The organism is Robinsoniella sp. KNHs210, from assembly GCF_000686105.1.
GTDB classification, from domain to species: domain Bacteria; phylum Bacillota; class Clostridia; order Lachnospirales; family Lachnospiraceae; genus Robinsoniella; species Robinsoniella peoriensis.
Genome location: NZ_JMLZ01000001.1, coordinates 230,687 through 346,029 on the forward strand (window position 1 = coordinate 230,687; position 115,343 = coordinate 346,029).

At 40.9% G+C, this 115,343-nt stretch carries 92 protein-coding genes and 1 pseudogene (2 of these 93 running past the window's edge); 35 read left to right on the plus strand and 58 right to left on the minus strand.

The window, feature by feature from the left end; genetic code table 11:
* Both CD03_RS0101040 and CD03_RS31910 read left to right on the plus strand, forming a co-directional pair.
* A protein-coding gene (locus tag CD03_RS0101040; RefSeq protein WP_044288824.1) for a hypothetical protein crosses the window boundary here: on the plus strand, positions 1 to 236 show its end. It extends 1,156 nt beyond the left edge of the window; only the last 236 of its 1,392 coding nucleotides appear in the window; its start codon lies off the left edge, out of view; the stop codon is at positions 234 to 236.
* 291 nt (positions 237 to 527) lie between these two features.
* Positions 528 to 1,280 carry an AraC family transcriptional regulator gene (locus CD03_RS31910; protein ID WP_242849010.1) on the plus strand — a complete coding sequence of 251 codons (753 nt, stop codon included), beginning with the start codon at positions 528 to 530 and terminating at the stop codon, positions 1,278 to 1,280.
* Positions 1,281 to 1,305: 25 nt separating this feature from the next.
* On the opposite strand, the gene CD03_RS0101050 is transcribed toward CD03_RS31910, so the two are convergent.
* A complete protein-coding gene (locus CD03_RS0101050; RefSeq protein ID WP_027292041.1) occupies positions 1,306 to 1,614 on the minus strand; it encodes a metal-sensing transcriptional repressor in 309 nt (102 codons plus the stop codon).
* Between the two features lie 162 nt (positions 1,615 to 1,776).
* Between CD03_RS0101050 and CD03_RS0101055 the strand changes: the two genes are divergently transcribed.
* A complete protein-coding gene (locus tag CD03_RS0101055) occupies positions 1,777 to 2,358 on the plus strand; it encodes a DJ-1/PfpI family protein (RefSeq protein ID WP_027292042.1) in 582 nt (193 codons plus the stop codon).
* Between the two features lie 120 nt (positions 2,359 to 2,478).
* Here CD03_RS0101055 and CD03_RS0101060 read toward each other — a convergent pair whose 3' ends face one another.
* From CD03_RS0101060 to CD03_RS0101095, 7 genes are all read right to left on the minus strand, one after another.
* Positions 2,479 to 5,622, minus strand: a complete 3,144-nt coding sequence (locus CD03_RS0101060) for an alpha-mannosidase (RefSeq protein ID WP_027292043.1) — start codon at positions 5,620 to 5,622, stop codon at positions 2,479 to 2,481.
* A 93-nt stretch (positions 5,623 to 5,715) separates the two neighbouring features.
* Complete coding sequence (locus tag CD03_RS0101065; protein WP_027292044.1) at positions 5,716 to 6,798, minus strand: sugar ABC transporter substrate-binding protein; 1,083 nt, start codon at positions 6,796 to 6,798, stop codon at positions 5,716 to 5,718.
* 21 nt (positions 6,799 to 6,819) lie between these two features.
* On the minus strand, positions 6,820 to 7,800 hold the full coding sequence (locus CD03_RS31915) for an ABC transporter permease (RefSeq protein WP_081820069.1): 981 nt from the start codon (positions 7,798 to 7,800) through the stop codon (positions 6,820 to 6,822).
* A gap of 21 nt (positions 7,801 to 7,821) precedes the next feature.
* Positions 7,822 to 9,279 (minus strand): sugar ABC transporter ATP-binding protein, encoded by a 1,458-nt coding sequence (locus CD03_RS0101075; RefSeq protein ID WP_044288993.1) that lies wholly within the window; start codon positions 9,277 to 9,279, stop codon positions 7,822 to 7,824.
* A 158-nt stretch (positions 9,280 to 9,437) separates the two neighbouring features.
* On the minus strand, positions 9,438 to 10,883 hold the full coding sequence (locus tag CD03_RS0101085) for an ATP-binding cassette domain-containing protein (protein ID WP_027292046.1): 1,446 nt from the start codon (positions 10,881 to 10,883) through the stop codon (positions 9,438 to 9,440).
* 3 nt (positions 10,884 to 10,886) lie between these two features.
* Entirely contained in the window at positions 10,887 to 11,921 is a 1,035-nt protein-coding gene (locus tag CD03_RS0101090) for a sensor histidine kinase (RefSeq protein ID WP_242849011.1), read from the minus strand.
* Positions 11,922 to 11,948: 27 nt separating this feature from the next.
* Positions 11,949 to 13,559, minus strand: a complete 1,611-nt coding sequence (locus tag CD03_RS0101095; RefSeq protein ID WP_027292048.1) for a response regulator transcription factor — start codon at positions 13,557 to 13,559, stop codon at positions 11,949 to 11,951.
* Positions 13,560 to 13,914: 355 nt separating this feature from the next.
* Here CD03_RS0101095 and CD03_RS0101100 point away from each other — a divergent pair, with 355 nt between their 5' ends.
* The 3 genes from CD03_RS0101100 (at position 13,915) to CD03_RS39735 (ending at position 15,695) form a co-directional block, all read left to right on the plus strand.
* On the plus strand, positions 13,915 to 14,502 hold the full coding sequence (locus CD03_RS0101100; protein WP_027292049.1) for a WHG domain-containing protein: 588 nt from the start codon (positions 13,915 to 13,917) through the stop codon (positions 14,500 to 14,502).
* Between the two features lie 220 nt (positions 14,503 to 14,722).
* On the plus strand, positions 14,723 to 15,514 hold the full coding sequence (locus CD03_RS0101105) for a class I SAM-dependent methyltransferase (protein WP_027292050.1): 792 nt from the start codon (positions 14,723 to 14,725) through the stop codon (positions 15,512 to 15,514).
* Between the two features lie 115 nt (positions 15,515 to 15,629).
* Positions 15,630 to 15,695: a DUF6783 domain-containing protein gene (locus CD03_RS39735; RefSeq protein WP_442969718.1), complete on the plus strand. Its 66-nt coding sequence runs from the start codon at positions 15,630 to 15,632 to the stop codon at positions 15,693 to 15,695.
* A 45-nt stretch (positions 15,696 to 15,740) separates the two neighbouring features.
* Here the strand turns inward: CD03_RS39735 and CD03_RS0101110 are convergent, their stop codons facing one another.
* The 7 genes from CD03_RS0101110 to CD03_RS0101140 all read right to left on the minus strand — a co-directional run bounded on the left by CD03_RS0101110 (position 15,741) and on the right by CD03_RS0101140 (position 26,763).
* A complete protein-coding gene (locus CD03_RS0101110) occupies positions 15,741 to 18,554 on the minus strand; it encodes an alpha-L-rhamnosidase (RefSeq protein WP_027292051.1) in 2,814 nt (937 codons plus the stop codon).
* 62 nt (positions 18,555 to 18,616) lie between these two features.
* Positions 18,617 to 19,489 carry a carbohydrate ABC transporter permease gene (locus CD03_RS0101115; protein ID WP_027292052.1) on the minus strand — a complete coding sequence of 291 codons (873 nt, stop codon included), beginning with the start codon at positions 19,487 to 19,489 and terminating at the stop codon, positions 18,617 to 18,619.
* Positions 19,479 to 20,408 (minus strand): carbohydrate ABC transporter permease, encoded by a 930-nt coding sequence (locus tag CD03_RS0101120; RefSeq protein ID WP_027292053.1) that lies wholly within the window; start codon positions 20,406 to 20,408, stop codon positions 19,479 to 19,481. Before CD03_RS0101120 ends, CD03_RS0101115 begins: the two co-directional genes overlap by 11 nt.
* Before the next feature lie 205 nt (positions 20,409 to 20,613).
* Entirely contained in the window at positions 20,614 to 21,987 is a 1,374-nt protein-coding gene (locus tag CD03_RS0101125; protein WP_027292054.1) for an ABC transporter substrate-binding protein, read from the minus strand.
* A gap of 159 nt (positions 21,988 to 22,146) precedes the next feature.
* Positions 22,147 to 23,736 (minus strand): response regulator transcription factor, encoded by a 1,590-nt coding sequence (locus CD03_RS0101130; RefSeq protein ID WP_152614161.1) that lies wholly within the window; start codon positions 23,734 to 23,736, stop codon positions 22,147 to 22,149.
* A 114-nt stretch (positions 23,737 to 23,850) separates the two neighbouring features.
* The gene (locus tag CD03_RS0101135) at positions 23,851 to 25,614 is read right to left on the minus strand and encodes a sensor histidine kinase (protein ID WP_027292056.1); all 1,764 of its coding nucleotides are present in this window, start codon (positions 25,612 to 25,614) and stop codon (positions 23,851 to 23,853) included.
* 261 nt (positions 25,615 to 25,875) lie between these two features.
* A complete protein-coding gene (locus CD03_RS0101140; RefSeq protein ID WP_027292057.1) occupies positions 25,876 to 26,763 on the minus strand; it encodes a LysR family transcriptional regulator in 888 nt (295 codons plus the stop codon).
* A gap of 195 nt (positions 26,764 to 26,958) precedes the next feature.
* Between CD03_RS0101140 and CD03_RS0101145 the strand changes: the two genes are divergently transcribed.
* The gene (locus CD03_RS0101145) at positions 26,959 to 27,450 is read left to right on the plus strand and encodes a GNAT family N-acetyltransferase (protein ID WP_027292058.1); all 492 of its coding nucleotides are present in this window, start codon (positions 26,959 to 26,961) and stop codon (positions 27,448 to 27,450) included.
* A 12-nt stretch (positions 27,451 to 27,462) separates the two neighbouring features.
* Here CD03_RS0101145 and CD03_RS0101150 read toward each other — a convergent pair whose 3' ends face one another.
* The 5 genes from CD03_RS0101150 to CD03_RS31920 form a co-directional block, all read right to left on the minus strand.
* Positions 27,463 to 28,956, minus strand: coding sequence for a sensor histidine kinase (locus tag CD03_RS0101150; RefSeq protein WP_027292059.1), 1,494 nt, complete (start codon positions 28,954 to 28,956; stop codon positions 27,463 to 27,465).
* 1 nt (position 28,957) lies between these two features.
* Positions 28,958 to 29,644, minus strand: coding sequence for a response regulator transcription factor (locus tag CD03_RS0101155; RefSeq protein WP_027292060.1), 687 nt, complete (start codon positions 29,642 to 29,644; stop codon positions 28,958 to 28,960).
* A 34-nt stretch (positions 29,645 to 29,678) separates the two neighbouring features.
* Positions 29,679 to 30,473, minus strand: a complete 795-nt coding sequence (locus tag CD03_RS0101160) for a hypothetical protein (RefSeq protein WP_027292061.1) — start codon at positions 30,471 to 30,473, stop codon at positions 29,679 to 29,681.
* 14 nt (positions 30,474 to 30,487) lie between these two features.
* Positions 30,488 to 31,201, minus strand: a complete 714-nt coding sequence (locus CD03_RS0101165; protein ID WP_027292062.1) for an ABC transporter ATP-binding protein — start codon at positions 31,199 to 31,201, stop codon at positions 30,488 to 30,490.
* A 133-nt stretch (positions 31,202 to 31,334) separates the two neighbouring features.
* Positions 31,335 to 31,649 carry a hypothetical protein gene (locus CD03_RS31920; RefSeq protein ID WP_044288828.1) on the minus strand — a complete coding sequence of 105 codons (315 nt, stop codon included), beginning with the start codon at positions 31,647 to 31,649 and terminating at the stop codon, positions 31,335 to 31,337.
* A gap of 485 nt (positions 31,650 to 32,134) precedes the next feature.
* Here CD03_RS31920 and CD03_RS38185 point away from each other — a divergent pair, with 485 nt between their 5' ends.
* The gene (locus tag CD03_RS38185) at positions 32,135 to 32,527 is read left to right on the plus strand and encodes a hypothetical protein (protein WP_027292063.1); all 393 of its coding nucleotides are present in this window, start codon (positions 32,135 to 32,137) and stop codon (positions 32,525 to 32,527) included.
* A 234-nt stretch (positions 32,528 to 32,761) separates the two neighbouring features.
* Here the strand turns inward: CD03_RS38185 and CD03_RS0101180 are convergent, their stop codons facing one another.
* From CD03_RS0101180 to CD03_RS0101190, 3 genes are all read right to left on the minus strand, one after another.
* Positions 32,762 to 33,136 (minus strand): hypothetical protein, encoded by a 375-nt coding sequence (locus CD03_RS0101180; protein WP_027292064.1) that lies wholly within the window; start codon positions 33,134 to 33,136, stop codon positions 32,762 to 32,764.
* Positions 33,133 to 33,492: a hypothetical protein gene (locus CD03_RS39135; RefSeq protein ID WP_330377096.1), complete on the minus strand. Its 360-nt coding sequence runs from the start codon at positions 33,490 to 33,492 to the stop codon at positions 33,133 to 33,135. The genes CD03_RS0101180 and CD03_RS39135 overlap by 4 nt, the downstream gene beginning before the upstream one ends.
* Positions 33,493 to 33,599: 107 nt before the next feature.
* Complete coding sequence (locus tag CD03_RS0101190; protein ID WP_027292066.1) at positions 33,600 to 34,763, minus strand: ROK family transcriptional regulator; 1,164 nt, start codon at positions 34,761 to 34,763, stop codon at positions 33,600 to 33,602.
* Positions 34,764 to 35,162: 399 nt separating this feature from the next.
* Here CD03_RS0101190 and CD03_RS31925 point away from each other — a divergent pair, with 399 nt between their 5' ends.
* Positions 35,163 to 36,578, plus strand: a complete 1,416-nt coding sequence (locus tag CD03_RS31925; RefSeq protein WP_044288830.1) for a sedoheptulokinase — start codon at positions 35,163 to 35,165, stop codon at positions 36,576 to 36,578.
* Between the two features lie 418 nt (positions 36,579 to 36,996).
* Here CD03_RS31925 and CD03_RS0101200 read toward each other — a convergent pair whose 3' ends face one another.
* A complete protein-coding gene (locus CD03_RS0101200; protein WP_027292067.1) occupies positions 36,997 to 38,328 on the minus strand; it encodes an MFS transporter in 1,332 nt (443 codons plus the stop codon).
* A gap of 234 nt (positions 38,329 to 38,562) precedes the next feature.
* Here CD03_RS0101200 and hdhA point away from each other — a divergent pair, with 234 nt between their 5' ends.
* The 3 genes from hdhA (at position 38,563) to CD03_RS0101215 (ending at position 42,624) form a co-directional block, all read left to right on the plus strand.
* Positions 38,563 to 39,360 carry a 7alpha-hydroxysteroid dehydrogenase gene (gene hdhA, locus CD03_RS0101205; protein WP_027292068.1) on the plus strand — a complete coding sequence of 266 codons (798 nt, stop codon included), beginning with the start codon at positions 38,563 to 38,565 and terminating at the stop codon, positions 39,358 to 39,360.
* Positions 39,361 to 39,651: 291 nt separating this feature from the next.
* Positions 39,652 to 40,539 carry a helix-turn-helix domain-containing protein gene (locus CD03_RS31930; RefSeq protein WP_044288832.1) on the plus strand — a complete coding sequence of 296 codons (888 nt, stop codon included), beginning with the start codon at positions 39,652 to 39,654 and terminating at the stop codon, positions 40,537 to 40,539.
* Positions 40,540 to 40,626: 87 nt separating this feature from the next.
* Positions 40,627 to 42,624 (plus strand): glycoside hydrolase family 31 protein, encoded by a 1,998-nt coding sequence (locus CD03_RS0101215; RefSeq protein WP_027292069.1) that lies wholly within the window; start codon positions 40,627 to 40,629, stop codon positions 42,622 to 42,624.
* 144 nt (positions 42,625 to 42,768) lie between these two features.
* Here CD03_RS0101215 and CD03_RS0101220 read toward each other — a convergent pair whose 3' ends face one another.
* The 5 genes from CD03_RS0101220 to CD03_RS0101240 all read right to left on the minus strand — a co-directional run bounded on the left by CD03_RS0101220 (position 42,769) and on the right by CD03_RS0101240 (position 49,824).
* Positions 42,769 to 44,490, minus strand: a complete 1,722-nt coding sequence (locus tag CD03_RS0101220; RefSeq protein ID WP_027292070.1) for a sensor histidine kinase — start codon at positions 44,488 to 44,490, stop codon at positions 42,769 to 42,771.
* Positions 44,491 to 44,569: 79 nt separating this feature from the next.
* Positions 44,570 to 46,174 (minus strand): extracellular solute-binding protein, encoded by a 1,605-nt coding sequence (locus tag CD03_RS0101225; protein ID WP_027292071.1) that lies wholly within the window; start codon positions 46,172 to 46,174, stop codon positions 44,570 to 44,572.
* Between the two features lie 36 nt (positions 46,175 to 46,210).
* On the minus strand, positions 46,211 to 47,125 hold the full coding sequence (locus CD03_RS0101230) for a carbohydrate ABC transporter permease (RefSeq protein WP_242849013.1): 915 nt from the start codon (positions 47,123 to 47,125) through the stop codon (positions 46,211 to 46,213).
* A 13-nt stretch (positions 47,126 to 47,138) separates the two neighbouring features.
* A complete protein-coding gene (locus CD03_RS0101235; RefSeq protein WP_044288833.1) occupies positions 47,139 to 48,083 on the minus strand; it encodes an ABC transporter permease in 945 nt (314 codons plus the stop codon).
* Positions 48,084 to 48,258: 175 nt separating this feature from the next.
* Complete coding sequence (locus CD03_RS0101240) at positions 48,259 to 49,824, minus strand: response regulator transcription factor (RefSeq protein ID WP_027292074.1); 1,566 nt, start codon at positions 49,822 to 49,824, stop codon at positions 48,259 to 48,261.
* A 280-nt stretch (positions 49,825 to 50,104) separates the two neighbouring features.
* Between CD03_RS0101240 and CD03_RS0101245 the strand changes: the two genes are divergently transcribed.
* Complete coding sequence (locus CD03_RS0101245) at positions 50,105 to 50,929, plus strand: MerR family transcriptional regulator (protein WP_027292075.1); 825 nt, start codon at positions 50,105 to 50,107, stop codon at positions 50,927 to 50,929.
* A 49-nt stretch (positions 50,930 to 50,978) separates the two neighbouring features.
* Positions 50,979 to 51,962, plus strand: a complete 984-nt coding sequence (locus CD03_RS0101250; protein WP_027292076.1) for a serine hydrolase domain-containing protein — start codon at positions 50,979 to 50,981, stop codon at positions 51,960 to 51,962.
* A gap of 133 nt (positions 51,963 to 52,095) precedes the next feature.
* Here CD03_RS0101250 and CD03_RS0101255 read toward each other — a convergent pair whose 3' ends face one another.
* From CD03_RS0101255 to CD03_RS0101275, 5 genes are all read right to left on the minus strand, one after another.
* A complete protein-coding gene (locus CD03_RS0101255) occupies positions 52,096 to 55,263 on the minus strand; it encodes a glycosyl hydrolase (RefSeq protein WP_027292077.1) in 3,168 nt (1,055 codons plus the stop codon).
* Complete coding sequence (locus tag CD03_RS0101260) at positions 55,260 to 56,660, minus strand: family 4 glycosyl hydrolase (protein WP_027292078.1); 1,401 nt, start codon at positions 56,658 to 56,660, stop codon at positions 55,260 to 55,262. Before CD03_RS0101260 ends, CD03_RS0101255 begins: the two co-directional genes overlap by 4 nt.
* Positions 56,661 to 56,724: 64 nt before the next feature.
* Entirely contained in the window at positions 56,725 to 58,098 is a 1,374-nt protein-coding gene (locus CD03_RS31935) for an ABC transporter substrate-binding protein (protein WP_197041609.1), read from the minus strand.
* Positions 58,099 to 58,138: 40 nt separating this feature from the next.
* Positions 58,139 to 58,972, minus strand: coding sequence for a carbohydrate ABC transporter permease (locus CD03_RS0101270; protein WP_027292079.1), 834 nt, complete (start codon positions 58,970 to 58,972; stop codon positions 58,139 to 58,141).
* Between the two features lie 3 nt (positions 58,973 to 58,975).
* Positions 58,976 to 59,869, minus strand: a complete 894-nt coding sequence (locus CD03_RS0101275; protein WP_044288835.1) for a carbohydrate ABC transporter permease — start codon at positions 59,867 to 59,869, stop codon at positions 58,976 to 58,978.
* A gap of 472 nt (positions 59,870 to 60,341) precedes the next feature.
* On the opposite strand from CD03_RS0101275, the gene CD03_RS0101280 reads away from it, so the two are divergent.
* Together CD03_RS0101280 and CD03_RS0101285 are read left to right on the plus strand one after the other, a co-directional pair.
* Positions 60,342 to 62,174: a sensor histidine kinase gene (locus CD03_RS0101280; protein WP_027292081.1), complete on the plus strand. Its 1,833-nt coding sequence runs from the start codon at positions 60,342 to 60,344 to the stop codon at positions 62,172 to 62,174.
* The gene (locus CD03_RS0101285; protein WP_027292082.1) at positions 62,149 to 63,339 is read left to right on the plus strand and encodes a response regulator transcription factor; all 1,191 of its coding nucleotides are present in this window, start codon (positions 62,149 to 62,151) and stop codon (positions 63,337 to 63,339) included. The genes CD03_RS0101280 and CD03_RS0101285 overlap by 26 nt, the downstream gene beginning before the upstream one ends.
* On the opposite strand, the gene CD03_RS0101290 is transcribed toward CD03_RS0101285, so the two are convergent.
* Complete coding sequence (locus CD03_RS0101290; protein ID WP_027292083.1) at positions 63,332 to 64,414, minus strand: helix-turn-helix domain-containing protein; 1,083 nt, start codon at positions 64,412 to 64,414, stop codon at positions 63,332 to 63,334. The genes CD03_RS0101285 and CD03_RS0101290 overlap by 8 nt on opposite strands.
* Positions 64,415 to 64,735: 321 nt before the next feature.
* Here CD03_RS0101290 and CD03_RS0101295 point away from each other — a divergent pair, with 321 nt between their 5' ends.
* Positions 64,736 to 67,225, plus strand: coding sequence for a glycoside hydrolase family 2 protein (locus tag CD03_RS0101295; protein WP_027292084.1), 2,490 nt, complete (start codon positions 64,736 to 64,738; stop codon positions 67,223 to 67,225).
* 86 nt (positions 67,226 to 67,311) lie between these two features.
* Here CD03_RS0101295 and CD03_RS0101300 read toward each other — a convergent pair whose 3' ends face one another.
* Positions 67,312 to 67,515: a cold-shock protein gene (locus CD03_RS0101300; RefSeq protein WP_027292085.1), complete on the minus strand. Its 204-nt coding sequence runs from the start codon at positions 67,513 to 67,515 to the stop codon at positions 67,312 to 67,314.
* Positions 67,516 to 67,800: 285 nt separating this feature from the next.
* Here CD03_RS0101300 and CD03_RS0101305 point away from each other — a divergent pair, with 285 nt between their 5' ends.
* Both CD03_RS0101305 and CD03_RS0101310 read left to right on the plus strand, forming a co-directional pair.
* On the plus strand, positions 67,801 to 68,550 hold the full coding sequence (locus CD03_RS0101305) for a GNAT family N-acetyltransferase (RefSeq protein WP_027292086.1): 750 nt from the start codon (positions 67,801 to 67,803) through the stop codon (positions 68,548 to 68,550).
* An 86-nt stretch (positions 68,551 to 68,636) separates the two neighbouring features.
* Positions 68,637 to 69,044: a PH domain-containing protein gene (locus tag CD03_RS0101310; RefSeq protein WP_027292087.1), complete on the plus strand. Its 408-nt coding sequence runs from the start codon at positions 68,637 to 68,639 to the stop codon at positions 69,042 to 69,044.
* A 178-nt stretch (positions 69,045 to 69,222) separates the two neighbouring features.
* Here CD03_RS0101310 and CD03_RS0101315 read toward each other — a convergent pair whose 3' ends face one another.
* Positions 69,223 to 71,343, minus strand: a complete 2,121-nt coding sequence (locus CD03_RS0101315) for a subtype A tannase (RefSeq protein ID WP_027292088.1) — start codon at positions 71,341 to 71,343, stop codon at positions 69,223 to 69,225.
* Positions 71,344 to 71,618: 275 nt separating this feature from the next.
* On the opposite strand from CD03_RS0101315, the gene CD03_RS0101320 reads away from it, so the two are divergent.
* The 3 genes from CD03_RS0101320 (at position 71,619) to CD03_RS0101330 (ending at position 75,356) form a co-directional block, all read left to right on the plus strand.
* A complete protein-coding gene (locus CD03_RS0101320; protein ID WP_377141285.1) occupies positions 71,619 to 72,833 on the plus strand; it encodes a DNA polymerase Y family protein in 1,215 nt (404 codons plus the stop codon).
* A gap of 1,078 nt (positions 72,834 to 73,911) precedes the next feature.
* The gene (locus tag CD03_RS0101325; RefSeq protein ID WP_027292090.1) at positions 73,912 to 74,331 is read left to right on the plus strand and encodes an HTH domain-containing protein; all 420 of its coding nucleotides are present in this window, start codon (positions 73,912 to 73,914) and stop codon (positions 74,329 to 74,331) included.
* 11 nt (positions 74,332 to 74,342) lie between these two features.
* The gene (locus tag CD03_RS0101330; protein ID WP_027292091.1) at positions 74,343 to 75,356 is read left to right on the plus strand and encodes an IS3 family transposase; all 1,014 of its coding nucleotides are present in this window, start codon (positions 74,343 to 74,345) and stop codon (positions 75,354 to 75,356) included.
* 209 nt (positions 75,357 to 75,565) lie between these two features.
* Here CD03_RS0101330 and CD03_RS38715 read toward each other — a convergent pair whose 3' ends face one another.
* Positions 75,566 to 75,688, minus strand: coding sequence for a hypothetical protein (locus CD03_RS38715; protein ID WP_255348045.1), 123 nt, complete (start codon positions 75,686 to 75,688; stop codon positions 75,566 to 75,568).
* Between the two features lie 114 nt (positions 75,689 to 75,802).
* Here CD03_RS38715 and CD03_RS0101340 point away from each other — a divergent pair, with 114 nt between their 5' ends.
* The gene (locus tag CD03_RS0101340; RefSeq protein ID WP_027292092.1) at positions 75,803 to 76,042 is read left to right on the plus strand and encodes a hypothetical protein; all 240 of its coding nucleotides are present in this window, start codon (positions 75,803 to 75,805) and stop codon (positions 76,040 to 76,042) included.
* Entirely contained in the window at positions 76,042 to 76,623 is a 582-nt protein-coding gene (locus tag CD03_RS0101345; RefSeq protein ID WP_027292093.1) for an SOS response-associated peptidase, read from the plus strand. Before CD03_RS0101340 ends, CD03_RS0101345 begins: the two co-directional genes overlap by 1 nt.
* Positions 76,624 to 76,662: 39 nt before the next feature.
* On the opposite strand, the gene CD03_RS0101350 is transcribed toward CD03_RS0101345, so the two are convergent.
* The 7 genes from CD03_RS0101350 to CD03_RS0101380 form a co-directional block, all read right to left on the minus strand.
* Positions 76,663 to 77,358, minus strand: a complete 696-nt coding sequence (locus CD03_RS0101350) for an ABC transporter ATP-binding protein (protein ID WP_027292094.1) — start codon at positions 77,356 to 77,358, stop codon at positions 76,663 to 76,665.
* Between the two features lie 22 nt (positions 77,359 to 77,380).
* Entirely contained in the window at positions 77,381 to 79,861 is a 2,481-nt protein-coding gene (locus tag CD03_RS0101355; RefSeq protein WP_027292095.1) for an ABC transporter permease, read from the minus strand.
* A 171-nt stretch (positions 79,862 to 80,032) separates the two neighbouring features.
* The gene (locus tag CD03_RS0101360; RefSeq protein WP_027292096.1) at positions 80,033 to 81,439 is read right to left on the minus strand and encodes a HAMP domain-containing sensor histidine kinase; all 1,407 of its coding nucleotides are present in this window, start codon (positions 81,437 to 81,439) and stop codon (positions 80,033 to 80,035) included.
* On the minus strand, positions 81,440 to 82,144 hold the full coding sequence (locus tag CD03_RS0101365; protein ID WP_027292097.1) for a response regulator transcription factor: 705 nt from the start codon (positions 82,142 to 82,144) through the stop codon (positions 81,440 to 81,442).
* 39 nt (positions 82,145 to 82,183) lie between these two features.
* The gene (locus CD03_RS0101370; protein WP_027292098.1) at positions 82,184 to 82,810 is read right to left on the minus strand and encodes a VanZ family protein; all 627 of its coding nucleotides are present in this window, start codon (positions 82,808 to 82,810) and stop codon (positions 82,184 to 82,186) included.
* A gap of 317 nt (positions 82,811 to 83,127) precedes the next feature.
* Positions 83,128 to 83,901, minus strand: coding sequence for a nitroreductase family protein (locus CD03_RS0101375; RefSeq protein WP_027292099.1), 774 nt, complete (start codon positions 83,899 to 83,901; stop codon positions 83,128 to 83,130).
* Positions 83,902 to 83,940: 39 nt separating this feature from the next.
* Positions 83,941 to 84,690, minus strand: a complete 750-nt coding sequence (locus CD03_RS0101380; RefSeq protein WP_027292100.1) for an EFR1 family ferrodoxin — start codon at positions 84,688 to 84,690, stop codon at positions 83,941 to 83,943.
* 109 nt (positions 84,691 to 84,799) lie between these two features.
* On the opposite strand from CD03_RS0101380, the gene CD03_RS0101385 reads away from it, so the two are divergent.
* A complete protein-coding gene (locus tag CD03_RS0101385; protein WP_027292101.1) occupies positions 84,800 to 85,324 on the plus strand; it encodes a TetR/AcrR family transcriptional regulator in 525 nt (174 codons plus the stop codon).
* A gap of 44 nt (positions 85,325 to 85,368) precedes the next feature.
* Entirely contained in the window at positions 85,369 to 85,506 is a 138-nt protein-coding gene (locus CD03_RS37640) for a hypothetical protein (protein WP_156042714.1), read from the plus strand.
* A gap of 1 nt (position 85,507) precedes the next feature.
* On the opposite strand, the gene CD03_RS38190 is transcribed toward CD03_RS37640, so the two are convergent.
* The 5 genes from CD03_RS38190 to CD03_RS0101420 form a co-directional block, all read right to left on the minus strand.
* Positions 85,508 to 86,305: an ATP-binding protein gene (locus CD03_RS38190; protein WP_161597447.1), complete on the minus strand. Its 798-nt coding sequence runs from the start codon at positions 86,303 to 86,305 to the stop codon at positions 85,508 to 85,510.
* Positions 86,306 to 86,799: 494 nt separating this feature from the next.
* Entirely contained in the window at positions 86,800 to 87,528 is a 729-nt protein-coding gene (locus CD03_RS0101400; RefSeq protein ID WP_334291627.1) for a LytR/AlgR family response regulator transcription factor, read from the minus strand.
* Positions 87,497 to 88,099: a uridine kinase family protein gene (locus CD03_RS31945; protein WP_052377607.1), complete on the minus strand. Its 603-nt coding sequence runs from the start codon at positions 88,097 to 88,099 to the stop codon at positions 87,497 to 87,499. The genes CD03_RS0101400 and CD03_RS31945 overlap by 32 nt, the downstream gene beginning before the upstream one ends.
* A gap of 583 nt (positions 88,100 to 88,682) precedes the next feature.
* Positions 88,683 to 91,004, minus strand: a complete 2,322-nt coding sequence (locus CD03_RS0101415; RefSeq protein ID WP_027292103.1) for an FtsX-like permease family protein — start codon at positions 91,002 to 91,004, stop codon at positions 88,683 to 88,685.
* Positions 91,001 to 91,684, minus strand: a complete 684-nt coding sequence (locus CD03_RS0101420) for an ABC transporter ATP-binding protein (RefSeq protein ID WP_027292104.1) — start codon at positions 91,682 to 91,684, stop codon at positions 91,001 to 91,003. The genes CD03_RS0101415 and CD03_RS0101420 overlap by 4 nt, the downstream gene beginning before the upstream one ends.
* A gap of 550 nt (positions 91,685 to 92,234) precedes the next feature.
* Here CD03_RS0101420 and CD03_RS0101425 point away from each other — a divergent pair.
* Positions 92,235 to 94,022: a leucine-rich repeat domain-containing protein gene (locus CD03_RS0101425; protein ID WP_242849057.1), complete on the plus strand. Its 1,788-nt coding sequence runs from the start codon at positions 92,235 to 92,237 to the stop codon at positions 94,020 to 94,022.
* Positions 94,023 to 94,493: 471 nt separating this feature from the next.
* The gene (locus CD03_RS0101430; protein WP_027292106.1) at positions 94,494 to 95,279 is read left to right on the plus strand and encodes a hypothetical protein; all 786 of its coding nucleotides are present in this window, start codon (positions 94,494 to 94,496) and stop codon (positions 95,277 to 95,279) included.
* Between the two features lie 55 nt (positions 95,280 to 95,334).
* Here the strand turns inward: CD03_RS0101430 and CD03_RS37645 are convergent, their stop codons facing one another.
* Positions 95,335 to 95,490 (minus strand): hypothetical protein, encoded by a 156-nt coding sequence (locus tag CD03_RS37645; RefSeq protein ID WP_156042718.1) that lies wholly within the window; start codon positions 95,488 to 95,490, stop codon positions 95,335 to 95,337.
* A 584-nt stretch (positions 95,491 to 96,074) separates the two neighbouring features.
* Here CD03_RS37645 and tnpA point away from each other — a divergent pair.
* From tnpA to CD03_RS38720, 4 genes are all read left to right on the plus strand, one after another.
* Positions 96,075 to 96,482 (plus strand): IS66 family insertion sequence element accessory protein TnpA, encoded by a 408-nt coding sequence (gene tnpA, locus CD03_RS0101445; protein WP_027292108.1) that lies wholly within the window; start codon positions 96,075 to 96,077, stop codon positions 96,480 to 96,482.
* Positions 96,476 to 96,820 (plus strand): IS66 family insertion sequence element accessory protein TnpB, encoded by a 345-nt coding sequence (gene tnpB, locus CD03_RS0101450; RefSeq protein ID WP_027292109.1) that lies wholly within the window; start codon positions 96,476 to 96,478, stop codon positions 96,818 to 96,820. The genes tnpA and tnpB overlap by 7 nt, the downstream gene beginning before the upstream one ends.
* 152 nt (positions 96,821 to 96,972) lie before the next feature.
* Positions 96,973 to 98,589: an IS66 family transposase gene (tnpC, locus tag CD03_RS0101455; RefSeq protein WP_027292110.1), complete on the plus strand. Its 1,617-nt coding sequence runs from the start codon at positions 96,973 to 96,975 to the stop codon at positions 98,587 to 98,589.
* Positions 98,590 to 98,754: 165 nt separating this feature from the next.
* On the plus strand, positions 98,755 to 98,880 hold the full coding sequence (locus CD03_RS38720) for a hypothetical protein (protein WP_255348046.1): 126 nt from the start codon (positions 98,755 to 98,757) through the stop codon (positions 98,878 to 98,880).
* Positions 98,881 to 99,400: 520 nt separating this feature from the next.
* On the opposite strand, the pseudogene CD03_RS39740 reads toward CD03_RS38720, so the two are convergent.
* Positions 99,401 to 99,478: pseudogene (locus CD03_RS39740) on the minus strand (IS200/IS605 family transposase); the annotation flags it as partial.
* A 227-nt stretch (positions 99,479 to 99,705) separates the two neighbouring features.
* On the opposite strand from CD03_RS39740, the gene CD03_RS0101465 reads away from it, so the two are divergent.
* The 3 genes from CD03_RS0101465 (at position 99,706) to CD03_RS31955 (ending at position 101,357) form a co-directional block, all read left to right on the plus strand.
* Positions 99,706 to 100,053 carry a hypothetical protein gene (locus tag CD03_RS0101465; protein WP_027292111.1) on the plus strand — a complete coding sequence of 116 codons (348 nt, stop codon included), beginning with the start codon at positions 99,706 to 99,708 and terminating at the stop codon, positions 100,051 to 100,053.
* Positions 100,054 to 100,382: 329 nt separating this feature from the next.
* Positions 100,383 to 100,514 carry a DUF6783 domain-containing protein gene (locus CD03_RS39745; RefSeq protein WP_395022808.1) on the plus strand — a complete coding sequence of 44 codons (132 nt, stop codon included), beginning with the start codon at positions 100,383 to 100,385 and terminating at the stop codon, positions 100,512 to 100,514.
* Positions 100,515 to 100,523: 9 nt separating this feature from the next.
* On the plus strand, positions 100,524 to 101,357 hold the full coding sequence (locus tag CD03_RS31955) for an alpha/beta hydrolase (RefSeq protein WP_044288836.1): 834 nt from the start codon (positions 100,524 to 100,526) through the stop codon (positions 101,355 to 101,357).
* Positions 101,358 to 101,478: 121 nt separating this feature from the next.
* Here CD03_RS31955 and galA read toward each other — a convergent pair whose 3' ends face one another.
* The 6 genes from galA to CD03_RS0101500 all read right to left on the minus strand — a co-directional run.
* Positions 101,479 to 103,848 (minus strand): beta-galactosidase GalA, encoded by a 2,370-nt coding sequence (gene galA / locus CD03_RS31960; RefSeq protein WP_052377608.1) that lies wholly within the window; start codon positions 103,846 to 103,848, stop codon positions 101,479 to 101,481.
* Between the two features lie 71 nt (positions 103,849 to 103,919).
* Positions 103,920 to 110,300, minus strand: coding sequence for a discoidin domain-containing protein (locus CD03_RS0101480; RefSeq protein WP_027292112.1), 6,381 nt, complete (start codon positions 110,298 to 110,300; stop codon positions 103,920 to 103,922).
* 70 nt (positions 110,301 to 110,370) lie between these two features.
* On the minus strand, positions 110,371 to 111,204 hold the full coding sequence (locus CD03_RS0101485) for a carbohydrate ABC transporter permease (RefSeq protein WP_027292113.1): 834 nt from the start codon (positions 111,202 to 111,204) through the stop codon (positions 110,371 to 110,373).
* Positions 111,204 to 112,094, minus strand: a complete 891-nt coding sequence (locus tag CD03_RS0101490) for a carbohydrate ABC transporter permease (protein ID WP_027292114.1) — start codon at positions 112,092 to 112,094, stop codon at positions 111,204 to 111,206. The genes CD03_RS0101485 and CD03_RS0101490 overlap by 1 nt, the downstream gene beginning before the upstream one ends.
* An 87-nt stretch (positions 112,095 to 112,181) precedes the next feature.
* Positions 112,182 to 113,567 carry an ABC transporter substrate-binding protein gene (locus CD03_RS31965; RefSeq protein WP_052377610.1) on the minus strand — a complete coding sequence of 462 codons (1,386 nt, stop codon included), beginning with the start codon at positions 113,565 to 113,567 and terminating at the stop codon, positions 112,182 to 112,184.
* Positions 113,568 to 113,809: 242 nt separating this feature from the next.
* Positions 113,810 to 115,343, minus strand: the 3' portion of a protein-coding gene (locus CD03_RS0101500; protein ID WP_027292115.1) for a response regulator. Its footprint extends 8 nt past the window's final position; 1,534 of the gene's 1,542 nt are visible here — the last part of the coding sequence; its start codon lies beyond the right edge, outside the window; it ends in the stop codon at positions 113,810 to 113,812.

Here is a 115,343-nt window from a genome sequence, read left to right on the forward strand (position 1 = left end):
ACAAGAAAAAATTAAAAATTATTACCAATGATTTTCCACCGGTTACTATACTTTTTTCCGGTAAGTTTACTATTATTTATACTTATAACAGCACAGACAAACTGGAAAAATTACATGTTTTCAAGACCCGGAAAATGTATGATATTATAAATAATCAAATTCAGGAGAAGATCAAGAACATGATAGATTTAAGTTACGAATTGTGGGATGCTTATATTAATGATCTTACGAAATAGTAATCACATTTATACGGACATAGTAAGGGAATTTAAACGGCATGACAAAAAGCATTGACCCTCAGCGCTTTTTGCCATGCCGTTTTTAGCGATCCATTCAGATAAATTATTACTTCTTATTAGGCTGTCGCAATAACATCCAATTATGCTATAATAATTTACAGAAAGGAAGGAGCAGAAAATGAACGATATATCCCCTTTAGAAAAAGCCGTCAGCTATATTGAACCCATTTAGAGGAAAACATCGGACTAAATGATGTCGCCAGGGAAACCGGTTATTCCTATTATCACATGACCCGCCTGTTTGCCTCCGCCTTAGGGGAACCCGTTGGCAGCTACATCCATAAACGTAAACTCTACAATGCATCCAGGAAACTTCTGTATACCGATATGCGGGTAATTGATATTGCGTTGGAAAGTGGATTTGAATCCTCCGAGGCATTTAGCCGCGCTTTTAAATCCATATATGGAAGCAGCCCCACAGTTTACCGTAAGAATGGGCTGGATTTGGTAATAAAAGCAAAAAAGGAATTAGATAAGAAAAGCCTGAGACACATTACCGGAAACATTACATTAGAACCGGTAATCGTGGAAATGGAGGAGGTAAAACTGGCTGGAATCCGTGGAACGACAACCCTCGCCGATAATCGCCTGCCTGATCTGTGGGAACAGTATCTGCAGCTTCGTGAAAAATATTCTGCCGGGAATGCAGATGGTTACAGTGTATGTGAAACAGACAGGGCTGTTTATGACGAAGCAGGTGATGTGTCTTTCTCCGTGATGATCGGCTCGCCGGCTGATAGCTTTTCTTATATACCGGACATTTTAATACAAAAAACAGTTGCAGCCGGAAAATATGCCGTATTCACGCACCGTGGGGAACTTGGCACTCTGGAGCAGACTTATGATTATATTTTCGGCACCTGGATACTTTCAGGAAAAGGATTGTTGGATGAACGGGAAGATTTTGAGGTATACCGTAGTAAAATAACTGCTTTTGATGACCCGGAAAATATGGTGGAAATCTATATTCCCATAAAATAAAAATAAGCAGGACAATAAAGGCTGCTTATTTTACAAATTGGTCAATGGCTTTATTTAGTTCTTCAATGGCTTCCATATTTCCGGTTTCAATAGAATCAATCAGACAATGGGAAAGGTGATCCTTCAAAACTACTTTTCCTGTGTTATTGATAGCCGCTTTCACTGCTGATAATTGTATTAAAACCTCACTGCAGTCACGCCCTTCCTCAACCATCACCTTGATAGACTTCAAGTGCCCGATAGCACGGGACAGACGATTCAAAACTGCTTTTGTATTCTCATGGGGATGTGTATGATGCGGGTGTGGATGCATATAATCTGTATTTTTTTCCATATCGGCTCCCTGTTTCATTTGTATAGTTAAAAGTATAAACGAAAAATGAGCAGCATACAAGCCGCCCATGGGGATATATTTTTTAAATAATATCCCCCCACAAGGCTTGTAAAGGAATATCCGTCTTGATACACTTAGTCTATACAAAATGGAGGTATTTGCATGAAGGTAAGTATTGTACTATATGATGATTTTGAAACATTGGATGCGTTTGGTCCTGCTGAATTATTTGGAAAGATACCAGAAGAATTTCATATCGAATACGTGTCTCTGACCGGTAAAATCGTAAACAGCGCACAGGGTGTTAAAGTGTGGACAGAACCTCTGGTTCCGGACGAAATAGGAAATGCCATATTAATCCCTGGCGGTTCGGGTGCCAGAAGGCTCTTAGAGGACTTCGATTCCCTGGAGATTTTGAAAGAAGCTATTGAAAAAAGTTCCTACTGCCTGACTATTTCTACCGGATCTGCCCTGCTTGCAAAAACAGGAAAAGCATTCCGCCGGAGGATGGCTCAGTACGAAAAAAACATATTCTGGGCACTGCATACTATGAATGGGGTACACTGGATTGAAGGTGCAAAATGGGCTGCTGACGGGAAATATTATTCTTCCTCGGGAAGTATGGCGGGAATGGATATGACACTGGGATTTATTGCGGATATTCTGGATATTGATGTGGCGGTTAAGATAGCGGATGATATTGGGTACAAGTGGGATCCGGATGATGAATGTGTTTATATTTAAACCGCGAAAAATCTAATCCTGAGGTAAGCTTTGTATTCCGCAAGTTATATACAGTTTTTTGCTGCATAAACTTGCGGAAACTAAAATGAATATCCGGAACTCTCTAGATTTTTAGCTATACTATTTTGTAATCAGCACGGTAATAATCTCATTCGCACCCAGGCTGAATACGGCTTCCCCGTCATTTACGGGTACCGGTGTCTGGATTTCCTCTTTTATATCTGTAATATAAGCCTTGTTGAAAAGCTGATGAAGCTTTAAGGCAGTCTCAGTTTTCTGTCCGCAGCATTCCATTATCCTGACTACAATAGCATCCCTGTTAAATGCAGGTTTCACACAGGATATCCAGATATTTTTGTTATCACATTGAAGCAATGGACTTTCGTTATTACTGTTATCGTAATTGCAGCAGGCTGCAATCGGCGGCTGATTGAAGGAAGCCGCGTCCCTGGTAAGTTCTGCCTTATCCGTTAATCCATAGTATGGCTTTAAGGCATAACAAGTACTGGTCATACCTTCATCTGGCCTTGCACTCGGAGAATAGGAACCCCGGACCAGAGTCATAGACAGTGTTGATCCCTGTGCCGTGAATCCGAATTTGCAGTTATTGAACATTGCAAGTGTTCTTTCTTCACCGGAAACGGCTGTATAGCGGTAAGAAGGAAGTTCCGTATTATGCCGGCCTCTGGTAATACTTCCAAAAGGCGTTTCATAGATAAAATCAGGCTTTTGAATGTCGCTGGTAATTCCAACTTTTAATGTTGGAACACCGATCACATCGCTGCCAAATTCCTGCCAGTCAACATCTGCTTTAAAATCAATTCTGTCGAACCGGGTATATAAAGTTATGTATTGCTCTATCGTGGTTTTGTTATAGGTATGCAATATTTTAATTGTCGTAAATACTGGTCCCTTTGCAGCAATTGAAATCTCAGGAATTCCTATGATATTTTCATATTTATATTCATTTCCCAGAATCCATGCGGACATAATACGGGGCTGCTCAAAAGAAATTTTCAAAAGATTGGAACTTTTATGTGCACAGAATGAACCGGCATCTTCAGCATAGGGCTGCATCTCTTCTAGTACATGCTTCTTTTCCTTTTTATCATACAGTTTCATAATTGTTCCGGTAAGCGTGCTGAGTTCCATCACATACCGCTCTGTCTCCGCCCGTAAAAAGCCGCCGGATTTGGGAGTTCCGGTTTTTTCAATTCGAACGCTGGTTCCCGGTATCTTTTCATTTGTTATCAGATATTTTGTAACTGACAGCGGAAGGAGATCCCGCGCTGTAAAATGCAGCTTCCCATCTTCGATCTGATAAGGAATCAAACAGCCGTCTGCATCTTTTAAGGTTCCAGCCGGAGGGATATTTGACGGTGCATCCACTCTTACCACCTCACTCCGCGTTTGAGCAAGCTGGTTATAAACACTGATTACCTGATCCGATTCATTGGTATGGAACATGCCATTTACCGTTTTTTCGGCTCTGTCCACTATACTTTTCCCCAAAGCATAGTCATACTCGTCCTGTGCATGATTCCCGCATCCGCATATAATATCATGAAATCCCAAGAACCCCAAATCTTTCCACGCTTCTGTAAGTTCCCCCATATAATGTATCTGATCCTGACAGGTACTCTGATATGCAAGTACCGATTCTGCATTCAGCAGTCCTGCCTCCCCGTCTCTGGCATACTTTTTAATCTTTGTCTTTGTTGTGTAGCATCCTGCGAATATCGGGTTCTGCTCATCCTTAACAACAGGAAAATCCTTTTTTAATGTCAAGACTTCATCAAAGAAATCGCATACTTTGGAAAATACAAACCTGGGCAGTCCCGGTTTTTGATCCAGATATCGTTTAACCTTAATGTCATATTTTGTCGGTCCTCCCCCATGGTCCCCCACACCAAACACAAACATGGAACTTTTTAGCCCATAATGATCAAATAAACTGTGAACAACCGGCATGACATTCTGGGGGCGGATCATATTATTATACGGTCCAAATGCAAAATCCAGTATCCGGGAGCCATCGGTTCCTTCCCACCAGGTAAGTCCCGCACCCCTGGGACATCTGAAATGATAATAATATTCCACCCCTGCTTTGGCAAGTATATTTGGTGTGGATGCCGGATGGCCAAAAGTGTCCGGTTCCCAGACAACTCTTGAAGGTATTGTCTTTAATACCTCTTTTGCATAATCAGAAGCATGATACAGATTACGTGCCATGGTCTCCCCGCCAGTCATATTTAAGTCATTCTCAGACCAGGTAGCTGCCGTCACTTCCCATGTGCCTTCCTGAATCTTTTTCAGAACCCTTTCAAACGTTGCAGGATCTTTTTTCTGCACAATGTCATATACACAAGACTGGCTCTGAGAAAATCTCAAATCCGGATTTTCATCCATAATATTGCAGATTGTCCTGAAATCCCTGATACAGATATCTTCTGTATCCTGATAATCCCAAAGCCAGTTCATATCAATATGGGCATGGGCAATCATATGTACTTTAAACTCTTTTGCAAATACGTCGGTGTTCTTCAGCACTTCATCAATCAGTTCAAGCTGTTTCCGGATTTCCACCCAATTCCGGTTCCGTACAGTATCCGTATCCAGTTTCCTTTCCAGGATATCCAGGTATTTATTTATCTCAGAACCATACAGTAATGCAAGTTTTTGAGTAAACAACAGTTGTTCAACAGCAGTCATCAATTCCAGCATCTGTTTCTCCAGAATATCGCAATTGATATAGATCCCCAGATAAGCATCCCCCCCTGTTTCCGGCGTCTTCAATACCAGTAAATATTTCTGGCCTTTTTTATGATTTTCATTGATACATAGTTCACAGTGGCGGGTATCCCCCCAGTATTTAAAATCTGCAATCTTTACTCCGTCTAAAAAAACCTGAACCGGTGCAAGTATAGTCATGGTAATCGATATTTTTGCATTATCAGTGCATATCCCCTCCACGGTAGATGGGTAAGTGATTTGTTTCCTTAAAGCTGCTTCCCCATATGACATATTCCAGTCACGGGTTTCTATCCCTGCTTCTCCTTGAACACTCCCTCCGGAGCCAGTGTTGATTCCATTGATGGGCACACTTTTTCCCATCACCTTCTCCCAGGCAGAATCGTCAAAATTAACCATTTCACAATCCTCCACATTACCCTGGGCAAACGTACAAATCCCGATCTGCCCTGCTTCTGATATTTTACTGGTCAATTCTTTCACTTCATCGATCCATTTGTCAATATTATTCATATCCCTACCCAATCCTTTCCGGTTTGGGCTTATTTCAATTTTGGAATAAGCCCAAATCAGTTATCTGTATTCACACTTTTATTGTGACATAATTTATTTCTGGCCGTATGATTCTATAACCTTTTGTCTCTCTGCATATTCTTTCTGATACTCTTCTAAGTTCTCATTTGTCACCAGTGAAATTCTGGTAGCAACTATTTTTTCTTCTGCAGTTTTTCCTTCCGCACCAGCTATACACAGTTCCATTCCTTTTTTCCCGATATCGATGCCATCCTGTACTACCATGCCTTTAAACTGTTTTCCTCTTTGCAGGGCTGCAATTAATTCCGGATCATCATCGACGGCAATTACCAGATAATCCGTTCTGTTTGCGGATTCCGTAACAGCATTTGCACCAACGCCAGTCGTAGCATTGGCCGCAAATAATAAATCAAATGAGCCTTCAGGATATGTCTGGATCAAATCATCCATTAAAGCCTGGGCACTTTCCGGTGTCAGTTCAAGTACATTTTTTTCAATAATTTCAATTTCAGGATATTGGGATAATTCCTCTTTAAAACCACTGACTCTTTCTGCCATACTCGTTACCTGCGGATAATTAATTACGATAGTCTTTCCCTTTTCCGATCCATTTTTTTCTTTTAACAGCTTTGCAGCGTATTCACCTGCCATTTTACCAATCTCTTTGCTGTCCGATGCTGCGTGGGCAAATACATCCCCACCATTGGATTTTGTATCTACTGTGATCACCGGTATTCCTGCTTTATTTGCTTCTTCCACTACAGGAACAATTGCATCACCATCAACCGCGTTGACAAATAATGCCTTCATTTTTCCGCTGCTGATTAAATCCTCCAGTCCCTGCTGCTGTGTTGCAGCATCCCAGTTTGCATCCACAGCCGATACGGTATAGCCTGCTTCTTCTGCAGTATACATTGCACTTTTCATAATATCCTGCATAAAAGGATGATTAAATGCCATAAGCGACATACCGATTACCTTATCATCCGATGCTTCTTTTGACTGCCCGGTTCCCGGTTCTGTTTCCGTTTTTTCTTCTGCTGCTTTTTCCTGGACTGCCTTTGTTTCCGATGAGGTATTATTTTCACCGCATCCTGCCAATAAGGATGCTCCCATAATACCTGCTGCTAAAACCACCAATAATTTTTTCTTCATTTTCATACCCTTCCTTTTCCATTACTTTTTCTTTGTACTATACAAACTGATCGCGACAATCAGAATGATACCTTTGAGTATCTGCTGCCAAAAAGATGAAATACCTATGATATTAAAACCATTCCCTAAAAATGTCAGGAAAACACATCCCAGCAGTGTACCCAGCATATAACCTCTGCCACCTGTAATTGCAGTCCCTCCCAAAACTACCGCAGTAATTGCATCCATCTCTAATCCTTCTGCCAGAGTAGGCTGTCCGGATCCCAGTCTCATGGTAAGCAATATTCCTGTAATAGCTGCACAAAGGCCGCTGATTGAGTATACAATCAATTTTATTTTATTGACATTAATTCCAGAAAGCCTCGTACATTCCTCATTTCCGCCAATGGCATAGATATATCTCCCAAACCTTGTACAGGCAAGTACAATCCACGCAATTGCCAAAACTACAGCCATCACGATTACCGGAATCGGAATTGCACCTAAATATCCTCTGCCCAAGTCCAATGCCTGATTTGGTAATTTTGAAATTGGTGAACCGTCTGTATAAACCAGTGCGATACCTCTAACTGTACTCATCATAGCCAGTGTCACAATAAATGGCGGCAGTTTAATCCTGGTAATAATAATCCCATTTATAAGCCCGATAAAAGTACCTGCCAAAAGTGCCAGCAGAATAGCTGCAACGACCGGGATCGGCTGCATGCCGTTTTTTCCGGTCATCAGGCCTGCTGCAAGCAGTCCTGACAAACAGGCAGCGGAACCCACAGAAAGATCCATGCCGCCCAGAATAAATACAAATGTCATACCAATAGACACAATAATACTAGTTGATGTCTGCCGAAATACATTGATAATATTATTAAAAGTAAAAAATGAATTTGAAACAAATGAAAATACAATCAGAAGCAATAACAGCGCAATGAGAATACTAAATTGCGGAAACCTGCTTACTCTCTCCCATACAAGCTTTTTGCCTGCCGGTACCTTTTTATAATCCATATCAATTCCCTCCTGTTGTCGTTATACTGCATATGACATCACTTTTTCCTGTGTTGCCAGACCTGCATCTAATATTACTTTCTGCTGACCCTCATGCATCACCAGCACCCGGTCGGACATCCCAAGAACTTCCGTCATTTCAGATGAAATCAGGATAATGCTAAGTCCTTCTCCCGCCAGTTTTGATATCAGCTTATGAATCTCCTCTTTCGCTCCGATATCTACCCCTCTGGTCGGCTCATCCAGAATCAGGACATCTAACTCCCTGGAAAGCCATTTTGCAAGAACTACTTTTTGCTGGTTTCCTCCTGAAAGATTTCCCGCTTCCTGAAAAATAGAGGGGGTTTTTATTTTAAGTTTTTCAACCATTCTGTTGGCAAGTTCTCTTTCTTTCCGGCGATCCAAAAAACCCTTTGGGGCTGTTTGATCCATATTGGTTAAGGATATATTATTGCTGATGCGGGCGTTCAGATCAAGTCCCAGAACTTTCCTGTCTTCCGGCACATATGCAATTTTATATTTTATTGCATCACCAGGATTTCGTATTTTAATTTCTTTCCCATTCAAATACACCCTGCCGTCTGTAATGGGAAGCGCACCGAAAATCCCCATCGCCATCTCCGTTCTTCCTGCCCCCACCAGTCCGGAAACTCCTAAAATTTCACCTTTTCTCAAATCAAAATTAATATTTTCGAATACTCCTTTTTTTGACAGTCCTTCCACTTTTAAAACAGTTTCCCCTAATTTTGTTTTTTCTTTAGGAAACGGTTTTGAAATTTTCCTACCAACCATGGCACAGATCACTTCTTCTGGTTTCATGTCCTTTAGGGACCATTCACCTGCCAGTTCTCCATCCCGCATAATCGTAATATAATCACCGATCTCAAATACTTCTTCCATGCGGTGTGATATGTAGATAATGGTGATTCCCTGTTCATTCAGTTTTTTAATAATCTTAAATAGTAAACGTACTTCAGGTGCAGTAAGTGAAGATGTAGGTTCATCCATTATAATTATTCTGGCATCCAGGGAAAGCGCTTTAACAATTTCCAGCATTTGCTGATTTGCGACACTCAGTTGACTGACCACTGCCTTAGGATCAATATTTACCCCATATTCTTCCATCAAAAGACGGGTTTTTGACAATAATGCTCTTTTGTCTAAAAATAAACTTTTTGTTATTTCCCGTCCGATAAAGATATTTTCTTCTACCGTCATATCCATAATAAGATTTAATTCCTGGTATATCATGGCAATATGATGTTTGATTGCGTCACTGGGACTCTCAATAGAAACTTTTTCCCCAGCAATCAAAATCTCACCACTGTCTTTTTTATGTGCGCCCACTAAAACACGCATTAATGTTGATTTTCCTGCCCCGTTTTCTCCCATCAGGACATTCACTTTGCCTGCCTTTGCATGAAATGTTACTCCCTTCAGTGCATGGACACCTTTAAAACTTTTACTTATGTTTGACATCTGCAATACATTTTCAACCATCCCTATACCCTTTCTGCCATCTGGATTCTCCAGTTATTCCGACTTGATCTGTTGCTTTTCTATATGAAAAGTGTATCATTTTAATCCTCTGGCAGGTAGGGGTGTATCCTCCTTTTTAAGGGGTGATTCTTACGGTTTTAAATAGAATTTTGTTCCCCGGAATGAGATTGAAACAACAAAAATTCATCACTCCTGCAATCTTTTATCATCTTAGCATCTTTCATAATCAATACCCGGTCCGCAACATCCATCAATTCTGATATGCTGACGGTTAAAATTACAATCGTGATTCCCTTATTCTTCAATTTTTGAATCAGCCCCAGAATATGGCGCCGCAGATACATATCAGCCTGGGCTAGAGGCTGTATGCAAAATAGGATTTTGGGATGATAGAGATGGTATCGGAAATATACAATATTATACAAAGAAGACAGTTCCAGCTCTGAAATATTTTTCGTATGTATTTCCGGTCCAATGAATGGCTCATATTCGTTTATTACGCTTTTTAACAGCTTTTTTCTGGAAATGCTTTTTTTTATTTTAACGTCAGTAAAAAAACAGATATTTTCTGCATAACTGAAGTTTTCAAATATTTGACCGGGAATGGAATCTGCCGGAATAATTCCAATATTTTGTGCGGACTCTTTTCCTCCTTCACATAAAACAGCCCCCTGTAACGGGCTTTTTTCACCCAATATCAGTGCAATTATTTCTTGTAAACCAGAATTATTCATATCTAAAATAACAGTACATTCCCCTTTGTTTATGGAAAAAGACAAGTTCTCAATATAGTCTGTACTGACATTTTCAAACTGAAAAATAGAACTTCCTGCTTCCGGACTCTCCATCATGGTTAGGGAATCAAAAGAAATAATATATGGGCTGATATGCCCGGCACTCATCTCCTTTTTAGGCAGAATTTTTATAATTTTGCCTGAATCCAGGATGGCAATTCTGTGACAGGCTTGAATAAGTTCCTTATAATCACAACTGATATAGAGAAATGCAATTCCTTCCTTTCGGAAAAACTGAACAATATCCAGAAATTTTCTTAACTCCACCGTGCTGAAAAAGCTGCTTAAATTGTTAAGGATGATTAACTCAGAGCCAGCCGTTACGGCCCGCAGCAATTCCACCGTACACCGCTCTAAGGATGAAAGTCCTTTGACCTGCCGCCCCGGCTTCATTTCTATATTGATCTCTTCCAGTAATTTTTGCACCTGGAGATTCAGTACGCTGCGTTTAATAAACCACTTCTTAAACCCCCGGCGCAAAACAAAAATATTATCTGATATGGTCAGATTGTTAACCAATCTGCTCCCTGCCCCTATTAAGGAGACCCGGTTTCTGGTCATATCACTATGGGCATAGCTATTTACCAGAAGATCATCAAAGTAAATTCTACCGTATTGGATAGGCAGATTCTGGCTGATTAACGAAACCAGCTGATGCTCCCCCTGGGAATTTAAAGTCAAAAGGCCCATGATTTCGTCCTTAAATATATGAAAATTAATATTGTTCAGATAGGTAATCCCTTCAATTTGTCTTGTAACGTTTTCCATTCTCAGGATTTCTTTTTTCATTAGCTATTCCTTTACAATGGGAAGTGTAATTTCCACATCCGTTCCCACATTTTGTTTACTATAGATATAAATACCGTATTCTTCACCAAATAATATTTTGATACGATTATTCACGTTTTCGACTGCAATACTGCCGCCTTTTTTATCTTGATGAAATGTAGTAATGGAAGCAGTCTTTAATTTTTCATTCAGACCATCTACTACAGTTTCATTCATTCCCAGTCCATTATCAGAAATTGTGATAATACACCGGGAAGCCGTATTCTCTATTTTTACACATAAAATTCCATCCCCGATCTTACGTTCTATCCCATGATAAATTGCATTTTCTACTATGGGCTGCAGTATGAGCTTTGGCAGCCTGCATTTTAAGATTTCCCGTTCTTCCTCCGCGTCAATCTCCACATGGTATTTAAGCCTTTTACCAAACCGGAACTGCTGTATAATATAATAATTTTCAATATTGGCAAGTTCGTCCTCTAAAGTCACCAAGTGCTCTACGTTTGAGATGGTATAGCGAAAAAAGGTCGCCAGTGCCTCCGTCATCTCTGCAACCGAATCGATACCTGCATATAATGCCTCACTTCTTATCCCTTCCAGGGTATTGTATAAAAAATGGGGATTGATCTGATTTTGCAGTGCCAGGTACTCTGCCTGCTTTTTCGTCAAACTTATCAACTCTTTCATATCCAGTAATTCCCTGAATTTATTTGTGGCGGCTTCCATCTGGGGAGACAGAGGCACTCTTAGTTCAAATAACCCCTGCAGCAAATATCCCTCTGAAAATAACCTGCACACCTTTTCCGTATCCCGGTAAGGCTTATATAAAAAATGATATCCGAAATAAATAATTGCCCCAAACAGGCCATACAGACCAATCAATAACAGAATATAGAATATGCCCTCTTGCCGGAAAATTGTAAGCATAATAAGCATAATCAGTGAAAACCCTCCCAGCAGGAACATTATGACTGCACTCCGTATCATAATATAATTAGTTTTTCTTCTTTTTGCACCACTCCCTTTATCATTACCCATACGGATATCCCCCTATATCTGCAAGCATTACGAATATAATTTTCGGTATTCATTCGGTTTTAATCCAGTATGCTTTTTAAAGTTTTTCGTAAAATATTTCACATCACTGTACCCCACCTGTTCACATATAACTGCAACATTCAAATTTGTTTTCTTTAGAATATCTTTTGCTGCTGTCATCCTGATCTTAGATAGATATTCCAGAAAAGTACTACCGGTTTCTTTTTTGAAAAGAGAACTAAAATAAGTTGCACTAAAGCCTGCGGCATTACTGACCTCTTCGATTGTGACAGCGTTCATGTAATGATCCTGTATATATAACTTAGCAGTTCTTATAGGCCTGCTATCCTCCTGCTTTTTATCTTCAGCAATTAATTGCAGTCCGTCAGCTATTGCTTTCCCCAGAAAGGAAAACAGCTGCTCTCCGCTGCTGCAATCAGCAGCCTGCTGCCGAAACCGGTTTATACTTGAATAGGCCTCTTTCACAACGATCTGATTATTCCGCATACAAGATATAAAGATATTGCACACCTCCTCTGCCGCTTGTATTACATCATGTCCCGTTATATCAGACTGGCTAAATATATTCTCTTTTAAAATTTCTACGGACGATTTAGCCAATTCAGCATCCATCCGCTCGAAAGCATCCGTCAAAGATTTATTAAAGGCAAAGAACATTGGGTTTGCTGAAATATTTTTAATTTCAGATGAAACCTCCTCTATGATTTTGCCGGTGCCCGCTATCAACCGCTGCTCCAGTGCCAGTTCCGCTGCTCTGGATGACTGATGCAGTTTTTGTATTTTTTCCACCGCTGTACCAATTCCTATTGTAAATTTCACCTGTTCAAATAAAGCTTCCTGAAGGGTTATTTCATCCAGTAACGCTTTGATTTGTTTTCGGATAATCTTTTTATTTTCCTCCTTATAATTTAACAGGCAGTATTCAGCCCCTGCTATAAAGTAACATTCTATCTCCCAGCATAGTTCTTTAATCCGGTTCAATGCGGCATTAGCAACTTTATCTCCCAGATACTCAATACTTGCTTTACTTAAATCACCACTGTGATCAATTTTTATTATAATAACCTGAAAACAGCCCTCCTGAAATTGAAACTGATATCTATTATTTATATCTCCTAAATAGAATTTCTCTTCTTCCGTCTGCTGCATCAGTAAATCTATAAAAATACTGGAACGGATCTTCTGAATACTCTGTTCCAGCAGCCGCTTTATTTTTTCCTCCCTGGAGCTGTTTTCATTTTTCTTACGATATTTTTCTCGCATTTTATTCAGAGTCTGCATCAGTTCTTCTTTTTTAATAGGTTTTAACAGATAATCATTGACCCCATATTTAATGGCACTTTGCGCATAGTCAAAATGTCGATAACCACTGATAATGATAAATTCTACAAATTCATTAAGCTCTTTTGATTTTTGTATCAGCTCTAAACCATCACATCCAGGCATTCGGATATCCGTAATTACAATATCGGGATTAAAAACTTTTATTTGTTCCAACGCCTCCATCCCGTTATAAGCTATCGACGTTACTTCCATTTCCAATGAAGTCCAATCAATTAGTTTATAAATCAATCGGCACACCTTTTCTTCATCATCCGCAATCATTACCTTGATCATAAACTTTCCTCCACCATTTTACAAAAAATACTCTTTTGTCCCCTTCTGTTTCTATTTTACTTTAAATCTTTTGTCATCACCAGACATTTCGTCCTGTATTCCGTGGAATTTATTGGTAATTTCAGCAAAATAACCACATTATTTTATATTCCCCAAATATATTTCGACTATATTCTACAATATTCGTATCTAAAATAATAGTATTTTTTTATTTTTCACAAAATATTGGGAAATAATTAAAGTGCACCCTCAAGAAGCATCTAAAATTCCCGCTTGACATATACTTTTTAATATGTAACATTAGTTATGTAACATATGTAATTTAATAATTTTATATAAGAAAGTGAATTGGACTATGCCGCCGAAAGCAAAAATAACGAAAGAAATGATTTTAAATATTGTTCTGGAAATTACAAGAGAGTCGGGATTTGAAACTGTAAATGCAAGGAGTATTGCAAATAAACTGCAATGTTCTACAAGACCTGTTTTTACCTGTTATGAAAACATGGATCAATTAAAAAGGGATTTCCTTGCCTCTGCATATGAATACTATGAACAGTATGTTATCCATTATGGTAATTCTGAAAAAATCAGTCCCCATTTAATTCTTCCTCTTTCCTACATTGAATTTGCCCAGGAAGAAACACATTTATTTAAGTTGTTATTTATCAACGATATGGATTTGAAAATGGCAGAGGCAAAGGATTTTTATAAAGAAATTGATAATGAAAATAAAGCAAGATCTTTTTCGGAAGCCATTGGAGTCGAGTTAGAATGCGCAAAAGTAATATTTTTGGATTTATTCCTATATACTCATGGTATTGCAGTCCTAACCGCGACGAAAAAAATAGAATTGGATAGAAATAGTGCTGAAAAAATGGTGGTAAATTTATTGTCTGCTCTTATAAGACAGGAAAAACCAGATTGGAATTTATCTATTTGAGATTCACCTTGTCAATACAGCCTGTGTTATCAGACTGCAAAACAAATAGGATTTAATTATTTAAGATTTTACGATTGCCAATATCGACTGTGATATCAGAATCCAGCAACAAATGGGCTTTAATTATTTTAATTTACGATTGCCAATATTATCTGTGATATCAGAATCCAGAAACAAATGGGCTTTATCTATTAGCTTGACTTGAAAGAAAGGATACCATATGAAAACAAACCAGTACCTAACCGAATTTTACAATAATTATGATGAAGACAGCCGGCTGGCGTTAAAGCATGGGTCGGTTGAATTCCTCACTACGATGCATTATATCGAAAAATACATAAGCCCCGGTAACCGGGTGCTTGAAATCGGCGCTGCAACCGGCCGGTATTCCCACGCACTGGCACGTCAGGGTTATGCCGTAGACGCAGTGGAACTAATCCAGCATAACATAGACATTTTCCGTCAAAATACCCAGTCTGATGAGACTATCACCATTATGCAAGGTAATGCTCTGGATTTGTCTGCTTTTTCTGACAAGCAATATAACATCACTCTGCTGTTAGGTCCTCTGTACCATCTTTACACCAAAGAAGACAAACAACAGGCCCTGCGCGAAGCAATCCGTGTGACAAAACCGGGCGGTGTGATTTTCGCCGCGTATGTCATATCTGACGGCTGTCTCCTTGACGAAGGGTTCAAACGCGGTAATATCAGTGTTGCCGGATATATTGAAAAGGGCTTGATTGATCCCAAAACATTTGCCGCAAAGTCCCAGCCAAAGGATTTATTTGAACTTGTCCGCAAAGAAAACATAGACGATTTGATGTCTGCATTTTCTGTGTCCCGGCTGCACTACGCAGCATCTGACGGCTGTGCCTTATTGATGCGGGAAGATGTAGATGCAATGGACGATGAAGCATTTGAATTGTTTTTGAATTATCACTTTGCCACCTGCGAGCGGGAAGATTTACTGGGTATTACAAGTCATGCTCTTGACATATTCAGAAAATAGTCTGTGCAGCCCGCTGCATCTATCTACAAAGCGTCCCTTGCTCAGCTAAACCCAAGTTTAAGATAAAATAGTTTGCTGTAGTATTAGAGCATGTCTATAAATTGCTTTCTGACAGCTGCGCATCACAATTTGTGGGAAATTTGTTCCGAATGAAGGGTGCGTAGTGGGCTACGTATCCTGAATTCGGGACAAATATGCCGCAAAGTGGGGCGTTACATTCCCTGGGCTATTGCTTCGGTACCTGGGAAACATACCCCTCAATTTCCTCCAAAACCTCCTCATCCAGTCCCAGCCTGGTTCCGATCCCAAGAAAAAATGGCAGTTTTGACATCTCAGTAAGAGTCATATTCTGTATCTCCGCTCCATCTGTATGAACCAGCATAGGTACTTTTTTATACAGATAGTCTTTAATGACCGGATTGCGCACCAGCTCTTTCACACTGTCCTCCAAGTGATAACATGGGCGGTAATTATCGGAAAGTACATATTCGAATACCCACTCGCCTGCATCTGCAGGTATTATGCTTTCCGGCTGGTATGGCTGTTCTTCTCCATTTAGAATTACTTTGCCAGGACAGCAGGGCAGAGTAATTTCTGCTGTGGCATCAAATGGAATGCTGCAGGTTAATAACATTTTATTGTCCTTTTGGATTTCCCAGCGGATTTTATATACACCGGCTGCTGTCTTAAGCACCGTCTCCATCCACCCTGCTCCCGGATGGATCTGAGGCTTTATAGATACGTGTTTAAAACCGGCGCCGTCACTTTGAGGCTTAATTCCTGCCATCCGGGAATACATCCATTCCTGTACGGAGCCATTGGCATAATGGTTCAGGGAATTCATGCCGCTGTCACTCATACTTCCGTCCGGATTCAGTGCATCCCACCGCTCCCACATAGTAGTGGCACCTAAAGTCACAGGATACAGCCAGCCGGGGTATTCTTTATCAAGAAGGATCCGGAAAGCCAGATCACTGCGCCCGCACCTGGACAATGCTTCTAAAATAAAAGGTGTGCCAACAAATCCCGTTTTGAGACTGTAGCCATCTTTTCGTATCTGCAGCAGAAATTGTTCTTTGATCAGTTCCAGCTGCTCTTTTTCCCGGACCAGTTCGAAGACTATTGCCACCGTATAGGCTGCCTGGGTATCGATACTTAGTTTGCCGTTTGCCGTAAAATACTCCTTGAGGATAGCTTTTCGGATTTCCTCTGCCTTCCTGCTGTATTTTTCACAGTCCGCCCCTTTTCCTAAAACACCGGCTGACTTTGCCAGCAGATTTACGGAGTAGTAAAAATACGCGGAAGAAATGTAGTATACGTCTGTTCCTCCGGTAGGCATATGGTAACATCCGCCGTCCAGTGCAAGCCAGTCCCCGTAGTGGAATCCGTTCTGCCACAGGCTGGGGTCTGTTCCGTTTTCACTATTCTGCCTGTCTATATAAGAAATCCATGCTTTCATACTCTCATATTGTTCCGCCAGTATACCGGAATCCCCATAATATTGATACAGGACCCATGGGATGATCACGGCTGCATCCCCCCAGGCTGCCGATGTCCGTTCATTTCTTCCGACAGAGGGTACGATCTGCGGAACCAGTCCTTTGGTATCTGCCTGTTCCAGAGAAATGTCATTGAGATATTTACGAAAAAACTCATAGCAGTCCATATTCAGACATGCAGTTCCTGCAAAGATCTGTGCATCACCTGTCCAGCCCATTTTTTCATCCCTCTGGGGGCAGTCTGTTGGAATATCCAGAAAATTACCCTTCTGGCTCCATAAAATATTGGAAATTAACTGATTCAGATCCTCATTACCGGTCTTCATCGTACCGGTCTCCTCCAGATCGCTGTACAGAACCTCCCCCCTGAAATCTTCCTGCCGGACATTTTCTATTCCAGTAATTCTTACATAACGGAATCCAAAAAACGTCAATGCTGCATGTACTGTCTTTTCCTGCCCATCGGAAATATAATCATATCTGGCCTTAGCCGTCCTGTAGTTTTTATTATAAAAGCAACCGTCCTGCAGCACTTCTCCATGCTCCAGACTGATCAGCGTACCTGCTTTTTCCCGGCAGGTAAAAGCAACCCAGCCCACCATATTCTGTCCCATGTCAAGAACAGTTTCTCCTTTGGAGGTAACAATAACCGCCACGGGTTTCAGGATCTCTTTCACCTTTACCGGAAGTCCCAGCCGTTCCTTCACCACACTTCTATCCAGATTTCCTGCCTTTACCGGAAACCGCCCGGAATCATCCAGGGTATCATCCCTGTATTCTCCATCATAAATGTCGCTGAAGATAATTTTACTCTTTTTCACCTGCCAGTTCAGATCGGAACATAGTACAAGCTCACCGTCCACATACAGGTCAGCCAGCAGTTCAAATGCTTTTCCACTCCGGTAATCATTATTTTGACGGTATCCATATAAGCCTTTATACCAGCCGTCTCCTGCTATCACCTCGATATCGTTTTTCCCGCAGTGAAGCATACTCCCCACATCATAAGTCTGGTACTGTACATAATGGTGATAAACCGTAAGACCGGGCGCCAGTACCTCATCTCCCACCCGATTCCCGTTTACATACACTTCATAGACACCGAGACAGCACAGATACAGTCTGGCTGACTCCGGCTTTTTATCCAATACAAATTCTCTTACAAATGTAGGCTGTACGGACGGGGCAAGATCCGGTGTAATACACTGTCCGGTAAATCCCCCTTCCATAAGGCCGGTTTCAAACCATTCCGTAACGCTTTCTTTTTCATTTCCATTTTCATCCCACACACTGACTTTCCAGAAATAGCGTGTCCTTGGTTCCAGGGGAAAAGAAAGCTGCGTTCCTAATCCGGATACCCCGGCAGATCTTCCGGTATCATATACGATATCCGTAAAACTTACATCCCGGGAAACCAGAATCCTGGCACTTTCCTGTCTCTTCCCGGAATCATTCTCGGTAATATAAGATGCAGTCAGTGTCTTATACAGATAGCCCTGCGGACGTTTGATATGGTTTATTTTCAAGCTGTGAATCTTCATCGTATGCCACCTTCCTTTCTTGTGCCTGTCTAAAAAATACTTGTACCATTTTCAGACACGCTTTAGCCTTTCACACTTCCTGCTGTTAAAGACGATACAAAATACTTCTGTAAAAATAAGAAAACCAGATACAGCGGAATCACAATCATGCAGATCGCTGCACATAAGAGGGGCCAGTTCGTTCCGAATTCACCTTTAAAGTTCATCAATCCTACGGTAAGGGGCAGTCCGCTGACAGTTGTTATGGTCGCTGTTTTCGCCCACATCAGTTCTCCCCATACGAAGGTAAAGTTCATTACAATACAGGTTGCCAGCGCTCCTTTCATAAGAGGCAGCACAATCTTAAACAGGTTGCGGATTTCACCGGAGCCGTCAATTCTTGCCGCTTCCAGCAGCTCTTTTGGTATGGTGTCAAAAAAGTTTTTCAGAATTATAGTGGTTCCGGGTATGGACCAGCCTACATAGGCAATGATAATCGGCAGATATTTCACCCCCAGCATCCCAAGCCTGGACATCATCATGTAGAGCGGGATAATGATCGTCTCTGTGGGCAGCAGCTGAATAGCAAAACACAGCATAATAATCACACCTGTATGGGGAATGCGAAGTCTGGCAAGAGAGTAAGCCGCCATAACGGATATTACTTCTATACTTACCAGCGAAACTGCTGCAATAATAATACTGTTTATAAAATACTCCCCGATATGTCCCTGGGTAAATGCTTTTACAAAGTTATCAACACCAAGGGAATGGGGCATTGCCCAGATATTGGCAAAAAATTCTTCCAGGGTTTTAAATGAGGTCTGCAGGGAAAATAACACGGGATAAATCCAGATCAATACCAGTGAAATCAATATCACACGGCAGACCACTGCAAATGTATTAAATTTCTTTTTTGGTGCCCGGCAGGCAATTGCCGCTGTCTTAGTACTCATATTTATCCCCTCCCACTCCTTTTCTCAAAATGGCTAAAATAACGATGACGATGATTGCATAGATTACGCTGTTGGATGCCGCCAGACCATATTTATTAAACATAAATGCCTGCTCAATTATTTTCAGGGGTGCCGTTTTAGAAATATCCCCGGGTCCTCCTCCAGTCATTGCAAATACGATGTCATAGGTTTTGAAAGCACTCATGACGCACATGGACAATGCCAGCTGTATGGTAGGCTTCACAAGGGGCAGGATTATATGGCGTACTTCCTGTCTGTAGGTTGCACCATCCAGTTTGGATGATTCAAACAAATCAACCGGCAGGCCGATAATTCCCGTAAACACCAGCATCATCACGGTACCGCTGCTGCGCCATCCCTGCACCAGTCCGATTACGGTCAGAACAAGGCCTTTCTTTGCCAGCCATGCATTTTGCAGAGATTCCAATCCGATCAGACCCAGAATATTATTCAAAAGTCCTTCATCGGTAGCTAATACCAAAGTAAATAATAAACCAACCACGGACAAGGGAAGCATAACAGGGCTGTAGAACACAAAGCGGTAAATAGCCCCCTCCACCTTTGTTACTTTATAGATTAGTAAGGAAAGACAAATTCCTATTACCATGGCCGTTGCTGTTGCAATCAGGGCAATGACCAGTGAATAGCCGATTGCTTTCATGCTGGATTTGTCTGCAAAAACCTTCATAAAATTCCCAATTCCGTTGAAGGTCATTGCAGACACTCCATCCCAGTTACAAAAACTTAAAACCACATTCCAGATAACCGGAATAATTGTGGCAAATGTTACGATAACCAATGCAGGCAGACTGAACAATCCCCCGATAAGCTGGAGCTTGCGTGTACTGCTCATGGCTTTTCTGCCAACCTTTTTTACTGACGTAGATTTTTCTGCCATTTTTCTTCCTCCTTTACAGCTTAGATTTACAAGCAGGCCTGGGATTCTCCCGATAGCCAGATCATGTATGTATTTAAAACACGCTCTAAATTTTCAAATAAACTCTAAAAAAGCGTACAAAAATACTGCCCCAAAACAAACGCTGCATTTATTTTGAGGCAGCATACACTTTAAGTACTAATAACCGGTGAATTTCGAAAACCGATTACTTATTAACTGCTCCCACTCTTAACTCTTCCAATTCATCCAGAGATGCTTCGCCATTGTAGATATAGTTCGCAGGCATCTGATTCTGCATATAATCAGACAGTTCTGCACCAACGTTAATGATTTCCGTAGGATAGATCTGCTCTGAACATCTGGAAATTGATTCCATGAACGCTTCATCTACATTCGCACCTTCCGCTATTCTGGCACAGGGTACCTGACCGCCTTCCGCACGGAATGTCATGATCTCTTCGCTGGTCAGATATTTCATAGCTTCTACAGCACCTTCTACATTCTTAGAACTGGTTGGAATAAAGTATCCGTCACAACCGCCAAGTACCGGATTCGTTGGATTTTTACCCATTGCAGGATAATCACAGATCTTATAATCTTTTAATCCGGAGTTATCAATCGTTGTCTTAACGGAAGTGGTCGGCTCAAAGATAAATCCAACTTTATGGGAGGAAATAGCACCATAGAGCTGATCCTGTGTAACTGCGAGAGCTCCTTCTCCCGGATAAAACAGTCCTTCATCAAATACGGATTTCACCATTTCAAATGCATTTTTTATGTGGTCATCTTTAAAAGAAACTTCTCCGGCATTCCATTTATCCAGTTCCTCGTTGGTATCCCATACCTGCATAACTGCATTTCTTGTAAGCCAGCATGCATAGGTATCCGGAATTCCTGCACCGGATGCGTCTGATTTTTCTTCGATTCTTCTGCATAAATCACAGAATTCTTCCCATGTCATCTGGTCTTTGATCTCACTGTCCTCGATTCCTGCCGCACGGGTTACTTCCAGATCAACGATCATTGCCGGGTATACCGTTTTATAAGCTACATTGTATAGCTTATCGTCATAAGTTCCGATCTCCAGCGTGCCTTCGTTAAAGGAAGACCGCCACTCATCATCCATGTACGGGGTCAGATCTGTGGCAAGTCCTACCTCCGTAAAGCTGTTCATCTGATTCGGCCAGTACTGTACCAGATCTATCTGCTCATTAGCGGCTGATGCTGTCTTTACTGTCTGCTCTACCGATGCTGAATCCCAGGTCTTGGTGATAATATTGTATTTATCACCCAACTTATCAATCAATTTCTGTTCTACCGCATTATTGACATCACCGGGGTTTGTAATCATAATGACAAGATCCTGTTTTCCCTCTGCAGAAGTGGTATCCTTTTTCTCTTCCGTTCCTGCTGCTTCTGCTCCCTGTGATGCTTCTGTTTCCGACTCCGCTGTTTTGGTCTCTGCTGACTTCGTCTCTGCTGCTTTGTCCCCGGCTCCCTTGTCGGAACCTCCGCCGCATCCTGCCATGGTCAATGCCAACGTACCTGCAAGTACTACTGCTAATAATTTCTTTTTCATCCCTTTTGACCTCCTGTATTTGTTTTGTTCTCTTTAAGAAGATAGCTTTATTATAGCAGTTGTGTGTATATGCATTTATGCCAATATTCTACACAAACATGTCATTTTTCCGCACTGTTTTCCAAATCTGCAGTGTGAAAGCGATTTTCTTTCACACTTTTAGCCTCCACTTCGAAATGACCCGGCATTCCTTCCTGTGCATTTCCGAAATGTTCTGGAAAAATATGCATAACTGCTAAAACCTGTTTTCTTTGCTACTTCACTAATTGGAAGGTCTGTGTATTTCAGCATGTTCAATGCTTTTCCAACACGTAAATCAATCAGATAGTCCGTAAAACTTTTTCCCACTTCTTTTTTAAACTTGGATGACACGTAATTCGGTGTTCGCCCGAAAACGTCAGCAACGGAATCTACACTGATGGGTTCACTGTAATGTTCATCCATATAGGTACAGATATTCTTAATCATTACAGAATAATTTTCTGACTCTGTCAGCTCCCGCCCTCTTCGCAAACCCTGTATGAGGTAATCTTCAAATTCCAGGATGCCGTTTTCATAATGAGCTGCATTTTCAAGGGTCCTTCTTTCAAAATCAGGATCGCCTTCCAGTCCCCCATGACGAATCAGATAAAGATAAAGTTTTTTTATAAAACTGATCATCTCACAGCGGTCATACTTTTCCCTAAGCCCCATTTCCAGCAGTGATCCCATATTGATATGAAGTTCTGCCGCATCACACCTTTGAACGCTTTTTGCAATCCGTTCCATATAGCCTTTCTGCTGTTCTTCCGGAAATTTCTTATCTTCTTTTTCGGGATGAGTATAGATCACACAGGCACCGGAAAGACTGTAATAGGTCTGTTCCAGCGCTTCTTTTGCATGGGCATAGGCAACATGCAGTTCCTTTATACTTCTTGCCTCTGAGATTCCGGTGGTAATCACCAGATTCCGCTCCATCCATTCCCGGCTCACTCCCTCTATTACATTTTTTACCTGGTACTGGTAATCCAGATTCAGAAGCTGGGACCGGTCACCTCTGCCAAGAAATAAAAGCAGATCTTCCTGGAGCGCAAACACAATACCCTGTTCATGCAGCCTTTCCCGTATCTGGTCAGCCGCCTGGTCTGTTATGGGTCTTTTCCGAATAGAGCCATCCGCCTGTTCCAGCCAGAAGAGCGCAAGGAACGCATAATTTGCAGACAGCTTCAGCCGGTATTTATGGTCCAGCATCTGCCTGAATTTTTCCACATTCTCTATTTCCCCGCCATTGATCAGGGAATGCAGAAAGCTCTTTTCATAAACATCGTAATATGCCTTCTTTTCCTTTTGTGCCTCCAGCAGCTCCCTGGCATTTTTCATCACTATTTCAACTAATTTTCCGGGCTTGATGGGTTTTAGTATATAATCATCCGCCCCAAGTCGAATTGCCTTTTGCGCATATGTAAAATCAGAATATGCGCTTAATAAGATGTACCTGCAGTTATTTCTTTGCTCTCTCACATGCTCTAACAACTGCAAGCCGTCCATTCCCGGCATTTTAATATCCGCTATGATAATATCCGGCTGATAGGTGTTCAGTGCCTTTCTGGCTTCCTCCCCATCGGCATATTCCCGCACTTCATCAACTCCATACTCACTCCATGCAATCCCGTAATGGATTCCCTCCCGTATCTGTCTGTTGTCATCCACAACCATTAATCTCATAGTTATACCCACTGCATATTGCAGGCCTGCCTGCAATACTGCCATAATAAAACAGTTTGAAAGAATCACATCGTGGCTTCCTTTCTATATTTTAATTTTCTTCCAAACTTATACCCTCTGCATATTGCAGGCTTGCCTGAAATACTGCCTGCAATTCTTTCAAACTTTTGCCTCCAGCTTCACTTTGACCTGTACAATACAGCCTTTGCCTTCTTTGCTGTACATCTTTAGCCCGTATCCTTCCCCATAACGCAGCCGGACTCTTTCATCGATATTGCGCAGTGCAAATGCCTCCTTTCCTTCTTTATCTTTTAGCAGATTTCGGATCTTTTCCACATCGCAGCCCACTCCATTGTCGAGAACAGTAATGACCAGATCCCCCTGCTGCCTGCGCATCCTGATTTTCACCTTTCCGCCTGTATTCACATCCCGCAGTCCATGCTGGACAGCATTTTCCACCAGCGGCTGGGTGATGAGCTTTGGTATTAAATAACAATGCAGCTCCTCCGGTATATCATTCCTGAATTCTACCCGGTCACCCATCTGGAAATCAAGCAGAAAGAGATAATTGTCAATAAACTCCATATCATCCTGAACCGAGATCATCCCTTCTCCAAACCGCAGGATATGGCGGTACACATCTGCCAGCGCCTCCAGCTGTTCGCTTACCTCATAATCCTTATTCCGGATTGCCAGCCAGTGCATGGAATCCAGCGAATTATAGAGAAAATGCGGATTCATCTTCGCCAGCAGCATTTCTCTTTCCGCATCCTGAGTCTTGATCGTCTGGATATAAACCTGATTGATCAGCTCATTGATATGGGAAACCATATCTTCAAATCCCTTTTCTACATTCCCCATTTCATCGTGCGCCGTTTCATAATCCCGCTTCTCAAGCACACCGCTTTTTACAACATCAATACGGTTTGATAAGTGATGCAGCGGCATAATAATGGTCCGGTTCTGTATCATACTGTAAACAAACCCAAACACCACACAAAGAAGCACTGCAATGACAATAAAAATAATCTGGGTATTATAAATGGAGAGTTTCTTCTCAACCTGAAATAAATACCATCCGCCGGAACCGCATTTAGCATATAATACAATATATCCCTCATTGCCTGTCTTAACCGGAAAATAACCGGAATCCCCGTCCTGTTCCTGATTCAGGAATTCTTCCCAGCACAGATTTTTAAGTTCCTCATTATTACTGTTTTCTACAAGCACCTCACCTTGTTTATCAAAAATGAATACATCTGCAATCATATTCTCTCCCTGATAAGGTGAAAACTGACCGATGAATTCAGGCGCATTGATGTGAACACTGATGACGCCTTCATTCTCCAGGGTAAGCCCCTTCATAATGGTCATATAGTAGGAAAGCTGACTCAAAGTACTTACATTAATTCCCCTTTTAAATGTGACAGGATGCTCTGCTGCCCACAGATACGGTACCTTTTCTTCTTCAATCTGCCTGGTAAAGTCCAGATTTTCCCGTTCATCCATATAGAGCGGCCCCCTCTGAAACAGCACCTGGCCATTTTTACTCAGTGCGATACTGCTGCAGCTGTTTATCTTTTCACTTGCTTCCAGCATACTTTTAGCTGCATTCTTAAAATCCATGACAGATGCATTCCCTGCTGCGATTGCCTGTATAGAACGGTCACCTGCCAAAGCCGATATCTCCTGAACCACAGTATCATATAATTTTTCTATATCTTTTCCCGATTTTGTCAGCTGGTTAATCTGGATCTCATACTGGTTCTGTTCACTGAGGCGCAGCACCCTGGTTGTGGTAATGATTCCCAGCAGAATAATGGGCAGAATAACGCAGAGTGTCAGCGCCAGCAGCATCTTCTGACGAATGGACAGATTTTTAAGAATCTTTTTCCAGGATATATTTCCAATCATCTTACGCATGAAAAAGCCCTCCTATTGATATATTCTACCATGGAAAATGTCGTGCCGGTAAAATGATTCAGCCCCTGCACAAGTACTTAATAAAAAAATGCTTATAACATAGCATTTGCGTCTCGTTTCTGGATGAATATTCCATTCCAGTTATTGGTAATAGGGAAATCCCCTGCTTTTACTTTCTCATAAGCAGGGGTATTTTTCATAATTATATCAGATTTTTATTACAGCTCGTATGTCAAAATTCTATGGTTATATGCCAATATTCTATTGGGTACTTTCTTTTACCAGCCGGATAAACAGCTCCATAGCAGGACTAATCCATTTATTTTTATGATGGCCGCATACAGCGGATATACGCACATTCATAATATCTGTGGAAATCTCCGTTAATTCCCCCCTCTCTAATTCATCCAGGACTGCAAATCGTGGGAGAAAAGAGATGCCCGTATTGTTTTTTACGAGATTTTTAATCGTTGGAATGCTCCATAATTCAATTGTATGATCCAGCTGAATCGCTTTGTCCCGAAGATACTGTTCAAATATCTGACGAAAAATACAATTCGGTTCATTGATAATCAATGGGAGGGAAATCTTCTGATTGGGTGTTATAAAATCGGGATAATCCTGCTTTATTTCCGGAGAAGCCACAAGTGTTAAGGGATAGTTTCCAAAGGGATAGGTAATCAGATTCGATCCGAATCCTCCGACATCTTCATAAAATAACCCTATATCAAGAGTTCCGTTCATTAATTCATCACGAATGTCATAACAGTTCATGGAATGGAGATACAGTTTCGCTTTTGGTGCCCGATTATGAAATTCCTTCAGTACGCAAGGCAGCAGATAGCAAAGCAGCGATTCTCCCACTCCAATCCGTAAATTATCCTGGCATTTTGCCAGATCACGTTCAAAGCACCGCATCTTATCTACGGAATTAATCACGTCTTCCACATAAGGAATCAGTTGTTCTCCGGCTTTTGTCAGAACCATACGCCTTCCGATTTTCTCAAACAGTTTGGCTGAAAGTTCCTGTTCCAGCTGACCGATTTGAAAGGTAATGGTTGACTGTGTATAATTCAGTTTAACAGCGGCTTTTGAAAAACTCCCCTCTTTCACAATTGTCTGAAAGGTTTGTAAATATTTAAGATCCATAATCCACCTCCGCTTTTTATTCAAAAATATTGAACTATTATTTTTATAATTTCAATTTGTTTAAAGTATAGTTTGATGTTATTATAAATGGAACACCAGGTTATGGCAACAACTGTTTGAGGATGTTAACCAATCAGTTAAAAACCAAAGCTGCTATTATTACAACATTTACAGAAAGCAAGGAGAGGAATGAAAATGATTCAGATTAGATTATATGAAGAAACTGACAGAGATCAAGTTATCGCACTTGTACTGAGATGCCAGAATGATGGAACCAGGCCAGCCGTCACCGTATATGACCAGCCTGAACTGCTATGTATCAGGGAAAAATATTTTTCAGAAGGAGGCTGCTTTTGGGTAGCCACAGATCATGGGAATATAGTAGGGAGTATCGGTCTTATGCATTGCAGCCACGGTATCGGTGTATTAAAAAAGTTTTTTGTAAAACAGGATTACCGGGGAAAACCATTTTATTTAGGCCGGAAATTATATGCCGAACTGCTTTCTTTTGCAAAGCAGCACGGGTTTCAGGAGCTATTTCTTGATACACCTAAAAACACGGAACGTGCACATAAATTTTACGAAAAAGCAGGCTTCGTTAAAATTCGTGAAAAAGATCTGCCAGTACAATTTGACCATCCTTATAAGGACTGTGATTTTTTTCATTTGACAGCTCCATTTAATTAAACCATGTCCATTTTAATAGGATTCTCTGTTAGCAGACGAATCAAAACGGATTCGAAAGCATTTCCAATGGTTTGCTGTTTCATGGTAAGTGAGACTGCCACGGTGCTTTTCCATAATTTTTTTGCAGATGCTAAGCCCAAGACCGCTTCCACTGCCGGATGTTCTGGACTCATTTCCGCTAACAAAGGGTTCGAACATATGCAGTTTTAGTTCATCTTGAATCGGTTCACCATTATCCGCAACTTCAAATAATATCTCGTTATGATCCTCTTCATAAAGTTTCAAACGTACTTTTGTATGGGGAGGATTATGCTTTATTGCATTAATTAAAAGATTACCGATTACTCTTCTGATCTCTGTCTTTGCTATTGAAAGCCTCACTTCACCCTCAGGGATTTCGAGTTCCAGCTCCATCTCCTCTCTTTCAAAATCATCCATATATTCAATTACTACCTCACGTACAAATTCTGTAAAATCTGTTTCTTCAAATACAAATTGATACTCTGAATTTTCCAGTTTGGTATAAATCAATAATAATTCCACTAGTTCGTTGAGATGATCTGTCTTTTTTACGATAGTGCCAATATACTCCTGTTTTTTCTCTTCCTCCACCACAACACCTTCTGCAATTGCTTTCGCATATCCTCTAATCGTGGTTATGGGCGTGCGCAGATCATGAGCGATATTGCTGAACAACTGCTGTTTTTCATTTTCATACTGCTGGCGCTGCACCTTCGCATGACGCAGTTCCTGAGCCAAAACCTGAAAAGACTCTTCAATGGCGCTATACTCATACTCCGCCTGGAGGGAAAGATGCAGATCATAATTGCCTGCTGTTAACTCAGAAAGTCCTGCTGCAAGCTTCTTGTTGGGTTCTCCCACGTGCCGTTTAATTGATATGGAATACCACCAGACGCACAGGATAAATATAAGTATAAAACCGGCACTAAGGTATAAAGCCGTCCTTCCAAGCCATGCCCCCATATCTCCTTTAGGGTTATAAAAAGTAAAACTGGCTTTCAGCTTACCCATAGGAAATTTCACAATTCCAAGATACCGCTCTCCATCCGCTCCCTGAAAATTCGTAGTTGTACACACATACCCGGGATCTTTCTCATTCGGATCCGTTGTATTAATTTCCAGGATCCCCGCAATCTTGGTAACATTGTGCTTCAGCAGGTATTCAATTCCTTTCTGTTCCAGTAATTCTTCCTGGGTATAAGATGTCTTTTTCTCCAGAACTTTTCCTTTCGTATAGATCACCCGATTCCGGGCATCCAGTATTTCTATCCATCCGTCAAAATCTTCCAGCAATGAAATATCACTATTTTCATAATCCTGCCGGATGACTTCGCTGGCACTGAATATATGCAGCACATCTTTGTCATTGACAAGAACATGCGACGCAAATAAACCAAAAACACTGGTGGCTGCAATAATCAGGATGGAAAATAAAATAAACTGTTTTATAAGATAAATACTCAGACTTTTTTCTTTTCTCCTCATTTCATTCTGAAATCATCTTATATCCCAGACCCCTGATTGTTCTGATATAAGATTCTCCGTTCCTTTCTCCGATTTTATCCCTGATTTTACTGATATAAACCATAATATTGTTATCATCAACAATATATTGATCCTCCCATGCCGCCTCATAAATCTGCTTTTTTGTAAATACCCTGCCCGGGGCACCCATAAAGAGTTTCAGTATCTTGAACTCGATAGATGTCAGTTCCATTGTCTCTTCCCCTTTACAAAGGGTACACTGCTGCAAATTCAACTCCAGATCATGTACTTTTAACGGTTCTTCCGCTTCAGCCTGGCTCAGACAGTAGAATCTTCGTATATTTGCATCCACTCTTGCTACAGCCTCCAACGGATCAAAGGGTTTCACAATATAATCATCTGCACCAAGCCCAAGGCCTAGGATTTTATCCGCGGTTTCCCCTTTTGCCGATATCACAATGATCGGGAGATTTTTCTCTTTTCGAATGGCTTTAATCAATTCGTAACCGTTCAGATTCGGCATCATAATATCAACCACAGCCAAATCCACTTTTTCCCTCCGCAGAATCTGCAGCGCGGAAAGGCCGTCCCCAGCTGCCAGTACATCATATCCATCTTTTTCAAGATACAGCCGCAATAACTCGATAATCTCCCGTTCATCATCTGCCAGTAATATTCTCTTTCCCATATCTCGCCGTGTCTCCTTTATTATGCAGCATATGTTATCGGATATCCTGCCTTTTAAAAATATTGATTGTTATAAATATCATAACACCTGTAATTACAAATGTACAAGCAGCAATTAACATCACATCCGTAATTTTAATTGATCCGCCTGCCATCAAATAATCCACAAATCCCTCCGGCAGATATCTTAAAATTTTAAAAACTCCCAGCGTTACCAGGTATTTTTCTGCAAACATAAGTATCAAGGTTATCATAAACGTTACAAATGGCCCAAAGAAGATTCCCGCCAGAAATGCCGCTGCACTTAAAATAATATGGTTTGCCCCCCAGCTAAGTGCCGCTCCAACTGCTTTAAAATTCGTCAAACCGGTTGCCGATATGGAAAATGTACCGTTTCCCATCCCATCCGGTACAATAATCAAATAGTAACAGACGAAAATTGTTACCGTCATAGCCAGAGTCATCATAACCACAACCGATATCATCACAAATAATTTCGCAAGAATCACCTGGCTCCTCTTTCCCACTCTAAGCAGGCTGGTCTTAATCTGCCCTCTTTCTATTTCTCCCGATAACTGTAACGAAGCAGTTAATATAACTAAAATGCCGATTATTCCAAATCCGGATAATATATTCCAGACGGATATGAAATAATCCATGCAGGATAACACTGAACGTGTGGAAGTTCCCTCCTGGGTAACCGTTACATTTCCGCTCCCTATTCCAAGTGAGATTAAAATTATTAGCAAACAGGGAAGCCAAAGCATCCAGCTCGATTTTTTCTTTCCCATCTTATAACATTCCATCTTATATACTTGCAGCGTATTCATCTTTCTGCCCCTCCCTATTTCATTAATTCAATTAACGACTGTCCGCTCTGTCTGATATTTTCATATGTATCCATACAGGTAATTTTCCCCCTGCTTAAAACAGCAATTTCATCCGCAAGTTCTTCTACTTCCATCAATTGATGGCTGGAGAAGATAATCGAAGTATTCTGTGTTTCACACAGCTGTTTCAGCATGCATATGGTTTCCTCAATTCCGATCGGGTCCAGACCTACAAAAGGTTCGTCTAAGACCAGCAGCTCCGGCTGCGTAATCAGCGCCTGCGCCAAAGCAAGCCGCTGTTTCATCCCAAATGAAAAGGTTCTTACTCTCTTTTTCTTCGCATTTGCCAAATCCACAAATTCCAGAATTTCGTCAATTCTTCTTTCAGCCTCACGTTTTCCCATTCCACTTGTTATCATCATTGGTATTTTTAAATTCTCACACGCTGTCAGGTCATCAAAGAATGCCACGTCAACCAAGGAACCAATCCTGCTTTTTTGCTCAATATCTTCAGGATCTAACAACTGATTCCGAAAATAAATGTTCCCTTCATAATGGACTCCCAGACCTAAGATCGTTTTTAGCAGCGTTGTCTTCCCTGCACCATTTCTTCCCAGCAGACCCACAATATGTCCCTTTTCCACCTCCAGATCCACTGCTTTTAATACTTCCTGTTTCCGGTAACCTTTTGTCAAATGTTCCACTTTTAATATCAATTCTCTTTTCATTATCTTTCCTCCATATACATGTTCCCACTGCCTGCTCCCCGCCAACGTCTGTTTATAACATGCTCCGGCTGTGCATAGCGTTAAAGTCCCGTTTCCTGCAGCGAAGTTTGGCTGTGCAGGCAGCCTTTATGGACTACAGGAAACGCTGAATGATATATACCACGCAGCAGATAATTCCCAGATTCATGATCATAAATGATACGCAACTGACTCTGACACATCTGCGCTCTGTCTCTGTCTCCATCTCTTTTTTGCTTTTCCGGCTTAAAAGATAAATCAGAAATCCCCCCATGTTCTGTCCTGACAGTCCGACTACCGTCCAAAGCCCGGGGCGCATTCCTCTGCTCTTTGCATCATTATAGATCCATTTTCCCAGATGATAAAAAAAGACCAACATTGCCGGTACCAATAAAACCGCTCCTGTTATAAGCCATACCATACTATTCATTTTATTATCCTCCATTTTCTTAACTTTATTTCTTTTCAAGTGATATTCATAGCATAAGCCTGCTCTCTTATCCTCAGCTATTCTTAACCTTAACAGAACCTTAAAATGCTATGTTTGAAAGCAATTTGTAAACAGGTTCTTGAGCTGCAGGGAACAAATTCATCTTAAATTTGGGTTTAGCTGAATAAGGACGCTTTGTAGATGTAGGTAGTGTACGGAAAGATGGGTGTGGGAAACTGGCATGGGCTCCGTCAGCTGGCCGCAGAACTGGTATTTTCTAACCTTTCCGTACACTACCTACATCTACAAAGCGTCATTACTCAACAAAACCCAAATTTAAGATGTAACAATTCCCTGTCGTGCGTGAAGTAGATATATTTAATGCATAAAACCTACGTTTCAATACATTTCTACTCCACACGTCCCAAAATACATTACAATACATACGTTACACTTTATTATTTTAAATAAGAATGGGTATATTTATGATCTGGAAAATAATTTCAGCAGGTCCGGAGATTATACTTTTTATAATTGCTGTTACGAGTGCCATAGGCACATTCGCCTTTATAAACCTTCGTAACTGGTGCGATATGGAATATAAGCATAGTTGTGCTGTAAATGCTGTTATAGCAATTATATTATATCTAATCTCGGATGGTTCAGAACAATTTATTTTATATGCGTGGCTGCAAGTCCTGGTCTTACAAACAGTATCTGATATTATATTTGTTCCGCATTTAATAGGCCGCAGAGTTGATCCGGAATATAAAATTGATGCTATTTCACATAGAGCATTGTCATGTTTTTTTATTTTAATTTATTTCATGCTGCTTAACGCTGACGACAAACATATATTTTATACTATTTTTTCTTAGCAAAGTCTCACCCATCGGCTATTCCAACCATAGCGAAACAGTCTAACGTAAAATCTTATAAACACATCATTTCGGTATTTATGAGATTTAAAATATACCATTTTCATTAACACAACCTTAAAAAAGCAGGGAATATGCTCTCACATATTTCCTGCTTTTTGCTTTCTAAACCTGCCCTGTCCATTAAAAATTTAATCCGGTTTCGGTTATGAACCAGCTTATCCTATAAGCTGGTTACGCTTCTCTTAATCCTTTCACGAAAGGTATCAGGCAAAGGATTAAAATAATTCCTAAGATACCAATCGCAATACCGGCCACCATATGGCTCCACACCATGGTAAGACACATTCCTACACCTAGAAGCAACGCTCCCATAATACCAATCAGCGCTGCCCCAATTGTTTTACCGGACAGCCTGATGGGCGCCTTGTTTTCCATCCTTCTCCAGACAAAAACCATGATAAAAAGCACTACTATACCAATTGTTCCCATAATAATTCCTGGTCTGAAGGCATTCCACTCCTGAATCAACGCCATGCACATACCCAAAGCAAATAAAATTCCACCAATTGTTCCTAAGATCATAGATACAAATGTACTTTTTTTCATTGTCGGATACCTGCCTTTCTGGATGCTTTTCTGTTATTCTGTTCTTCTGTTAACCTTGCTCGTGCTTCTTCAACTGATTCGCCTTCTTTCGTAAGATAATTATCCACGAACTTATCGGCAATTTTGTTGAAGCCACCTACTGCAGCCGTTTCAATTTTCTTGTAACCACCGACTGCACCTGTCTCAATTTTCTTGTAACCCCCAACTACTCCCTTTTCAATTTTCTTGTAACCATCAACTACTCCTGTCTCAATTTTCTTGTAACCATCAACTACTCCCGTCTCAATCTTCTTGTAACCGCCAATTACATCTTCAGCAATTTTTTGATTCGTTTTTACTAATTTTGATTTCGCCATTTTCTTATTCTCCACTTCTTGTTGCATTGTCTGTGTTTCAATTGATGATAAGAGAATAGCTTTTTATTATTTGTAATATGTTTGACTTTTGTTGCTGAAATATTAATTTATGATTTTGCTGTTTCAAAACCAGCCGCATACTTCTCTAAAACCAGATTGGCACCGGCTATCATAGCCGATTCTTTAGGTAAACCGGATGGACAGATCCTTATGGATCTCCCCCTGTGACCAAGCATTTGATCCTTCATCAATTGCTCCATACAGGGATATATGTAAGCTCCTTTGTATAATAATTCTCCTGATACAAATATCACCCCCACATCCAGGAGATTCATCATAGTAGTTAACGATGCTGCCAGTAAACGGCACTCCCGCTCCACCAGCCATACAGCGGCGGCGTCTCCTGCTTCATAAGCATCCATTATTTTTTCCCAGCTGGTTAAGGATTTATCTTTTTCCATGGCAGACCGCAAAATATTTGGTATTGCGGCATAAAGTTCCAGGCAGCCATGATTCCCGCAGCTGCAGCGTTCCCCATCCAAATTAACCGTAGTATGTCCGATCTCACCGCAGTATCCATGAATACCCTTGTATGGTTTGCCATTTAAGATCAATCCCCCGCCAACTCCGGTATCCACAACTAATTCCAGAAAACTTTCTTCCCGGACACCTGCTCCATAATATCGTTCTGCCATAGCCAATGCCTGGGCATTATTTTCCATATAAACAGGACACTCAAACTTTTCCTTAAAATAACTGACAACTTCTATCTGATGCCAATTCTCAAAATTCGAAGGTTTTAGAATTGTTCCCTTTATGCTGTCTAAAGGACCCGGTGCTGTAATCCCAATACCAAGCAGTCTGTCCGCACCTCTGTCCTTTTTTAAAAAATCCACCGCTTTCTGATAAAGACAGTTGAGCATCTGTTTTGCCAATATTTCTTTTTTCTGGGGAAACTTTTCTACCATCAGTATTTCTCCTGAAAAGTCACAAAGTCCTACGCTGCAGATATCCCTTGCAATATTAATGGACAAAATTCTGTATTTCTGCGGATTTAACTTTATGGTCATAGACGTTCTGCCTACTTTCCCGGTAACCAGCTGGTCCTCAGTTACAATTTCTTCACCCAGCAATGTATCAATTAAAACTGAAATAGCAGCTCTGGTCAGTCCTGTCTGCCTGGCTAACTCCGCCCTTGACATAGGCTGCTGCCGCAGAAAATTTATAATACTCCTTTGGTTGCGCAGCTTCATATTATTGGCATTCCCCATGGTATTCCCCTTTTCTTATTTGGCTTTCGATTAGATTAAACAATCTTTTCAATAATCATAATCTATTTTCAATAGTTTGTCAAATCAATTGACAAACTCCAATTCACATGCTATATTTCATATATAGAAAGACAGGTGTTCTACTTGGATATAGCTTATTTTGAAAAAGATTTTAACTATTCACACGACGGACCGGGTAATCGTTTGGTTTATCATTTACAAGGCTGCAATATGCGCTGTCCCTGGTGTGGTAATCCCGAGGGGCTTACTATACATATACCGTATGTTCATCCCCTGCGCATATGTTAACTTCTTAGCTTGCTCGCCTGAAATACTAAGATATGATCAAACATGTGGATACGCAGTCTGCAATTTGCGTAAAAATAAAAGGAGAATTTCATGAAATCTATTGGTATAGATATTGGAACAACGACCATTTGTTCCGTTCTGATTGATGCAGAAACAAAAACTTTATTAGATACCGTCACAAAGCCGAATAAATCCACCCTGGCCGCCGCCCAATCCTTTGAGCGCCTGCAGGATCCGGCTATAATTCTTGACACCTGCATTGCAATGGCAAATCATTATCTGATATCTCATTCAGACATTGCCAGCATCGGTATCACCGGGCAGATGCATGGAATTCTGTATGTGGATCAGAAGGGGCGGGCTGTAAGCCCCCTCTTTACCTGGCAGGATGGGAGAGGGGATATTAGCTGGCAAGAGGACAGAGTTGGTTCTGACTGGCAGAATCAGTGCGACAATACCGATTGGCAAGATGACTGGGGCCATATTGACGGTCAAAATGGCAAAGGAGATAATGCTTGCCGGAATATATTGACGTACGCAGGTTTTTTAACTTCCAGGACAGGATATGCTATGGCTACCGGATTCGGCATGGCAACACATTTTTATAATCATGTGAACCGGCTGATTCCTTCTGATGCCGCTTATCTGTGCACAATTCCAGACTACATTGCTATGCGCCTGGCTAACCGGAAAACCCCTTTGATTCACCAAAGTATGGCAGCCAGTCTTGGAATGTACGATATAAAACGCAATAAATTTGATCTTGGGGCAGTCACCTCTCTTGGTTTATCAGCAGATATGCTGCCTGAAATTGCCTGCGGTGAATGCTATATTGGCGAAACAGACACCGGTATTCCGGTTACGGCAGCCCTCGGTGACAATCAGGCTAGCTTCCTGGCATCTATGAATTCGGAAGATGCCTGTCTGGTAAATGTAGGTACCGGCAGCCAGATTTCCATTATGACTCGGACTCCCTACCAGTCAGCGCAAATTGAATGCAGGCCTTACCTGGGAGACACCTATCTGCTGGCGGGCTCCTCTCTGTGCGGCGGATATTCCTATTCTCTTTTGAAAAATTTCTTTGAAGAGACGCTGGCTCAGTTTGGCATCATACCTCAGAATTCCACATATGAGGTCATGAACCGTATGGCTATTGATGCAGCTGCCCATGGTGAGGCACTAAATGTAGACACAAGATTTTGCGGTACAAGGCAGTATGCTTCTATTACTGGCTCCATTCAAAATCTTAAGGTAGCAAATTTCCATCCTGGCGATTTTACCCTTGGGATCCTTCAGGGTATCTGCGATGAACTTTATAATTTGTATACACAGTTTCCAGAAGATGTAAAACCTATCAAAACCCTGGTTGGAAGCGGGAACGGAATTCGGATGAATCCTATGCTTCAGCAGCTATTTGCCAGTACATTTAAAGCTGAACTTACCATTCCGGACATAAAAGAAGAAGCCGCTTACGGCTGCGGCTTATTAGGGTTAAAATTAAGATAATAAAAGAACCATTCCGGCTCACTTCTGTAATTCCTTGTCTGAAGAGGATGTCAAAGTGTACCGGAATCTGTGTTTATTTTAGTTATTCTTGTAAAATTCCAACTTTTTTATTCTGTTTAATTTAGACTAAAAATAAGTTTCTGATTATCTTTTTATAACTTTTTATACGTCCGCAAATCCTTATTTTATAGGCTTTACGGGCGTTTTTACTAATATCCGTATCAGTATCTTCCACCTGTTCTCTGTCTCTCTCCAGCCTTTAAATTAGATTTCACACTATAAGTTTGCGCTTCATAAAGACAGTAACTGAAAGATTATAGGATGTGATTTGGGGCGAACAATTAATGCATCAAAGGGTACTTTCATACCATTATATTTTTCATAATGTAGATAATGTCGGGTTTCCCTCTCTTGAGTTTTATCCCTTCGTCCCCCACGGCGAAGGGCACCCCGACTGCGTACATCTGTTTTTCCATCCGACTGATATACACAGCACTGCAATGGCCAGTAAGCAGATCATTCCCACCAGAACAACCTGATAACTTTCTGTTAAATCATAAATAAACCCGTACGCAGGAATCAGGATAATCGATGCAATAGGGGCACCCATAGAAACTTTTGCAAATATTTTTTCATAATCTTTCTGCCCATAAAACTTTATTGTGAGAATTGGTGCCAGAACCATGATTCCCGAGCTTATCAGACCATGTAAAAATGTGGATACGCTAAAAATCAGAAATCCTGTTCCACTTAATATAAATCCAATCACTGCAATAAGACCAATCCCCAGAATCCCATAACATGTCTTAAGGCTGCCAATTTTATCACTGATAATTCCGATTGCAATAGATCCAATGGCACTTCCAACGGAAGCAAATGCCAATGCATTTCCGGTCTCCCGGGTGCTATACCCCAGCAGCGAACCGTAGGTTGGAATATGCTGTGTAAATACTCCGATACCGGTGATTGCAATCATGAAAAACAGCAGTAAATAAAATGAAGTGGAACGAAGCGCTGTCTTTTCTGATATTTCAACCGTATCATGTACCTGCCCTTCTGTCTCATAATCCCCTTTTGATTTGTCATGATCCTGCTCATTTGTCTCCTGCTCATTTGTCTCCTGCCTTGCAGACTGGAAATCGAATGCTCCATAAGGCATTGTTTTTTTCTCTTCCGGCCTGTTTTTAAGTAGTATCAGGGCCGTTAATATAACTACTATAAATGTGGCTCCGCCAATATAAATATAACCGGACCGCCACCCCCGCTGGGAAATAATATTGGAAGTCACAGGCTGAAATACTGCTCCGAACAGCCCTACAAATGCCATTTGTATTCCCATCATCATTCCTGCTTTTTTTGAGAACCATCGGTTAATCAGGATTGGTCCTAACAGGCTCACCAGAATTGTAGCACCCATGGCATAGGGAATTGCTAAGAGATACCAGCCATATACAGCATTCATAAATCCCATTCCCACAAAAGAAAGCGCCTGTAGAATTGCACCTGCAATTGTGACGATTCGGATATCATATTTATTGATCAATTTTCCAGCAAATGGAAGCCATAAAACCATCACAATTGAAGTAATGCTAAAATATATTGACAGAGTTCCCATTCCCACTCCAATTTCCTGCGATACTGGAAACAGGAACAGCCCGGATGTCATATTAATTCCACCTCCGGCAAATCCGCGGATCAATATAACACCCAGCAGAACGAACCATGCATAATGTAATTTAATTTTTTTCATTATCTACTATCCGGCAATTATTAATTATATTCTTATTTCCATTTTGATTCATCATCATGACTGCCGGTATTCTCCTTTATTTACTCTCATAAACAAGTTTCCTCCTTTCTCCCTTTTTTATTCGCTTATATAATTAATAACTTAACTCTTTGTTTCTCATCCTGAATCGAATAAAATATTTTTTTTATACGAATACTAATCTGGATTTTTAAAAAATTAGGATGGTGAACAAGTATGAAGAAACTTGAAAATAAAATTGCACTGATTACATCGGCAACAAAGGGTATCGGACTTGCCTGTGCCTTAAAACTGGCTGAAAACGGCGCTACAGTCTATATGGGCGTACGCAGATTAGAAGCAACCCGGGAAATTTGCGATAATTATAAGTCTAATGGATTTAAAATGTTTCCCGTCTACTTTGATGCAACTGACAAAGCCAGTTATACATCCATGGTTGAAGAAACTATGAAAATTGAAGGCAGGATTGATATTTTAATTAATAATTTCGGAATCGGCAGGCCCGCTGAGGATCTGGATCTGGTAAACGGCAAAGAAGAGGCTTTTTTCGAAATTCTGGACTTGAATCTAGGCAGTGTTTACCGCATAACCAAACTGGTAATCCCCCACATGATACAGGGCGGGGGCGGATCTGTTGTGAATATATCTTCCATAGGCGGTATGATTCCGGATATCACAAGAATCGGCTATGGTGTTTCAAAAGCGGCAGTTAACAACATCACCCAGCAGATCGCCATGCAGTATGCACGCCAGAACATTCGCTGTAATGCTGTATTGCCCGGTCTTACCGCTACAGATGCGGCACTAAAAAATATGCCCGAAGCATTTTTAAAATCTTTTTTGTCTCATGTACCCTTAAACAGAATGGCCACTCCCGAAGATATCGCCAACGCAGCCCTGTTTTTTTCCTGTGACGATTCATCTTATATTACAGGTCATATTCTTGATGTAGCCGGAGGATATGGAATCGGCACACCTCAGTATGCGGACATGATAAGGACAGCGGATCAATAATTTATAGTTCCACAGATTTGTAACTTCACTATTGTCTAAATAAATGTGTAATTCCACTGTCGTTAAAATATATGTAATTCCACTGTCGTAAAATATATGTAATTCCACTATCGTTAAAATATATGTTTTCAAATTGCTCTTTTTGATTTATAATCCTTAATATAATGTCATATTTTAATATTTCCTGCTTATAAGTGACTCAATACGGGACATGGAAGAATGGTTTGGTTTATACCTTTCGTTTGAATTGCCAAAACATATTGAAGTACTTCTAAAAGAGGAGGCCGAGCAATGAAAAACAATCCTGTAAACAGTGAATTTTTCCGTGAACAGGTAACACATGGGAATATGGATTTTCAGTTACAGCTTTATAAAGATATGGAATATCATGAAAAAGGTTTGATTTTGTATAATCATTGGCATGAAGAGGCAGAGATACTTTTCGTAACGGAAGGTGCAATCGAACTTGTAGTAGATGGCATCTCTATATTTGCCGAGAAAAATACCGTAGTGCTGATTCCACCGAATCTTCTGCATGGAGCTTACCAATACCAGGATCAGAAATGCCGTTTTACCTCTATTGTATTCCACCAGGATTTTATAGCAAGTAAGAACGGGGATATCATTCAGACCCAGCAGCTGGATCCTTTTTTTGACAATACATTTATTTCTTCCTATGTGTTGTCTCATAATGAGCGGAAAAATGAAACTGTGCAGCAGCTTTTAGCCGAGCTGATATATAATTATTCATCTTCAGAACCTTATCGGGAACTAATCATAAAAGGTTATCTCTTTCAGATTTTGTATCATTTGCTGCAAAAAGAGCAAAAACATAATCTGAAATCTGTCTCGGATTATGTCAATGAAGAGCGAAAAAAGAAAATTCTCAGTTTTATGGAGGAAAATTATCAAAACCCTTTAGACCTGGATGAACTTGCAAAAGCTATTTCCCTGAGCAAAGAACAGTTCTGCCGTTTTTTTAAACATTCTTTCCGCTCTACACCGGTTCATTATTTAAACAGATACCGCATTAACCGATCCATGGATTTGTTAAAGGAAACCAGTATGTCTATTATAGATATCGCAATTGAAGTAGGATTTGAAAGCAGTAATTACTTTGCTGTTTCTTTTAAAAAAGCAACCGGAATGACCCCAAGCCAATTTCGTAAGATGACATGATTTTAATAATCTCTGACAGTATCGTAAATGCATTAACCTTGAAAAAATTATATAATACTGGCAAATATAATTTATAGGAGGTTCGCTATGTCATTCTTTACTCATGGAGACAATTATCTGGAATATCATAATGCCGGTGAAACATTACGGATTATGGCATGGGGCAAAAACAGCCTGCGTGTAATTTCTGTACCCAACGGACCGCTGGATCTTTCCAGCAGTGCACTGCTCCCACAGGAGGCAGTAGAAACGAACATTACAATCGGTGAAGATACTGCCTCGATTTCCAACGGAAAAATTTCTGCGCTCGTTGATACCCGTGGCTGGAACAGCGCCGCTGTCCTGACTTTTTACAACGATCGTAAAGATGTAATTTTAAAAGAAATAGATGGCGGAGGTGCCTTGATCCGCAGAGCCCGGTTCTTTAATCCTTATGCCGGCGGTGATTACCGCCTGAAAGTTACTTTTGAATCCGATCCCAGGGAAAAGATCTATGGTATGGGACAGTACCAGCAGGATATTCTGGACTTAAAGGGCTGCAATCTGGAATTGGCTCACCGTAATTCACAGGCATCTGTTCCTTTTTATGTCTCAAGTTCAGGCTACGGCTTTTTCTGGCATAATCCGGCGGTCGGCAGTGTATCTTTTGGTAAAAATACAACGGAATGGAGAGCCGACAGCACGAAAAAAATGGATTATTGGATTACGGTTGGCGATAATCCTGCTGAGATAGAGTCACAGTACAGTGGGGCAACCGGAAGGACACCCATGATGCCGGAGTATGGATTAGGTTTCTGGCAATGTAAATTGCGCTATTATAATCAGGAACAGGTTCTGAAAATAGCAAGGGAATACCACCAGCGTAAAGTTCCGGTGGATGTATTCATTATTGACTATTACCATTGGCCCCGCTGCGGAGATTACCGCTTTGATGAGCACTTCTTCCCGGATCCTGCGGCAATGGTGGAAGAACTGCGCTCTTATGGCATGGAAATAATGGTATCTGTCTGGCCCCAGGTTGATTGGCGCAGTGAGAACTTTGAAGAAATGCAGCAAAAGGGATTGCTGGTGAAGACTGACCATGGTATGAATGTGCAAATGAATTTTCAGGGAAATAATGTTTTTTATGATGCCACTAACCCGGAAGCCAGAGAATATGTTTGGAATAAATGCAAAGACAATTATTATAAATATGGCATAAAAGCATTCTGGCTGGATGAAGCAGAGCCGGAATACGGTACCTATGATTATGATAATTATCGTTATTACACCGGCAGTGTATTACAGCAGGGAAATATCTATCCTAAGGAATATGCCCGGGGCTTCTACGAAGGACAGAAATCCAATGACCAGAAAGACATCTTAAACCTGGTACGCTGTGCATGGGCGGGCAGCCAGCAATATGCTGCTTTAATCTGGTCGGGAGATATCCACTCCACTTATCAGGACTTTCGGAATCAGATTGTTGCAGGATTACAGATGGGACTCTCCGGAATACCCTGGTGGACTACCGATATCGGCGGATTTCATGGCGGCAATATTTACGATGCGGATTTTCAGGAACTGCTTGTCCGCTGGTTCCAATTCGGTACATTTTGTCCTGTAATGAGGCTTCACGGCAACCGGCTTCCACGGGAACCGCTCTATAAAGCGAACGGTGAAGAAACAGAAGGCACCGGCGCTGATAATGAAATCTGGAGCTACGGTGAAGAGAACTACCATATTATGAAAAAATTTATAGAGATACGTGAGCTGCTCCGTGATTATACACGAAGCCTGATGGAAGAAGCACATAAAGCAGGGGCTCCCGTTATGCGGGCAATGTTCTATGAATTTCCAGAAGACCCTCTTACCTGGGATTTAAAAACCCAATACATGTATGGCTCCGATATTTTAGTGGCGCCAATTGTAGAAGCTCACGCTTGCTCACGCAAAGTATACCTTCCTGAAACCTGCAGCTGGACTCTTGCACGAACCGGTGAAGTTTTTGAAGGAGGCCAGTGGCTGGATGTTGAAGCAGATATTGATACGCTTCCTGTATTTCTCCGTGACGGAAGACAAGACTACCTGATCAGACAGATTTAAAATGTAGTTCAGAAACTTTCATTTATCAACAAAAAACAGGTTTCCCACAATAAAACGGCGTTATGTGCAGAAAAACTCACATACCGCCGTTTTGTAATTTAGCAATGAATTATTTAAAATTATTTATTGATAAGATCAAAATTCTCAAAATTCTTCAACAGGCAGAATAATCTCCGTCACCGCTCCAAACCCTTCATCCATATTTGAAAAATGGATCTGCGCTTTATCCCGATACATTAACCGCAGCCGCTGCACCGCATTTTGAAGTCCTACATGGCGCCTGCCGTCATAGACAATGTTTTCCCCCTCTTCCAGCGCTTTGAGGACTTTTGCTGGGAATCCTTTGCCGGTGTCTGACAGGGTAACGTACATGTATTTACCATCTTCGTGTTCTTCCAGCGCCAGATACATTGTGATTTCAATATGCTGATCCAGGGAAACTGCATGAATGACTGCGTTTTCAACCAGCGTCTGAAGCAAGAGTGCAGGCAGCAGACAGGCACTTACATCGTCATCCTGTATTACTTCAAAAGCAAATGCGCTGTCTCCATACCTGAGTTTCTGGATTCGGATATAATTCATCACATGCTTTAATTCCTCTGATACCGTCCGCTTAGACGAAGCATCCCGAAAAATATAGCGCATATAGTCAGACAGCATTCCGGTAATAGTTACTATTCTGGATTCCTTTGCTTCCTCGGCAATCCCATGGATAATACTCAGGCAATTAAGGAAAAAATGTGGATTTATCTGCTCCTGAATATAGTCCAGTTCTATTTTCTGCCGTTCCAGTTCCTTTTCATAAATTTCAATTTTTAATTGTTTAATCTTGCGCAGAAGGCCTTTAAACTCATTGCTCGCCTGTTCCAGTTCAATAATATTGTTACTCCCGTTTTCATTGATCCACTGTTCCTCTTCTGTTCTCTTAAGTCCATCAATAAACTGCCTCATGGGAACTAAAATTTTACGATAATAATTATATGCACCAAACAAAAGACCCGCTGCAATCAGCGCTGCCAAAATTGTCAGAAACATCTGCATCTGAATTACATTTTCCAGTATTCCGTGCTCCGGATGGATAATCATGTATATTCTTCCGCTATATCCGATTTTGTAACTATACAATTCTCTCTGGTCTTTCGCCATGGATTTTTTAATCAGATCATTATAGTCGTAAGTCTGTGTGTCTTCCACCGTCATAATATTCCCATCCGGCTTTTGTATAAACGGTACCACCTGATACCCTTTTGTCTTCTGTATCAGATTATGAAAGATCCATTCCACGGGAATCAGACAGCCGGATGCTACCCCATCTACATAGCATAAGCCTGCAATGTAGTCCTTTTCTCCATCATAAAAATAAGTCCATTTGGCAATATTCTCATTCCTCCCCTCTTTCAGGAATGACAACAAGCGCTTAATCTTTTCACTTTTCTGACTGGATCGGTAATAAATTCCAGTATCCAGAATCAACAGATCTGCATTACTGTCATAAACGTAAAAGTTACTCGCTTCCGCATATCTGATTTTCAGAATCTGATTCTGCTCCATAACATTTAGCAGCAGACTATAGTACTTCCCGTCTGTCGGTCCGATATCTGAAGGAATTTGTGCGATATCCAGTTCACGGCTCATACGTGTAATCTGTTCCGCATGAATTTGTTCTATGTCACGGTTGATCTGTGTCACATAAAGCTCCGCCGTATCTTTGATATATTGATAAGCCAGGGTTCTTGCCTGCTGCATCCCCCGGAACATAATAACCAGAACTGCCAGCAAAAGCAGAACCACCGGAACCAGTATTCGCAAAGTCATTTTTGCAAAACTTCCCCGCTTTTTATAAAACAGCCATTTCGTTATCTTCATTGAACCTTCTCCATTCACGCAAAACAGCACTTAGCAGCAACACAAAAGTGTGTTTCCGCTAAGCACTTTATTTTCAATATCAGCCTTTATTTGCTTCCTGGTAAGCTTTAAATGCAGTATCATGAATCTTCACCAAATCCTGAAGCCCCATGGTATCCAGCTGTTTCAGATAAGCATCCCACTCAGTTTCAATACCGCCGTCCACAACCCAATGGGCAAACTGTGATTCCACATATTTATAAATATCTGTTCCAATGGTAGTCAGCTGTGTCAGTTCTTCCTCCGTATATTTCAACATTGGCAGTCCAATATTCCGATCTGTTTTCACATACTGTTCATTGACCTTATCTTCCGCAAGCTTGATGCCGTCTCCCTGATCTTCCGGCAGAATAACCTTGGAGTAAAAATCTTCATTCATATATTTGGGACCAAAATCACGCATGGAATTAGACCAGGCGGAAGTATCCAGTGAGCTTCCATCGGTAGGAACCAGTACTTCATAAGTACCATCCTCATTCTTCTTGATCTGATCAGGTATGGATCCGTAATAGGTCTGCAATGACACCTCATCATCATAAAACTGATCCGCATATTGAAGCAGTTTTTCCGGATTTTTACAGTCCTTGGTCAACACCAGTTCACGGTCTGACACATCCAGAAAACTCGGTGCATATTCCACATAATGACCGCCGTCAGGACCCTCCAGCGCCGGTACTACCTCATACTGGTCAGCTACCGGACCGGCTACGGCATCAGCTGTCCATCCGGTAATTAACCCTACTTCAGCAGACTGTATTTTACTGGTTGCCATAGACGCTTCCTGGGTGAAAAATTCAGGATCCAGAATTCCTTTCTGGTACATCTCATTCAGCCACATGACACCTTCTTTATAATTCTCCTGGGTAGGAATAAATACTGGATTTCCCTCTGAATCCAGCCCCATATAATTATTGTCACGGCTTACGATTGTTGCAAATGGAGCCATCAGGTCACGCATCGTATTGCTGGCAACATACTGACTGGCATTTCCGGTAATTCCAATTTCATTTCCCTTATCTCCATCTCCGTCAGCATCTTCTGTCACAAATTTATAGAGTACGTCTTCTAATTCTTTATATGTTTCTGGCATTTCCAGGTTCAGATTCTGCAGCCATTTTTTATTGATGTACATACAGTTTCCATCCACCTTTGGACGCAGCGGTGCTTTTTTGGGAAGGCTGTAAATCTTACCGTCACGATCTGTAATTCTTGCTTTCAGTTCCGGTTCTTTTTCCAGCACTTTCTTCAGATTAGGCATATTCTGGTCAATCAGATCCGACAGTTCCAGAAAATAAGATTTGTTTTGCGCAATATCTGTATCCTTCAGACAAATATTTCCCCAGAATGCATCCGGCAGTTCTCCGGAAGCCAACAGCAGCGATTTCTGCTCCTGCCAGTCTGTATCGTAATAGACCTTCCAGTCGATCTTTACACCGCTCTTATCCTCCATTTCCTTCATAATTCCCTCATGAAGATAGTCGATTGGCCAGGTATCCGTCCAGCGTACAGTCACGATTGAAAAATCATTATCTGCACTTTCCGAAGGCTGTTCTGATTCCCGCGGACTCTCACCCTGACATCCTGCCAACATGGAACCGGCAAGGACTGCTCCTAACAACATACACATTACTCTTTTTGCTTTCATACTTTTTCTCCTTTTCTTTTCAATTACAGCTTTACTTTATCCTTTCAGGGACCCCAGCATTACACCCTTGTTAAAATACTTCTGCACAAATGGATACATGCACATAATCGGGAGACTGGAGATCACTATAATTGCATATTTAATCAGTTCTGCCGTCTGCTTTGCCTCTACTGCTGCCGCCCCGGTTGTCATACTGACAATGGTCTGGTTACTGATGAGAATATTCCTGAGCACCAGCTGTAATGGCTGAAGATCGGGATTGCGCAGATACACTAATGCATTAAAATAGGAATTCCATTGTCCTACCGCAGCCCACAGGGCGATAACCGCCAGCACTGCTTTGGATAGAGGCAGAACCATTTTGAAAAAAAATGTAAGTGTTCCGCAGCCGTCGATCTGGGCGGATTCCCAAAGTTCCTCCGGCAGGGTGTTTCCAAAAAAAGTCCTGGCAACAACAATGTAATAAGTAACCACAGAAAATGGTAAAACCATGACCCAGAAATTATCCAGAAGCTGAAATTGCTTGATTGCCAGATAAGTCGGTATCAAACCGCCAGTGAAAAACATAGGAATCAGAAAAAATACCGTTAAAAACTTTCTACCATAAAGATCACGGCGTGAAAGAGCATAGGCTGCCGGAATATTTGTTACCAGGGTTATTAAGGTTCCGATAACCGTGTATAGAATGGTATTCTTATATCCTACCCAGAGCTGTGCATATTCTGCCAGCTTACGGTATCCCTTTAATGTAGGTCCTTTGGGAAAAAATGTGATATTCCCGGCAGCTACTTCCGCAGGATTACTAAAGGAAGCGATGATAATAAAATACATTGGATAGAGTACAATAATCAAAATAATAATGGCAATCCCATATAGAAAAATATCAAAGATCTTATCCTCTTTTGATTTTTTGATCTTCATTCGTTTTACTGCTTTTCCTTTTGATGTCAATGTTATCTCCCTCCTATATCAGTGATGTATTGCTCATCTTTTTTGAAATCTGATTCACCAGAAGCAGAAGTGCAAGGTTAATCACGTTATTAAAAAGTCCTATTGCGGCGGAGAGGCTGTATTGGTTGCTGATCAATCCCATTTTATATACATAAGTAGCAATGATCTCACTGGTTCCGCTGTTCAGGGTATTCTGAAGCAGATAAACCTTTTCAAATCCAATCCCCATAACACTGCCCGCACGAAGTATGAACATAATCGTTGCCGTTGGCAGCAGCATCGGAATATCGATATGCTTTAATTTCTGCCATTTACTTGCACCGTCCATGGTTGCTGCTTCATACAAAGACGGATCTACCGCAGATAATGCAGCTATGTATAGAATACTGTCCCATCCCACATGCTGCCATGCCTCCGTCCATACATAGATACTTGGAAATGCTCCCGGTGACCCCATCAGGTTGGGTAATGTAACCCCTGCATAGCTTAAAAGCCTGGCAATAATTCCATGACTTGGTGATAAGAACAAAATGATCATACCGCACATAACAACGGTTGATATAAAATGAGGCAGATACATAGATACCTGAAAAAATTTCTTAAATCTGGTTCTGGTGATCTGATTACACATCAACGCCAGCGCGATTGGCAGCGGAAACGTGACAACAATCGTATACAGACTGATCACAAGGGTATTACGAATCGTGGGCCAGAATTGATAAGAGTTGAAATACTGTTCAAAGTTCTTCAGTCCCACCCATGGACTGCCTAAAATCCCTCCTGCCGGTGTAAAATTCTTAAAGGCAATAATTACCCCGTACATGGGATAGTACATAAACAACAGCATAATTATAATTGCCGGAAGCATAAGCAGGTATAATGCTCTGCTTCTCTTTATGCCTTTTTTCATAACCTGAAACCTTTGTTTTGGTATAACAGCGGTTTTTGATTTGCGCATCTTCCTTTCCTCCCTGTTCAATGATAAACATATTATATAAAATGCACCGATTCTTTTCTGTAATTATTAAGTTGTGCACTAACAAAAAAGAGGCGGATTTCCCACCTCTTTCTATTTCCATATAACAGATTTTTATTATTATTCCGTTTTTTTGATAATCAAACATGAAATTTGATCATTGCTGATTCCTTTCTTTCGCTTTTCTCAGCCTGTATTCATTTGGTGTAACACCCGTTAAATCCCGGAAGGTCTTACTAAAGTAAGAAAAATTACTATACCCGACTTCCATTGCTATTTTACTCACCGGAAGCCCGGTCTCCACCAGATATTTTCTTGCCCTCTCCATTCTTCTGGATGCAATATAAGAAGTAATTGACACCCCGGAAGCATTCATAAATATGCGGGAGATATAATCTTCCGACAAATAAACCTGTGCAGCTAATGTCTTTCTGGACAGGTCTGCTTTTAGGTTCTCTTCGATGTATCGCTTCAGGCACTCAGCCACCGATTCCTGTCTCCGGTCACATTTTTGATTTCCTTCCAGCTTTTCAAACAGAAAACGGATAAAGGTCCTCCAGCTTTCAATTGTCCGGTAAGCCTCTTTTTCATAGTTTTCTAACTCCTGCATATCAAATATAGATTCCAGAACCTGTCCACGCTCCCGCAGATGCCTGTCTGTCAGTTCCATGATTTTCTTATGCAGTTCCTTGAGAGTGTGAACCGATAAAATGCCGTCTTTCGCATTAGTATCGGTACAATCCAGTATTTCCTTCTGTATATGCATAAAATCTGCGGACTGTTCAAGTTCTGCAAACCAACTGTCAGCCGGAATACATACCCCGGCACCAGCCTCCCGGGATTCCTGTTTCAGCCAGTCTGCTTCGTATAAGACAGGATTATCCCCCGGCACTGTATCCATCTCCATTCGCTCTAAATGTTCCAGACTAGACTGCAGTTCTCCCACCTTTCCCATATTGCCGGCATAAATACAAACCGGCTGTGAAAGCACCCTTTGTAAACAGCGGCATAACTCCTGTTTTTTTTCTTGCATACGGAATGGACGCGGCTCCTTCCAGATTAACATCCATTCACAGACATCTACGCGGATCAGCGCTTCCGCCTGTCCCCGATCCAGTATCTTTCTTACATTACTGCTTACCAGAATCTGAAACCGCACAGCATCTTTTTTCCCACTATGATCCCGATCCGGAAAAATACGTATAAAATTCAGGCTAAACGCCGTATCCCCATAAATCCGGTGCAATTCCTTTTCTGCTTCCAGATGCTTTCTGGGATTTTGTGATAACAGGCACATTTCCCATAAAGTCAGATTTCTGTTCTCACCACCATGATCCTCTGCCTTTTCCATTACCCGCTTAATACTCCTCTGCAGCGCTATCTCCAATTCCTCTGTGGTTACGGGTTTTACCAGATACTCACTGGAATTGAGCTGCATTGCTTTCTGTGCATAGCTAAAATAGGCATAACTGCTCAGAAATATACATTCCACCGGAAGCTGTTTTTGCCGTATCCACTCCAGCAGTTCCAGGCCGCTTCCCTGGGGCATCTCAATATCCGACAGCAAAATCTGTATCGGCATTTCCTCAAGCAGCTTTATTGCCTGGCGGATATTACTGGCCGTGAGGACATTACTGATTCCAAGACTTTCAAAATCAACCGTCTTTTCCACCTTTTCCGTTACCAGCCTGTCATCATCTACAATCAACATACTTATTTCCATAAACATCTCCCCTTCTGCAGTATCCCCATAATTTTTCTGCCATAGCCGAAAGCTGTCTGCTTCATACCATTTTTATTGTTTTTTCTATTTTAGCATAATATGGGTGGTATTTCTACATCGACATCGTCTTCAAATGTGTATGTGCTTACTTACTTGATTCCATTTTCATATCATGTTACCTTCATAATATACCATGCCAAATTTATCACATTGACTTTACCCTTAGGGCAAGGTGTAAGATAGAGACAAGCGAAAAGGTTCGCTGAAAGGAGGATATTCGATGTTATCGATTGGAGAGTTTTCTAATATATGCAAAGTATCAACAAAGACGCTTCGTTACTATGCGGAAATCGGTCTCATTCTGCCTGATGAAATCAACCCGGAAAATGGTTACCGGTATTATTCCGTGGAACAGTTAGAAACCATGTTATTTATCAACCGCCTGAAATCATACAATTTTTCTTTAGAGGAAATCAAGACCATCCTCGGTTCGCAGGAATTGCAGGATGAAAAACTTTATCAGGAACTGATCCGGAAGAAAAAGGAAATTGAGCAACAGGTCACAGAATTTCAAAAGACGTTAGACCAGCTCAATCATGATATTACAATTTTAAAACAGGGTAAATCCATTATGTCATATTTGGAAAACATTGATGTGCAGCTTGTAGAAGTTCCTGTGATGTATCTCCTGTCTATTCGAAAAATGGTTACCGAATGTGATATTGCAGAAGAATATGGAAATTGCTACGGTAAAATATTCAGAAAAATAGCAGATGATAAATTAACTGTACTTGCCCCGCCCATGGTACTTTTCCACAGTGCAGACTTTAGCCCGTTTGGGTTGGATATAGAATTCGCAGTCCCAATCAAAGAGTATGTTACGGGGACAAGGGATTTTCACCCCGGGCTATGTTTAAAAACAGTCGTACACGGTTCTTATTCCGACTTGTCTTCGGTATACACGAAGCAGCGTGAGTGGGCGGAAAAAGAAGGCTATGAAAACAATAATGCCCTTTATGAAGTATATGTAACTGACCCTTCCCAGGCTGCAGATGAAAGTGAACTGTTAACCGAAGTTTATTACCCTGTCAAAAAAAAGGTTTGATCTAAAATCATTGCAGTTAAACAAAATTTCTAATTAAGGAGAGCTTAAAATGAACCTGGAAAAAATAACAGAGTTAGAAAAGAAAATACAGAAAGATTATAGCAATACAGCTGGCATCGTTGTACAAAAAGAAGGAAAAATACTCTATGAAAATTACTTTAATGAATGCAATGCTGACAGCCGGATCCATGTTTATTCCGTAACAAAAAGTATTGTTTCCATATTGATTGGCATTGCCATAGACAAGGGTAAAATTAAAAGTATCGATCAGAAAGTATTGGATTTTTTCCCGGATTATACCGTTAAATCCAGAGAAAAAACCATACAGAATATTACCCTTAAAAATCTGCTGACCATGACAGCTCCATATAAATACAGAGTTGCTCCCTATATAAAATATTTCACAAGCGACGACTGTGTAAAATTTACCCTGGATTTATTAGGCGGGAGGGGTAAAATAGGAGAATTCAGATATACACCGCTGATTGGACCGGATATAATGTCGGGCATTCTTGTCCGGGCAACCGGGCAGTCTGTATTAGATTTTGCAGCAGAAAATCTATTCACACCATTGGGAATTACAGTAGAGCGAAATCTGATTTTTCATAATAAAGAAGAACAAATGGAGTTTAACAAATCTAAAACGATCAGTGGATGGGCCACAGACACAACCGGCATAAATACAGGAGGCTGGGGACTGACGCTCTCTCCACTGGATATGGCAAAAATAGGTCAATTATACTTAAATGACGGAATGTGGGATGGAAAACAAATTGTATCAGCTAAGTGGTTAGATGAGAGCACAAAAGTACACAGCCAGTGGAAAAAACAAAATCTGAATTATGGATATCTATGGTGGATTATGGATAAAAAAGACCATGTCTGCGCAGCTATGGGCGATGGGGGGAATGTAATATACTTTCATAAAAAGAAAAATATGGTAATATCCATCGCTTCCTTTTTTGTACCAAAAGCTAAGGACAGGCTGGAACTGATTAGCGAATACATCGAACCCATTTTTGAACATTGTTAATTTCTCGCATTGGCACACCCCGTATAGGAAATGTGAATAACCTGCAGGACGTCAGTGTTCGTATTCCCGCAGGCATTTTAAATGTGATAACAGGTGTTGCCGGATCAGGAAAAAGTATGCCAAGGTGAGACACTTACAGCAGACTGCTTGCGGGAAGCATGTGCTTTATAGAAACCGGATAAATCGGTACCAATTCATGTTTCCCATAATCGAAATAGGTGCCATCCAACATATTCGCCAGCGTATTGATTCTCCTGATTTGAATAATATTTTCTCCATCTTTCAGGTATTCCCGTCTGCATTCCCACTGATATGGGGTATATGCCCTCACACCCAGGCTGTGTCCGTTCATCCGGACTTCCAGACATTCCAGACACGTATCTTTAAAATCAAAGTCCAAGATGAATGTTTCCGGCATTTCCTGAATTACAAAGCAAACCTCCTTAGTAAAGGTAAGCGTCCCGCTGTAATAAGGAAATCCTTCTGTAAAATCAGGAGAAAATTGAGCCGTCTCCGGTTTTTTAATCAATTCACGCCTCTCGTTAACACCAAAGCTGCCTATGATATACAGCGGATCACGAATCCCGTCCGACTCTATCGCAACTTCTACCTCCACTGAAAGTATATTTACATCCGGAATCACCCATTGGGAAATATCACAGATTCTATTATTTTGATCATTGATAAAAACCCCTTTAAAATCTTTTTCTCTGATCTCATTCCCGTTAATGCAAATCACATAATTGCCGGTAATAGTCCGCTTATCCAGTAAAAGAGCAATATTTTCCGGCATTTCCTGTATTTGAAACGTTGTTCGATAAGAAACGTTCACCGGATATTGAATATGTACCTGCTTCGGTGTCCCAAAATCACTTTCGAATTTAAACTGTTCGGCAGCCAATACCGGTTGTTCTGCGCATTGTTCTGCAAATGTCTTTACCTCCGTGTCTGTCCAGTGAATCTGATCCAGGGACATCTGAAACTGATCTATTCTAAGAATATTGCCCCCTGATATTTCTATCTGCATAGGCTCTTCCGTTCCAATTGTTACTTTAGGTAATTTGGATGATAATGCGGCTTCCCTGCTCTCTCGGGGCGAAAAGCAGATACACTTGCTTTCCAGCGGTGCAAATTCCAGAGTAAGTCCTTCTTCTATCGTACCAAGCTGGTGCTTTTCCCCATTATCCAGGCAATACTGTTCTGCCGAAAAACACAGATGCTTCCTTTTATTTTTTATTTCTGCTTCCACATAATCCATCCCCTGGTTTGCAAGTAATACATAGATATTGCCCTCTTCATCCGCACGAATAGAAGTTATGAATTCTTTCCTGTGCTCTTCGTTAAGACAGATTTCAAAGGGAGCATCTACAATTCTCCTGCAGCAGCTGATCATTGCTTCTTCCATACCTGCATCCTTAAATGCACCTGCAGACGGCAGAAATGTTACCTGATCCGGATATTCCGTTAACAGATGACGCCACTTCATTTCCATCTCCTCATCGGTAATTCCAGTGTCCAGGGATTTATCCGGAAGCTTCCCAAGAAATAGAAGATGCCCTCCCCCTCTCAGGAATTCCATAAGCTTATTGAGCGCTTCTTTTTCATAGAAAAATGCCGGTGGGATAATTACCAGTCCATAAGATGCCCTGCCCATTATCAATCTGCCATTTTTCACTTCAAACTGAGGAAGCATCTCAGAATCCAGATGATCGTACTGTAGCTGATTTAGCAGAATGGTCTTGGTAGTATAAGCCCAGTCATCCCTGATCTGATCACAAAGCTTCTCTTCTTCCCGGTCTTCTCCCCGGTAAGGAAATCCCTGAAAAGGATCACCCAGAAGGGACCACAACGTTGGTGACGGATCCAGAACAGCAATGGAACAGATCTCTTTTGATTCGGATATAAATACAGACATGCGCCCTACATAGTCAGCCAGCTGACGATATTCTTTCCAATAAGGATTCTGAAGAAACTGTGACGGAGGTGCATCGTGTTTCGCAATGGAATCAATGGTATAATAAAATGCATGGAAGTTGAACATATTGATACCGCTGCATCCCAATCTGTCAATCATCCATTTTGCATCCTGCATGGTCATCGTCCAGCCCACACTATGAAAACTTTCAATTAAAGCCTGTTTCCTGTCCAGCTGCTTTGCAAGAGAACCAACTGCATTTGCACTGTACCGGAAATGCCGCAGGTATTTGTCATAAATCCATTCCAGGCTTTTTCCCGCTTTTTCATGAGCAGTGTCTCCACCCGGAATTGTACTGTAACGCTGTGTGGATAATCTCATAAAAGGAACCTCAGCTGCATAGGAAAGATGGTGTTCTTCGCACCAGTCCGCAACCTGTTTATGATAGCTTTCCACAAAAATCTGATGAACTACATCATACATATCATAGCGGATTTTATAAGCATTTTCCCAGGTATGGTTGTGAAGTGCGGGCAGATTATCCAGCAGGGAATACCCTTTTCTCTTTTCAAATTCTTCCGGAACACGCCTGGACCAGGGAATGGGGCTTAACATCCCCACTTCATCGGAAAACATCCCCATTACGGTGTCTCCAAACCGGTCCCCGATCTGCCTGGCATATTTTTCATGGGTAGTCTCCAAAAATGTTCGGACTGCCCGGGGATTACAGGGATCAAAAAATCCTCCGTAATATTTAAAATCCCCAAGCGGCGCCTGTCCGTAAATTTCAATCCTCCAATCTCCCTGCGGCAGTGTCACCACCAGTACTTCCCTTGGTCCGTATGTGAAAAATCTTTTGTTATTATAAGCTGTCAGTCCTGTTTTCTGATAAATTTCTGTCTGCTGCAGATTCCCAATGAAATCCTTTAGATCAATCCGATGCTCCGGATCACACTGTCCATCCACAACCTGAAAAGCGGCTGCATAGAGAATTTCTTCAAATTCCAGCACTCTGGTGAATTCCACACCGCCTTCCGCTTCAAATGCATAGTGATGGAGAACCATATGCTCCGCTTCCGGATGACGGAGCAATACCTCTCCTCCGCTCATGCCAGAAGGATAAGGGTATTCATCATACAACCAACTTTCCAGCCCATTTTCTTTTGCTTTCTGGCAGGCAAATTCGATCAGTTCGAACCACTTTTTCGAAAGGTAAGGCACCGTTTGCCCCTGTCTTGGGCAGATAAACATTCCTCCCAGCCCTTTTTCTGACATCTCTTCTATCTGATGCTCTATTTCCTCTTTCGTAATATCTCCGTTCCAGAACCAGAAAGGATGGATACGGTTTTCTTTCGGCGGATTGCGAAATGCTTCTTCCCAACTCATAACTGCCACTCCTTCGGTAAATATTTCCGGGTATTTTGAAGCATTTCATTGATCAGGGATTCTGTCTGTTCCCCAGAAAGCCGTTCATGAATCAGCGGATCATGAAGAAATGCTTCCATTAACAATTGTCTGTTACAGGTAAGCGCAGCTTTTAAAGTGCGCTCATGATTATCCAAATGCGGCATGGTCAGCTCCAGAATACTGCATGGAAGTTCCCCTGCATAAAGTGGCTTTATGGAATCCCTTTCGAACAGGGCATTTGTTTCTACTACCGCATCTAACGGAAGATTTTTAATCTGTCCTGCCGTATTCGGAATATTCACATTGCTTACAACTCTGGTAAGCCCACACAGCGCTTTAATTAAAGCGATTCCTTCTTCTCCGGAATCCTCCAGTTTCATTTCTTCCTCACCGGATACCAGACGCCTGCTCTTTTGAAGCCGTTCTTTTAAATCCTGTTTTCTCCATTCCACCGTTGTCAGTCCGAATTTCCAATGTGCCGCAGTCCCGGGATCTTTTAAATAGATATCACCAGGTAGAAACTCAGCCAGATGGCGGTCACCCGCTGCGGCGATCAGACCATATTTACAAAACAGGTCAAATTTCACCCGGTGTGCACAGTTGAAGGTAGAATTCGCCCAGTTTTTATCATTCTCCTCATACCCTTCTTCGAAGTGGTGTTCAACATAATCACGGTAAACAGGCAGCAGGTCGATTCCCTCATAAGATGCCTGGTCAAACCATGTAAAGTGATTGATCCCAAGAACATTTACATGGATGTCACTGCGGTCAATCCCTGTCAGCTGAGTGGTTTCCTCCAGAATTCCCTTTAATACTTTCTGAGTACCGAATACTTCATGACAGCATCCAAATGCTTTTATTTTCGGGAACACATGATATAAAGTCTTAACACAGATGCTCATGGGATTGGTATAATTGATAACCCATGCTTTTGGTGCAAAATCCTTTATGCCCTCTGCTATTTTTACAAACATCGGTATAGTGCGCATTGCCCGGATCATTCCTCCCGGTCCTGCCGTATCTCCTACTGATTGGTAAATCCCATATTTTTCCGGAGCATGTACATCGGACTGCATTTCATCAAAAGTTCCCGGCAGAATAGATATAATAATAAAATCACTTCCGGTCAGGGCATCCTCCAGACGCTCTGCCACCTGGTATTTCCATTTTCCTGGCGTATCTGCTCTTGCTGTGAGCGCATCACCTATTACTTTATTGTGACCGGCTGCTTCCTGATCCATATCATACAGGCACACGGTTCCGCCAAGTGCCTCTTCTTTAGCCAGATCTCCCATAAATACCCATGCCCAGCCCCTGGAGCCTCCGCCAATATAAGTTATTTTCATGTCTTTTATTTTATGGTCCTTATACATCATCTTCGTTTAACATCCTTTCTTACTCATTCCGGAAAGGTCATTGTAACAGCATCTTTCCCTTAGTTTATTTATTTTTTACATTGGCATCATATTCTGCTTTTAACTGGGTCATTTGATCTGCCCAATCATTCAAAAATTCCTGAGCACTGGTATTTCCCAGCAGTACATTCTGAAAGCCTTCGACCAGGACATTCTGATGGAGATCATAATAACCGATTACATTGATTGGCAGTGTTGCAAGTTCCGTATTTTCATCTAACAAAGCATCCGCAGCCTCTTTAATCGGTGCTGCTTTAGCTACCCAGTCATCCTCCAGGGCTTCTTTATTACAAGGTACCTGACCGATTTTTTCGTTGAACTTACTGCTGCCATTTTTCTCACATAAATAACTGATAAACTTAAATGCTTCCTCCGGGTGTTTGGAATTGTTGAAAATGGACACTCCCATACAGCCATTCGATACAATTACTTTTGTATCTTTTTTAGAATTCAGGGTTACCAGGGAATCAAAATTTTCCGCCCCCAATGTATCTCTGTGCAGTCCATATGATCCAAGATTATGGAAGATCATCGCTGCAGATCCGGAGTCAAAGGCGGAAATCATTTCCGTTGCCCCGTTGGTAATATCACTCTCCGGCGTATAGACATTATAAATCTTTGCAAAGCTGTCTAAGAGCTGCACATGTGCAGGGTCGTTAATTGTGGATTTTCCATCTTCATCAAACATCTGGGTGATACCGGAATACTGATACATCATCTGCTCGAACTGCTGGGAATTTCCGGCACCGCCGCGAAGAGAGAATCCGTAAATACCCTTTTCTTTATTTGTTGCTTTTTTTGCAGCTGTAATAATTTCATCCCAATCCTCTGGTACCTGTATATTTGCTTCTTTTAGAATATTCGTATTGTACCAAACAGCAGGAATAGTAACAGTTTGTGCCAGCCCATATGTTTTTCCGTCCGGCGCCATGTCCCGGATACTCTCCTGGAATACTTCCAGCTGCTGATCTGCATCCGCCCATCCAGCCAGATAATCATCTAATGGAACCAGGGCATTTTGAATAATAAAATCGCTCATCCAATACTGGGACACAATGCCGCAGTCCGGTGCAGTCCCTCCCTGAATTGCCACATCATATTTAGATTTCGCCTGATCAGCCGGAACAGGGACGAAATTTACCTTAATATCCGGATTCTCTGCTTCAAACTCTGCAATGATCTGTTTAAAAATTTCCGTACGAACCGTATCCGCATTATTATCCCAAAAAGAGATCTCCACTTTCCCGCCTGCTGCATCAGATTTCCCCGACTCCGTTTCCGAACTGTCTGCTGCTGCATTGTTATCTGCCGAATCTTTTGATCCGGAACTGCATCCTGCGAACAAAACTGCTGCCATAGTGCAGCTTAAAAGTAACGCTGTAATTTTTCTTCTTTTCATTTTCCTTATCTCCTTCATCATCTCAATTTTCAAATGCATCTCACCCTTTGACTGCTCCTGCACTTAATCCGCTTACCAGATATTTCTGCAAGTAAGCAAATAAACCTACCGGTATAGACATAGCAATCAATGCACCTGCAGCCATAGCTCCATATTTCACACTGTATTCTCCCTGCATCATTTTCAATCCGATTGGCACCGTATATTTAACCGGATCATTTAAGAACATCAAACCAAATAAAAACTCATTCCAGCATCCGATAAACGCAAAAGCTGCTACAGTGACAATGCCCGGTACCAGCATAGGCAGTACTACTTTGAATACCCCCTGGGCTCTGCTGCATCCATCAATCTGGGCGGCTTCTTCCAGTGCTATGGGTACACCCTCAACAAACCCTTTCATTAAAATACAGTTAAAAGGAATCTGAAAAGTAATATTTACAATAATCAGGGACAGATGGCTTCCAACCAGATGCACACTGTTAAAAATGTTAAACAGCGGAACCAGCAGCACCGCCGCCGGGATAAACTGTATCGCCAGAAGAAGCCCTAAGAAGGCCATTTTCCCTTTAAATTTATACCTGGTCAGTGCATATCCGACCATAGTAGCTATAACGATAATAAACAGAACAGAGATTATGCTGATTTTCAAACTATTTAAAAAGTAAATATCAAATCCCGCATTTTTCCATGCCTCAACAAAGTTAGCAATCGTGGCATTTGAAGGCAGGTAGTCTACCGGAAATTTTAATATATCCTTTTCATTTTTCAATGACGTAACAATTGACCAGAAAATCGGAAAAATAACAAAGATATTAATCAGTATAAGGGGCAGCCAGCGCAAAAAAAGGATGACGCTTTTTTTCTCTTTCATTTGTTAATCCTCCTCCTTTCCAAAACCGGATGCTTTGATATATACAATCGCCACTACTGCCAGAAGTGCAAAGCTGACAACGGAAATCGCAGACCCATATCCATAATTATTTGTTTTAATCGCCTGGTTGGCAATCAGCATACTAATTGTGGTAGTCTTACCAATGGGTCCTCCGCCTGTCAGACTGTATATCAAATCCACACTATTGAATTCCCAGATTGTACGAAGCAGTGTTGTGAGCACAATGGTATTTTTCAGCATGGGAAGCGTCACATATAAAAATGTCTTTACCCGGCTGCTGCCATCCACCCTTGCTGCTTCGTAAACTTCTCCCGGAAGTCCCTGCATTGCCGCCAGTATACTGATTGCAAAAAACGGGATACCTCGCCAGAGTTCTGCTGCGGCCACAGAGCCGAATACCAGGTTCGTATCTGCCAGCCATGCCACATTTTCTTTGATCAGTCCCAGTCTCATTAAAATATCATTCAGTACTCCAAAATGCTGATTAAAAATCAGACTGAACAATACCGCGGTCAGAACGCCCGACATCGCCCATGGAACAAAAGTCAATGCCCTGAATATCCCCCTGCCTTTAAATTTCTGATTCAGAATAAGTGCCACTACCATACCAAAAACCAATTGAAGCCCTACCTCCACAACTACCCATTTTACCGATACTCCCAACGCTGTATAGAATTCTTTATTTGTAAAAATACGAATAAAATTATCAAATCCTACAAATCCATTCATATAAGGTTTCGTGGGGTTATAATTCTGAAATGCCAGATAAAAAACCTTTCCAAGCGGATAAATTAAAACAAATGCGATAAGACAGACCGCCGGTAATATTAACAGATAAGGAGTCCAAACTACCTTATTTCTTCTTACATTTTCCATTTCTGCACCCTTTGCAGTACAGCAGCTCCTGTCTGCTATGCTGCCGCAATTAAATCAGGTTGAAAATCACTGCGTTGCTTCCTTTCACTTTCATATTTTCTTCAACCCTTACCACTCTTTTCATTCTGTAAAAACGTATCTGAACATTGCTAACACCCTGCCCCGGCTGCCTCCCTCATTTTTTGACTGTTGTTATTTATTATCAGACACGCTTTAATCAAGTACTTGATACAAACATCCGCAAGTTCATGACACTTACGTTTTTTCGGGATGTTTTTATTTAAACACACATTCTGAGGTTCGTAAATTCGATAAATTTAGATCATATTATAATATCTTTGTGAATTTGCTTTTTGCATCCAAAAATATTTTAAATATATTGACAAGGGATTCATCAGCCTCTATGATTAATCTAAATTTTAATTCTCAGTAATACAAGTTCCACTATAACAGATAAAACGGAGGTCCTGATATGAACCGTCTGCTTTCCAGATTTTCCCTGCGCTTCGTTATTATTATATTCTGCCTGCCCTTTCTAATTTTGCTAACTATCACCTTTATGGTCTTCTATCAGACTGGTACCAGCCGGTTTTCTAAAATGATGGATAAAAATACCAGAACGCTGGTTGCACAGACGCGGGATTCCATAAATGACAGCCTGGAAAATGTATATTATCTTTCGAACTCATTGACTTCTTCCCATACATTTTATAAAATCCATGATAATATTGGAAATAATAAGGCACCGGTCACTCCTGAAAAATACCTGGAGTTCTCCAAAAGCCTGCGCAGCTTTCTGGAACATAATCCTACTCTGATTGACTCGATTGGGGTATATTTTACTGATAACTCTGTGAATTTGTATCTCTCCAATAAGATTAACTGCGTAATGCAGCCCGCTTTTCAATTTTCAGATTATTATAATCGATGTGCTCCTTTTCAGCTGAACTGGCTCACTTCCAGAAATGATTATCCTTACGCTGTAAATGCTCAGGATGAGGCTCCCGGTTACAGCCTTATTGAACTGTTAGGCAGTACGGATACTGATCTTAAGGGATTCTTTCTCATAGGAATCAATGACCGTCTTTTCACGGACCAGATTAAAAACTGCCGACTCACAGAAAACAGCAGTGTAACCATCCTTCAGGACGGTAAGCTTGTCTATCAGGATACCGCAGTCTTCGGAAATCATACACTGGACAATCTGACTGAAACTGAATTGATACAGATCAAAGAGAAAGTTGCAGCGCAGCCCGAAGCTGACAGCCTCTCTTTTGCACTCAGCGGTCATTATGCCGTTTACATGCCGCTGAGTCTGGAAGGTGCAGGTGTTTTGGCAATCATACCAATGGATGAGATGTTTCTGGACTATCGGGATTTTTCCAACACCCTTGCAATTCTGGCTGTTATCGTTCTCGCCGGATGCGCTATTTTATACCTGCTAATTTCTCAGATGCTTTCTTTTCCAGTTGTAAACCTATTAGAACAGATTGACCACATACAGGCAAGCACCCTGGCAATTCCCATTCAGGGAAGCGGGAGCAAAGAAATGCTGCGTATCAGCCAGGGAATCAACAATCTCTTATCCCGTATCCAGGTGCTGATGGATTCGCTTCAGACAGAAATGCAGGCAAAACAGATTACTCAGCTTCAGGCACTCCACTCTCAAATAAACCCTCATTTTATGTACAATGCACTGGATGCCATGAAACAATTATGTGAGCTGGGAGAAACAGAAAAAGCAGGACAGATGATTGACAGCCTCGCCATGTACTATCGGATCGGTGTGAGCAAGGGGCGGGATATCATCCGCCTGAATGAGGAATTAACTCATACCGATATGTATCTGGGTATTTTGAAAACCAGATTCGAAGATTTCCACTACGAATTTACTATTCCCCGGGAACTTATGGACTGCACTATCATTAAGATAACGCTTCAACCCATTGTTGAAAATGCCCTTTACCATGGTCTTCGCCCTTACCGTACCGATGGGCATATTCGGATCACAGTCAGCCGTGAACAAAATGATATCTATATCCGGATTGAAGATGACGGTGGGGGAATGGCAGAAAATGTGTTAGAGGAAATCAGAACCTCTCTGAATGCCCCCGCCTGTACGTTTAAGGATCAGTCAGTAAAAATTTACGGCGTGAAAAATGTCCATGACCGTATCCGCCTTACCTATGGAAAAGGTTACGGACTTTCCATTCAAAGTGAATTAGATAAAGGAACTGCAGTAACAATCAAAATACCTTATAGAAAAGAGGAATGTATAAATGACGAAAATACTATTTGTGGATGATGACGCCATTGCCCGCCGTAATATCGAAAACAGGATTCATTGGGCACAGAATGGTATGGAACTTATTTACTCTGCCAGAGACGGCATAGATGCATTGGAGTATATGAAGGATCATAAGCCGGACATTATTATCTCAGACATAAAGATGCCGGTTATGGACGGCATTGAAATGGCGATGATCGCAAAGGATTATTACCCGGATCTTAAATTTATTTTTCTCTCCGGATATAAAGAATTTGAATATGCACAGCAGGCTCTTAAACTAAACGCGGTTGATTATTTAACCAAACCGGTTGATACCGGGCAGCTGCTTTCTATTATCAAAAAAGCCCAGTCCCAGCTGGAAAAAGAAAAAAATATTGATCTTATCCTCCAGGAAAAATATCCTCTGATAAAACGACATTATATCTCCAAACTGATGAGGGAAAATTTTCAGGAAATGGATGATTCCGTATTTAAAGCCTTTGATATTAATTTAAATCAGGGGCTGGGCGTTGTGGGTTTTATAGACTTTCCCTATGGGCAGGATCAGCCCCTGGATTATATTGGCACCCGGATCCAGGATCTTTGCAATATGCTCACCTCAAAATATAAGGGCAGTTTTTTCTTCTGCATGGATACTATGGAAATCTTCATGGTTTATACCAACAGCGACAGCAATGCCAGATCCCGTTTTGAGGAATATCTTAGGGAACTGGAATCCTTTGTGAACCTTTATCTGGATTCTGTCTTTCACACTAAGGCTGTTTTTCACTATGGTACCACCATGCATAACCTGAATGATTTCTACCAGTCTTACCAGACCGCCCAGCAAAGCCTGAACTCAGAAGCAGACAGTCTGCTCTTAAACATAAAAAAATACATCGAACATAACTATGGAAACTCCGAACTGAGCCTGATCATGATCGCCAGTCATTTTAACATTAATCACTGTTACCTGACCAGTATTTTCAAAGCTAAATTCGGTATCAATCTCTACGATTTTCTGATCCAGATCCGTATGGAAAGGGCAGGCGCATTTATCCGTACTACCCAGTTAAAGAATTATGAAATTGCCGAACGGGTGGGCTATAAAAACAGCCAGTATTTCTCCGTCAGCTTCAAAAAATATTTCAGTTGTACGGTAACGCAATATCGTGACCGTGTAAAAGACCTGATCAGCTGAAACCCGGCGTGTCAGGCCCATTTTTTCTCATCTCACCCGGTGAAATTTTATACCTATGCTGAAAGACACGATAGAAATAATTGCGATTGGTAAATCCCAGTTCCTGCATTACATAAGTAACCGTCCTGCCTTCTTCCGCCAGCATTCTCTGTGCCTCTTTTAATGCGAAGGACTGACTGTATTCCCCAAGGGTCATGCCGGTATACTTTTTTACAATACGATTCAGATAATCGGGATGGTAATTGAAAGCTAAGGATATATCTTTTCTGCTTACCGCACGGTGCTCCTGCTCTAAATACTGCGTCAGACGCACAAACAGATGATCTTCTTTTCCTGAATCCAAACGAATATGGCTCATCCTGAATTTTTCCCCGTCTTCGAAAAGTTCAAATAACGAGCATAGGATACCCTGTATAAAAAAGAGGCTGCCTGTTTTCGTATTAAGAAGCTCTACTGCCGCCTGATCAAAATAATGTAAAATCTGTTCGTGCACAGAAGACATAGCATCGCTTCTCACAGGGGCAAGATCTATATAATTTTTTTTATAATTTTTTGTTTCCCTGATGCAGTCATCAAAAAAATGAAACAGGACGGATTCCTTCTTTTCCCCCTCCCGATAGAGTTTTCTGCCGCATTTCTTCATAATATCCTCTATAAATTCCGGAGACATGCACAGAAATACAGCTTCAAAATCGGTGGAAAACTCTTCATTATGGCGCGTGCTGCAGTTAAGCAGACATCCATATCCCGCCTGATACTGATAGCTTGCTTTTTCAATATGCTGGCAGACTTCTCCCTTTAGAACATACATAAACTCAAAGTAATTATGCTGATGCATAGGGCTTTTGCTGGGCTCCAGCTCATCATAGTCACTCAAGTCTACTTCAATATCAGCATGCTTTCCAAATGCAAGATCCACTAATTTCATCCGCTTTTTCTCTTCAGACACCCGGCAGCACTCATAAGTCAGCCCAAACGGCATCTGAAGCAGATAAAATTGTGACTCCTCCCTTCCGGATTCATTTATGGCAACGATTTTATTTCTGGCTTTTGCATAGGGATTTATTGACTCCATTTTTGCTCCTTTTCTGATTCAAAAAACGTATCTGCCGTTTGGGATATATAAATATTTATCAAAATCATCTGCTTTATTTTGAGAACCGCACATGATAATTGCTGCATGTAAATCAGTTCATTTAAATCAGTGCATTTAAATCAGTATATGTATATCAGTATATATATATCGATTTGTAAATCGGTATATGATACAAAGATCAGAATCAGAACGGTTTTTGACCTTGTATTTTCCATCTTTTTATATAGAATATAACATATACAGATATAAATGTCTATTTTAAAGACAGAACACGGCAGCTATTATGAGAGGAGATTCTTTATGCTATCACAATCATTTAACGCTGGATGGAATATCAAAGTAGGATTCAACCAGCCATTTTCAAACCTGTTTTCAACGGAACTGGATTTAGGTACACCGGTAACCATTCCCCACGACGCAATGATTCTGGAACAAAAAACCCCTGACACCAAAAACGGGAAACAGACCGGATACTATCCGGGTAAATCATATCTCTATACTAAAATGTTCTTTGTCCCCAATGACTGGATGGATAAAAATATTGTACTGGAGTTCGAAGGAGTTTATCCCAGTGCGCTGGTATATATCAATGGTGATTTTGCCGGAAGCCATCATTCCGGGTATTCCCAGTTTACCATTCAGGCTGACGGCTTCCTTATCCCCGGCCATGAGAATAAAATCGAAGTGGCTGCAGACAACAGTAGTGAAGGGAATACCAGATGGTATTCCGGCAGCGGCATTTACCGAAATGTAAATATCTATGTCAGTGAAAAACTTTATATCCCGGTAAATGGTCTGCAGATCGATATCCCGGAAATTGATCAGGATACCGCCGTCCTGTGTATTAAAACAAAATTTTCCAATGAAACACTTCGTACACACGATTTAATCCAGATTACAGAAATTCTGGATGCAGAAGGAACAATAGTGAATTCCGAGGAAACTGCAGTCACTGCATATCCGCATAAAAATATACAGACACTGCAGCGGATTCCGGTCTGGGAGCCTCATTTGTGGGACTGTGACTCTCCTTATCTCTATACCTGCAGAACCAGATTAAAAGAAGGGGATACCATACTGGATGAAGCTGTCAGCACTTTGGGTATCCGTAAATTGCAGTTAGACTCCCGTCATGGCCTGCGTATAAATGGTAAAGAAGTGAAACTCCGGGGTGCCTGTATCCATCATGACAACGGAATTATTGGAGCCGTTACTCTGGAAAAGGCAGAGGAACGCCGCTGCCGCCAGATGAAAGAAGCCGGTTTTAACTGTCTGAGAAGCTCCCATCATGCAATGAGCAAAGCTATGCTGAAAGCCTGTGACAAACTTGGCATGTTAGTAATGGATGAACTGTCAGATATGTGGCATATCCGTAAAAATCCGCATGATTTTGGAAACTATTTTGAGGATTTCTGGGAAGATGAAGTGGAGCGTATGGTAGCGAAGGATTACAACCACCCCTCAGTTATCATGTATTGTACCGGAAATGAAATACCCGAGGTGGGAACCAAACGCGGCGCTGAAATGAACCGCAGAATTGTGGAAAAAATAAAATCCCTGGATTCTGCCCGCTACACCACCAATGCCGCTAACAGCTTTCTGGCACTGCGAAGTGACATGCAGCCGCTGCTGGAAGAAGCCGTTAAGGCTACCGGTATGGAACACATTTTAGAACAGACATCGGGTGCCGGGGAAGGAGGCATTTCCGTTATGAACGCTTTTGCCAGCCTGATGGAAGGTCCGGCTAAAGATTATATAGATGCCAGTTCTACCTTGACAGATCTCCTGGAAGGGTTTAGCGGTGGTCTGGACATCGCCGGATTTAATTACATAACCGGGCGCCATGAGCTGGAGGCCCAGCTGCATCCCAACCGGCTGGTTCTCGGTACTGAGACCTATCCTTCCGAAATCGTCAGACTTTGGGATATCGTGGAACGCAATTCCCATGTCATCGGTGACTTTACCTGGACAGGATATGACTATCTGGGAGAAGCCGGAATCGGTATTTTCTACTATAATGGCATCAACGGTTTCCAGGATCACAATTATCCGGACAGTATCGCATATATCGGAGACATAGATATTACCGGATACCGCAGACCTATCAGCTATCTGCGTGAAATAGTGTTCGGATTAAGAACAGCACCCTACCTTGCCGTAGAAAGAGTGAACCATTATGGCAAAACCCCGGGGAAAACCACCTGGATGCACAAAGATAACATTGCCAGCTGGACCTGGGATGGGTACGAAGGGAAACCTGCTGTGGTAGATATTTTCTCTTCCAGCGAAGAAGTGGAATTGTTCCTGAATGATATTTCCCTGGGCAGAAAACCAGCCGGAAAGGCAGCCGGGTTCATCGCTTCTTATGAAATTACCTATGAGCCAGGAACACTTATGGCTGTCAGCTATCAAAACGGAATGGAATCAGGACGGGATATCCTGCAAACCGCAAAAACACCTGTAAAAATATCCCTGTCATCTGACCAGCCTGTCTTAACCGCTAATGGAAATGATCTGGCATACGTTACAATCGGGCTTCAGGACGAAAACGGTATATTCAATCTGCAGTCAGAAACTGTAATTCATATATCTGTTGACGGTGCAGGTACTCTGCAGGGATTCGGCAGCGCTGATCCTCATACCAGTAATCATTATTATACAACAGCATGGAATACCTATGACGGACGCCTGCTGGCTTCCATTCGGTCCGGCTTTGATCCGGGCGAAATAAAAATAACGGTTAGCGCAGACGGACTGGATAAGGAAACCTTGGTTATTACAGTGGAATAAAGATTCCATTTTCAAAACAAAAAAAGTGTTGCAAATGACAAGAATTTCATCATTCTGCAACACTCTTTTTAATTTTTAATTTAAACTTATGCTACACAAACGTTAACAGCCTGTGCGCCACGGTTTCCAGCAGTAATATCAAATGTTACAGCCTGTCCGTCTTCTAAAGATTTGAAACCATCTGTTGCAATTCCGGAGAAATGTACAAATATATCTTCTCCTCCTTCATCGTTTGTGATAAAACCAAATCCTTTTTGTGAGTTAAACCATTTTACTGTACCTTTATTCATGAAAGATACCTCCTAATATTTTATTATACTTTTCATTAAAATAAAAAAATCACACATTTTTGTAAATCATTAAATTAAGAAATAATGACTTACAAAAATATGTGAAATCCAGATCTCATTCAAAATACTATTTCATAATAACATGAGATAGTGCTTATGTCAAGATAAATATTAATTTAATTTTCATCTTATTTTCATCTGCCAAATCAATAATAAATAGACATTACATTACACCATATGATATTATGAAGTAAATTAGAATTTGCAAGAGAGGAAAAGTAAAATATGTGTGCTGACTTTATAAACTTAACACCAGAAAACCTTGTCAATCAGCATTTATGCTGCATTATCCGCAGTAAAAAGCCCCATCAAGGTATTGACGCAAAGCGGCAATGGCTCTCAGACCGGCTTAATGAAGGTCATGTATTTAGAAAGTTAAATGAAAAAGCAACTGTTTTTATTGAATATGCCCCCCTTGAAACAGCTTGGGTTCCCATAACCGGTGATAACTATTATTATCTGTATTGTTTATGGATTTCTGGCAGTCACAAAGGAAAAGGATATGGGAAATCTCTGATGGAATATTGTTTGGCTGATGCCAAAGAAAAGGGTAAATCCGGCATATGTATGCTTGGAGCAAAAAAACAAAAGTCCTGGCTTTCCAACCAGGCATTCGCGAAGAAATTCGGCTTTGAGGTTGTTGATACTACCGATGTTGGATATGAATTGCTTGCTCTTTCTTTTGACGGTACCACACCAAGGTTCGCACCAAACGTTAAAAAACAAGAAATTGAAAGCAAAGAGCTAACCATTTATTATGACATGCAATGTCCCTTTGTATATCAAAAAATTGAGTTAATAAAACAGTATTGTGAATTGAATGACGTTCCTGTATCTTTAATTGAAGTGGATACACTGCAAAAAGCAAAGGAGCTGCCTTGTGTTTTTAATAACTGGGGTGTGTTTTATAAAGGAAATTTCGAGACAGTGAATTTGCTGGATGTTACCTACTTGAAGCGAATACTAAAAAAATGAAAATACAATTCTAAACGAACATTCAGTTAGGTGCTGCAGGCATTCAACAACGATGTAAATCAGCCTGTGAAAGGATGTTGAAATATATGAAATTTAAAGGTAAAATAGCAGTTTGGTTTTGGGCTTTAGAAATTCTTGCTAATGCTATGATACTGTATGATCTTATATTTAAGAGGGACAATATTATTGCATTAGTGATTGGCGGAGTAATATTGAACCTTGTATTTATACCTATTATTGTAAGAAACTATGTTTTGCTGAATGACGAATCCATCACATTGTATTTTGGCTTCGGAAAAGAGTCGATAAAGGTTAATGAAATTCTGGAAGTATATCAAACACATAATCCGATTGCATCAAGTGCGGCATCTTTAGACCGTATTGTTATAAAAGGCAGAAGAAGTGAAATTATGTGTTCTGTCAAAGATAAAACAAAACTAATTGAGGAAATAAAAAAGATTAATCAGCAGATTGTTTTTCGGGGGTATTTCTAGATCGTACCATTTCATCTTAAATTCAGGTTTAGCTGATTATGGGAAGCTTGGTAGATCGATCGGTAGCGTGCGGATAGAGAATGGGGCATTCACAGAGAAATGTAGCAGGATTTCTCTGTAAATGCCCCAGCCGCTAAGATGCTTCGGGAAGGTTAGAAAATACCAGTTCTGCAATCTTTTATTTTACACACTGATCCACCCAGGAAATAAAATTAGTTGTGCTGTCACCGGTACGTTCTGCCGTTGTATGCGCCTGATTCCATACGGTTTCAAATTCTACGGATTTCACGTCTTCGCACTGCTCTAACGCCAGAGCCAGGTTTGTCTCTACTGTTAAAGCGGTATCTCCCTGCTCTATGCCCGTGTGAATTCTCCAGTTTTGCGCTACTTTGGATGTGGCATAACCTTCATAGTAATCACAGAGATAATACATTGGATTATACATATTCTGGCGATAAGAAGAACTGTTCCCCAGTGCATCTAAAGATAATAAAGCATTATTATAAGATTCCACATAGGAAGTATCCCAATTACTCAGTTCCGCGTATTTTTCCTGATTTTCTTCTAATAGTGACGCTATCACAGAATCAAAATGCATGGCATCCTGTTCGTCATTTCCAAACAGCATGTTTTCTGCCTGACTGCAGTTGAGATCGTCAAAAGCCCCCACATCCTTACTGGCTGTTTTGCAGTGTTTTACAAATGCTTCCATATTGGTTATCTTGGCAGTGTTGGATGCCTGGTCATAGGTAACCCATACCTCTTCCTCATTTAAAGACGCAATATAATCCTGCACGGTTTCATAAGTTGTTCCCCCATTATCAGAAGAATCCGCCCCCATCTCAGGCATGGTACCTTTTTCCGGTCTTTCACCATCTACCCCTTTACCGGTTATACCCTCAGGAAGTTCTCCTTTTTCATTACTGCCGTCAAAACCTTCAGGCGGTCCGTCCGTGCCTTTGCCATCAGATGGTGTCTGACTGTCACCGCCAGCAAATCCCCCCTCCGGTCTTGTGAAGCCGGCTGTTGCTGTATACGGGAAAGTAGTATCACTCAGAAAATTATTCAGGGAAGTTTCCACAACCGATATCAGATAATTGTAATAACTTCCTGCTGTATAAATTCCTGTTTCACTCTCTTCCAGTGTTAAAGCGTTACCATTTTCATCCTTAAGCCCAAGTTGATTAATGTATTCTGCATATTTCTCCGACATATCATCCGACAGGGCTGCCGTCCAGGTACCATCTGCCCGGGTTCCTTCCGAAGCATACTGCCCCAGATTCCATTCATAGGCTTCATCCGCATAATCAAGACTGGTAATCGGACACCAGCACATAGAACCGCATACTGCATCACTAATATAATTTCCATCATGATCTTTCATTGCAGCCCCAATTTCCATTAGATAAGGATTATATAACCCGCTGTCTCCCGATGCCCCGGCAACAGCACTTTGAGCTCCTCCTCCGGACATACCAAAAGTAAAAATGCGTTCTGTATCGCCCGGCAGCAAATCATCATTATATCTGTAATAGCGAATCGCCGCCTTCAAATCCGTAACCCCCCAGGGTGCACCACCGCTATAACTTAAATTCCCCGCATCATCATAGCCATTATTTCTTCCCCTCATCCCGGCATAGACATAGATATACCCGGCTTTCAGATAATCAGCTAATCCCTCATAGCTGTATGCGGAAGGTGCCTTTTGAGCCGAATACCCTGCTGTATTAATTGGAAATACAATAGGCGCTGTACCGGCTGTGTACCCATTTACCGATTTCTCTGCATTGATTGTGCATGTATAAGTACCGTCATCATTTTCTTTGCCATCCATATATGAACCCGGAACATATATTCCCATTGTTTCATATTCAGATGCTGCGGGCATAGAACAATAACCCACCTGAATCTGCCAATACACGTCATTCTCGGCATCGTAATTCCATGCAGTGTCCGAAAAAGTAAGATTCTGATTGTCCTGCTGGTATTCCGTCAATAAAACAGCGTTTTGACCCGGAGCATCTGACCCTGCATCCATTGTTCCTGTGTCATCTGCTTGCGTTGTGCCTTCTGCTTGCGTTGCACCTTCTGCTTGTGTTGTGCCTTCTGCTTGTGTTGCACCTTCTGCTTGTGTTGCACCTTCTGCTTGCGTTTCACCTCCTGCTTGCGTATCCTTATTTGCATTCTCCGACGTGTTCTGTTCTGTGCTGCTTTCTGCATTCCCATTCCTGCACGCCACAAGTGACGCTGTCATGGACAACACAATTACCACTGTTAAAAATTTACTAAATTTCCTCATTGAAACCTCCTTTTTCTCAATTCCAATTTTATAATGATATATATATAAAAGCAAAAAGAGCGCAAATCCATACAGAAGTCTGGACTTACACTCTCGTTGCTCAACTTGGTTTATAGTATATCATTTAATCAATGAAAATAATGTGAAAAATCAGCGAAATAAATGTGAATTTCCAGTATAAATACACCCGCTGCTTATACATAATAACATTATAAAATATGCGTATGCGATATTTGGAGGTGCACCCATTGGATCACGTAATTCTTCACTCAGATATGAATAACTTTTACGCCTCCGTAGAGTCCCTGTATAATCCTTCTCTCAGAGGAAAGCCCATGGCAGTGGCTGGTGACCCGGGAGAACGTCACGGGATTGTTCTGGCAAAAAGTAATGAAGCGAAAAAATATGGAATCCAGACCGGAGACCCTCTTTGGATGGCAAGACAGAAATGCCCTGATATTCTTTTTACACCGCCCCATTACGACCGCTATATTGAGTTTTCACAGATGGCACACGAAATATACCAGGATTATACGGATCGGGTAGAATCTTTTGGTCTGGATGAATGCTGGCTGGATGTAACCGGCACATCTTCTTTGTTCGGTGATGGCAAGCAAATTGCGGATCATATTCGTGAGAGAGTTAAATTTGAACTTGGAATTACAGCAAGTGTAGGTGTTTCTTACAATAAAATATTTGCAAAACTTGGAAGTGATATGAAAAAGCCGGATGCAACCACCGTCATCGGCCATGATTTTAAAGAAAAGATCTGGCATCTGCCGGTTGACTCCCTTTTATATGTAGGCAGAGCAACTTATCAGAAATTATTAAAATGCGGCATTCGCACTATCGGAGAACTTGCACAAACAGATGTCCGTTTTCTGGAGCAGCTTCTTGGGAAAAATGGTATTATGCTCTGGTATTTTGCAAATGGTCATGACACATCCGCTGTGGCACATATCAGTTCACGTCGCATTATAAAAACCATAGGAAACAGTACAACCGCCCCCCGGGACCTTATTTCAGATGATGAAATTAAAATTACTCTGATGATTCTCGCCGAAAGTGTAGCCGAACGGATGCGGGCAGACCATTTTTATTGCCGGACCGTGCAGCTCAGCATTCGGGATAATACTTTATTTTCTTATGAAAGGCAGGGACGGCTTCATTCTCCTACGTGTACAGCGCAGGAAATTTATGATAAAGCATACGAATTATATTGTAAAAACCGACCTGTAAATCCGGTAAGAAGCCTTGGTGTAAGAGCCTGCAATCTTATGCTTCAGGAATTCCAACAACTATCCTTTCTGGACGAAGCAGTAAAAAGACAGAAACAGGAAGAATTAGAACGCTCCATAGATTCCATAAGAAAGCGGTTCGGACACTTTGCCGTACAAAGAGGAATTATGTTAACTGATCCGGTTTTATCCAACCTGGATCCGGTGGCTGAACACACCATCTATCCTGAATCGTTCCTGAAAAGTAAGTAACACATTTCATACTTTGTGTTGCATGCTATTTCAGGTTGTGCAGCGGCCGGTAATAATATTTATATAAATGGTAATCCTAGTACTACAATGAACAGTTTATAGGTGGCTTATGGCTCACTATTCAAAACTTCTTATGAGTCAACGCTTTGTAGATGGAAGTAGTGCGCGAAAAGAGAAGGGGGCGGACCATGGCAGGCGTTTGGAAGGCTTACCGCAGAACTGGCATTTTCTAACCTTCCCAGAGCGCTTTTTGGCGGCACGCGGGCATTCGCTCCGAAATCCTGATGCATTTCGCAGCTCACTGCCCGCTTAGTATCCGATGGGAGCCAGTCGAATACTATCCGCCAAAAAACACTCCGGCAAGGTAAGTAAATGCTCAGATCTGCTATACGCCTTCCAAACGCCTGCCATGGTCCGCCCCCTTCTCTTTCCGGGATGCAGTTTATTGATACAAAGCTGGTTTTCTCAGCATGGTTGGGCCCCGGGGTTGTGGCATGCTGTACGCTATTGGCATAGAACACTTTAAAACCAATAAACCAGCTGGATGTTATCACTGTGAACTGTTTCTAAATTCTACCACAGTATATTTGTGGTTATAGTACCTACATCCAGTTAAGTCTGTGATCAGGAAAGCAGGTAAAATTTCGTCTTATCATCCCCCTTTCACACTGAACTGCCGTAACACACTCTGCTGCATCCAAAAACGAACAGACCGTCACAACCCAGGGGTCTCCACCAGGCTGAGAAAACCAGCTTTGTATCAACGAATGCTATCTCGGAAAGATGGGTGTGGGAAACTGGTATGGGCGGAGGAAGCGTAGAGCAGAGCTGAGTATTTTATAATGTACCCATAAGTGTGGACACATTATTTAGCGGGGCTCCCATTTTTTTAGACATCCCTTCCCATTAGTTCCATATAAATGGACACCCCCTCACCTTTCAGAACCCCAATTGTGGACATGCCTTGCTGGTATACCCTGCTTCTGGGACAACTGGCTTGGATGATTGCTGAGGCCTCTTTTGGCTTAGACACCTCTCTTGGCTTATGGTATTCTTATCTAAGAACAGGAGGAATACCATGACCAAAAACCCTTTTACCAATGAACAAATGCTGCTGCTTCGTCAAAATCCTTACACCTACAAGGTGTCCAAATTCCAATTAACCTTTACCAGGGAGTTCAAGGAGATCTTTTACTCGGAATACCAGTTAGGGGAGATTCCGCGGCAGATCCTCGCAGATCATGGCTATGATCCTGCCGTCCTTGGGGACCGCAGGGTATGGAGCATTGCCAGACACATTCGGGAACAGTACGATAAATATGGCGGGTTTCACCAAGGACATTCCCCTCACAGGATGCAAAGCTCCGTCTCCCCGGCTGCTGATCTGCCGCCATCCGAAAAGGATGAATTAAAACTGCTTCGGCATGAGGTTGATTATCTGAAACAGGAAGTTGAGTTCTTAAAAAAAATTTCCTCACTCAGGACTACAAGGAAGTAGGTGCTCTGCTTATGAACGACTCTTCCTGTATATTTGAGATTATCCAGCAAACGATCCGGCAAAGCGAGAATTCCCTTTCTGCCAAAGAACTCTGTTCCATAGCCGGTGTTTCCAGAAGCGGTTATTACGCCTGGATAAAGGCAGCTCCTGTCCGTTCGCTTCAGGAACAGAAGGACCGTGAGGATTTTGATCTGGTTCTGGCCGCTTACAGGCTGCATGGTTATGCCAAAGGGGCCAGGGGCATCTATATGGAACTGCTCCATATGAACCCGCCGGTGATCATGAACCTGAAAAAAATCCGCAGGCTGATGGAAAAGTTCCACCTCTCCTGTCCATACCGAGGCCCAAATCCATATAAAAGAATGGCAAAGGCACTAAGGACCAGCAATGTAGCGGACAACCTGCTAAACCGTGAGTTCGAATGTTATGGACCAAGAATAGTCTTGTTGACGGATATCACTTATCTGTCCTATAGCGGATCCTTTGCCTACCTGTCAACCATCCTGGATGCCTTTACCAGGCAGATACTTTCTTATGTGCTCAGTGACTCCCTGGAAGTGGATTTTGTTCTTGAAACGGTCAATAAACTGGTGGCCGGTCATGGGATCTCACTTCAAGCAGAAACAATCATCCACAGTGATCAGGGGTGCCATTACACCAGCCAAAGTTTTCTTCATATACTTTATAACAAGAAGCTGCGCCAGTCCATGTCCCGGCGTGGCAACTGCTGGGACAATGCGCCCCAGGAGAGTTTCTTTGGGCATATGAAGGACCATATCAAGGCAAAACTGGCTGAATGCGTAAGCTTTGCAGAGGTACAGTCTGTCATTGATGACTACATGGCTTATTATAATAATCAGCGGTACCAATGGCATCTGGCGAAGCTTGCACCCAATGAGTTTTATAAATTTGTCATCACTGGAGAATATCCACTGGATGTTCCCAAAATACCTGCGCATCCGGTCATAGCCAAAAAACCGGAAGAACTTGGATGCCAATTATATCAGAAAAATACGGATAGTTAAAAAATTTCATAGAATACCATGACATTTAAAGAGGTGTACCTGTATGCAGGATACTTTGGAAGTAAAGGTGCGAAAAAAGTGCCCCACTTTTTAAAATGTCCTTGACAAAGGGTACAGTTCATTTACTTGCCTTTCCGGAGTGTTTTTTGGCGGATAGTATTCGACTGGCTCCCATCGGATACTAAGCGGGTACTGAACCGAGAAATGCATCAGGATTTCTCGGTGAATACCCGCGTGCCGCCAAAAAGCGCTTCGGAAAGGTTAGAAAATACCAGTTCTGCGGCCAGCTGACGGAGCCCATGCCAGTTTCCCACACCCATCTTTCCGTACACTACCTATCATTTACAAAGCGTCTTTAATCAGCTAAACCCCAATCTGTTCACCATACTAATAATCACCAGAACTGAACAGCGATAACACAACACGCTCTATATTGAGGTAAACGTATGACAAAGAAAATATTTGTAGAAGTAACTGCCCGCTTTGGAACAGACGGTACTATTACACCGCTGAGTATCCTGTGGGAAGATGGCCATATATATACCATCGACAAAATTATAGATATTAGACGGGCGGCTTCTCTAAAAGCCGGTGGTCAGGGTATGCGGTATACCATAGCTATCGGCGGGCACCAGGCTTATCTGTTTTATGAAAATCCAAATTGGTTTGTGGAGGGAAAATTTTAATGTGTGGAAGATATAGTTTGTTTACAGAAGAGGACAATCATGAAATCATGAGAATTGTGCAGAATATAACTGCAAGGTATCCGGAAAATAATATGAAGCGGGGTGAAATATTCCCAACTAATACAGCACCTGTTTTAAAAGCCGAAAACAGTCAAATTGATACCGATCTTTCCATATGGGGCTTTCCGAACTTCAGAACAAAGGGAGTCATTATCAATGCCAGGTCTGAAACGGCTGAAGAAAAAAGAACCTTTCGGGAAAGTCTCCATTCCAGAAGATGTGTCGTCCCCAGTACCGGTTTCTATGAATGGGCCCAGGATGGCAGTAAGACAAAATATCGTTTTACCCTTCCCGGGCAAAATACGCTTTATATGGCGGGAATCTACAATGTATTTAAAGGAGAAAAACGGTTTGTCATCCTGACCACAGAAGCAAACAATTCCATGGCTGACATTCATAACCGCATGCCTGTTATCCTGACCAAAGATAAGGTAGCGGACTGGATCTTAACGGAAGAATTTGCCGTTCCCTATCTGCATGCAGTTATGCCGGTTTTAGACAGAGAGCAGGTGAAAACCTGATTCCTCAATCCTGCATGGAAAGATTCGTATTTCTGAAAGTCAGCTATTTTCCACGATCACCCCGTCCTGCACCATTATAATCCGGTCACTGCACCTGGCCGCTTCCTGTGAATGCGTTACCATAATAATAGTCTGACCGATTTTATGGTTTATTTCTCTCAGCAGCTCCATAATTTCCGCCCCCGTTTTACTGTCCAGGTTCCCGGTAGGTTCATCGGCAAACAGAATTTCTGGGTTTCCGATTAAAGCACGTGCAATAGCCACACGCTGCTGCTGGCCTCCTGACAGTTCCCGGGGTGTATGTTTCCGCCTGTCATCCAGTCCCACGATCCCTAATATTTTATCTAACTGCCCTTTATATTCTTTCATTTTTTTACCGTCCAGTAAAAGCGGCAGCATAATATTTTCCTCCACATTCAGATTTGGTATCAGATTATAAAACTGAAATACAAATCCTATATTTCTGCGCCGGATTATACTCATTTTGTCATCATTAAAATGAGAGATATCGGTCCCGTTCATCAGCACTTTTCCCTTTGATGGCTTATCCAGACCGCCCAGAATATATAATAGAGTACTTTTTCCTGAACCGGACTGCCCCATGATAGATACAAATTCTCCCTGCATCACCTCTAAAGACAGACTTTTTAAAATCCTGTTTGTTGTACCTCCAACTTGAAATTCCTTTATAACGTCTACTGCTTCAATTGCCTTGTTTTGATATTTCCTGCTCATGATGATACCTCCTGGTAAGTTGTTATTCAAATTTTATCTCTTCTACTATTTTCATGTTCTTGCTTTTTATAATCGGCACTGCCGAGCCAATGAGAGTAACAGCGATTCCTAAGATTCCAGCCAGAAGAAATGTTTTAAAATCCAGCTTGGGCATCATGGAAATCTTTGGACCCGCAACTATGAAAATTGTCTGAATTTCCATTGCGGATATGGCCATTCCAATGACTGCCCCCAGAAATCCGGAAGTAAGTCCTTCAATCATCGTCATTTTAATATTTTGCCTGTTACTTTGCCCCACAGACTTATACATGGCGATAGACCGCCGCTTTTGTATATAGTTAATCAACAGATTATTTATGATGCCGATTGCCGCAAGCAAGAGTATAAAATAAGTCATATAGTTCATAGGCGCTAAGAATCCGCCGATGGTGCTTAGCGAATCATTATTAAATTCTTCAACCGTCCGGCTCCAGTTCCATGTATCGCCGAATAGTTCTCTCACCTGAATCATAATGGCATCCGGATCGGCTGCAGTATACGCCATAAATCCAAAGACGGACTGGCTAAAATCCTCAGCTGCATAAGCGGATGGTATTACAGCCTGAACATCGCTTGCGCGGGATTTAAAACTGCCGGCAATTGTATACGGTACATCTCTATTTCCGTTTGACAGCTGAATTGTATCACCAACATCACAGTCCAGCACCTTAATGGTATCTTCATTTAAAATGATTGACCGCTTCTCTCTAAATGCTTCTGCCGCCTGTTCCTTCATTTCCGGATCTGTATAATTGATCGCTAACATCGAGCTATATGTCTCAATGTCATCGGTGCCTTCTACCCTTGTAAATGTCATATTTTTGCAGGAAATTTCATGATCCATCACATAAAGAGGCAATACTTTTTCAATCCCCTCCATCTGTTCTACCTGATCTATAAATTCCTGATTCATTTCACCATCTGCAAACCCCTGCAATTCGGCATCACGAAACACATCTCCTACATAAGTCTTAACAAAATCCCCCACTACACTGATTGCAATTACTGCTGAAATACTGATAAACAGTAACGTAATATTCTGTGTGATATTTTTATTCTTCTTCATATTCCTGGCAGCAAGTTTTCCCTCGTTCCCCCATATTTTTTCGTAAATTATCTCAAAAAATGCGGATGCCAGATCGGTAAACAGCGGGATGAGTATAATAGCAGCCGCTATTAATCCCAGCAGAGAAAATCCGCCAGCTATATATAGCGCATTGCCCGTTGCTATTTGCGGCAGTATAACAGATGCAATTAGCATAACAATGCCCAAAATTAAAACTGTACTGTTTGAAACATTCTTTTCCTCTACTGTTCCTAAAACCACATCCTTTATTGGAAGACGGCTGGCGCGTTTGACCGGTATATATGCACTGAGCAATGATGCAATAATAGAAACTGCTACAGATACCACAACTCCCACAGGCGCTATTACCGCAGGTATAGATATTCCCTGATCCAGCGACTGGCCCAATCCTTGCAGCATAATATTAAGTACCACAATACCACTAGGAATCCCAAGTAATCCTCCGAAACACCCATACAGGATACTTTCCATCATAAGAATTTTCTTGACAGTTTTCTCATTTGCTCCAATGCTGCGAAAAGTTCCTATGATTGGAAGGCGCTCTAATGTAATCACTTTATAACTGCTGAAGATAATAAAAACGCTCATCGTCAATGAAAAGAAGCTGATTAAAAAGAATGGCATTGTTTTCTGTCTGGCACCGGAGACAATCTGAGCTTCATTTACCGTATTGCTGACTCGATATTTTCCAGTGGGAAGCTGTTCTGACAATTTATTGATCAGACTTTCTGTGTCAATACCTTCTTTTTGTTCAATCAAAATTTCCGTATAGCTGCCGGCTTTCTTCATTATCTCAGCCAGGGTACCCCAGGGCAGCAATGCAGTTGTGCCACGGGTGTGTCTTAAAAATACGGTATCATATGCCGCAATGTCCGCCACTTCAAATGTATAGGATTTTCCTCTGATATCCAAAGTCATGGAATCCCCCTGATTTATGTTATACTTTGATGTAAAACGATCCGGCAAAATAATTTTGTCTCCTGTAAAATCAGAGATCTCATTACCATTTAACAAGCGCGGTTCATTAATCTGTTTCAATTGTTCCAAATCCGACGAGATCAGGTCAAAAGATTCAAAATAGCCATATTTATGGTAAATAGCCGAACTCTCTAATATTCCTGCTATTGATTGTATCTCATCTAAATCAGGGATATCTTCCATTCTGGCTAATACGCCAGAATCCGCACTTTGGACCGATATAGTTGCCGTTCCAGCCTTTCCCCTTGCCATTTTTCTTTGGGCACTTTCGTAAGAGGAACCGATAGAAAATGAAACAAACAGCAACATGGTTGACAGTACAATGGATAGCAGCATAACTGCGGTTCTGGTTTTACGTTCTTTTACATTCGTGAGAACATACTTTAAAATAATCTTCAATTTTACACCTGCTTTCTCTCTAATTTTCAATTTTTTGTCGTTCTAAAGATTTTAAAAAATAGGTTTCACCTTCAGCAGAAAAAAGGTTGACAGCTACCATAAATACATGATAACCTGTCAACCTTAATCACACTTTCATTGAACCTTATTTATCCTTAATACCCAGCTTTTCTAATCTTTTGGAAAAGAAATATGAAACACTGTACCTGTTCCCAGCGAACTTTTCACGATAATTGTTCCTCCATGTATTTCTACGATCTGCCTGGCTATTGCCAGACCCAGTCCGGTACCTTCCGTCTTTTGCGCTGTATTGGTTCCCCGGTAATACCGCTGAAACAGATTGGACACTTCGTCCTCCGTCATACCCTCTCCGTCATCGGAAAGGAGAATCCCGATATTTTCATCTATTGTAATATGTATCTCCACTTTCGTAGTGCTGTTTCCATGTACAAATGCATTTATAATCAGATTGCTAAATGCCCTCTTCAACAGTTGATGATCAAAGTCAAATCTCAGTTCGGAAATACCACTGTCAAAAACGATTTCATTGGATGCATATTCAGGTGAGTTTAAAATATCTATGGATAACTCCTTTAGAAATCTGATCAGATTATCATTTTGCCGTTGAAAGGGCAGCATCCCATTTTCCAGTTGATACGTTAACTTCAAATCATTAACCAGCGTGTTTGCATATTCTATATTCCGAAGCATAATAGAAGCATATTTTTGTATTTGTACCTGAGAAGGAAGTTGCCCGTCATGTGCCAGAAGTTCCGCATATCCTTTGATTGGTGCCAGCGGCGTTTTCAAGTCATGGGTTATATTTGTAATCCACTCTTCCCGCATGATATCTGTTTTCTTCTGTATCGCATCACTGACATGAATTTGTTCATTAAGGGTATTCAAGCTCTTATAAACATCCGAAAATGTTCCATTCTTTTTGATGGGCAGATACTCCCTCTTTGCAATATCACCCACTGCCACTGTTATCCTGGAGATGAATTTCGTTACCCAATACCCATATCCGATTCCGGAAATCAATATGATTAAAAACAAAATACCTGCTGCAGAAAGTATAATCGTTTTTCCCCCAGTAAATTTGCTCCCATCAAGAAACATCGTTACAGTTGAGATGGAAACAGGAAAATGTATGATGTAAATAAACTCATCCGTCTTGTTTGTTACGGTTCCCAGATATACCGTTCCATCTGTTACATATCCCTGACCGGATAATCTCAACAGTTCCGCATTGGAATAATGATTTTGCTGATTTTCCGGTTCCTGGAAACCATAAACCCTGTTCCCCTCCCCGTCCAATACCTGCATCCACAATTTCTGTTCCTGAAGCTGTACCATTGCGGATTGTTTTATACGTGGTTTATCATTAATAAAAATAATCTGATCCGCAAAATCTTCCGTATATGTTTTTGGAAAATCGCTCCTGATATATGTACCATTTGGCTCCCGGACCGTAATCAGGGAATCACAAATGCCTATTCCGGCTAGCATCAGAATAAAAATGACAAGAAAAAAGGCAACGTACGTCTGCAATATTGTTCTATAACCAGATTTCCCCATCTATTCCACTCTTTCCAGAAGTTTATATCCTAACCCTTTTATCGTAATCAATTGCTTTGGTTCTGAAGGGTTTGTTTCTATTTTTTCTCTCAGATGCCTGATATGGACCATTATCGTATTATCACAAATACTGCTGTATTCACCCCAGATCTGCTCATAAAGGCGTTCTTTGCTTATGATTTTATTCTTGTTTTGTACAAGAAATGAAAGCAGTAAGAATTCCCTTCCCGTTAAATTCAGTTCTTTTCCTGAATTATAGGCATGGTTGCTTTCCATATCCACACTCAGTCCACCCGCCGTATATACCATATGATTTGCCTTAGAAGTGCAGGCGCAATATCGCTGCCTGCGTAATTGTGCCTGCACACGGAAAGAGATTTCTCTGGGGCTGAACGGCTTTGTAATATAGTCATCTCCGCCGTTGGATAATCCCAGTATCTTGTCTATATCATCATTTTTAGAAGATAAAAATAAAATAGAGCAATAAGAAAAACTGCGGATTTGCTTACATACTTCGATACCGTCCAAATCCGGCAGCATAATATCAAGTATGACCACGTCCGGTTCAAAACATTTGCACAGGTTCACGGCGTCCCTGCCGTTATATGCCTTTCTTATATTTCGAAATCCATCGCCTTTTAAGACTTCCTCTATTAGATCTGTTATATCTTTTTCATCATCAACTAATAAAATTTTACTATCCATTATTTTCCCTCCCCTGTTAATTACAAAATGAAAGCCAGATCAGATATTGTAAAGTATCTTCACTAATCCAAACTCATTAAATAATAAAAACCTTCCAAGAAACATAACACCCATATAGATAATCGGTTCGTATCTGCTATAATCTGAACGCTTTTGATCCCATTTTGTAATTTTAATAAAGAATAAAAATAATAGATAACCTAAGATTGTACCAAGTGTATTCATAATCAGATCATCCACATCCGTTCGCCTATGGTTGCACAACTGGCTGATCTCAATCAGCAGGGAAAAACAAAATCCATATAACAGCATATACGGGAACTTCCCGGTTTTCGGCCATATGACAGGCATCAGAAATCCAAGCGGAACAAACAGCAGGATATTCAGCAGATAACCCGAGAGATCTATATTCTTAGAAAATGGTAATAAATTGACCTCATTTGCCCGTACCTCTATTCCATACATCTTTAAATCGAACAGCGTACCTGCCCCGGTCAGATAAAAGACTGCATAAATATAACATGTAAATAGGAGAAGCAGAACAAAATAACTCTTTGTACCTGCAATGCCTTTTTTCTTATATTGTTTATTTCTTATTATGTAAAGGATTAAAAGGGGGGTTAAGACCGTTAGAAATTCATAGAGTTTTAAAATATTCTCATTCATTTGTACTCTCCTTTTCGTTTTTCATAAGACTGGCGATCAATTATCAAGAGTATGATTCCATGAAGACTTGATTAATATAAATATAATAACCTATAAACCTTAAACTAATTTTTATTTTATCTTAATTAACCTTATTTTATAGGGAGAATACTTATCTGTATACTTTATTTATGTGGAGAGCCATTCGCTCTATAGCAGTTCAGGTACTCCTCTTTTATCTGCGCCGTATTAATTCATAAAAAAAAGGCTGTCTGAAACAGCCTTAATTTAACTTTCCCTTGTCTTTCACTGTGAGAAATGAATAGAAATGTATGAAACTACAAAAACCGTATCTTCGCTGCCTCTTTCTGTGCAGTTCGGTGATATGTTACTCCCGAATACCCCAGAACCAGCGTAGCGATAACTCTGTTTTTGCGTTTTAAGCCAAGTGCCTTGCGTAATGAATGGGACATATTTGCAGCCATGCAGAAGAAGCCGCTGTATAGCACACCCAATCCGTTGGCCTCTGCCATAAGAGCCATGTTAGAGGCGGCAAGTGCTCCGTTTATTTCATCTTTCGCCACAATCACAATTACAGCTGGTGCCTTATTAAAGAAAAAGTGGTCATCAATTTCCTTATTTTTTGCCATGGGATTCACAAGCCGAGCAAATGGCAGCAGCCTTCTAAAAAAACGGACTGCCATTTTTTCATAACGCTCTATATGGTCCTTTAACACGATATAGGATACATCCTGTGCATTTTCCCCGCTTGGTGTCAAGCGCCCGGCCTCTATAATCTGTGCAATCACTTCTGGAGCAACCGGCTGATTTTTAAACTGCCGTATGGTTCTTCTGGTTCTGATAGCATCCAGTAATTGCTGCGGATCTAATACAGTGGGCTTTTTAAATTCCATTGGCGGCTCATCAAAACCCGTCATGGAAACTGCCGCCTTGGGACAGACAGCGACACAATGCCCGCACTTGATGCATGCCTGGGATTCAATAACCGCTTTTTTATTTGTAATTGAAATATTGCTTGCCGGACAATCTCTGCGGCACATACCGCATCCGATACACTTTGCAGTGTCTACCTCAATTCTATGCTCTTTCATAATACAATCTACCTTTCCCTATCATACTTTCTAATTATTTCATTCTTCCATAATGTAATGGCGATGCCGGCCTTTTGAAGACTTCTTATATTCAATAGCCTCTACCGGACATCCTGCGATACATGCCATGCAATGGGTACAATTTCCTTTCCATAAAGGTTTGCCATTTATCATAACAATATTGTTTAAAGGGCACCTGCGGGCGCATTTTCCACAGGAAATACATTCACTGGATGCAGTGAATCCCCTGTCATGTACAAGGAGTGGATAATATATGCCATTAACCGGACCGCTTAATATTTTGTCTCGAAACGATATTGCCGGTTCCGGGAATTTTTCTCCTTTTTGTATCTGTATGGCAAGTTTTGAAATTGCCGGTTTCGCAGCTTCTACAATATTTTTACACTCCTGTTCACTAGGTGTTGGGAACATCGCCACATAATTCTCCGGCATAGTGATCGAAGCAATTCCATTAAATTGCATCTTTTTTTCTTTGCAGATCTTTTTTGCGTAAGCATTTGCATTTCCGCTGCTGCCATCGCAGGTAAGAACAAAATAGGCATTTCGATTTCCCGCGAAATCAGTCTCATCAATCCATTGTTCCACCACTTTTGGCATACGCCAGGCATAAGTTGGCGTTACAAACACCAGGGGCTTTTTTGATTGGAACGTATTTTTTTTACCCTTCTTCAAACAGTTATTAATGGAAATCATCTCATCACTGGTGGTTTCAGCAATCATCTTAGCCGCTAATTGACTGTTCCCGGTTCCGCTAAAATAGAAAATCATATTTTCCTCCTCTTGACATTTATAGAAACGTTTAATATGATATAAATTGTATCACATCAATCCTTCCTGTCAACTATCCAACCTGATACAAAATAAGGAGAAATGTTTCATGGACAAGAGAAAAATAGCAAATCAGTTAGTGAAAGACCGGCTGCTGTCCGCACTGGTTGCCCTCATGCAATACAAAGACTGGTCTAAAATTACAGTAACAGAATTAATTAAAGACTCCGGCGTTGCCCGGGCTTCTTTTTATCGTAATTTCAAATCAATTGAGGAACTTGTTGAGTATGGGCTCCATCAAATGACACTCAGCTACCACGAGGGAAGTCCCTCCCCGGTGGAAGACTTTCATAGTTGGGATCTGATGCGTTACAAGTTTCGGTTTTATGGAGAACACGCAGCACTTATCCTGGCTTTTCACCGTGCAAAATCTTCAATTTCCCTGCTTGATGTGGTCACAGACTGTGTGATTGAAGCACATGGAGATATGCCCGCAAGTTCCATCCTGAAATATGAACTATATTACCATGCCGGGGCATTTTACAACATGGTGCTGTGCTGGCTGGAAGGTGGGGCGAAAGAATCACCGGAAGCGATGGCAGATGAATTTTTGCGTATTACAAATAATTCCTGATACAATAAATACTAATAATCAAATGCAAAGTTACGGAGCACTTTATGAACTTAAGAACAATTATGGTATTTCCAGATTTCAAAAATATGGACTCGTTTAGTACCATCGTTCATAAAGTATCCGTTGAAATGATTGGGGAAAATCAGGAATCCGTGATTATAATAGAGAAGCATTTATATTGAATCACCCGATTTTAACCCCCTCAAAGGAAAGTGTAATGATTGTACGATAAATGTGCTCTTCATATGAGGACTGCAGCACCCCATCATATTTTAAAACAGCCGATTCAATATTCTTCATCCCGTACCCATGCAGTGTCTTATCTTCTTTTGCTGTATTTCGTTCCCCATCACTGTTGTATTCCGGCTGAAGGCTGCTGTTTTCCAACTTTATAATCAATATATTCTGAATGCGTCTGATGGTCAGATAAATAAAGGGAGACTCCTGCGTTCCCATTCCTGCCGCTCTTTCACATGCCTCGATTGCATTGTCTAAAAGGTTCGAGAGTATGGTACATAGATCATTGGGCCGGATATTTGTATTATTGGGAAACTCAATATTCATCTCCATTTGGATACCTTTTTCTTTAGCCTTTGAATATCTGCTGTTAATAATATAATCTACGGTTTCGTCCCCGATCCATATAACAGACGCAATCTCTTTTAGCGGTTCACTTAGATTTTCAATATATTTTACCATATCTGTGTCCTTGCTTTTATTTGCCATTTGCAGCATGATCTCTAAATGTCTGTGAAAATCATGGAAAAGTTTAGCATTAACAGCGTATGCCTGATTTAGAGCAGAATAGTTTTTTTCAAGCAGTTCTTTCTGCATATTAATTGTTGAAATATATTCCTTTTCTTTTTGATATCTAATATGGCTGTACACCAGAGAAATCCGCAAAAAGATCACAGCAAGCAATATTCCCCAAATAATAAAAACCGTAGACTTGTCACCTATGGAAAAAGTTTTGTAACTCAAAAATGAAATCCCCATAAAACCAACTATAGGCGTTCCGTAAATAGAATTATAGTAAGGCTTTATTTCTTTTAAAATGCGTTTATTTCCAGGAGACAGCAACATCCAGATATAAAAAAAGATTTTTAAGCTGATCCAGATACATACACACATAATTAGGGATAGTTGTAAAAATTCTTTTAATAATAACCAAACCACAGTATCAAACAAATATATTATACTCAAACATAAACAGACGGAAGAGATTAGAAGTTTTGGCTTTACCCGTAACAAATATTTTGATAATCCCGCAACAGCTATGACAAGAATAAGCTGTTCCACTTCAAAGATCTGGAAAAAACTCTTCCATAGACATAAACAGACAGCGAGTCCAGCACTTGCCGCACATCTTGGAAATGATAAGGCTCTGCCTTTTTCCTCAGTAAACAAAATTTCACTCCAGCTGATACACAGGACTATATTCATAAACAAAATCAGAAATTTCAGTACGAAATTCATCATATACGTTTCCCCCAATAGGAATTCAGCGCAATTTTTACCCCCTGTAAATGGGATCTGCTGATTGGTAATTCTATTTGATTCTTTAGATAAATCATACTATTTTTTATTTGCGTTACTTGTATCAGATTTACGATACATCCCCGTTCAACAAAAATAAACTCTTCCGAATCCAGTTCTTCATGAACAGTCTGAAGACTTCTCCTCACCTTTATGACACCATGGAAAGTCGTTATTGCAGAATTCTTTCCATCTCTCTGAATATAAAGAATATCCTGAAATCTTACTTTCTCCATACGATTTGCCGTCAAAACTATATAATTTTTATTGCTCTCCAGCATAATTAATTTCAGAGCATCTGTCACTGCATACGTCAACCTTTTCTCCAGATCATCTTTTGGCACATAGCGGAAAATAGATAGCTCAAAACTATCTATTGCATACTTAATATGGGAAGTGATGAAGATCACCCGCATATTTGGCAGCTTAGGTTTTATAGACTGCACAATCTCCATACCGCTTATATTTGGCATCTCAATATCCAGTAAAATCAAATCGTAGAAAAAATCATCTTCTAATATATCCGATAAAAGCATCTCTCCATTGGAATAAGTGATAATATCTGCAATGCATTTCATCTGGCTAATACATTCCTGTAAAATCTCCTCGTTTCTGTGAATAGAATCGGACTCATCATCACAAATGGCAATTCGAATCAATCTGTTCACCTCCGGCTAATTCACCCCGAACGATATGTCCAATTCCGATAACAGCCTTTTCCGTAGCAGCCATTCCATTAATTATGAAGTCGGCTTTCCACTTTGTCGGTTCTACGTATTCATTATGGCGATACCTGACCAGTTCCAGATAAACTTCTGCAATTTCTTCAAAGGATTTGCCCCATGACATGTTTCTTCTCAATCTTCGGATGATTCTTTCGTCTGCGGGACAATCCACATAAAGTTTCAAATCAAGCATATCAAATATGTTTTTCTCCCATAACGTCAAAAGCCCTTCTATCAAAATAACATCATATCCCCCGGAATCCATATGGATTAGCAGATCTGAATACACGCTTTTCAAATCCATAGTATCCGGATGATTATCGTCTATATACTCTTTGCCGCTGACCGGCGCTTTAGAAACAGGGCGTTCAGTCTCCGGTTTGAAATAATCATCCATATGTATTTCTATTACCTTTAATCCCTGTTTTCCCAGAAATTCCGCAAGCTGCTCACAAAAAGCAGACTTCCCGCCGGCAGTTCCTCCTGCTATGCCAATTACATAACAAGTTTTCATTCTCACACTTTCCTCCTTTTAAACAGGCTGTTTAAAAACCTGGCACATTATGAGCTGCTCATAATATGCCAATCTATTTGTTTTTTTCAGTATATTTCATTTTTATTAATAATTCCAGCACTATTTTATAATTTCCAGAAACTACAGGATAACTTATCTGCATAGATAACTTGCTATATTTTTACCTCTATAATAACTAAGCCACCGATAGGTTGATTTTATAATAGCATTAAAATCCTGTCAATTAGAAACCGTTAGGAATATCCAAAGAGATATGATAAAATAATTACGCTCATTTGCAGCCGTCTCATGTTAATCTGCGTTGCTTGCCGCAACGGTACTTTTAACATAAATTGTACTAGGTATAATTATTAGTATAATTGTGATAAATATCATTATGATAATCGTTAGTATGGTTTCTTTTAACATCTATGACAGTAAAGGGAAAGTGGCCGTTATAGCTCAATCTGAGATGGTGTTTCCAGACGAATAATATTTTAAGTTTATAAACCGTTTGAAAAGTTCAATATAACCGGTCCTCGTTGGAAACTATCAGACTGGTTATATAGACATTTATTTTCTATTACTGGGCATTAACCACATTTACAATACTCAGCTTCTCAATCTTTTTCGATGGTGAAATGACTGCTATAAATGTTGTAAGAGCAGAGGCTGCAATTGTTACCCCCAATACCAGAAACGGCGGCTGCCACTCCACTCCCCAGTTTTCAGTAACCATCATGGTAAATACCATTTTGTGACATAACATACCTAATATACATCCTGCCAGACTTCCTACCACTGCATAAGAAGCAGCTTCTGCCCAAACCATACGCTTTAATTGTCTGGCACTCATACCTACCGCACGCATCATTCCATATTGGTTGATACGGCTGGAAACGCTGCCATTTACTGTATTTACTATATTCAGCAGAGCTACAAAAGCAATGACCATTAAGAATCCATACACAAATACCGACATTGACAGATAAGCTGCCTGCACATCCTGGTTCGCACTCCGTTTGTCCAGCAAGGAAACCTGGGATCCCCCCGCTATTTGGCGGATTTTTTCATCCAGGTCAGAGGGGGCGTTTGCATTTACCTGTACATCGATAATGGTGTAATCACTGGATCCGGTCAACGACGTAAACGTATTTTCTGAACAGATTACAGCCTGTTCCCCCGCAGCTCTGTCATAAGGGGCATCTGCTAAGATGCCTGCAACACGCAATGAAGTTTCACCTTTTGGTAAGTTTACAGTGATCGAATCACCCACATGCCAGTTCTGTTCCTCCGAGTATATGACCAAAACTCCGTCTCCATCCTTCGCATCTTCTATATTTCCCTCAATCAGCTGATCTTCTACCCAATCGAACTGATACTGTTCATGAGAGATCAGCATAGCAGTATTGACGTGATCTCTTCCAGTTACCGGAATGTTGTATGCAAACATACGGCCATATGTTTTTTTGACGCCATCCAATTCACTGATTTCTTTGGCCAGGTCATGCTTAATGGACGGTGCATTTTCTTCAGCCAGTATACTGATATCCGGAGCATAAGGCCGAAGGGGATTCAGTGCATGGTTCATAAACGTGATCAGAACTGTAAAACACAGGAATAAAACAATACTGATGGCAAATGATCCGGAAAGTAAAAATGTATTCTTGCCGCTCTGGAACGCATGGTTCACCCCCATCCCGGTCTCCACGTGAAAGAGACGGGTATTTGCCGCTTTTCCGGCTGCTTTCATTCCACCTACGCTGCCAGTCAGTGCTGCCTGAGGCGAAACTCCTGCTGCTTTTTTACATGGAGTATTGGATGCCAGCATGACCGTCAGAAAACCAACACCCGCACCCGCTAAAAGTGCAGGCACACTGATCTGAAACAGTGGCATTTCCGCAAAAAATGCTGCGTTAAAAAATTTTAGGTAAGCTGATGCCGCCCACATCATAAGCGTACCACCCAGTAATCCAATTGGAATTCCAACTGCACACAGGCGGAGCCCTTCCAGCCTCACATAACGTTTTACCTGCTTTTTCGTCGCCCCCAGACAGCGCATCATCCCGAAAAACTGTACACGCTCCGTCACCCGCATTGTAAAGCTGCTGGAGATCATAAAAGTACCTGCACAGAGTATCAGCACAAACAAAATACCTGCTACAAGATACAACTGGTACATTCCACTGTCATTTCCCTGTCCCAGTAAACCAAGCAGCACCCGGTTCGTACCTACCTGATCATCGGACAATCCATAATCTGTTTTTATTTCCTGTATCGCCTGGCGCATGTTGGCACCTTTTTTAAACTGGATGTAATATACCCCATACACATCACCAGTTGATAGTCTTAAAATTCCTTCTGTAGTAAGGTAAATGGCATGCCGGTCAAAAGACTTCAGGGAAACAAAATCGCTGCTGATGCCAGTAATTTTAAACTGGCGTACAGTTCCATCTGCCAGGGTAATATCTGCCGAATCACCCACTGAATATCCCAGCTTCTGCATTGCTGACCTGTCCATCATTATTTCTTCCGGAGATTCTGGAAAACGCCCTTCTGAGGCTTCCATATTCATCTCCCTGGAAATTGCCTCGTCGCCGCCGGAAATACGTACCTCCACATCTCCGGTTTTTCCGCTCTCAATTTCATAAAACCAGCCGGAAACTGCCACATCCGGTCTTTCACCAATCTGTGTGGCAATTTTAGAATCGGGGTTCATAACCGCAGCATGATAATTACCATAAGTCTTAATCTGTTCATTCATTTGTGTCTTCACGCTCATTTCAGCCATGCCGAATACTGCCACAACTAACAGTACGGATACGGCAATACAGGTGATGGTTAAGCGATTCTTCTTTTTATGCACTTTTGCATATTCAGAAATCAATCCAAGATAGCTTTTCACTCTGCATACCCCCCTAAATCAGTGAGTACCCCGTCCGATACCCGTAATACCCGATCTGCTGTGGAAGCTATACTGCGGTTGTGGGTAATCATCAGGATCGTCTGGCTGTACCGCTTGGATGCTGACTTAAGCAGGGAAATTACTTCACTGCTGTTTTGCGTATCCAGGTTTCCTGTTGGTTCATCAGCCAGAATCATCATCGGACGGGTAATGAGCGCCCGCCCGATGGCGACACGCTGCTGCTGTCCGCCGGATAATTGGCGGGGTAAATGATTGCGTCTTTCTTTTAAAGACAAAACCGACAGCAATTCTTCCACATAATCCTGATCCGGCTTTTTATAATCCAAAAGCAGGGGAAATATCATATTTTGTTCAACAGTTAACTCCGGAATCAGATTGAAAGCCTGAAATATAAATCCAATATTCCGCCTCCGGAAAATCGTAAGCTTTTCATCATCCATCTCCAGAATTTCCCTTCCGTCAATCTGAATACATCCAGAGGTAGGCGTGTCCAGAGCCCCAATCATATTCAGCAGTGTACTTTTTCCTGATCCGGATTCACCCACCACGGCTACAAACTGACCCTTCGGGACAGAAAAAGATACATTTTTCAGCGCCTCCACTGCAGTCTCCCCGCTCCCGTATGTTTTGTATAATTCCTTTACTTCCAATAAATTCATTTTAAAATCCACCTTTCTAAAGCATGTTTAACAGGCTTTCATTCGATGGGTATAGTATAACATAGCTACCTTGCATAGAGGTGACTCTTAGATTACACATGTGTAAGATTCCTAGAGATAATATATCTTCATATAAGTCCTCAAATGCTGATATTTACTGGCTTTATATCCTCTGAGAATTACACAACATATTATAACTGGTATATATTTACACGGTGTAATGGTGTAAAATATGGTGTAAAACAACGTAGTTTTAACATTTACACCATTTAGGCTTCCAGAATACCAATTCTAATCATATTTTTTTCTACGCGATCAACATTTACATGGTTATAAACATCGTTAGCAGTCCTGAGAAATGGAATGAAAAAGTAATTATACCTGCAATACTATATGTAGCACAGCAACAGGATCAAAAAATAAACGAATTAACTGAAAAGATTAATTCGTTAGAGTATACTCTCAGAGAAAAATAAATTTACAGTTGTAAAATCCTTCCTATTAATCTATAATTTAATTATAAGAAAGGGAGGAAAATAGTGTGGAAAGTATGAAAAAAATAATTTCAAGTGCTTTTCTTATTATGTTTTTGTTTGTTTTATGCATAATACCTGCTCAAGCAGAAGAAGAAACAAAAACTGTCAAAATCGGTAATAATGTGCACGTTACAATCAATGAAAAAACTCAAGAAGCTATTATTTCAGGATCAGGAGATACATTTAATTATGATCAAGATGGTTTTGATACAAGTGGAAGATATGAAAATCCTTTACGACGCGGAAAACACTATAAACTAATAATTAATGAAGGGGTTACTAGTATTGGCGATTATCTTTTCGCAAATATTAATCCTATAGAGGGAATTGATATACCTAAAGGAGTTACTCGCATTGGTAAATACGCAATAAGTGGAATTGATATTATGTATGTGAAGTTACCTGACACTTTAAAAATAATCGAAGAATACGCTTTAGCCAGTCTTCCAAATGTAAAACAATTAAATCTTCCAGCGGGATTGACTTTTATTGGTAAAAGCGCCTTTTCTAATATGGGCATAACAGAGATAAAAATACCAAGTAAAATCAAAACCATTGAGGATAATACTTTTAACTCATGTACAAGTCTAACAAAAATAGAATTACCACCTACAATAACTTCAATCGGGAGAAATGCCTTTTGGTATAGTCAAGCATTGACAACGATTAATCTACCTAACAGTTTGAAAACTATAGGAGAAAATGCCTTTGAGGGTTGTATTTTATTAACAGATATTAATATTCCCGGATCAATGCAAACCATAGGAACTAACGCTTTTGCTGGCTGTCGTAGACTCTTCAATGTAACAATGCAAGAAGGAGTACGCACAATAGCAGGTAATGCCTTTGACGGTTGCATTCGATTACAAACAATGACTCTACCATCAACAATCCAATCAATCGGTAGTTATGCATTCAATCAATGTACGAGGCTTCGTAGCGTGATTGTTCGTAACGACAATGCTAAGCTCGGTTCAGGAGTATTTAACGGATGCCCAGTAACACTATCAGCATCCAAAGGTTCCAGAGTCCAGGCATACGCAAAGAGCAACGGAATAGGTTTCCAAGACAACGGCAGTTATGCTATACCATTTGTAACACAGGAATATATTTCAGGCAGTTTCAGATACAAAGTCCTGACATCAGGCTCAAACGGTGGCACAGTCCAAGTAATCGCCCCAATAAACAACAAGAAAACGAAACTCACGATTCCAGCTACAGTAAAACTCAACACCTACAACTTTACGGTAACAAGTATCGCAAAGAACGCTTTTAAATCAAACAAGAAACTTAAATCTGTTAATATCGGCAAATATGTTACATCAATCGGAGACAGAGCATTCTACAACTGTTCAGCGCTTACAACCTTGAAATTCGGCAATAAAGTCAATGAAATCGGGAAAGCTGCATTCCGTGGCTGCTTCAATCTTAAAAAGGTAAAGTTACCGACTAGAGTTACGACAGTTAAAGATGAACTGTTCTACGGATGTAAGAGGCTGACGAATGTGACGTTGGGGAATAATACAACTACTGTCGGGAATAGTGCTTTTTCGGGATGTACCGGATTAAAGAGTATTACTATTCCGTCTAAGGTTAAAACCATTGGGAACAAGGCATTTTACAACTGTAAGAACCTGAAAAAGATAACGGTTAAGGGAACTGCGTTGAAAAAGGTTGGCGGGTCTGCGCTGAAGAAGATAAACAGTTGGGCTACGATCAAGGTTCCTAAGAGCAAAGTGAGTAAATACACGAAACTGTTTAGGGGTAAGGGACAGAGCAAGACGGTTAAGGTGAGTAAATAGGTAAAATGATAGTATAAAAATATGCATAATATAACGACTTAATTAAGGAGTCTGCCGAAAGGTGGGCTTCTTTTTATAGCAAAATCGTATGTAAATATATGGTATTTTCCTTTTTTATGTCGTATAATTACTATAGGTAAATTTTAGCATTGAGTGTTTATAACTCTCCGCTATATAAGGAGAAAAAACAGGTCAGTATTCAGAATTGTTTCTGATCTGAAGAATGATGGTGAATCATCGATGAGTTTTTTTGACAGTCTGAAAAAATATCACTCAAATAAATCTGATGGTATTTAGTAGTCATAAATTTTCTCCTCCTTTGGTTGTGAGATGTATTGGTGTCGTTACCTATATTTTATCACCATTGGAGAGAAAATTTATATAAATCGAGTAACTAAACCCAGTAAAATCAATGGGTTACGGTGTTTATCAAACACCTAGTATAATTACTAAATAAGGAGAATATATCATATGATTAAAAATATTGAAACTTTTTTAAACAATAATATGCCAAATATTTTGTATACTATTATAACAGCCGTTTTAATTCCTATATTAGCATATGCAATAAAATTATTTATTAATTTGAAATCTGAAAAAGGATGGTTGATACATTCTAAAGAAAAAGGAGGATATTTTTTTGGCTGGATAATGTGTTATTCAATACTTGCTTCTTTTGTAATTTCTGTTATTCATATATTTATAAAATCTATCCTTGCAGTATATCTCAAAACTATCATTATAAACCAGATATTGTTATATGTTATAACAATTGCACTTTTTCTTGTAGCATGTAGAATTATTCTAAAATACAAACGAGTTAAAATTAGATTATTAAAAAGAAAAAGAAAAAACATATTAGTAATAGTAATGCCAATGTTTGCCCTTACCTCTCTTTTATCTATTCATAATAAAGATAAGAATGCATTAATTTATATTATCCTATATATACTATTATTAGTATCTGAAGTTATTGGTTTGGTTTGTTTTAGTGAAAGTTATACTATATTAGAATTCTCCTATGCTAATTTATCACTTTCAGACGGTAGTTATTATCAAAATATTCCTATGAATAAAATTAAAAGTAAAAATATATGGATAACTATAGAATCTGAGAATAAAAAAATTTATATACGCAATAAAAACATTTCTAAAGTAGAATATCATGGTGAAAAAATGATTACATTGAATAAATTCCCAGATATTTCACCTAAGAATAAAACACCAAAAACATACGTTTCCCCTACTCTCCTTTGATATTTTGGAATATAATAGGCATTTGCGAAACGCTACAAGCATAATGTTGTAAAAATCACTTTAAAAAATCCGGTATAATTCTTTTCTCCCTATTATCATATCTGTCAGGATTTTCTTCGAGAAACCATCTGTCATTCCATGCTTTCAATTGGCGATTCATTGTTTCCTGAAAAACTTCTCCAAGCATATGGGTCGCTGTTGTATGCTTCATTGAGCGCGGCATATAATTATTTCTGAACATCCCAGGATTTTACTGTTTGGCTATACTGACATACTTTGCATAGATTTCCTCTATACAGGAAACCGCCATCTTTTCATGGGTCTGACTTAAAAAACATGCCGATTCTTATCCTCAGATATTCCTCTGTGCGCAATATACCTTTTTATCATATCTGAAGCAGCCGCAGGTATGCCTATCCTTCGTATTTTTTTCCATGAACATTAACTCCAGCTCTATCCTGACAAAACTGGATATCTCCTACCGTCAGGTCACAGACTTCCTGAGCTCGCACTCCGCTAGCATACAAAAGCATAGGAGCGTTTTATTTCTCAGCTCAATTTCCGTATACGTCAGGTATTTCATAGCCCAGCTCCGGCGGGGCTTTTTGCTAGCAGGATATTCTAAAAATAAAGATATGTTTTAAGGTAAGCGCAAAATAATTCCACGGATTGTTTTGTCCTAAAACCCAGTCCATAATTATAGTTAGAGAATGCAAGCATTTTACTTCATTTTTCTATTGATAGAAATGATAGATGCGAGCATTTTACTCTACTTACATTTATGGAGGATTGCTCATGAGAAGTACCAGAATACCAGCACACGAACAATATCGCTTAATTATGGAATGCCGCAGCAGTGGTCTCACTGATCACCAATGGTGTGTGGAACATGATATTAAACCAGGGACATTTTACAACTGGGTGAAAAGACTTCGCCAAAAAGGCTGCTCTGATCTTCCACCAGCTACCGGACGCAGCTGTAACGCTCCTGAAAAACAGGAAGTAGTAAAAGTCGATTTTAAAAATCAAGCTTCATGTAGCCAGAATGATCTTATGCTTGATACTTCATGCACCCGCGTATCAGTTCCAGATATACCATCCATGAATCTTTCGATAGGCAGATGCACTTTATCCATCCCCAATGGAGCCGATCCGCTTCTTCTCGCACAGGTATTCAACGTACTGAAGGAGTTTGAATGCTAGGGGATATCACAGCTGCCGATGAAATCTTTATTGTTACCGGCCGTACGGACATGAGAAAATCCATCGATGGTCTGTGTGCAATCGTGGAACAACAGCTGCATATGGATCCCAGACGGAGTGCACTTTATCTTTTCTGTGGCAAACGCTGTGATAGAATCAAAGCATTACTGTGGGAAACTGACGGTTTTGTACTTCTTTACAAAAGAATGGAAGTACAGGGCAGGTTCCGCTGGCCAAGAAATCAGCTTGAAGTAAGACAGCTTACCTGGCAGCAATTCGACTGGCTCATGTCTGGTCTTGAAATCGAACAGCCCAAAGCATTCAAACCTACTGACTAACGGTGGAAAATATCCACATTTTTTTGTCGGGAAGTGGATCATTTTCCACTACTCGGGATAGGCTTCAAACCCTTGTAAATACTGGATTTTCCGCTTCTTTTTCTATGCTTTTTATGGTAAAATAAAAGCATAGAAAAAGGAGCAGAAAACCTATGGCTGGCAATTCAAAAGATTCAAAAATCCTTGCATATAAGGATACCATCAGTCAATTGAATACAACTCTTGCTGCACAGACAGAACTCATCAAGTCTTTGCAAAAGACCTTAGAGGCAGACCGTCTTGAGAAAGAAAATCTTCGTCAGCAGATTGAATATCTAACGAAGAAACTCTTTGGCACTTCCAGTGAAAAACGCAAGGATGTGGAGGGTCAGCTGAATCTTTTTGATGAAGCTGAGCAGGAAGCTGACAATAACTGGAATCCCGAACTGCCAGATGATATCACTGTTCCAACGCATAAACGTAAAGCAAAACGCACGCATGCAGAGCTCTTTAAAAATATCCCATCCTGTGATGAGATTATCCCTCTGCCAGAGGAAGAGAAAAACTGTCCTTCCTGCGGTGCACAGATGGAATATATCGGCAAAGAATTCGTTCGTCACGAATTTCGTTTTTCACCTGCAAAGGGTAAAGTTGTAAATATTTACCGGGAGACCTACAAATGTCCAGAGTGTGTTATATCAGAGGAAAATCCGGATGAACAGGTCTTTGTGAAAGCGCCTGTCGCAGATGCATTGATTCCTGGAAGCTATGCATCGGAATCTGTAGTTGCCTGGGTAATGAACCAGAAATACCAGAATGGTATGCCGCTGAAAAGGCAGGAGCAGGACTGGGCGCAGCTTGGGGTTGCCTTAAATCGTACAACACTTGCGAACTGGGTCATTTACTGTGCGGAGCACTATTTTAGCCCTGTATATGATTACTTTCATCGCCAGTTGCTTAAGAGACAGTATCTTATGGCAGATGAAACTCGGGTGCAGGTATTAAGAGAGCCGGAACGGAATCCAGAAACAGACTCCTGGATGTGGCTGTTCCGCAGTGGGGAAGATGAACTGCCGCCGATTGTGCTCTATCATTATACAGAAACAAGAGCCAAGTATAATGCTGAGAGATTCCTGAATGGTTTTGCCGGGTATCTGGAAACGGATGGATATCAGGGATATAATAATCTTCCCGGTATCAAGCGATGCTCCTGTTGGTCTCATACGAGACGCTACTTTATAGATGCTGTACCAAAAGGCAAGGAATATGATTACAGCAATCCTGCAGTACAGGGCGTCCAATTCTGCTCGAAACTTTTTGAATGCGAACGGTATTCAAAAGCCAAAAACCATTCAGCTGAGCAGCGAAAAGAATTCCGGCTCGCAAAAGAAAAGCCAGTACTGGAAGCATTCTGGAAATGGCTGGATCAGCAGAAACCAAACAAGGGTACCCGCCTTGATAGAGCGGTGAACTATGCCCAAAACCGGAAAGATACGCTTATTACCTATCTTGAAGATGGACACTGCAGTCTTTCTAATAATCTCAGCGAAAATGCCATCCGCCCATTCACAGTGGGGCGCCGGAACTGGCTGTTCAGTACCAGTCCCAAAGGTGCAGCCGCCAGTTCTATGGTATATACCATGGTTGAGATGGCGAAAGCGAATGATCTGAACATCTATAAATATCTGACTTATCTATTGGCCGGGCGGCCAACTGAAACCATGTCAGATGAGCAGTTAGAGCAACTTGCTCCATGGAGCGAAGCTGCCAAAGCTAGCTGTCAAAACTAAAATAGAGTAAAATGCTTGCATCTATCTTTGGTGCAAGCGATATTTATTAATAGCGTAAGACTATTTTGCGCTTACGTTTTAAGTATTTTAAAGCTTGCTTTTCCACCCGTAATATGTAAGCTGTCACTCACAGCAATACAACATATCTTTGAGGAGGACGCGACCATGCTGCAAATATCTGAAATCGCAAAGAAAACCGAGGAAATGTTTTTCTGCGGCACCATTATCGGGGCAACGCGAGAGGTCAAAGTAATCTGTGGGGATTGCGGTGAGCCTTTCGAGAGGGAGTAATATAATAGGCGGAGATCGTGAGGTTTCCGCTAAATTATTCTTATACTTTTTAGCGGAAGCAATATCAACTTCCGTCTATGCACAAAGGTGTGCAATTCAAAACTCGTAGCGCTGACCAATGTATGACGTGCGAAAAATCTTAGACTTGTAACCGCCGCAAGAACATTTTTTTAAAGTAATAAATCCCTGGAAACGCGTGTAAATGCGGCATTTTCAGGGATATATCAAAAAACGGCCTCACAATTTAAAGGGCCGTTTTTCTATTAAAGTTTCTTCCTTCATATGGTAACTCAGTTCAAAGATATTTTGGAGTCCATAGATAAGAAAGTTGAATACATTAAAAGTCAGACATTTTCTAATTACTTATAATGGTTTGCAGATAATCACCGCTACCAACGAAGGAACAATCGGGACAATTGGTAATCATGGTTACTGGCAAGCAAAAGAAGAACAGAAAGAATTATAGGATATTTTTCAGCAAGCATACATTCTGGTGGAACAATAATCAACTATAACTTTACTATGAACCTTGAATTTCAATATATTCTTTTCGGTCTTTTTCGCTGATATTGCCAACAGAACAGATGAAATATCCATTCGTCCAAAATGTATATTCCTATCAAAAACACTTTGCCAACAAATGATTGTTTTAGAACAATCTGACAGTGATAGCACAATCATCTACTCTGCTATAAATGACCGTAATTCTGCGAAATTACTTTAAAAGTATTGGCAAGAAATTATCGATATACAAAGTGATATTAATAGACAATATATTTCACCATATGATAGAATTAAATAAATCAGTATTTGTGGAGGTGCTTTATGTTTAACGAAATATGTATATACGAAGCAAAATTAACTAAGATTGATGAAATAGAACAGTTAATGAAGGAAGTTGCCGAATTTTATCAGCAGCAAGAGGGCGTAATTGATGTTCACTACATAAAACGCACTCATAGACAAAAAGATTTTAATGCAGTTAAAGAAGGTGAATTACCCGTTCGTCTTATAAGAAATGTGGGTAAGGTAACGTATGTCCTGTATTGGGTATTGGAAAATGAGGAAGTTCATGCAAGAGTATCAAAACTTGGAATAGAGAAATTCTATAAACGGTGGAATCGTTGTTTAACCACAATGCCAAAAATAATATTGGGTGAAAACATTGTTTAAACAGCTGAATTCAATTTTTAATTAACGATACAATATAAAATAGTCTTAGGGCGGTACTTCGGTACTGCTTTTTTTATGTAATGGAGGAAATTCCACACCTCCACTTTCTGTAAGCCCCAAATGGTAACAGATGCGTGGGGATGGAAGCATTACAGTTCAGCAAGAAGAACCCGCGTAAAATCAATCCTTTTCAAGAACGATATGGTAGTTTATAATGTGTTATGTAAGTACATGAAATCAGTGGCACTAAACTGAAATTTGTGGAGGTATATAATATGATGCTGAAAGATATATTAGAGCGTGTTTGAAAATTTATTCCCGCCATCTGCATGCGCAGCGGCATATTCACTCCGGATTCAGGTTACATAGCCCGCTGCGCACCCTTCATCCGGGAAAATTCTCCCACAGAATGTGACGCACAACTGCCAGAAAACAATTTTAAAACGCTCTCTAGAATGTAAAGGTATACTATGAAAAAATATACAATGAAAAAAATCCAGATTCTGTCTGGCGAAAAAGAAATGGATCTATATATTCTGAAACCTACTGTAAATGTGAAGCCAAAGAATAAAACTCCAGGAATTTTATGGATACATGGTGGCGGATATATTACGGGAATGGCAAAGATGCTCTATATCTCTCGGGCAATAGGACTTGTGAAAAAATACGGTGCTGTCGTTGTGACTCCGGAATATCGTCTCTCCAAAGCAGCTCCCTATCCTGCCGCCTTGGAAGATTGCTATACAGCATTAAAATATTTAAAAGAACACGCGGAGGAATTAGGCATAAATACCAGTCAGATTATGATTGGCGGTGAAAGCGCCGGTGGCGGTTTGACAGTTGCAACCTGTATGTATGCCAGAGATAAGGGTGAAATAAATATTGCATATCAGATGCCTCTTTATCCCATGATTGATGACAGAGATACTGAATCTTCTCGTGATAACCACGCTCCTGTTTGGAATACAAAGCTCAATCATAAAGGTTGGAAAGCATATCTGGGTGATTTGTGGCAAGGGAATGTTCCTGCATACGCTGCTCCTGCAAGGCAAACCAATTATTCAGATTTGCCACCTGCATATACCTTTGTAGGTGATAATGATCCGTTTTACTGTGAAACGCTTACTTATATCAAAAACCTGAAGAACGCCGGTGTTAAGGCAAAGACTGATGTCTACCCGAATTGTTTTCATGCATTCGATATGCTTCTCCCATTCAAAAAAGTGAGCAAAAAAGCCATTGTGGAATTTGAAAGACAATATTTGTATGCCGTGAAACATTATTTTGCGGAACAGAAGAAATAGAATGAACAAGCTATATGAATAACTTAATTTAAATCAAAGATAACTCCAAGGCAGTGTTTGATGTGAAATACGTTGATACTGAAATACCGACCTGAAATAATCATAAGGATGTTCATAAGATCTATATAGCTTTCCCTGCTAACGTAATAATACAATCCTTCAATCCTTTCGAAGAAGCAGTTACCAGAATCTCTCCCTCTTCTCCATTGGACTGAATAATCAGCATACTTTTTCCTGAAAACATACTTTTTTCCATTGCTTTATCCGGTTCATGGCTGCTTGGATCTCCATTTCCTGTACCTATTATCTTTGCTGCACCTTTCACTGAAAATGTGATTTTATTATCTGCTACAGGCATCGGATTTCCATATTTGTCTGTTACAGAAATCCGGATACAGGAAACATCATTGCCATCGGCTGATAAATACATTTTATCTGCTTCTGCTTTTATCTGATATGGCATTCCGGCAGTCACCACAGTTTCCGTAATTACCCACTCACCATTACTATATCCTTCGGCACGAATTTCTCCCGCTTCATAAGGTACCTTCCATTCCAGATGCCCATGTGGCCTGCGTACCTTCTTCCCCAGGCTCTTTCCATTTAAAAAAAGTTCGATCTGAAGCAGATTACTATATACCCAGACATCCTTTTCGATGCCCTCCTCCCCACTCCAGTTCCAGTGCGGAAGAATATGAAGAGTCGGCTCTTCACACCATTGGGATTTGAGATAATAGTAGTTATCCTTTGGAAATCCACAGGTGTCCATAATCCCAAAATGAGAATTGATATTCGGCCACTCATATGGTGTGGGTTCGCCTCTGTAATCAAATCCTGTCCAAATAAAAACTCCTGATAAAAAGGAATGTTCCGCCACATCTGTCCACGCCTTTTCCACCGAGCAGCTCCACTCCGGAATATAGGTACCATATTCCGGACAGTAACCACGCTTGTCATCTCTTTCATAAATCCCCCTTGTAACAGTGCAGCTGGCACTTTCACTTCCTATCATACACCGCTCGGGAAAAAGTATATGATCGTGAATATCCTGCCCTTCTCTCTGTCCGTAATTGTATCCTGTCACATCTACCCCGTCGCTATAGCCGCAATCATTCCAGCCGTGGTTCATAGCTGCTGTTACGGGTCTTGTGGGGTCGATGCTATGGGTTACTGCTGATAGGGTTTTCAGGATACGGGCACCCATTATGGTGCCTTCCAGAATCTCCTCATTTTCCATACTCCACATAAAGATACAAGCATGGTTCCTCCCGCGATAAATCATCTCTCTCAGTTCACGAATACCTGTTTCTGAGCTGTCCAGTTTCCTGTTTTCATCCATTACCAGCATACCTATTCTGTCGCAGATATCAAGTAGTTCCGGTGTGGCCGGATGATGGGCGGAACGGTAAGCATTGCACCCCATCTCTTTTAATAATTTCAGCTTATATTCAATTATTTTATCTGGCAGAGCTACCCCCACCCCCGCAAAATCCTGGTGATTACAGGTACCCTTAATGACATAAGGCCGACCGTTTAACAAAAATCCTCTGTCTGAATCAAATGCCAGTGTACGTACACCAAAGTTTGTCTCCTTAATATCTCTCAATTCTTCTCCTTCGTACACCTCTGTTACAACTTTGTATAGATAAGGTGTCTCCGGTGACCATAATTCAGGTTGCAGTATATCAAATGTACATTTCCACTTTTCCTCTTTAAAAGCCCCTATAGGCTTCTCCCTCCCGGCCTCAGCTAATAGCTGGTTTTCTCTATCTGAAATCCGAAATATTACACGACAGTTTCTATCTTCAAAATGCTCGTTTAGCACCACGGTTTCTATCTGTACCTGGGCACAGCCCGCCTCCACCTTCGGCGTTGTGACACAGGTTCCGTGTCGTTTTACGTGGATTCTATCCGTTGCAATAAGCCAGACATGGCGGTATATTCCGGCTCCTTCATACCACCAGCCTTCATATTCTCTGGCATCCACGCGTACTACAATGACATTGCGCCCTGTTTCACCATAGCGTAACACATCTGTTAAATCGCAATAAAATCCGGTATATCCACTCTCATGATGCATAATTCGGTGTCCGTTTACCCACACGGTGCTCTTACGGAATACGCCGTCAAATTCTATACCTGTTTTTTTGCCCAGTAACTCCTGGGAAATGGAAAACTCTTTACGGTAATATCCAATTCCCCCATAGAGGTATCCATGACTTTTATGATGCTTCACGGCACCTTCATCATTATAATAGTCCCCTTCTACACACCAGTCATGAGGGAGAGAAACATCCATCCATTCCTCCTCACAGACAGACTCTTGTGGTCGTTCATCAAAATAGGCGATTTTCAGCCATTCTCCATCCTCAATATCCTCACAGTCTGTAATACCACCTGCCATACCGCTCTTCACGGGATGTATGATTTTCCAATCACCCAGATGGAATTTCCACCCTGTTTCAAATGTTTCTTTCATTCGTATTTTCATATATAATCCAATCCTTTCAGTAATATAAAAAGTCCTCTCGGAAATTATTTAGATTTCCGAGAGTCTTCTCATTATTTTTTGATTTTCACACTGCTCTTCTGACCTTTTTTAGCCAAAAGTTTTTTATATTCTGTAAATTTCTTTGATGGCACTTTAATCTCAGCCCTGCTGTTGATTCCTTTAAATGCATTCTTTCCTGCAGTTTTTAAAGAAGCTGAATAAATACGGATGCTCTTCAGCTTACCTGCACCGTCAAATGCGTAAGAGCCTATTGTTTTTACATATTTTCCTACTTTAACGCTCTTAAGCCTTCTGTTTTTCTGAAATGCTTTGGAACCAATTTCCGTAACTTTGTAAGTGTTCCCTTTGAACCTTACTGTATTTGGAATTGTTATACTGCTATACGTTTTTTTCACAGGCGCTGTTACTTTTACGGTACGTTTTCCTGATACCGTGCCTGTGATTGTATATTTCAGTCTTCCGCTGCTCAGGGTATCACCCTTTTTCGCCGGAACCTCACTCCACTTTGCAGTAAGTGTAATCTCTCCGGTTCTTCCTGCCGGAATCTCTGTAACACGTGTTCCGTTCAGATACCAGCCCCCGAAGTTCATGCCAGCTTTCACCGGTGTCCCAAGTATAATGGTCTGCACTGTTGTATAAACGGCTGGATTCGCATTATTTACTCCTGACATACCGGCATAGTTAATCCTATACGTTAACAGCTCATACTTTGCACTTATTACCAGATCACCTGTTACATTTGTGAAAGCTTTATCCCAGCCTGTAAAGCGGTAGCCTTTTCTTTCCGGTACCTGCGGTGCCTTTGCTGTCCCGTTTACCTCAATTGTCTGCATCTCACCCAGCACACGGTTATCATGATTTAAGAACATTACTTTGCAGGATGGTAATTTTGCAATTGGAGATTCCTCTGTTTTGTCACAAGCCTTACAACTGCGCGTCTCTTCTCCTTCTTCATAAATAGTTGGATTCTTTACCCTTTCCCATTCACCAAAGTCATGCCCTGCTGCCGGGATTATTTCCTGATTTATAATCTCTTTACATATATTACATCTTGTTATCCGAACACCCTCTTGAACACAGGTGCTTTCATGAAGGATTACCGTTTCCGTTTCCGAATGTCCGCATGCTAAGTTTCGGATGCTTTCCTTTACTGCATCCACCGCTTCTTTGATTTCCCCTGCATCTGCTGCCGGGTTCTCTGCAACTACTTTTGCTGCAGCTAAAGCTTCTTTCACTTTTGCATAACTCTCTTTACTGTATTTTCCGGCATCAATAGATTCTGCATCTAAAATACTCTGCCTTAATTCTGCTAATTCTTCAGAAGTTGGTACACCCTCTTCCATAACCACGACGTTTACCTGTGCCTGTAGGTTGTTTCTGTTCTGATATTCTGTACCTTCCCTGATTGTACCTGTAAAACCATAAACACCCGCCATTGTTCCGTCATAGCTTTCACAAGCCCATGTTACAGGAAGGTAACGTACATTCACATGATTTAATCTTACTAATACTTCGGTAGGAAGACCCGCAGCTGCATCATCAGCTGATGTTCCAAAACTTACTTCTTTCTCTGCCTGAAGTCCAATTTCTGTGATATTTGGTACCTCATTTACAAAAATATTAAGTTTTGCCTTTACATTATATGGATTTTTATAAGTATCATTTTCTGCAATTATTCCAACTAATTTGTAAGTACCGGCAACTGCTGCATCATAAATTTCTTTATTCCAGGTAATACTCACTTCCTGCGTGGAATCGTCATCCATTACTGCCACCAATGTTTGCGGAATATTCAATTCTTCTATTGGTGTATTCAGTTCTGCTTCCATGTCCGGCAGATATTCAACGGACCGGATTACATGTTTTTCAACAATTACCTTTATGCCAGCTTTTTTATTTTCCGGATTTCTAACTGCAGCCGGAACCGCGATGGTTCCTTCTAATGTATAGGTTCCTTCTTCTTCCGGTTTATATCCATCTGTATTCCAGGTAACCGGATATTCTGTTACAAAATCCTCTCCCAGTGTTACCTCTGCTGTCTTTGGCAGCTGTTCTTCCAGTTCTTCTACCGTGGTTCCAAAATACAGCTTTAAGTCTTCCGCTGCTTTCACATCTGTCAGCTTTACTTCCGGTGCATCGGCAGCTATCAGTTCTAACTCATCAATTCTGGCGTTGTTCTTTGGCCACTGGCCGTTATAGTTATCTGCTACGGTAATGTAAAGTCGGAAATATTTAGACGTAACCGGTTCACTCAATGTTCTTTCCGTTACTTTTTCCTTATTACCGGTGACCGAATCCACATCCTGCCAGTTGTCTGTTCCATTTTCACTTACCTGAAGTTTAAAGTCTTTTGCAACGCTGTTTATATCCCCCCTTAGAGCTACATGCGAAACTTTCCATTTATTAATGCTGATTGCTTCATCAAAGTCTAACTGCACCCATCGTGGCTCTGCAATATTCTTGCTGGCGGATACCCATGCAAATTCCGCACCGTCGTCTTTGGTTCCATTGGTTTTCCCATCAATTACACGGAGTGGAGCAAAGTTATCGTGCTGACTGTCTGCTGCAACCCGGTTTGCCATAGCTGCAAGGTTTCCCGATCCACCGCCCTCTGCTTTGATGATACAGCTGTCCTGATATTCAGTCCCTTTCACCATTACAGTAATGGTTGCTGTTCCAGACCCAAGTGCTATTACTTTACCTTCTTTACTAACATTAACAATTTCATTATTACTGCTGCGCCACTGAATTTCACCATCTACATTCTGACGTACTGATAACTGTTCTGCAGAGCCAACCTCAATCTTTACTTCCTGCTGGTCAATTTCTATACCATCAATTTCCTTCAGTTGCTCAAAAGCGGACTTCAAAGCATCTATTTCGCTTTGTACCCTGGATGGATTTTCCAATGTAACTTTTGCTTTTTCCAAAGTCGTCTGGAATACATTCCAGCTTTCTGATGTATATACGCCCTTTTTTACCTGATCATACTCATTACACAGATTTTGAAGCTGTTCAACCAACTCCGGATCAGCTGATACAGTTATCTCGCAAATTGCAGACGCCTGTTTATCCCAACTGACTGCTGTAATAATTGCTGTTCCTGTCTTCACACCCGTAACAACTCCACCTTCCACTGCTGCAACTGTATTATCAGAAGATTTCCATTTTACATCCGGGAAAGATGCATCTTGAGGAAGAACAGCTGCAGTAAGCGTGTTTGAAGCATTCTCATACAGGGAAAGTTTTTCCGCTGATATTACTACTTCTTCTGCGGGCACCTCTGGGATCGGCAAAAATTTTTCATAAACATAGAATTCTGCTGCACAAATAAATTTGTTTACTTCGTTCGGATTACCTGCTGTTGTATCTTTTGCTCGAATCCGTATTCTCCTTGCCTCAACACTTTCAAACAAAGCTTCTTTTTTGTACATTGTATTTTCCCAGGTGCCGCTTCCACCAGGTATTTTTACAAAATCTTCCCCTTCTGCATTTGTGCTGTACCATAATTCATATCCTAAAATACGTCCATTAAATGCATTTTCCTCCTGACGTGGTACATATTCAAACTTACTTACATCATAAATATCGCCCAGGTCAATCGTAAAGCTATTATTTATATCATTTGATATATCTGGCCGCGGATCATGATTATATGCACTGTGCCACCTTGTTGATTCATTTCCGTCTACTGCATTACCTGCCGGACCGTCAGCACCACTGTTTTGTTCACTGTCAGCCACCGCTGTCAGCTGTGAAGACGGAATCTTTCTTTCACTTATAACATTAACAATACAGGTGTCTTTGATGTTGGTCCCTTCCAGAGTCGCCGTAATTGTCGCTGATCCTTCCTGTTTGCCTGTCACTGTTCCATATGCATCAACAGGAACCACTTCATTATTATCAGATTCCCAAATAATTTTTTTGTCTGAATTGCTGATGACATTAATTTTAACACTATTATTCAACGGAACATCTACACTTGTGTCTTCAATATTAATTACACTTGGAAGTTCTCCTGTATAAGTTAACTCATATCGCATCCCTGCTTCTGTAGCAAAGGAATAAACGTCACCAAGACTATTTGCTTCTTTGGTTGTTTCTACTTCTTTTCCATTTGCAAAAACCTTTAATTCCAGACCTTCTGCCTGCCATGGATTTAAAACAGAACAGTCTGTTCCTTTTTCACTGTAAATACTGGCATGGGTAGTCTGTCCAAATGCATTCTGTTCTCCACTTACAGTAAATGCTCCATATGCGCGAAGATTCTTAAAGGAAGCGGACTGCGACTGATACCATGTTGGGAAGAAATTAATAAATCCTTCATGGCTCTGCATCAGACATTCCATAATCGCTCCGGAGAATAACGTTCCTCCCATATCTCCAATGGTATTATTAGGCCGAATTCCCATCCAGTCATAAACCCCTGTATCATTTGATTTTACATCAACATAACCCGCCTTCATGGCATTTAACCATTTTTCAGGGTCATATCCCACTCTTGCTGCAGTCATTGCTGCTCTTGTCTGCTTATCACTGGTCCCAAACTCCTGTTTCTTATCCAGCCATGTCAGCACTTTATCTCTCTCTTCCTGTGATGAAGATGGTCCTATTAAATCATAAAATGCAAATCCATATACATTGAAACTAGAGAATGTAGGTTCATGGTTTCCTCCCTCAGCATCCACTGTATAATATTCTTTTCCGTCTATTGTTTTGGTTGGATAAGGAGCCAGATGTGTATACACTTCATTCCATTGTACCCGATCGTCTGCGTTTATACCCTTTGACTCACTGATTTCAATTGCATGTTTCAGAATATAAGCTGCCCCTGCTATATCTAATGTAGCATTTTTAAGTGCTGTGGTACTTTCATAAGTAGCACCATAAATATTATATTGATCTCCCTCTTTTTCTGCATAGTCCACCCAGAAATCAGCAGTGGAACTCAACTTAGGCCAAAGCACATTATTCAGGTAATCCTCATCTAACGTAGATTTATAATATGTTATCATCGGCTGAAGTGCCATGGTAGCATTGGATGGAGAACACCAATAATCCTGCACCCCACCGTTAAAGCTTTCTGTACGGATTCCCCATGGACCTATATGTGTTGGGAAAAGAGAACCACGAATACCTTCTGTAAATTTAGTTCTGGATGAATTATTAATAACTGAATTCAAATGCCTGGGATCAGATGCTTTTTCCACACCAGTTTTCCAATAGGCATCGATTACTTCTGAATAATTATCAATATGATTCAATCTGTTTGCGGTAATGGCCGTTCCCATTGGCCTCTGCACATCACTATTCAGGGTATAGTCGCCTGTCCAGTCCGGTGCTAAACTTCCGCTCCACGGGAATAAACCTGTAGTTACTCCTTCTGCAGGGTGTTCACTGACTGCCTGTAATGCACAACCAATCTGGTAGATCTGTCCAAAATATGCTTTTTCAAGTGAATTAGATTTATCGTCCAGTTTAATATAAGATTTCAGCCAGTATTCTTTCCACCACTGATGATGACGTTCTCTCGCATCTGCAATTTTATCTGCACTATCATACTGCTCTACTTTCTTAATTGCATCTTCATAATAAGTAGTTGATTCTTTCCCGCCTTCTACTGCTGATACCACCTGAATTGTTTCATTTGGTTCAACCGAAACACTTAACTTACTTGTGTTATTGCTGACTTTTTCTATGGTTGGTGTTTTACCTAAAATCTTCGCCGCCAGTGTTGCATGTACTTTTATATTATATGTATTGGACACTGCATGTCTCGTTGCCGTAATAATTCCTTTTTCTTTATCTATGGCTGACTCCACACTGGAAAAACCGCCGTTATTGGAGGGCGGCGTCGCTGTCCATGCGGAAATATCTAAGTCCATGATTTTATCTGTTTGATTTGTAATTTCCGTAATCATAAGGTTTTCTTTTGCAGAAATCCATGTTGTTGTATTATAACCACTCTCGGATGAGCCGGACACTTCAGCCAGTTTCATATCTTCTGTCATAGAATATGTCCCGTATATTCCCTCATCATCTGTGCGCTTAATATCCAAACCTCCAAAACCCACATACTGGCTATCTCTATTCCCATTCGTCAGTTCTTCAAAGTTATCCAGCCTTGTAAGATAAACCGTTTGGTTTTTCTTATCATCTCTCGTAGTACCGCTTAAAAATCCCAGTACGGTTCCATTACCCATCAGTGGCCCATCCGGGGTATGCCCTGTTTTCGGCTCAATAATTGATGGCTTTGTATAGACACCAACATGGGAATCCAGCAATGCTGAAACCTCCTCCCACTGTGGCTCCGCCGAGTAGACCTCTTCTGTCTCCGCTGCCCTGGCATAATTTGCGGGCACAGCAGATAATCCTGAAACAGCCATACACAATGCCATTGCACCAGCGAAATACCTTTTCACTTTTTTCATCTCTTCAATTCCTCCTAAGTTTAAAATTTTTTATCAAAGACTGCCCCTTTTGTTTCGCCCCCTTCCCCGCTTATCCTTTCACTGCTCCAGCAGTCATACCTTCAATAATATATCTCTGTCCGATTAAATATATTATGATTACCGGTGCCATAGTCAGTACGATATAAGCGCATATTAATCCCCAGTCTGTAGACCATGGTGAAGAAAATTCTCCATACACACCGTACATGGAAAGCATTACGCCCCATTTCTTACTATCCGTCAGGAGGTATAATTGTGATTCGAATCCATTCCATGCACCCATGAAATTCAATATAATTCCCGTCATGGTAACTGGTTTCAGCAACGGGAAAATTGTGCGAAAGAACATCTTCCATCCTGTGGCACCATCCATAGCGGCTGCCTCATCCAGTTCTCTTGGAATTCCTTTGATAAATCCTGTAAACAGAAGCATGGAAAAGGATATTCCCTGGGTCGCTGTCAGTAAGGTAGCTCCCAATATACTGTTTGTCATATGCAGACGACTCATTACCAGCATAGTACTTACCATATTGGTTGTTGCTACAACACCAAAGAAAAAGTAACTGTAGAGTGCTTTATTTAGACGATTTACAGATCTTACAAGAATAAATGCTGCCATTGCTGCAGTTACATTACTTATAATTGTAGAAGCAATGGCGATAATCGAACTGTTCACATAGCCACGCAGCATATTACCTTTTACAAAGGCATTGACATAGTTATCCAGTTTCAATTCCTTAGGCAGTTCCAATGAAAAAAATGCCGCTTCCGCTGCCGGTTTCAGGGAGTTCAAAATAATCAGTACGAATGGAACCAGCACAACAATGGAAAATCCCCAGCAGACAATCTGCAAAATACTCATGCTTATTTTTTTCGCTTTCATTATGCTGATACCTCCCTCTTACTTGATTGTTTATTTACGATATAGGAAATGACTGTTGTCATAATTAATAACAATACGTTCATTGCAGAAGACAGACCGTAATCACCTGCTGAGTATTCCCGGTATACCATAGTTGCAATAACCTCTGTTGCATTTCCTGGTCCGCCATTTGTCAGCGAATATACGATATCAAATGCACGGAAACCATGTACTACATTTAAAACCAGATTGATTGTAACAGCAGGCATGATATATGGTATTGTAATATTTTTAAACAATTGCCATTTGTTTGCACCATCGATGCGGGCCGCTTCGTAATAAGTCTTATCTATTCCCTGCAAACCAGCCAGAAAGATTACCATATTAAGTCCAAAGTAACGCCATACTTCGACACCTATTACAGATGGCATAGCAGTCTGCAGTGTAATCAGCCATTTTCTCTGCAGCATATCAAGTCCAATCACATCCAGGAAATTATTCAGAAGACCTGTGGGACTTAGAATTGTAGTAAACATAATACCAATTACAATGGTAGATACTGCCTGCGGTATGAAATATACGGAACGAAGTACATTTCTTCCAAACACTTTTCCGTTCAGAAGCATCGCCAGTCCCAGTCCCAGCGCAACCTCAAAAGCAGATGTAGCCAGAGCAAATACGATGGTATTCATAATGGGTCTTACATATTTAAATGGCTGATCCAAAAAAATAAACTTAAAGTTATCCAGCCCGCAGAACTTAATATCAGAACTATAGACATTCCAGTTTGTGAATCCAAAGTAGATACCCACAATGGTTGGGACCATAAAAAGTACCGTGTATAATACGAATGCCGGAAGTACCATACTGCGCGGATACATTGATCGCTGTAATGATTTTTTTCTCTTCATATATTTATCCTTCTTATAAAGAGAGTCCTGGGATTTTCTCTTTTCCATGAAAACCCAAGACTCTGTGATTGTTCATTTGTTTCACGATCACTCAACCGTTTTAAACATTTTCTGTCTTGCTGCATCCAGGGAATCTAATACCTGTTCAGGTGTCATCTGTCCAAAGAACATGCTCTGAATGTTTTTACCAAAGCTTCCGTCCGCACTTGCATATAATACTGCCTGAGCCGGTGATGCCTGCGTTTTGTCACCAACCATTTCCATAACAGCCGTAAAATCCTTTGGAGCCTTTGCTGTTGCGCCTTCTAAAGTGGACTCCAGTAAGTCTGTACGTCCATCATAATATGTCTGTAAATTACCTTCTTCCGCTAAGAAGTTGAAATATTTTTTACAAGCTTCAATATTTTTTCCATCTTTATTGATCATGCGTGTCATACCTGCACCTGTCATCGCCACTGTGCTGAAATCATCTGCATATGGGCATGGGAATGCAAGATATGTATCTGCCGAAGGACCGCCCGCTGCTTCGATATCATTAACATATGTAGCCCATCCGAACCACATTGCACATTCACCATTTGCCATTACAGTCGCTCCCTGATCAAATGTATTGGATAAGTAATTTTCACCAAAATATCCTTTTTCTGCACTGTCTTTTAAATTTGTCAGGTATTTTACTGCCTCTTCTGACTCCCCAAAGGTTGTCTCATTGTTATTCAGCTTTTCAAATGTGCCCGGTGCTTTGGTCTCAATGTTTGTTGCTCCGTCAAAAGCCTGTGCACAGTACCATTCCTCTTTACCAGGGAAATATACCGGTGTGATCCCTGCTGCTAATAAAGCATCACAGGCTTCCGTAAAGGTCTTATAGTCTGTTGGGACTGCGATATTATTTTTTTCAAAAATCGCACTGTTATAAATCATAGCCCGGAAATCACGACCCCAGGTAGTAAATCCAACTAATTTTCCATTGTAACTCGCCTGATCCGTCATCCATTCCGGATATCTTGCTGCCCACTCTTCACCTGATAAATCAAGCGCATATTTGTCAGTCTGGAATCTCTGCAGAGCCAATCCGGTCTCACCCATGTAAATATCAGGACCTTCACCTGAAGCCAGTCTCGTCATCAATACATTTTCATACTGGTCATCCGGATTCGCCTGTAAGTCAACTTTAATTCCTGTCTCCTGGGTAAACTTGTCTGCCAGTTCTCTGTCGATATCACGAATCCAGCTTGCAGAAGCCGCTACCGTAATTGTGATATCCTCATTTGTGATATCCGATCCAGATGATTCTTCTGATTTCTCTGTTCCAGTTGTTACCTCTGCTGTGTCTGATTTCTCTTCTCCCGCTGCTTCTGTCAGTGCTTTTGTTTCTTCTGCAGATTTATCTGTTTTACCACAACCTGCCATACTTCCAGTCATTGCCACTGCTAATATTACGCTTAGGCATTTTGTCACCATCTTATTCTTCATAATTTCTTTCTCCTTCTATTTTAATATTTTTGCTTGACAGCTTTGTATTTACTGCTGTTTGCTATGTTTGTATCATATCCGATCTTTAGTTTTTTTTAAATAGACGAAGCAAACCACTAGAGGTAGACATTTCTGCACAGCTAAATTATCTCTAATCTAAAAACAGGCTAACGTAAAAGGTTTTCCCATACGCTGCCTGTTTCAATATTTCCACACTTTCTCTTTTCTTTATCAGCACATTCTTACAATTCACTTCTATACTCAGATGGTGTTTTTCCGGTTCTATTTTTGAAGATACGGCTGAAATAATGAGAATCCACATATCCCACCAATTCTGCAATCTGTTTTAAATCCATATCTTTTTGAGTCTTCATAAGCTCTATTGCCTTATTCATCCTCACACCTATGATATATTTGACCGGAGACTCGCCTTTATGCTTTTTAAATACACGTGTAAGATATGTTCCATTAAAATGAAAGATCCTGGACAAATCCTCAACCGTAATGTCTTCAGCATAATGTTTATCTATATATGATTCCACCCACTGCACCAGTGTATCACTCTTTTCCTCTTCAAATTCAAAACTGATATATCCCTCCAGCATATCCCAGATCTGCTCTTTCATTTCCTCCATTTTATGTACCGGAAACAACTTTTCCTGGAGCTGGTATTCCAGATGAACCGTATCCGGAACGGATCTGAATTGCCCTCTTTCAATTAAAAAGCGCAGAATTTGCAGAATGTTTTTTTCCACCTGGCGCTGACTTACTCCGGCTTTGTCCATGTCAGCAATATATTCCATTATATCTTTTTCGATTGCTGCAATACTTCCCTTTTTCAGGGAAATAAGAAGTTTTTCCTGTACCGCACTTGCAGATAATTCATTTACATTGACTGCATCCGGAATACTCACCGGCACAGCATATCTTCCAATTACAAGATTTTTTTCCATCCAGGTACGCAATTTGTGGGAAACAGATTGAATTTCCTGATATTCTACTACCGCTTCATTCATACAAATGTACACCGGTATTTCCTGTATTCTTTTCCGGATCTCCCTCAGCAGAACATCACCTTCTCTTCGCACACGTACATCATCTAACTGCTTCCCATATCCTGCTACGAAAAACTTCTGGTTAATATGCTTTTCATCGATAATCCAGAATGGAACATCTTCTTCCGTTAGATTTGGAAGAATTTCCTCCCAGTTTATTTTTTTCCACAACTGCCGAATATATTCCATATGATTCAAAGAAATCATATTCCATGGAAGATTACCAATATTGATTAGAAACAGAGCAAAGTATCGGTCTTCATGATCAAAAGGCAGCGATTTCTCATAATTAACCCCACTGATCGTTGATGATAATATCTCTCGTGCGCTGGACCTGCGCTTCGCGGTCAGGGATTTTTTGATTCGTACAAGTACTTCCTCCAACTGTTCTGACTCCAACGGTTTCAACAAATATTCCTCTACACCCTGATGGATTGCCTGCTGTGCGTAAGAAAAATCGTTGAAACCACTCAACAGAACAATTTTGATGTTTTTATTTTCTTTGCGGACTTCCTCTATCAACTGGATCCCTGTCATCATCGGCATCTTAATATCCGTTACCAGCACATCCGGTTTCATGGTCTGCACTAATCTCAAAGCATCCACACCATTAGCCGCAGTTCCCACCACGCAAAATCCCATATCCATACCTTCGATTTCCCTGACCACATCCCTCAAAATAATAGTTTCATCTTCCGCTACTACCACAGAATATTGTTTA

Bases quoted from the DNA above. Each gene is read 5' to 3' on its own strand.
- CD03_RS0101240 (WP_027292074.1), bottom strand. From the start codon at position 49,824: ATGGAAATAAGTATGTTGATTGTAGATGATGACAGGCTGGTAACGGAA.
- CD03_RS0101165 (WP_027292062.1), bottom strand. From the start codon at position 31,201: ATGAAAAGAGAATTGATATTAAAAGTGGAACATTTGACAAAAGGTTAC.
- hdhA (WP_027292068.1), top strand. From the start codon at position 38,563: ATGAAGAAACTTGAAAATAAAATTGCACTGATTACATCGGCAACAAAG.
- CD03_RS0101135 (WP_027292056.1), bottom strand. From the start codon at position 25,614: ATGCGTAAGATGATTGGAAATATATCCTGGAAAAAGATTCTTAAAAAT.
- CD03_RS0101075 (WP_044288993.1), bottom strand. From the start codon at position 9,279: ATGTCAAACATAAGTAAAAGTTTTAAAGGTGTCCATGCACTGAAGGGA.
- CD03_RS0101150 (WP_027292059.1), bottom strand. From the start codon at position 28,956: ATGAGGAGAAAAGAAAAAAGTCTGAGTATTTATCTTATAAAACAGTTT.
- CD03_RS0101370 (WP_027292098.1), bottom strand. From the start codon at position 82,810: ATGAATGAGAATATTTTAAAACTCTATGAATTTCTAACGGTCTTAACC.
- CD03_RS0101315 (WP_027292088.1), bottom strand. From the start codon at position 71,343: ATGAGGAAATTTAGTAAATTTTTAACAGTGGTAATTGTGTTGTCCATG.
- CD03_RS0101320 (WP_377141285.1), top strand. From the start codon at position 71,619: ATGAATAACTTTTACGCCTCCGTAGAGTCCCTGTATAATCCTTCTCTC.
- CD03_RS0101130 (WP_152614161.1), bottom strand. From the start codon at position 23,736: ATGGCAGTATTGCAGGCAGGCCTGCAATATGCAGTGGGTATAACTATG.
- CD03_RS0101090 (WP_242849011.1), bottom strand. From the start codon at position 11,921: ATGGGTAATGATAAAGGGAGTGGTGCAAAAAGAAGAAAAACTAATTAT.
- CD03_RS0101220 (WP_027292070.1), bottom strand. From the start codon at position 44,490: ATGAAGATAACGAAATGGCTGTTTTATAAAAAGCGGGGAAGTTTTGCA.
- CD03_RS0101345 (WP_027292093.1), top strand. From the start codon at position 76,042: ATGTGTGGAAGATATAGTTTGTTTACAGAAGAGGACAATCATGAAATC.
- CD03_RS0101420 (WP_027292104.1), bottom strand. From the start codon at position 91,684: ATGAATTTATTGGAAGTAAAGGAATTATACAAAACATACGGGAGCGGG.
- CD03_RS0101305 (WP_027292086.1), top strand. From the start codon at position 67,801: ATGTGTGCTGACTTTATAAACTTAACACCAGAAAACCTTGTCAATCAG.
- CD03_RS0101270 (WP_027292079.1), bottom strand. From the start codon at position 58,972: ATGAAAGAGAAAAAAAGCGTCATCCTTTTTTTGCGCTGGCTGCCCCTT.
- CD03_RS0101100 (WP_027292049.1), top strand. From the start codon at position 13,915: ATGCCGCCGAAAGCAAAAATAACGAAAGAAATGATTTTAAATATTGTT.
- CD03_RS0101200 (WP_027292067.1), bottom strand. From the start codon at position 38,328: ATGAAAAAAATTAAATTACATTATGCATGGTTCGTTCTGCTGGGTGTT.
- tnpA (WP_027292108.1), top strand. From the start codon at position 96,075: ATGAGAAGTACCAGAATACCAGCACACGAACAATATCGCTTAATTATG.
- CD03_RS31965 (WP_052377610.1), bottom strand. From the start codon at position 113,567: ATGAAGAATAAGATGGTGACAAAATGCCTAAGCGTAATATTAGCAGTG.
- CD03_RS31945 (WP_052377607.1), bottom strand. From the start codon at position 88,099: ATGAAAACTTGTTATGTAATTGGCATAGCAGGAGGAACTGCCGGCGGG.
- CD03_RS0101160 (WP_027292061.1), bottom strand. From the start codon at position 30,473: ATGAATACGCTGCAAGTATATAAGATGGAATGTTATAAGATGGGAAAG.
- tnpB (WP_027292109.1), top strand. From the start codon at position 96,476: ATGCTAGGGGATATCACAGCTGCCGATGAAATCTTTATTGTTACCGGC.
- CD03_RS0101085 (WP_027292046.1), bottom strand. From the start codon at position 10,883: ATGAAAAAAGAAATCCTGAGAATGGAAAACGTTACAAGACAAATTGAA.
- CD03_RS31920 (WP_044288828.1), bottom strand. From the start codon at position 31,649: ATGAATAGTATGGTATGGCTTATAACAGGAGCGGTTTTATTGGTACCG.
- CD03_RS0101385 (WP_027292101.1), top strand. From the start codon at position 84,800: ATGGACAAGAGAAAAATAGCAAATCAGTTAGTGAAAGACCGGCTGCTG.
- CD03_RS0101245 (WP_027292075.1), top strand. From the start codon at position 50,105: ATGTTATCGATTGGAGAGTTTTCTAATATATGCAAAGTATCAACAAAG.
- CD03_RS0101325 (WP_027292090.1), top strand. From the start codon at position 73,912: ATGACCAAAAACCCTTTTACCAATGAACAAATGCTGCTGCTTCGTCAA.
- CD03_RS0101480 (WP_027292112.1), bottom strand. From the start codon at position 110,300: ATGAAAAAAGTGAAAAGGTATTTCGCTGGTGCAATGGCATTGTGTATG.
- CD03_RS31955 (WP_044288836.1), top strand. From the start codon at position 100,524: ATGAAAAAATATACAATGAAAAAAATCCAGATTCTGTCTGGCGAAAAA.
- CD03_RS0101490 (WP_027292114.1), bottom strand. From the start codon at position 112,094: ATGAAGAGAAAAAAATCATTACAGCGATCAATGTATCCGCGCAGTATG.
- CD03_RS39135 (WP_330377096.1), bottom strand. From the start codon at position 33,492: ATGGCGAAATCAAAATTAGTAAAAACGAATCAAAAAATTGCTGAAGAT.
- galA (WP_052377608.1), bottom strand. From the start codon at position 103,848: ATGAAAATACGAATGAAAGAAACATTTGAAACAGGGTGGAAATTCCAT.
- CD03_RS0101110 (WP_027292051.1), bottom strand. From the start codon at position 18,554: ATGAAGATTCACAGCTTGAAAATAAACCATATCAAACGTCCGCAGGGC.
- CD03_RS0101105 (WP_027292050.1), top strand. From the start codon at position 14,723: ATGAAAACAAACCAGTACCTAACCGAATTTTACAATAATTATGATGAA.
- CD03_RS38720 (WP_255348046.1), top strand. From the start codon at position 98,755: ATGCTGCAAATATCTGAAATCGCAAAGAAAACCGAGGAAATGTTTTTC.
- CD03_RS31910 (WP_242849010.1), top strand. From the start codon at position 528: ATGACCCGCCTGTTTGCCTCCGCCTTAGGGGAACCCGTTGGCAGCTAC.
- CD03_RS0101140 (WP_027292057.1), bottom strand. From the start codon at position 26,763: ATGGATCTTAAATATTTACAAACCTTTCAGACAATTGTGAAAGAGGGG.
- CD03_RS37645 (WP_156042718.1), bottom strand. From the start codon at position 95,490: ATGAAGCATACAACAGCGACCCATATGCTTGGAGAAGTTTTTCAGGAA.
- CD03_RS0101465 (WP_027292111.1), top strand. From the start codon at position 99,706: ATGTTTAACGAAATATGTATATACGAAGCAAAATTAACTAAGATTGAT.
- CD03_RS0101095 (WP_027292048.1), bottom strand. From the start codon at position 13,559: ATGATCAAGGTAATGATTGCGGATGATGAAGAAAAGGTGTGCCGATTG.
- CD03_RS0101285 (WP_027292082.1), top strand. From the start codon at position 62,149: ATGACGAAAATACTATTTGTGGATGATGACGCCATTGCCCGCCGTAAT.
- CD03_RS0101350 (WP_027292094.1), bottom strand. From the start codon at position 77,358: ATGAGCAGGAAATATCAAAACAAGGCAATTGAAGCAGTAGACGTTATA.
- CD03_RS0101180 (WP_027292064.1), bottom strand. From the start codon at position 33,136: ATGAAAAAAAGTACATTTGTATCTATGATCTTAGGAACAATTGGTGGA.
- CD03_RS38185 (WP_027292063.1), top strand. From the start codon at position 32,135: ATGATCTGGAAAATAATTTCAGCAGGTCCGGAGATTATACTTTTTATA.
- CD03_RS0101365 (WP_027292097.1), bottom strand. From the start codon at position 82,144: ATGGATAGTAAAATTTTATTAGTTGATGATGAAAAAGATATAACAGAT.
- CD03_RS0101360 (WP_027292096.1), bottom strand. From the start codon at position 81,439: ATGGGGAAATCTGGTTATAGAACAATATTGCAGACGTACGTTGCCTTT.
- CD03_RS0101065 (WP_027292044.1), bottom strand. From the start codon at position 6,798: ATGAAGAAAAAATTATTGGTGGTTTTAGCAGCAGGTATTATGGGAGCA.
- CD03_RS0101275 (WP_044288835.1), bottom strand. From the start codon at position 59,869: ATGGAAAATGTAAGAAGAAATAAGGTAGTTTGGACTCCTTATCTGTTA.
- CD03_RS0101255 (WP_027292077.1), bottom strand. From the start codon at position 55,263: ATGAGTTGGGAAGAAGCATTTCGCAATCCGCCGAAAGAAAACCGTATC.
- CD03_RS39745 (WP_395022808.1), top strand. From the start codon at position 100,383: ATGCGCAGCGGCATATTCACTCCGGATTCAGGTTACATAGCCCGCTGC.
- CD03_RS0101375 (WP_027292099.1), bottom strand. From the start codon at position 83,901: ATGAAAGAGCATAGAATTGAGGTAGACACTGCAAAGTGTATCGGATGC.
- CD03_RS0101300 (WP_027292085.1), bottom strand. From the start codon at position 67,515: ATGAATAAAGGTACAGTAAAATGGTTTAACTCACAAAAAGGATTTGGT.
- CD03_RS0101340 (WP_027292092.1), top strand. From the start codon at position 75,803: ATGACAAAGAAAATATTTGTAGAAGTAACTGCCCGCTTTGGAACAGAC.
- CD03_RS0101115 (WP_027292052.1), bottom strand. From the start codon at position 19,489: ATGAGTACTAAGACAGCGGCAATTGCCTGCCGGGCACCAAAAAAGAAA.
- CD03_RS31915 (WP_081820069.1), bottom strand. From the start codon at position 7,800: ATGGATTATAAAAAGGTACCGGCAGGCAAAAAGCTTGTATGGGAGAGA.
- CD03_RS0101485 (WP_027292113.1), bottom strand. From the start codon at position 111,204: ATGAAAGCGAAAAAAATAAGCATGAGTATTTTGCAGATTGTCTGCTGG.
- CD03_RS0101430 (WP_027292106.1), top strand. From the start codon at position 94,494: ATGATTAAAAATATTGAAACTTTTTTAAACAATAATATGCCAAATATT.
- CD03_RS0101260 (WP_027292078.1), bottom strand. From the start codon at position 56,660: ATGATGTATAAGGACCATAAAATAAAAGACATGAAAATAACTTATATT.
- CD03_RS0101295 (WP_027292084.1), top strand. From the start codon at position 64,736: ATGCTATCACAATCATTTAACGCTGGATGGAATATCAAAGTAGGATTC.
- CD03_RS0101060 (WP_027292043.1), bottom strand. From the start codon at position 5,622: ATGAATAATATTGACAAATGGATCGATGAAGTGAAAGAATTGACCAGT.
- CD03_RS31930 (WP_044288832.1), top strand. From the start codon at position 39,652: ATGAAAAACAATCCTGTAAACAGTGAATTTTTCCGTGAACAGGTAACA.
- tnpC (WP_027292110.1), top strand. From the start codon at position 96,973: ATGGCTGGCAATTCAAAAGATTCAAAAATCCTTGCATATAAGGATACC.
- CD03_RS0101280 (WP_027292081.1), top strand. From the start codon at position 60,342: ATGAACCGTCTGCTTTCCAGATTTTCCCTGCGCTTCGTTATTATTATA.
- CD03_RS0101145 (WP_027292058.1), top strand. From the start codon at position 26,959: ATGATTCAGATTAGATTATATGAAGAAACTGACAGAGATCAAGTTATC.
- CD03_RS37640 (WP_156042714.1), top strand. From the start codon at position 85,369: ATGAACTTAAGAACAATTATGGTATTTCCAGATTTCAAAAATATGGAC.
- CD03_RS0101290 (WP_027292083.1), bottom strand. From the start codon at position 64,414: ATGGAGTCAATAAATCCCTATGCAAAAGCCAGAAATAAAATCGTTGCC.
- CD03_RS0101055 (WP_027292042.1), top strand. From the start codon at position 1,777: ATGAAGGTAAGTATTGTACTATATGATGATTTTGAAACATTGGATGCG.
- CD03_RS0101425 (WP_242849057.1), top strand. From the start codon at position 92,235: ATGAAAAAAATAATTTCAAGTGCTTTTCTTATTATGTTTTTGTTTGTT.
- CD03_RS0101125 (WP_027292054.1), bottom strand. From the start codon at position 21,987: ATGAAAAAGAAATTATTAGCAGTAGTACTTGCAGGTACGTTGGCATTG.
- CD03_RS0101330 (WP_027292091.1), top strand. From the start codon at position 74,343: ATGAACGACTCTTCCTGTATATTTGAGATTATCCAGCAAACGATCCGG.
- CD03_RS0101190 (WP_027292066.1), bottom strand. From the start codon at position 34,763: ATGGGGAATGCCAATAATATGAAGCTGCGCAACCAAAGGAGTATTATA.
- CD03_RS0101235 (WP_044288833.1), bottom strand. From the start codon at position 48,083: ATGCGCAAATCAAAAACCGCTGTTATACCAAAACAAAGGTTTCAGGTT.
- CD03_RS0101050 (WP_027292041.1), bottom strand. From the start codon at position 1,614: ATGGAAAAAAATACAGATTATATGCATCCACACCCGCATCATACACAT.
- CD03_RS0101120 (WP_027292053.1), bottom strand. From the start codon at position 20,408: ATGGCAGAAAAATCTACGTCAGTAAAAAAGGTTGGCAGAAAAGCCATG.
- CD03_RS0101225 (WP_027292071.1), bottom strand. From the start codon at position 46,174: ATGAAAGCAAAAAGAGTAATGTGTATGTTGTTAGGAGCAGTCCTTGCC.
- CD03_RS31935 (WP_197041609.1), bottom strand. From the start codon at position 58,098: ATGAAAAGAAGAAAAATTACAGCGTTACTTTTAAGCTGCACTATGGCA.
- CD03_RS0101250 (WP_027292076.1), top strand. From the start codon at position 50,979: ATGAACCTGGAAAAAATAACAGAGTTAGAAAAGAAAATACAGAAAGAT.
- CD03_RS0101310 (WP_027292087.1), top strand. From the start codon at position 68,637: ATGAAATTTAAAGGTAAAATAGCAGTTTGGTTTTGGGCTTTAGAAATT.
- CD03_RS0101215 (WP_027292069.1), top strand. From the start codon at position 40,627: ATGTCATTCTTTACTCATGGAGACAATTATCTGGAATATCATAATGCC.
- CD03_RS31925 (WP_044288830.1), top strand. From the start codon at position 35,163: ATGAAATCTATTGGTATAGATATTGGAACAACGACCATTTGTTCCGTT.
- CD03_RS0101380 (WP_027292100.1), bottom strand. From the start codon at position 84,690: ATGATTTTCTATTTTAGCGGAACCGGGAACAGTCAATTAGCGGCTAAG.
- CD03_RS0101155 (WP_027292060.1), bottom strand. From the start codon at position 29,644: ATGGGAAAGAGAATATTACTGGCAGATGATGAACGGGAGATTATCGAG.